At 69.0% G+C, this 115,343-nt stretch carries 72 protein-coding genes and 1 tRNA gene (2 of these 73 cut by a window edge); 48 read left to right on the top strand and 25 right to left on the bottom strand.

All coding sequences use genetic code 11. The features are described 5' to 3' along the window. The 4 genes from VD997_15490 to VD997_15505 all read left to right on the top strand — a co-directional run. Nucleotides 1–362 carry the 3' end of an oligosaccharide flippase family protein gene (locus VD997_15490; protein ID HYE63395.1) on the top strand. Its footprint begins 1,243 nt before the window's first position, so only the last 362 of its 1,605 coding nucleotides appear in the window; the start codon falls outside the window, past its left edge; it ends in the stop codon at nucleotides 360–362. Between the two features lie 159 nt (nucleotides 363–521). Continuing rightward, complete coding sequence (locus VD997_15495) at nucleotides 522–2,180, top strand: tetratricopeptide repeat protein (protein HYE63396.1); 1,659 nt, start codon at nucleotides 522–524, stop codon at nucleotides 2,178–2,180. A 17-nt stretch (nucleotides 2,181–2,197) separates the two neighbouring features. Next, nucleotides 2,198–2,803, top strand: coding sequence for a GNAT family protein (locus tag VD997_15500; protein HYE63397.1), 606 nt, complete (start codon nucleotides 2,198–2,200; stop codon nucleotides 2,801–2,803). Nucleotides 2,804–2,812: 9 nt separating this feature from the next. Then, nucleotides 2,813–3,784, top strand: a complete 972-nt coding sequence (locus VD997_15505; GenBank protein HYE63398.1) for a hypothetical protein — start codon at nucleotides 2,813–2,815, stop codon at nucleotides 3,782–3,784. On the opposite strand, the gene VD997_15510 is transcribed toward VD997_15505, so the two are convergent. From VD997_15510 to VD997_15530, 5 genes are all read right to left on the bottom strand, one after another. Next, nucleotides 3,785–4,999: an amidohydrolase gene (locus VD997_15510; GenBank protein HYE63399.1), complete on the bottom strand. Its 1,215-nt coding sequence runs from the start codon at nucleotides 4,997–4,999 to the stop codon at nucleotides 3,785–3,787. It abuts the gene before it with no gap. 91 nt (nucleotides 5,000–5,090) lie between these two features. Beyond that, nucleotides 5,091–6,356, bottom strand: coding sequence for an HD domain-containing phosphohydrolase (locus VD997_15515; GenBank protein HYE63400.1), 1,266 nt, complete (start codon nucleotides 6,354–6,356; stop codon nucleotides 5,091–5,093). A gap of 129 nt (nucleotides 6,357–6,485) precedes the next feature. Next, nucleotides 6,486–7,445 carry a hypothetical protein gene (locus VD997_15520; protein ID HYE63401.1) on the bottom strand — a complete coding sequence of 320 codons (960 nt, stop codon included), beginning with the start codon at nucleotides 7,443–7,445 and terminating at the stop codon, nucleotides 6,486–6,488. A 6-nt stretch (nucleotides 7,446–7,451) separates the two neighbouring features. After that, nucleotides 7,452–8,642, bottom strand: coding sequence for an LOG family protein (locus VD997_15525; protein HYE63402.1), 1,191 nt, complete (start codon nucleotides 8,640–8,642; stop codon nucleotides 7,452–7,454). Between the two features lie 137 nt (nucleotides 8,643–8,779). Further along, nucleotides 8,780–13,126 (bottom strand): hypothetical protein, encoded by a 4,347-nt coding sequence (locus VD997_15530; protein HYE63403.1) that lies wholly within the window; start codon nucleotides 13,124–13,126, stop codon nucleotides 8,780–8,782. Between the two features lie 123 nt (nucleotides 13,127–13,249). Between VD997_15530 and radA the strand changes: the two genes are divergently transcribed. Beyond that, the gene (radA, locus tag VD997_15535; protein HYE63404.1) at nucleotides 13,250–14,749 is read left to right on the top strand and encodes a DNA repair protein RadA; all 1,500 of its coding nucleotides are present in this window, start codon (nucleotides 13,250–13,252) and stop codon (nucleotides 14,747–14,749) included. 103 nt (nucleotides 14,750–14,852) lie between these two features. Here the strand turns inward: radA and VD997_15540 are convergent, their stop codons facing one another. Then, nucleotides 14,853–15,314, bottom strand: a complete 462-nt coding sequence (locus VD997_15540; protein HYE63405.1) for a thioesterase family protein — start codon at nucleotides 15,312–15,314, stop codon at nucleotides 14,853–14,855. 126 nt (nucleotides 15,315–15,440) lie between these two features. Here VD997_15540 and VD997_15545 point away from each other — a divergent pair, with 126 nt between their 5' ends. Next, entirely contained in the window at nucleotides 15,441–16,049 is a 609-nt protein-coding gene (locus VD997_15545; protein HYE63406.1) for a sigma-70 family RNA polymerase sigma factor, read from the top strand. 154 nt (nucleotides 16,050–16,203) lie between these two features. Here the strand turns inward: VD997_15545 and VD997_15550 are convergent, their stop codons facing one another. From VD997_15550 to VD997_15575, 6 genes are all read right to left on the bottom strand, one after another. Beyond that, complete coding sequence (locus tag VD997_15550) at nucleotides 16,204–19,632, bottom strand: hypothetical protein (protein ID HYE63407.1); 3,429 nt, start codon at nucleotides 19,630–19,632, stop codon at nucleotides 16,204–16,206. 141 nt (nucleotides 19,633–19,773) lie between these two features. After that, nucleotides 19,774–22,038, bottom strand: coding sequence for a hypothetical protein (locus tag VD997_15555; GenBank protein ID HYE63408.1), 2,265 nt, complete (start codon nucleotides 22,036–22,038; stop codon nucleotides 19,774–19,776). A 103-nt stretch (nucleotides 22,039–22,141) separates the two neighbouring features. Beyond that, nucleotides 22,142–23,911 carry a S8 family serine peptidase gene (locus VD997_15560; protein HYE63409.1) on the bottom strand — a complete coding sequence of 590 codons (1,770 nt, stop codon included), beginning with the start codon at nucleotides 23,909–23,911 and terminating at the stop codon, nucleotides 22,142–22,144. Nucleotides 23,912–24,099: 188 nt separating this feature from the next. Continuing rightward, a complete protein-coding gene (locus tag VD997_15565) occupies nucleotides 24,100–25,401 on the bottom strand; it encodes a glycoside hydrolase family 57 protein (GenBank protein HYE63410.1) in 1,302 nt (433 codons plus the stop codon). Between the two features lie 131 nt (nucleotides 25,402–25,532). Then, entirely contained in the window at nucleotides 25,533–26,612 is a 1,080-nt protein-coding gene (locus VD997_15570) for a hypothetical protein (GenBank protein ID HYE63411.1), read from the bottom strand. 119 nt (nucleotides 26,613–26,731) lie between these two features. Continuing rightward, on the bottom strand, nucleotides 26,732–27,412 hold the full coding sequence (locus VD997_15575; protein ID HYE63412.1) for a DoxX family membrane protein: 681 nt from the start codon (nucleotides 27,410–27,412) through the stop codon (nucleotides 26,732–26,734). Nucleotides 27,413–27,615: 203 nt separating this feature from the next. Here VD997_15575 and VD997_15580 point away from each other — a divergent pair. From VD997_15580 to VD997_15625, 10 genes are all read left to right on the top strand, one after another. After that, a tRNA-Leu gene (locus VD997_15580) sits at nucleotides 27,616–27,699 on the top strand. A 648-nt stretch (nucleotides 27,700–28,347) separates the two neighbouring features. After that, a complete protein-coding gene (locus VD997_15585) occupies nucleotides 28,348–29,103 on the top strand; it encodes a hypothetical protein (protein ID HYE63413.1) in 756 nt (251 codons plus the stop codon). A 99-nt stretch (nucleotides 29,104–29,202) separates the two neighbouring features. Beyond that, nucleotides 29,203–30,414 carry an ABC transporter substrate-binding protein gene (locus VD997_15590; GenBank protein HYE63414.1) on the top strand — a complete coding sequence of 404 codons (1,212 nt, stop codon included), beginning with the start codon at nucleotides 29,203–29,205 and terminating at the stop codon, nucleotides 30,412–30,414. Nucleotides 30,415–30,579: 165 nt separating this feature from the next. Next, on the top strand, nucleotides 30,580–31,509 hold the full coding sequence (locus VD997_15595; GenBank protein ID HYE63415.1) for a branched-chain amino acid ABC transporter permease: 930 nt from the start codon (nucleotides 30,580–30,582) through the stop codon (nucleotides 31,507–31,509). Then, a complete protein-coding gene (locus VD997_15600) occupies nucleotides 31,510–32,865 on the top strand; it encodes a branched-chain amino acid ABC transporter permease (GenBank protein ID HYE63416.1) in 1,356 nt (451 codons plus the stop codon). It begins immediately after the preceding gene. Next, complete coding sequence (locus VD997_15605) at nucleotides 32,862–33,779, top strand: ABC transporter ATP-binding protein (protein ID HYE63417.1); 918 nt, start codon at nucleotides 32,862–32,864, stop codon at nucleotides 33,777–33,779. The genes VD997_15600 and VD997_15605 overlap by 4 nt, the downstream gene beginning before the upstream one ends. Continuing rightward, nucleotides 33,779–34,486, top strand: a complete 708-nt coding sequence (locus tag VD997_15610; protein ID HYE63418.1) for an ABC transporter ATP-binding protein — start codon at nucleotides 33,779–33,781, stop codon at nucleotides 34,484–34,486. The genes VD997_15605 and VD997_15610 overlap by 1 nt, the downstream gene beginning before the upstream one ends. A 106-nt stretch (nucleotides 34,487–34,592) precedes the next feature. Next, nucleotides 34,593–36,572: a hypothetical protein gene (locus VD997_15615; protein HYE63419.1), complete on the top strand. Its 1,980-nt coding sequence runs from the start codon at nucleotides 34,593–34,595 to the stop codon at nucleotides 36,570–36,572. A 52-nt stretch (nucleotides 36,573–36,624) separates the two neighbouring features. Next, nucleotides 36,625–37,158 (top strand): hypothetical protein, encoded by a 534-nt coding sequence (locus VD997_15620; GenBank protein HYE63420.1) that lies wholly within the window; start codon nucleotides 36,625–36,627, stop codon nucleotides 37,156–37,158. A 163-nt stretch (nucleotides 37,159–37,321) separates the two neighbouring features. After that, nucleotides 37,322–41,077 carry an SUMF1/EgtB/PvdO family nonheme iron enzyme gene (locus VD997_15625; GenBank protein ID HYE63421.1) on the top strand — a complete coding sequence of 1,252 codons (3,756 nt, stop codon included), beginning with the start codon at nucleotides 37,322–37,324 and terminating at the stop codon, nucleotides 41,075–41,077. Between the two features lie 16 nt (nucleotides 41,078–41,093). Here VD997_15625 and VD997_15630 read toward each other — a convergent pair whose 3' ends face one another. Beyond that, on the bottom strand, nucleotides 41,094–41,282 hold the full coding sequence (locus VD997_15630; GenBank protein ID HYE63422.1) for a hypothetical protein: 189 nt from the start codon (nucleotides 41,280–41,282) through the stop codon (nucleotides 41,094–41,096). Between the two features lie 354 nt (nucleotides 41,283–41,636). Between VD997_15630 and VD997_15635 the strand changes: the two genes are divergently transcribed. The 23 genes from VD997_15635 (at nucleotide 41,637) to VD997_15745 (ending at nucleotide 84,411) form a co-directional block, all read left to right on the top strand. Beyond that, a complete protein-coding gene (locus tag VD997_15635; protein ID HYE63423.1) occupies nucleotides 41,637–42,572 on the top strand; it encodes a hypothetical protein in 936 nt (311 codons plus the stop codon). A gap of 47 nt (nucleotides 42,573–42,619) precedes the next feature. Continuing rightward, complete coding sequence (gene tssK / locus VD997_15640) at nucleotides 42,620–44,035, top strand: type VI secretion system baseplate subunit TssK (GenBank protein ID HYE63424.1); 1,416 nt, start codon at nucleotides 42,620–42,622, stop codon at nucleotides 44,033–44,035. Between the two features lie 151 nt (nucleotides 44,036–44,186). Further along, nucleotides 44,187–44,879, top strand: a complete 693-nt coding sequence (locus VD997_15645) for a DotU family type IV/VI secretion system protein (GenBank protein HYE63425.1) — start codon at nucleotides 44,187–44,189, stop codon at nucleotides 44,877–44,879. Between the two features lie 54 nt (nucleotides 44,880–44,933). Next, entirely contained in the window at nucleotides 44,934–49,352 is a 4,419-nt protein-coding gene (locus tag VD997_15650; protein ID HYE63426.1) for a type VI secretion protein IcmF/TssM N-terminal domain-containing protein, read from the top strand. Nucleotides 49,353–49,404: 52 nt separating this feature from the next. After that, nucleotides 49,405–53,091, top strand: coding sequence for an SUMF1/EgtB/PvdO family nonheme iron enzyme (locus VD997_15655; protein HYE63427.1), 3,687 nt, complete (start codon nucleotides 49,405–49,407; stop codon nucleotides 53,089–53,091). A 209-nt stretch (nucleotides 53,092–53,300) separates the two neighbouring features. Beyond that, nucleotides 53,301–55,424: a ShlB/FhaC/HecB family hemolysin secretion/activation protein gene (locus VD997_15660; protein HYE63428.1), complete on the top strand. Its 2,124-nt coding sequence runs from the start codon at nucleotides 53,301–53,303 to the stop codon at nucleotides 55,422–55,424. A gap of 113 nt (nucleotides 55,425–55,537) precedes the next feature. Then, nucleotides 55,538–66,166: a filamentous hemagglutinin N-terminal domain-containing protein gene (locus VD997_15665; protein ID HYE63429.1), complete on the top strand. Its 10,629-nt coding sequence runs from the start codon at nucleotides 55,538–55,540 to the stop codon at nucleotides 66,164–66,166. Between the two features lie 62 nt (nucleotides 66,167–66,228). Next, nucleotides 66,229–67,293, top strand: a complete 1,065-nt coding sequence (gene tssA, locus VD997_15670) for a type VI secretion system protein TssA (GenBank protein HYE63430.1) — start codon at nucleotides 66,229–66,231, stop codon at nucleotides 67,291–67,293. Between the two features lie 48 nt (nucleotides 67,294–67,341). After that, on the top strand, nucleotides 67,342–67,839 hold the full coding sequence (gene tssB, locus VD997_15675) for a type VI secretion system contractile sheath small subunit (GenBank protein ID HYE63431.1): 498 nt from the start codon (nucleotides 67,342–67,344) through the stop codon (nucleotides 67,837–67,839). 110 nt (nucleotides 67,840–67,949) lie between these two features. Next, entirely contained in the window at nucleotides 67,950–69,443 is a 1,494-nt protein-coding gene (gene tssC / locus VD997_15680) for a type VI secretion system contractile sheath large subunit (GenBank protein ID HYE63432.1), read from the top strand. Between the two features lie 50 nt (nucleotides 69,444–69,493). Continuing rightward, nucleotides 69,494–69,997 (top strand): type VI secretion system tube protein Hcp, encoded by a 504-nt coding sequence (locus VD997_15685; GenBank protein HYE63433.1) that lies wholly within the window; start codon nucleotides 69,494–69,496, stop codon nucleotides 69,995–69,997. 100 nt (nucleotides 69,998–70,097) lie between these two features. Next, nucleotides 70,098–70,589: a type VI secretion system tube protein Hcp gene (locus VD997_15690; protein ID HYE63434.1), complete on the top strand. Its 492-nt coding sequence runs from the start codon at nucleotides 70,098–70,100 to the stop codon at nucleotides 70,587–70,589. A gap of 12 nt (nucleotides 70,590–70,601) precedes the next feature. Then, nucleotides 70,602–71,045, top strand: a complete 444-nt coding sequence (locus VD997_15695; GenBank protein ID HYE63435.1) for a type VI secretion system tube protein Hcp — start codon at nucleotides 70,602–70,604, stop codon at nucleotides 71,043–71,045. A gap of 131 nt (nucleotides 71,046–71,176) precedes the next feature. Continuing rightward, nucleotides 71,177–72,073, top strand: a complete 897-nt coding sequence (locus tag VD997_15700; GenBank protein ID HYE63436.1) for a type VI secretion system accessory protein TagJ — start codon at nucleotides 71,177–71,179, stop codon at nucleotides 72,071–72,073. After that, complete coding sequence (tssE, locus tag VD997_15705; GenBank protein HYE63437.1) at nucleotides 72,066–72,581, top strand: type VI secretion system baseplate subunit TssE; 516 nt, start codon at nucleotides 72,066–72,068, stop codon at nucleotides 72,579–72,581. Before VD997_15700 ends, tssE begins: the two co-directional genes overlap by 8 nt. Nucleotides 72,582–72,601: 20 nt before the next feature. Continuing rightward, nucleotides 72,602–74,545, top strand: a complete 1,944-nt coding sequence (gene tssF / locus VD997_15710) for a type VI secretion system baseplate subunit TssF (protein ID HYE63438.1) — start codon at nucleotides 72,602–72,604, stop codon at nucleotides 74,543–74,545. Further along, on the top strand, nucleotides 74,509–75,816 hold the full coding sequence (gene tssG, locus VD997_15715) for a type VI secretion system baseplate subunit TssG (GenBank protein ID HYE63439.1): 1,308 nt from the start codon (nucleotides 74,509–74,511) through the stop codon (nucleotides 75,814–75,816). The genes tssF and tssG overlap by 37 nt, the downstream gene beginning before the upstream one ends. Before the next feature lie 51 nt (nucleotides 75,817–75,867). Continuing rightward, a complete protein-coding gene (tssH, locus tag VD997_15720; protein ID HYE63440.1) occupies nucleotides 75,868–78,615 on the top strand; it encodes a type VI secretion system ATPase TssH in 2,748 nt (915 codons plus the stop codon). Nucleotides 78,616–78,666: 51 nt separating this feature from the next. Further along, on the top strand, nucleotides 78,667–79,248 hold the full coding sequence (locus tag VD997_15725; protein ID HYE63441.1) for a hypothetical protein: 582 nt from the start codon (nucleotides 78,667–78,669) through the stop codon (nucleotides 79,246–79,248). Between the two features lie 11 nt (nucleotides 79,249–79,259). Next, nucleotides 79,260–82,814, top strand: a complete 3,555-nt coding sequence (gene tssI, locus VD997_15730; protein HYE63442.1) for a type VI secretion system tip protein TssI/VgrG — start codon at nucleotides 79,260–79,262, stop codon at nucleotides 82,812–82,814. 9 nt (nucleotides 82,815–82,823) lie between these two features. Beyond that, nucleotides 82,824–83,594 (top strand): hypothetical protein, encoded by a 771-nt coding sequence (locus VD997_15735; protein ID HYE63443.1) that lies wholly within the window; start codon nucleotides 82,824–82,826, stop codon nucleotides 83,592–83,594. Beyond that, nucleotides 83,591–84,097 carry a DUF3592 domain-containing protein gene (locus VD997_15740; protein ID HYE63444.1) on the top strand — a complete coding sequence of 169 codons (507 nt, stop codon included), beginning with the start codon at nucleotides 83,591–83,593 and terminating at the stop codon, nucleotides 84,095–84,097. The genes VD997_15735 and VD997_15740 overlap by 4 nt, the downstream gene beginning before the upstream one ends. 14 nt (nucleotides 84,098–84,111) lie before the next feature. After that, nucleotides 84,112–84,411: a PAAR domain-containing protein gene (locus VD997_15745; GenBank protein HYE63445.1), complete on the top strand. Its 300-nt coding sequence runs from the start codon at nucleotides 84,112–84,114 to the stop codon at nucleotides 84,409–84,411. 19 nt (nucleotides 84,412–84,430) lie between these two features. Here the strand turns inward: VD997_15745 and VD997_15750 are convergent, their stop codons facing one another. Further along, complete coding sequence (locus VD997_15750) at nucleotides 84,431–85,750, bottom strand: SpoIID/LytB domain-containing protein (protein ID HYE63446.1); 1,320 nt, start codon at nucleotides 85,748–85,750, stop codon at nucleotides 84,431–84,433. Nucleotides 85,751–85,837: 87 nt separating this feature from the next. Here VD997_15750 and VD997_15755 point away from each other — a divergent pair, with 87 nt between their 5' ends. The 7 genes from VD997_15755 (at nucleotide 85,838) to mraY (ending at nucleotide 94,554) form a co-directional block, all read left to right on the top strand. Next, entirely contained in the window at nucleotides 85,838–86,281 is a 444-nt protein-coding gene (locus tag VD997_15755; GenBank protein HYE63447.1) for a hypothetical protein, read from the top strand. 96 nt (nucleotides 86,282–86,377) lie between these two features. Then, nucleotides 86,378–87,568: a DNA-processing protein DprA gene (gene dprA, locus VD997_15760; protein ID HYE63448.1), complete on the top strand. Its 1,191-nt coding sequence runs from the start codon at nucleotides 86,378–86,380 to the stop codon at nucleotides 87,566–87,568. A gap of 625 nt (nucleotides 87,569–88,193) precedes the next feature. After that, nucleotides 88,194–88,817, top strand: a complete 624-nt coding sequence (lexA, locus tag VD997_15765; protein ID HYE63449.1) for a transcriptional repressor LexA — start codon at nucleotides 88,194–88,196, stop codon at nucleotides 88,815–88,817. A gap of 128 nt (nucleotides 88,818–88,945) precedes the next feature. Next, complete coding sequence (gene queA, locus VD997_15770) at nucleotides 88,946–90,076, top strand: tRNA preQ1(34) S-adenosylmethionine ribosyltransferase-isomerase QueA (protein ID HYE63450.1); 1,131 nt, start codon at nucleotides 88,946–88,948, stop codon at nucleotides 90,074–90,076. A 113-nt stretch (nucleotides 90,077–90,189) separates the two neighbouring features. Next, nucleotides 90,190–91,875, top strand: a complete 1,686-nt coding sequence (locus VD997_15775; GenBank protein HYE63451.1) for a UDP-N-acetylmuramoyl-L-alanyl-D-glutamate--2,6-diaminopimelate ligase — start codon at nucleotides 90,190–90,192, stop codon at nucleotides 91,873–91,875. Then, nucleotides 91,876–93,387, top strand: a complete 1,512-nt coding sequence (murF, locus tag VD997_15780) for a UDP-N-acetylmuramoyl-tripeptide--D-alanyl-D-alanine ligase (GenBank protein HYE63452.1) — start codon at nucleotides 91,876–91,878, stop codon at nucleotides 93,385–93,387. After that, on the top strand, nucleotides 93,388–94,554 hold the full coding sequence (gene mraY, locus VD997_15785; protein HYE63453.1) for a phospho-N-acetylmuramoyl-pentapeptide-transferase: 1,167 nt from the start codon (nucleotides 93,388–93,390) through the stop codon (nucleotides 94,552–94,554). Nucleotides 94,555–94,558: 4 nt separating this feature from the next. Here the strand turns inward: mraY and VD997_15790 are convergent, their stop codons facing one another. The 7 genes from VD997_15790 to VD997_15820 form a co-directional block, all read right to left on the bottom strand. After that, entirely contained in the window at nucleotides 94,559–95,821 is a 1,263-nt protein-coding gene (locus VD997_15790; GenBank protein HYE63454.1) for a hypothetical protein, read from the bottom strand. Next, nucleotides 95,818–97,098 carry a prenyltransferase/squalene oxidase repeat-containing protein gene (locus VD997_15795; protein ID HYE63455.1) on the bottom strand — a complete coding sequence of 427 codons (1,281 nt, stop codon included), beginning with the start codon at nucleotides 97,096–97,098 and terminating at the stop codon, nucleotides 95,818–95,820. The genes VD997_15790 and VD997_15795 overlap by 4 nt, the downstream gene beginning before the upstream one ends. A gap of 46 nt (nucleotides 97,099–97,144) precedes the next feature. Continuing rightward, nucleotides 97,145–97,945, bottom strand: coding sequence for a hypothetical protein (locus VD997_15800; protein HYE63456.1), 801 nt, complete (start codon nucleotides 97,943–97,945; stop codon nucleotides 97,145–97,147). Beyond that, nucleotides 97,942–101,640 (bottom strand): hypothetical protein, encoded by a 3,699-nt coding sequence (locus VD997_15805; GenBank protein ID HYE63457.1) that lies wholly within the window; start codon nucleotides 101,638–101,640, stop codon nucleotides 97,942–97,944. Before VD997_15805 ends, VD997_15800 begins: the two co-directional genes overlap by 4 nt. 246 nt (nucleotides 101,641–101,886) lie before the next feature. Further along, the gene (locus VD997_15810) at nucleotides 101,887–104,289 is read right to left on the bottom strand and encodes a hypothetical protein (protein ID HYE63458.1); all 2,403 of its coding nucleotides are present in this window, start codon (nucleotides 104,287–104,289) and stop codon (nucleotides 101,887–101,889) included. Continuing rightward, nucleotides 104,286–106,685 (bottom strand): BatA domain-containing protein, encoded by a 2,400-nt coding sequence (locus VD997_15815; protein ID HYE63459.1) that lies wholly within the window; start codon nucleotides 106,683–106,685, stop codon nucleotides 104,286–104,288. Before VD997_15815 ends, VD997_15810 begins: the two co-directional genes overlap by 4 nt. Before the next feature lie 108 nt (nucleotides 106,686–106,793). After that, nucleotides 106,794–107,858 (bottom strand): DUF58 domain-containing protein, encoded by a 1,065-nt coding sequence (locus VD997_15820; GenBank protein HYE63460.1) that lies wholly within the window; start codon nucleotides 107,856–107,858, stop codon nucleotides 106,794–106,796. Between the two features lie 391 nt (nucleotides 107,859–108,249). On the opposite strand from VD997_15820, the gene VD997_15825 reads away from it, so the two are divergent. Together VD997_15825 and VD997_15830 are read left to right on the top strand one after the other, a co-directional pair. Continuing rightward, a complete protein-coding gene (locus VD997_15825; GenBank protein ID HYE63461.1) occupies nucleotides 108,250–110,046 on the top strand; it encodes an ATPase, T2SS/T4P/T4SS family in 1,797 nt (598 codons plus the stop codon). A gap of 60 nt (nucleotides 110,047–110,106) precedes the next feature. Then, nucleotides 110,107–111,906, top strand: a complete 1,800-nt coding sequence (locus tag VD997_15830; protein HYE63462.1) for a hypothetical protein — start codon at nucleotides 110,107–110,109, stop codon at nucleotides 111,904–111,906. Nucleotides 111,907–112,046: 140 nt separating this feature from the next. Here the strand turns inward: VD997_15830 and rplI are convergent, their stop codons facing one another. The 4 genes from rplI to rpsF all read right to left on the bottom strand — a co-directional run. Continuing rightward, nucleotides 112,047–112,793 (bottom strand): 50S ribosomal protein L9, encoded by a 747-nt coding sequence (rplI, locus tag VD997_15835; protein ID HYE63463.1) that lies wholly within the window; start codon nucleotides 112,791–112,793, stop codon nucleotides 112,047–112,049. A 167-nt stretch (nucleotides 112,794–112,960) separates the two neighbouring features. Continuing rightward, nucleotides 112,961–114,418: a serine hydrolase domain-containing protein gene (locus VD997_15840; protein HYE63464.1), complete on the bottom strand. Its 1,458-nt coding sequence runs from the start codon at nucleotides 114,416–114,418 to the stop codon at nucleotides 112,961–112,963. A 108-nt stretch (nucleotides 114,419–114,526) separates the two neighbouring features. Then, entirely contained in the window at nucleotides 114,527–115,042 is a 516-nt protein-coding gene (gene ssb, locus VD997_15845) for a single-stranded DNA-binding protein (GenBank protein HYE63465.1), read from the bottom strand. 166 nt (nucleotides 115,043–115,208) lie between these two features. Continuing rightward, nucleotides 115,209–115,343, bottom strand: the 3' end of a protein-coding gene (rpsF, locus tag VD997_15850) for a 30S ribosomal protein S6 (protein ID HYE63466.1). The gene runs 321 nt beyond the window's last position; only the last 135 of its 456 coding nucleotides appear in the window; its start codon lies off the right edge, out of view — the gene reads right to left on this strand; it ends in the stop codon at nucleotides 115,209–115,211.

Genomic DNA, 115,343 nt, shown 5'->3' on the forward strand with positions numbered 1-115,343 from the left:
ACGCGGTGCCGATTGCGGTAGCGATGGCGGCCGTCATGGTCACGGTCTTCCTGGGGCTCGCCCTGCGGGGGCTGAGCCTCGTCGGCGTGCCCGCGATCAACGTGCTCGCGGCGACCGTGCCGAGCTGGGTGCTGGCAGCGCTGGCGGGGCTGGGAGCGTGGGGCGGGCAATGGCTGGTCTGGCGGGCGTTCGAGCGCTCGAGCTTGCACCCGCGCCTGGTCGCGGCAGTGGCCGTGGTGGTCGCCGGCGGCATGTTCTGCGTCCTCGCCTACGCCCTCTTCCGGCTGCTGGCGCGGGGGCTGCTGCGGGAGGTGGCGGAACTGGCCCCGGCGCGGCTGGGCTTTGTGAAGCGGTTTGTGTAGCGGGCCAGAGGCCAAAGGCAAAGGGCAAAGGGCAAATGGGACCGGACGCGGACGGCCCGCTCTGGGTTTGCCCTATGAACCTTTGCCATTTGCAAATTTGCCGCCCAGGTCGCCGGGCGGCCGCAACCGCCGGCCGCTCGGGGCGGTAGGAGCGTGAAGATGCCCACCGACATGCACAGCTACCGCGTGTTCATCTCCAGCCCCGGGGGGCTGGAGAGTGAGCGGCGCGTGGTCCACGACACCATTGTCGCGTTCAACCAGGAGCAGGCGATCCCGCGGGGCGTGCTGTTCGTGCCGGTCGGCTGGCAGCTGACGCCGGGCGGGGCGGCGCGTCCGCAGGGGCTGATCAACGAGGACGTGCGCGAGTGCGACTACTTCGTGCTGCTTCTGCAGGACCGCTGGCGGACCAAGCCGGGGGACGTGGGGCACCTCCCGGGCACCCCCAGCAGCGACGCCGAGGAGGAGTTCGAGCTCGCGCAGGACTGCCAGCGCGACGCGGCCATGCCCATGCGGCAGCTGCTGGTGTGTTTCAAGCCGCCGCGCCCGGAGGACCTCGCCTCGATGAGCTTCCAGCTCAAGCAGGTGCTGGACTTCCGCAAACGGCTGGAGCTGGACCACGAGCACCCGTACACCACCTTCGACACTGGGGAGCAGCTGAGCCAGGACGTGCGGCGGCGGCTGGGGTTGTGGCTGCGGGACCACGAGGAGAAGGTGGACCGCAAGGCGGAGGCGGCGCGGGAGCGGCAAGAGGCAGAGTCGGTCAGCGCGGGCTCGACGTTCTCGTACGAGATGGCGCCCGATGACGCTGACGTGGCCCCCGGGCTGGTGCGGGCGGAGCTGATCGCCGAGGGCAAGCGCCTGGCGGACGCCGGGCGGGCGGCCGGTGCCGAGTCGTGCTTCGCGCTAGCGGTCGCGCGCGGCGACGACCCCGGGGCATTCATCGAGTATGGCAAGTTCCTGCGCCGTGTCGGCCGGCTCGAGCAGGCGCGGGAGATGTTCGAGAAGGCTCTGGCATTCGCGAGCCAGAGACAGGACCTGGACGTCATGGCCGCGGCGTACTCGTGCCTGGGCATGCTGCTGCAGCTCAAGGGCGATCTCACCGGCGCGGAGGCCATGCACCGCAAGGGCTTCGAGCTCCAGAAGAAGCGGGGGGATCAGAAGGGGCTCGCGCACGCGTACGCCAATATGGGGCTGGTGAGCAAGGCGCGGGGCGACCTGGTGCAGGCCGAGCTGATGCTGCGGCGGGCGCTCGGCATAGAGGAGAAGCTCGGGCGTCTGCACGGCATGGCGAACCAGTACTGCAACCTTGGGCTGATCTCGCGCCGCCTGGGTGACCTGGCGCGGGCCGAGGACATGCTGCGGCGGGCGCTGGAGATCGACGAGAAGCTCGGGCGGCTGGAGGCGATGGCCAACGGCTATGGCAACATCGGCCTGGTGCTCAAGGCACGCGGCGACCTCGATGGCGCGGAGGAGTGCCTGCGGCGGGCGCTCACCATCAACGAGAGCCTGGGGCGGCTGGAGGGGCTCGCCAGCGACTACGGGAACCTGGGGCTGATCTGCCAGAAGCGCGGGCGGCTGGATGAGGCGGAGAAGATGCACCTGACCTCGCTCTCGATCGAGGAGCAGCTGGGACGCGTGGAGGGCATGGCCCGGTCGCACTACAGCCTGGGCCTGCTCGCCAAGACACGCGGCGACGCGGGTGGGGCAAAGGCGCACTGGCTGCGGGCACGCGACCTGTTCCAGCAGATCGGCATGCCGCGCGATGTGCGGCTGATGGAGAAGGCGCTGGCGGAGGCGGGCGGGGCGCGAGTGGGGTGACGCTGTACGATTCGTGCATGGACCTCACCGCCCGCGTGCTGGAAGACGACAAGATTCGGCTGGAGCCGCTGACGCGGGAGCACCTGGCGGAATGGTGCCGCGTGGGGCTGGATGCGGATATCTGGAAGTGGTACACGATCGCCCCGATCACCACGCCCGAGATGATGCGCGATTACATCGAGCTGCTGCTGAACCAGCAGGCGGAGGGGACGACCATCCCGTTCGTCACGCGCGACAAGGTGAGCGGGCGGGTGGTGGGCGGCACGCGGTACCTGAACATCGAGCCCGAGCGCCGCAAGGTTGAGATCGGCAGCACCTGGATCGGGCGTGAGTGGCGGCGGACGCACGTCAACTCGCATGCCAAGCTGCTGATGCTCCGGTACGCCTTCGGGACGCTCGGGTGCGTGCGCGTGGAGCTGCGGACCGATGCGCTCAACGCGCCCTCACGCGCGGCCATCGGAAGGCTGGGGGCCACATTCGAGGGCATCCTCCGCAAGCACGCGGAGACGGCGTCCGGCCGCTGGCGTGACACGGCCGTATTCAGCATCCTCGACAGCGAGTGGCCGGCCGTTCGGGCGGGGCTGGAGGCCAGGATCGCCGGGCACGCCGCGGCGAACGCTTAGAATGCCCCCATGCCCGAGCTGAACAAGGACCGCGCGATCGTCCGTATCCTGCACGAGGTGGCGGGGGAGCAGGGCGTCCGCGTGGACAGCATCGGCGAGGGGTGGATCCTGCGGCTGACGCGCGGCTCGATGACGCGGTTCCTGCACGGCTACGCCCTTGACCTCAACACCGCGGCCACTCACGCGATCGCCAACGACAAGGCGGCGACATCGGATGTGCTCACCGCCGCCGGCATCGCGAATGTCGAGCACCGGCTCTTCCTGCACCCCAAGATGGCCCAGTTCGTCGTGCACCTGGGCAACTGGGAACCGATGCTGCGGTACGCCCGAGAGCACGCTTTCGACGTGGTGGTGAAGGACAACCAGGGCACGGGCGGGCGCGGCGTGTACCGGGCACGGAGCGAGGTGCAACTCGAGCAGGCGGTGTACCGGCTGTTCGAGCAGACCAACGCGGTGGCGATCTCGCCGTACTTCGAGGCCCCGGTGGAGCACCGGTTCATCATGCTGGGCGGGAAGTGCGAGGCCGCGTACACCAAGCTGCGGCCCACGGTGGTGGGCGACGGCAGGCGCACGGTGCTGGAGATCCTCGCGTCGCAGGTGTCGGCGCAGGGGAGCGCCGGGCCCGTGTCGCGCCTGATCGCCAGCATGGACGAGGAAGCCGTGGCAGGTCTGGGAGAGGTGCTGCCCGCGGGGACGACGCGCCTGCTGAACTGGCGGCACAACCTGGGGCAGGGGGCGACGGTGCGGATGCTGGACTGCGCGTCGCGCGAGGCGGAGGCGGGGCTGCGGTTGGCCACGGGCGCGGCGTCAGCGATGAACCTCGCCTACGGGAGCGTGGATGTGATCGAGACCGCCGCGGGGCCGCGCGTCATGGAAGTGAACAGCGGGCTGATGATGGAGTTCCTGGCGCGGAGCATCGATGGCGGGTACGAGTTGGCGCGCCGGGTGTACCGGCGGGCGTTTGAGATGATGTTTGCCTGACTACGCCTTGGTCGCCAGCGCCACCATCATCTCGATCCCAGGCGCCAGGGCCTCGTCGTTGAAGTCAAAGTCCGGCTGGTGCAGCGTGGGGCAGCTCGTTGCGCCCTTGGGCCGCAGGCCCAGCAGGAAGAAGCACGCCTTCGCGTGATCGCCGTAGTACGAGAAGTCCTCGCCGCCCATGGTGGGCTGGTCGACGGTCTCGACGCGGTCCTCGCCCAGCGTCGCGCGGGCGATTTCGAAGAAGCGCTCAGTCGTGGCCCCGTCGTTGGCGGTGATGGGGTAGCCCTGATGCCACTGGATTTCGGCGGCGCAGCCCATGGCCTTCGCGGTGTTTTCCACGATCTCGTAGAACCGCTTCTTACCCAGCACGCGCATGTCCCTGCTCAGGGTGCGCATCGTGCCGATGAAGCGGACCGACTCGGGGATGATGTTGTCCGCGGTGCCGGCGTTGATCGCGCCGATGGAAACCACGACGCTGTCGAGTGGTCCCACGTTGCGCGACACGATGGTCTGGAGCGCAGTGATGATCTGCGCCGACGCGACGATCGGGTCGTGCCCGTAGTGGGGGTACGCGCCGTGCGACTGCGTGCCCTTGACCGTGACGACGAAGTCATCGGTCGCCGCCAGCAGCGGCCCGGGGCGGCTGGCCACGTGCCCGAGCTGGAACGAGGGCCAGCCGTGCAGGCCGAAGATGGTCTCCACGGGTGAGCCGAGACCGCCGTGGGCTTCGCCCGCGAGGGCGCCCTCGTTGCAGAGCACCTCGGCGCCGCCGCCGCCCTCTTCCGCGGGCTGGAAGATGAACGTCACCGGACGCGGCCGCTCGAGCCTGGCGAGCACGCGAGCGGCGCCGATGAGGATGGTGGTGTGCCCGTCATGCCCGCACGCGTGCATGACGCCCTTGGTGCACGACGCGTACGGCTTGCCGGTGCGCTCCTCGATCGGCAGCGCATCCATGTCGGCCCGCAGGCCGACTGCGCCGCGGCTGGTGGGCTGCGTCGCGGGCAGGTAGCCGATGACACCGGTGCCCCTGGCGAGCCCCGCCTTGAACTCGATGCCAAGCGCCGCGAGCTCGCGCTGCACCACCTGGCTCGTCCGCCTCTCCTGGTAGGAGAGTTCGGGGTGCTTGTGCAGGTCGCGCCGCAGCTCGATGAGTGAGGGGAGCTCCGCGCTCAGGATGGACTTCACGGATGGGGCCATGGTTTGGGCAGTCGGCATGCCCGGGAAGGGTAGCAGACTACCGGTGTGCGCCGTTTCCCCGGGATCGGTCCGCGCAGCACGATCACGAAGCGTGATCGTGGCACAAGCGTCAGGCTTTCACCAGAGCAGGTGGCTTGATGGCGCCGTTAGAAAGGGCCTTGCCCACGCGCGTGAGGTCAAACTCCCCCTCAAACGCGGGGTAGAAGTTGTCGCTGCTCACATCATGCCCGTCGATCTCGGCGACGCATAGCGCGGTCTGCTTGCGCAGGTCCACGCGGGCGCGGGTGCCGTCGTTCCGCACAGGCGAGTCGATGATCTCGACGACGGGGCGGCAGGGGTCCAGCGGCGACCAGTCCACCACCGCGCCGTTGCGACCGTCGCTCAGCTTCACCAGCGAGCCCGGGGGGTATGGCGGGGCGACCGCGAAAAGCGCGAGCCGCACTACAGGGTCCAGCCAGTTCGAGTAGGGCGGCTCCCGCAGCAACTTGAGGGCGCGTACCGCGGGGATGGGCGGTGTGCGCTCATCGCTCGAACCCGGCGCGTGCGCGGGGTATCGCAGGCGGTCGTAGAGGTCCGCGGCCGCGGCGATGCGGGCGAAGATGTGGATCTGCGATCCCTTGGGCGCGACCAGCCCCGTGCCGTCGCGCTTGGCGGGGAAGCCGGTGCCGTCGAAGTGCTGGTGGTGGTGGAGCACCACGGCCGCGGCAGCGGGGTCCAGGTCGCCCTTCACCATCTCAAAGCCGAGCTTGACGTGCTCGCGCCAGGCCTCGTCGTCCTCGCTGTGGGTGCGGTTGTAGCGTTCGAGAACGTCAGGCCCCAGGCGGGTGAGGCCGATGTCGGCGACCATGGCGCCAACGCCCAGGCCGGAGATCTCGCGGGCGAGCGAGGGCGTGAGCTTGGGCCGCTCCCGCACCAGGTAAAACTCGAGCTTCAGGCCCATGAGCAGGGATAGCACGCTGACGTTGCCGGCGTGCCGCACGAAGGGGCGGTCGCCGCCGACGAGCTCGGAGATCATCACCGCCGCCTGCGGATTCTCCATCAGGCGCGACAGCACCGACATCACCGCCCGCTTGTAATCGACAAAGTCCAGCTGAACGGTGCTCTGCACCATCGCGGTGTCGAGCGCGAGGCCCACGGTCGTGGTCAGCTCGCGGTAGCTGGCGAGGATGCGCGGGTCCACGAACCTGACAAGCTCCTCGGTGCCAGGGTGCCGTATCCAGACCTCGGGCACGAAGAGCTCGCCCAGGCGCGGGATGGCGTGGCTGTCCAGCGTGACGCCCGCGCGGAGCAGGATCACGTCGTGGTGGCGGGGGTGGTGCACCGGCAGGGCGAGCACCATCCCGGGCCGGGCTTGAGCGATGCTGACACGCAGCATGCCAGATTCATCGACGCGCGACGGACCGCACTGCGCCGCTCGTCGCGCGATTGCGGTTATAGGAACCGCGTAACCCGTAGGGGTGCGCCGCCAGAGCGCCGGACTTGCCCAGCTTGCCGCGGAAGAGGCTCAGCGGGCCAGGAGGTTGAACGTCGCGGGTGGCATGGGCTGCACAACCAGCACGACGCGGGTGTTGCGGCGTCCGCCCGTGGCAACGTCGGTCATCATCACCTCGCCCAGGCTGGGCGTCGTGGGCAGCGGCGGGCCCAGGGAGCTGAACGTCCCCTCGGCACTCGCGGGCTCCTCCTCGGGTGTCGATGCCTTCCACTCGGTCTCGGGCTTTTCGGGGACGATGAGCAGCACGTCGTCCGTGGACATCGAGGATTCGAGCAGCAGGCGAGGGAAGAGCACGCCCTCGTCGTGCAGGGCGGGCTTGGGCTTGAGCAGCGCGGCGATGTCGCCCCGGTCCGATGGCGGCACGTGCTGAGGCATCAGCTCGATCTGCACCGCGCCGGGGATGGAGCCGCTCGTGAGGCCAGGGGCCGCAGGAACAGAGCTGAGCGCCGGGCCGACCCAGCATCGCAGCAGCAGCCGCAGCGAGCCCGAGCTGAGCGTGACGCCGCCATCATCGGTGCTGACCGGCTGCACGCCCTGCCACTGCGGGCCCTGCATCGCCTCGATCCAGCGCGGGGCCTCGCCGACCCACTGCTGGCGGATGGGGCCGCTGATCCGGAGGCGCTCGCGCACCTGATCGATGTCAGCCCGCGGGATGCACACGAGGCGCAGGCCGCACGCCTTCCACCGCTCGCGGCTCTCCCGCGAGACTGGAACGGCGCGGTTGAGGTAAGGGGCAAGCACATCAGCGATCGGGCGGGTATCGGCACCCACAGTACGAGCGACCTCGCCGGTGGCGAGCCGATCGTCAAAAGGGTTGTCGTCGACCACCCACCACGCGAGCTCGACGCCAACGCCGGGGCCGCGCACGCCGGGGCTGGGGGGCGGGGCTGGTGCGGGCGCGGGCCTGGACGCACAGCCGCCGACCATGAGGGTCGTGAACAGGAGTGCGGGGATGGCCAGGCGGGCGGTCATCGGGTCTCAGACGATCGGGCCACCGGTGGGCGGGCCAACCAGCACGGTTGGAGGCGGCACATCAGCGGTCGGCGCAGGCTCCATGTCGTTGATCCGGTCGATCAGCCGGCGGATGAGCCCGAACTTGTGCTTGGTGTGCTTGAACACCAGGCGCGGCAGGGCGTGGTGCTCGTCCTCACCCTCGAGCGGGCCCAGCACCTGTGACATGCTGCCGCCTTCCTTGATCAGTACGCGGAACTCGTCGCGCAGTTTCTCCACATCCTCGCCACGCAGCGGCTTGTGCATGCGGATGACGAGATCGTCCCGAACGTACCGCGACGAGTGGTAGTTGCGGTAGAACCGCACGATGTGCTTGACGGCGTCGGCGGGGTCCTTTGCGATGTAGTAGATCGCCGGATCCTCGGGGCTGATCCAGCCGCGGGCCAGGAGCTGCTCCTTGACCCACTTCTCCCACGACAGCCAGTAGTCGTTGCCCGCGCCCTCGACCATCACGATGGGCATGGGGGTGGACTTGCCCGTCTGCACCAGCGTGAGGGCCTCGTAGGCCTCATCCAGCGTGCCGAAGCCGCCCGGGAAGAGGGCGACCGCTTCCGCCTGGCTGAGGAACATCAGCTTGCGGGTGAAGAAGTAGCGGAACTGGATCAACTTTTCATCACCCGCGATGACCTGGTTGGCCGTGGTCTCGAAGGGCAGGCGGATCGCGACGCCGAAGCTGCTCTTGCGGCCCGGCCCCACGTGCCCGGCCTGCATGATGCCCAGCCCCGCGCCCGTGATGCTCATCCAGCCGGCCTCGGACATCAGGCGGCTAAACTCCACGCACGCGTGATAATCGGGGTGGTCCTCGGGGGTGCGGGCGGAGCCGAAGATCGTGACCTTGTGCGGGTCCTTGTACTTGCCGAAGATCCGGTAGGCGTACCGCATCTCCTTGACCGAGTTGGTCAGGAGCTTGAGCTCGCCGGTGTCGCGCCCGTCGGGAATCAGCTTGAGGCCGGTCTGGAGCAGTTCGCGCACCAGGCGGGCCGCGAAGGAGCCGGGCACGCCCCCGGTCTGCTCGATGAGGGCGTCCAGCTGCGCGGCGATATCGGGGTCATCGGCACGCCGGGCCTTGGGGCTGACGGGTCCACCGGCCCGCTCCGCCGCGGCGTCGGCCAGCGGCTCACGGGGCTCGGCAATCTCTCCACGTTGATCAATGGGCATTCGTTCTCACCTGTCCGCAGCCTGAGCGTCCCCAAAGCGGGGCGCGGGGGGAAGTGTACACCACGGCGGACGGAAACCGACCCCGACAGGCCCCGCACCGGGCCAATCACCGGCCCGAGCCAGACTGATGGCCCGCTTCACCGCCCCCGCGGGCGCACGCCCTCGCGCCCGTTCTGCCGCTGGCGGCGCGGGTCGCTGGCCGCGCGGGCCTCGATCTGTTCGAGGCGGCGGTCCTGGGCGGTGGGGGGGCCGCCGAAGATCCGCTCCAGGAAGCGGCGGGGGCCGGGGAGGGGCCGCACCCGGATCTGCGGGTCGCCCAGCGTGCCCCGGACCTCGGCCAGCAGCAGTTCGTCCCGCACGCCCTCAATCAGGCCGGTGAAGATCGGGATGCGGGCGCGGTTCTTGGTCTTGAAGCGGAGGTTGAGCCCCATGTCGGGGAACGTCGCGCTCCCGTAGCCGAACACGCTCACTGACGATGACGACATCGCCAGCTCGGTGAACACCGCCTGGTCCCCCTGGAGGTAGAAGTCGGCCACGGCGTAGTCCAGCCGCTCATTGATGGGCAGCTGGAGGTTCATCACGCGGATGAGCGGGATCAGCAGGGGCAGGTTGACGATCCGGCCGCCGCCGACGGTGAGCGTGCCCCGCCCGCGGCGCGAGAGCGGCTCGCCGACAATCCCTCCGAGGCTCAGGCCGGCATCGAGGCGCCCACGCGACTCGTCGGGCATCTCACGCAGTCTGGGCGGGCCGACGCCGGCGCCGATCTCAAAGTCGGCGATGAGCGATGCGAGCCGCACGTCCGAAGCCTGGATCTGCGCCTCGAACCGCCGTTTGCCGCTGCGCGGGAACGGCGGCTGGAGCCGTGCGGAACCGGCGACGCGACCGCCGTGGCAATCAGCGGAGATGAGCGGGATGACCACCGCGCCGTCCTCGCCGCTGGTAACGCGGATGCGCCCGTTGCTCATGCTGATGCCCGACGCGTCGAAGTAGTCCAGCAGCGCCCACAGCTGGAAGTCGGTCGGAGCCTCGGGCGAAGCCTGCGAGACGGTGTACTCCACACCGCCCTCGACGTGGTTGACCTCGACGCCAATGTTGAGCTTGGCGTTGCGCACGTTCACGCGACCCTTGGCCCGGTACGCGGTGAGGTCGCCCGCCTGGTTGAACACGAGCGAGATGTCGTTGTCCTGCACCGCCACGCCCCCCGCGGCATCGAAGGCGAGCGCCGCCATCTGATCGCGCACCGCAACGGGCAGCAGGGCGACGAAGTCGTGGGGCACGCCGTTGGTCCCCGCGTTGAGCGTGAACTGGAGCGAGGTGCCGCCGTCGGGGTTGGTGATCCAGTTGCCGTCGGCCGTGGCGGACCACTGCGGCGCGGTGATGCCCAGCCCCAGGGCCCGCCCCTGCCCCATTCCAAATTCGAGCGAGCCGGTGACGGCCGGGAAGGTGAGGACCGTGCCGTCGTACACAAGGCTCAGGCTGCGTGGCCAAAGCTTCGCGTTGACGTCCCACCCGCCCTGCGGCGTGCCTCCGGCGGTGACCTCCGCGTCGAAGCGGCCCTTGGGGCGTGCCTCTGAGAAGAAGCCGACGACCCCTCCGGGCGCGTGCTGGGCCAGGAGACCGAGGGTGAGGGCCGAGTCGAACTGCGCGCCCGTGATGGACGCGGACAGCGGCGAACCGCTCACGGGCTTGCCATCCAGTCCGATGCTGCCGTTGGCGCGGAAGTCAGCGGGCTGTTCGTCGTTGAACCGGAGTACGCCCGCGAGCCCCTGCACGTTGACAATGCCGCGCTCGGCCCCCGGGCTGGTGATCGTCACGCCGCCGACGCTGCCCTCGAGCTCCAGCCGCCCCGCTGCGTAATCAACCTGGAAGCGGTGCGGCTTGTCGGCCATGACGACGGTCTGAACGCGCTCGCTGCCGAGATGCTGCGAGACCGTCGTGCGGATGTCCAGCTCGCCGCTGGGGCGGTAGGTCTGCCGCAGCTCTCGCACCGCCTTCGCAGGCTCGGGCGCGAAGACCTCGATGAGGTCCTCCACCGGGAGCGAGACATCCAGCGGGTCGGCGGTGACTGTCGCAGAGAGGCCGCCCACCGGCGCGGGCTTGCTGGAGTCGGTACGGATGGGCATGCTGAGCCGCACCTGTGCGCGGGAGGGCTCGACGTTCGGCTGTGGGGGCCGCGCGTGGCCGACGTCGGTCGTGAGATTCAGCGCGAGCGAGTCCTGCGTGATGGTGAGGTCGCCCGTCGCGGTCGCGAGGTTCAGGCGTGGCGGGCTGGTGTCGCCCTCAGCCCGGACCGCCGGCGCCGCCGTGAGCCCCTTCAGAGTCGCCTTCACCTCAAAGCCGGGCTCCTGCGCGGGCGTCATCCCGATGGTGACCTTCACATCGCCGGAGCCGCGGGCATTGAGGGCCCGCAGCATCTGCTGCACGGAGAGGCCGCCCTCCTCGGGCACCGCGTCAGGGATCGCGTGGATCAGCAGGTCGTCCAGCGGAACATCCGTGGCCGTGATGGCGATGTCGGGGATGAAGGGCAGGTCGGGGTCTTCGATGCGATCGAAGTCCACGCGGGCGGTGACGCGCCCCGCCCCGCCGTTGAGCCCGCGGATCGATCCGCCCTCGACGGTGGCGCCCACGTCCTTCTTGATGATGGTGAGGTCGCGGGCGATGATGGGGTAGGGGAACTGGTCGGCGACGATGCCGGCTTCCGCGAGCTTGATCGTCTCGACGTCGAACCACTCCGAGTCCGGCCCCGCGGCCCGCGTGACCTTCACGTTCACGTTGGCCCGTCCCCCGAGATCGAACACCGGGCGCCTCAGGACCGTTCGCAACGCCTGCACGCGGGCAGTCTCCCCTTCACCTGAAGCCAGGGCCTTGTCCAGCTCCGCCTGCGCCTGCTGGTGCTGGTCGCGGCTGGCCACCAGCCCCGCCTCGATCAGCTCGCGGTAACGCTCCCCATTGAACAGCTCGTCGATGATGCGCCGCCGCTTGCCCAGGGCGCGGTACAGCCGATGGTCCACCGGGATGTTGGTAGCATCCACGTTGATATCAACGAAAGCGTCGTCAGTGGGCGGCGCGATCACGCCAGAGGCCGTCATGCCAACCCCGCCGGGCGCTTCGCCAGTGATCCGCAGCAGGCTCACCTTGGTGTCGTCGAAGGCAATCTCCCCCTTCATGTTCACGAACTCGTAGGGGAAGCGGTCGAACGCGGCCGTCATGTCGCGAAACGTGAGGTTCCCCGCGACCGAGATTGAGCCCTGCTGGCCGTTCACCGGCTCGCCACGGGTGACGATCACGCGGGCGTCCATGATGCCGGTGGGGTTGTTGAACTGGGCGAACCGCTTGCGGACCACGCGCGGGGCAAACCGCATGATCTGCGGGTTCTTGGTCAGCTCAAAGCCGCGCGTCACCAGCGTGCACGTGAAGGGCGAGTCGGCCTTGGTGCCCTGCACGCGGAACTCGACCTCGTAGGGGAACTCCTCGAGCAGGCCGGTGAGCGTGCCCTGCACGCCCTTGTTGGTGAAGGTGATCCGGCCGTCGACCTTCTCCATCCGCATGAGCCGTCCGGGCTGCGTCGACTCGGGGATGATCCGCCCATCCGGTGTGTACTCCGGTCGCTCCTCCACGGGTAGGTTGAGGGCCACCTGCCGCAGCTGGATGTTGGCCTCCCACCCGCCGCCGTACTCGTAGGTGATGGTGGCGGTCGGCACCTCACCCTGCATGGCCGTCTGGCGGAAGAGCTCGCGGCTGGACTGCGGGGCGTTCTCGGGCGCGAAGGTGTTGAGCGAGAGGTTCTCCATCGTCAGCTGCACGCCCTGGCGGGACATGCGGCCGGTGACGGTGAGCCCGCCGGGCACGGGGTTGGGCCCCTCGATCTCGCGGAAGCTGATGATGGATGAGCCGTCCTGGGCCGGGCTCTGCTGCACCTCGCCGCCCACGTCGATGCGCTTGAGCATCGTGTAGCCGTTGCCCTGCGCCTGGGCGTTGGCGGTGTGTTCACCCAGCTCGATGACGCCGCCACGGACGATGACCCGCGGCACGTTCTTGAGCCCCTTGCCCTTGCCCTTAGGCGGGTTGATGCTGCCGATGTTCACCGAGCCGTCGTCGATTGACTGGCTGATGCGGGCCGTGGGCTGATCGAGTTCGATCTCGTAAACAATCGGGTTGCCGGTGAACAGGCTCTTCCAGTTGAAGGTGGCCTCGAGGTGCTTCACGCTGAAGGCCTCGCCGCCCTGGCCCGGGACGCCCGGGGCCCGCAGCGAAGCCCCCTCGACGATCAGCCGCCCGCTCGGGGTCACCTTGACCGACCGGGCCGAGGCTTCGGCCCCCGACAAGCGGCTGGCGATCCCGGTGATCACCACTCGGGTCAAAAACGACTGGGTCACCAGGTAGTACCCGCCCACCAGCACGAGCGCGAGGATGAGGAGAGCGCGGACCCAGCGGCGGGCCTTGCTCTTCTTCTTCGGTGCCGGTGCGGGCGGGGTCTGTGCCATTGCGTCCTGCGGGCCTGGTCCCCAGGTCTGAACTCTAGGGTGGGACTCCCAAGTTCCGGGCATACGGCGGCTGTGAACAATCCTCCCCCCAGCGCAGTTCTTGCTTTCCTTTATGATCGCCCTATGGCGAAGGCTCGGCGTGTGTTCGTGTGTCGGTCGTGCGGCGGGGCGCAGGCGCGGTGGATGGGCAAGTGCCCAGACTGTGGCGCGTGGGACTCGCTGGAAGAGCAGACCATCGACCCCGCGATGTCCAAAGACACGCAGAAGGGCTTGGTGGCCGCTTGGGGCGAGCTGAGCGAAGGGGCCGCGGGCGGGGGAGGCGCGGGGGGCGTGATCACCGGCACGGCCGTGGCCCGCCCCATCTCCGAGGTGACCTCCGATGACGCCCCCGCCGCCCGCCTGCCCTCGGGCATCAACGAGTTCGACCGCGTGCTGGGGGGGGAGGGCGTGAAAGGCCTGGTGCCGGGCTCCGCGGTGCTGATCGGCGGCGAGCCGGGCATCGGCAAGAGCACGCTGCTGCTCCAGGCCGCGGGGGCATGGGCGAGGACAGCCAGGGTCCTCTACGTCAGCAGCGAGGAGTCGGCGGCGCAGGTTGCCATGCGGATGCGGCGGCTCAGCGACGCCGGGACTGAGGCCGCTCTGGGCCGAAGTCCCGGGTCAACCCGCGGCAAGCAGACGGATACGCCATCGAGCGCCAACCTCTTCGTCCTCAGCGACACCAACCTCGCCCGCATCGTCGAGCAGACGCGCAAGGTCGCGCCCGCGGTGCTGATCATCGACTCCATCCAGATGATCTATAACCCCACGCTCCCCGCCGGCCCCGGCAGCGTGACGCAGCTGCGCCGCTGCTGCTCGGAGCTGGTGTACCTCGCCAAGCTCAGCGGCATCGCCGTGGTGCTCGTCGGGCACGTCACCAAGGATGGCCAGCTCGCGGGGCCACGGTTGCTCGAGCACCTGGTTGACGCCGTGCTCTCCTTTGACGGCGACCGCCACCACAGCCACCGCATCGTGCGGGCGGTCAAGAACCGCTTCGGCGCCACCTTGGAGCTGGGCCTCTTCGAGATGACCGGCAGCGGCCTGCGCGAGGTGCCCGAGGGCGGGCACGTGTCCGCCATGGCCAACGCCGAGCCCCGCCCGGGCTCCGCGGTGTGCCCCGTGATTACCGGCACCCGCTGCCTCATGGTCGAGGTGCAGGCCCTCACCGCGACCGGCTTCCTGGGCGCCGCCAAGCGCAAGTCCTCGGGCCTGGACGGCAACCGCCTCGCGATGCTCATCGCCGTGCTCGAGCAGCACGCGGGCCTCCGGCTGGCGGACCGCGACGTGTTCGCCAGCAGCGTGGGCGGCGTCAAGGTTGTGGAACCCGCGAGCGACCTGGCCGTGCTGCTGGCGATCGCCGGCGCCCACTACCGCCGTTCGCTCCCCGGCGCCACCGCGGCGGTTGGGGAGGTGGGCCTGGGCGGGGAGATCCGGGCAGTCACCCAGCTCGAGCAGCGCATCCGCGAAGCGGCGCGCCTCGGGTACAAGCAGCTACTGGTCCCCGCGGGGGTGAAAGTGCCAAAGGTCGCCGGAATCGAGCTGGTGGCGGTGAAGAACGTCGACGATGCCATTCAACAGCTCGCGTGAAACCTGTGACGTTCGTAACGAGCCCGGAATGCAGTGACGGGTCCCGCCGAAGCCGCGTCTGGTCCACTCACTTCGTTCGGGGCTCGTCCCGAACGGCCGCTGATCACCCGGTCACCAGCCACTCCGGCAGCACCCGCACCCTGCCTTCACCGTCCACGCACGCCAGTGTCGTGCTCGCTGCGCCCGCCAGCTCCTCGCAGGCCTGCCCGCCGCGCTCGACCACGACCACCTCGTATTCGTGCTCGACCTTCACCTTGCTCCCACCCTTCCAGTACGTGCGGACCTCCACAAGGTCGTCGTAGCGAACAGGGCGGCGGTAGCGGACGTCGAGCCTGACCACGACCAGGAACGTGCCGGCCTTCTCAAGGTCCGCGTACGACACGCCGCAGTCGCGGAGCAGCTCGGTCCGCCCGATCTCCAGCCACGCCACGTACGACGAGTGGTGGGCGACGCCCATCGGGTCGCACTCGCAGTACCGGACCCGCAGCCGGTGGGCGGCGTCGCGGAGAATGCGCGTGGGCGTCAGGGCGTTGTCGTTCGGGCGGGTGTCTGGCGCGTTCCTCATGGCGGCATTCTTGCGGGCGTGGCCGGGCCTTGCTGCCCCCGCAAGCCTGCCTCTCGCGAGACATCCACCTCCAAGTCAGAGACTCCAGCGCCCTTCCGCTCCGATATCCCCTAAACTCCGGGCACCGTGGACCCCCTCCTCTCCCGCGCTCTCGAGGGCGATCAGAAGGCTCTCGCCGACGTCCTCACCCGAGACGGCGTGTTCGCACGGCGCGCCCTCCACGACGCCATCCCCGCCAAGTACCAGTCCCTTCTCTCCCTGGACGACGTCATGCAGCAGGCCTACGCCGAGGCCGTGGTCGCCCTTCCGCGCTTCGAGGACCGCGGCCAGGGCTCCTTTGCCGCGTGGCTCACCCAACTCGCCCGCTGCACCCTCCTGGACGCCGTGCGCATGCTGGACGCGGACAAACGCGGCGGCGGGCGCGTCCGCGTCGAGGTACACTCGCGCGAGAACTCCTGCGCCAACCTGTTCGACATGCTCTCGCAGACCTTCGCCACCCCCAGCCGGCACGCGGCCCGGCACGAAGCTGTCAACGCCGTGCTTGCCGCCATCGATCAGCTCCCCGATGCCCAGCGTCAGGTCGTCGAGATGTACGACCTCCAGGGCAAGCCGGCGTCAGAGGTCGCCGCCGCGCTCAACCGCAGCGAAGGCGCCGTCTACCTCCTCCGCGTCCGCGCCCACCGGCGGCTGGCGGAGACCATGGGGGCACCCGCGAACTACCTCACCCGCCAGTAGCGCGGCAGAATGCCAGCGTGATGTCCTCATCTCGGCGCTCCCTCACCGCGGGCAAAAACAAAGCCACCGAGATGTAGACATCTCGGTGGCACGGTCGGGGTGAGCACGGCCGCGAAGCGCGGCCGTATCGCTCGCTACGGTCGCGGTTCTTACCTCAGCAGGCGCCGCCGCCCAGGACGCGGAAGAAGGCTTCGATATCCTGGTCGGTGCCGATGTCGCCGTCGTGGTTGAAGTCGGCGTCGCCGCACTCCTTGCAGCAGTGGCCGCCCAGGCAGGCGAAGAAGGCCTCGATGTCAGCGTCGGTGCCGACGTCCTCGTCGCCGTTAAAGTCGGCGGAGCAGTAAACGGTGGCCTCTTCAGCGGGGTTGCCGCCGCCCATGAGCGGGGCGGGCGTGGTGATGAGGGCGGTCGTGGAGTACTCCGCTCCTGTCAGGGCGGCGCTGCCGGCGATGCCCCTGGTGGTGAGGTCGTGCTCCATGGCGAAGGAGCCCGCGGTGGCGCCGCCGGTGCTGGTGGGCGTGAAGCGGAGGAGGTCCTCGTCGGCCCCGCTCACGCCGGTCACCGCGAAGTTCCCGGTGGTCGAGAGCACCATGCCGCCCGCGGGACGCACGGCCATGGCGTCGAGGTTCTCCGCGTTGCCCGAAAGGGCGACGTCGCTGCCGTCCACGTACAGGGCGAAGGTGCCGGCGGTGTTGGCGCCGGTCGCTGTGGGGGTGAAGATGATGAGGTCCTCGCCCGCGCCCGAGACGTTGCCGCTGGCGTTGGCGGTGAAGGAGCCCGAGCAGGAGACGATCACCTGGCCGTTGCTCGCGATCTCGATGGCGTCCACGTCCTCGTTGTTGGTGGTGAGGCCGACGTCGCTGGCGTCAAAGAAGAACTGGAAGGTGCCGGAGGTGGTCGCGCCCAGCGAGGTGGGCGTGAACTTCACGATATCCGAGTCATCGAGGGTGGTGCCGCTGGGGCCGCCGGTCATGCCGGGAATGGTGGCCGCGTCGGTGAAAGAGAGCAGCAGCTCGCCTGTCGAGAGCTGGGCCAGGCCGTCGATGGTGAGGGCGGAGAGGCCCACATCGCTGCCGTCAAAGACCATGGACCAGGTGTTGGAGCCGGGGTTGTATGCGACGACGTCCTCATCGGCGACGGTGCCTACGCCGGGCACGGCGGTGCTGCCGCCGAAGGTCATAAGCACGACCTCGGCCGCGGGCGGCGGGGCGGTGGCGATGGCAACGTTGAGCGTGCCCGTGCCGGAAGCGCCGCTGCGCCCGCCGACGCGGACCGTGTAGTTGCGGCCCGCGGTGACGGGGATGGAGATCGAGGATTGGAGCCCGTTCCCGCCGGGGCAGGCGGCGTCGTCGTTGCAGGAGAGCAGGCGCGCCTCGAAGTTGTCGCAGCCGCCGTTGTCGTACACCGCGATGAAGGTGTCGAAGGTGGCCCCGCAGGTGGAGAAGGTCGCGGTGCCGGTCTGCTGCGCGGGGAGGTTGAACCAGACGTCGTTCTCGATCAGGCCGCAGGCGTGCGAAGGACCGTCGGTGAAGGAGCCGCGGGTGTCGAAGGTGGTGGCGCCGGTGCCGATGCCCGCGCGGTTGGCGCACGCATCGTTGAAGGGCACGGGCGGCAGGCCGCCGCCGGAGGCCTTGACGGTGAAGGTGCCGGTGGCGTTGTTGTAGCCGGTGACGCGGATGAGGTAGCGCTGCCCGCCTGTCATGGGCACGGTGATGGTGGAGGTGAGGCCGGTGCAGCCGGTGGTGTCGTCGTTGCACGCCAGCTGCGAGCCGCCGCACGCGGAGTAGGCCGCGAGCACGGTGTCGTACGCGGCGGTGCCGCAGGTGGTGATGGTGACGGTGGCGGAGACGTCGGGCGTGTAGGCGTACCAGACGTCGGGGCTCGTGGTGCTGCTGCCGCAGTTGCTGGTGCCATCATTGGTGCTGCCCACGGTGGTGCCGCTCATGGGGACGCCGTCGGTGAGGGTGATGGCGTTGGCGCACAGGTCGTTGGCGGGGCCGGCGGGGGCGCAGCTGGGGCCGCTGATGGTGAGCGTGCCGGCGCCCATCGCGCCGGTGTTGCTGCCAACGCGGATGAGGTACTCGCCGCCGCTGGTGACCGAGAGCGTGACCGAAGACTGCTGGCCGCAGGAATCGTCGTTGCAGGCGATCGCGCCGGGCGCGCCGGGGCAGGCGTTATAAACGCCGACGGCGGAGTCAAAGCCGCTGCCGCAGGTGGCGAAGGTGGCCGTGCCGCTGCATGGCGCGGTGTAGCGGAACCACACGTCGTTGCCCAGGGTGCCGCAGGATTCAGCGGGGCCGTCGGTTGTGGCGTGGGTGGTGAAGAAGCTGGTACTGCCGCTGCCCACGGCGGTGGCGTTGGCGCAGGCATCGTTGGCGGGGGGCGTGGGCGGGGGCGGGGTGCCGCCCGCGGGCACGGTGACGTTGGCGGTGGCGACGGTGGGGATGCCGGGCTTGAAGAGGGCGAGCGTGGCGGCGCCCGCGGCGGGGGCGCTGGGGGCCTGGTCGCAGTCGAAGCGGAAGTTGTAGATGGTGTCCCAGCGGAGGGCGTTGGCGTTCGGATTGTCCATGTGGAACTGCGTGGACCACTGGATGTGGCTGGACTGGATGTTGATGGTCCAGTCCGTGCCGCTGTAGGGCTCGCCGGAGTGGTAATCGATGTCCTTGAAGGCGGCGTTGGTCACCGTCGCGCCCTCGGGCAGCGGGATGCTGAAGGACTGGCCGCTGCGGTCGGAGTTGAGGTTCTGCACGGCGTACTCGTAGCGCCAGGTGCCGTTGCCGTTGTCGGTGACCTTGCTGGCGACGACGTAGCGCCCGTCGTTCTCGACGTCCACGTTGGTGATGGTGACGGACGGGTCGTTGTCCTGCCACGCCTGCAGCGCGGGCTTGGTGCGTTGAGTGGTGTCGGCAAGGGACATGGCGTAGTTGGGGGCCGCTGAGAAGGTCACGCGCCGGTAGGACTGGTTGTTGTTGTCGTTGCCGCGGGCGGCGTCCTCGGGCTGGATGTACGAGCTGCTCACGAAGTAGAGGGCGCCGGGCAGGGCGAGGTCGGTGTCGGCGGCGTGCAGGCGCTTGAAGAGCACGGCGTCGGTGCTGGTGCCGTTGTTGTTCCAGGGGTAGGGGAACGCGCCGGTGGCGGCATTGACTTCGCTCTTGGGCCCCAGGCCCGACTGCGTGCCGTTGAGGCTTGAGGAGTACGGGTCGGAGCAGCCGGGGAAGAGGGCATCGCAGCTGCCGCCCGGCGTGCACGTCTGGCACACGTTGCCCTGCAGGGCGCAGAAGCCGTGCTTGAGCCACGCCTGGCCGATCTGCTCGAAGCGGCCATTGTGCAGGCGGTAGAGGTTCTGGCTGATGACGGGGTGGACGTTGCCGCCGGGGCCGTTGTGGTCCTCCCACGTGAGCGGCTCGTTGCCCAGGTTGCAGGAAATGGTGCCAACTGCGTAGGCGTGGCGGCCGTTGCTGCCGCCGTAGTTGGAGACCTGGTAGAGGTCGCCGACGATGACGTCGGGGCCGTTCTGGGCGAGGGCGGGGGCGGCGCAGGCGAGGATGGCGAGCACCGCGGCGGAGGAGAGGCGGATCTTCATCGTTTGGGACCCCACGAGAGTAATGAGCCGAGGTCGGAATGGCGCGCAGCGTACCGAGGGTGTCAATGCCCCGGCCCGTACAGACGGTGTGATCGGCACAACTCGTCGAGTGGTTGAGGTCGCCGCTGCGAGTTTTGGGCTTCAGCAGGCGGCGCCCCCGAGGACGCGGAAGAAGGCCTCGATGTCGGCGTCGGTGCCGGCGTCGCCGTCATCGTTGAAGTCAGAGCCAAGGAAGAAGCAGGTGGGGCAGCAGGAGCCGCCGAGGCAGGCGAAGAACGCTTCGATGTCCTGGTCGGTGCCGAAGTCACCGTCGCCGTTGAAGTCCTGCGTGCCGCAGACGGGGCCGCAGGCGTGGTGGATGGTGGCGGTGGCGGGCGGGTAGCCCGAGAGCACGAGCAGGTCGTCGGCGCGGGGCAGGGCGTCGACGGCGGTGGTCCAGAGGGGGAAGGCGCTGGCGGGCAGGTCGGTCCAGGCCTGGCCGTCCCAGACGCGGGCGACGAGGCCGGTGAGGTCGGAGCGGCCGAAGGCGAAGAGGCGGTGGTCGTGCACGGCGAGGGTGTCGACGGTGCCGGGGAAGCCTTCGCCGAGGGACTGCCAGGTCTCGCCGTCCCAGCGGGCGATGCGGTTGAGGGGCGTGAGGCCCGAGGCGCTGAAGGAGCCCGCGGCGATGAGTTGGCCGCGGTAGAGGGCGAGGGCGTTAGCGGCCGTGTCGAAGCCGAGGCCGAGGGTCTGCCAGGATGTGCCGTCCCAGGCCTGCACGGCGCCGGGAAAGGCGCCGGCGGCGATGAGGCGGTCCTCGTGCAGCTTGAGGTCGTTGACGGGGCCGTTGAGGCCGCCGGCGAGGGGAAGCCAGTTGGCGCCGTCCCAGCGGACGATGGAGCGGCGGTCGGGCGGCGGAGAGCCGTACTGAAAGTTGCCGCTGGCGATGAGCTGGCCGTTGTAGAACGCGAGGGCGTTGACCTGCTCGTTGCCGTAGTAAGGGCCGGTGCCGAAGGCGGTCCAGGCCGAGCCGTTCCAGCGGCGGACGGGGAGGCCTGTGGTATCGCGGCTCCTGTTGACGCCGCCGATGTAGAGCTCGCCGTTGTGCACGAGGGAGCAGACGGGCGGGATGTCGATGGCGGCGCCGGGCGCGAAGGGGGCCCAGGCGTGCGGAGTGTCACCGGTGATGGTGGCGAGGCCCTGGAGGTGCACGCCGCTGCGGGCGGTGAACTGGCCGCCGACGAGGGTGGCGCCGTTGAAGGTGCAGGCCATGTTCACGGGGCCGTCGGGGCCGGCGGTGACGCCGGAGAGGTGAGCGCCGTCGTGGGCGGCGATTCCGGGGCGACTGCCGAAGACGTTGTAGTAGCCAGAGCCGAAGATGAGCTTGCCCTGGAACTCGGCGAGGCTGTAGACAGTGCCGTACCAGCCCCCGCCGAAGCACAGGCCTTCGTAATCGAGCATCTGCCAGCCGTCCGCGGCTTTGCGGGCCATGCCATTGGTCTCAAGGCCGTTGGTATTACCCCAGAAGGCGCCGCCGGCGTAGAGAACGCCGTTCACGCTTCGGAGGGCGTGGACGTCGAGGCGGTCGTAGGACCAGAAGCCGTACTCGTAGTTCCAGGCTGTGCCGTTGTGGCGGAAGATGCTGCCCGAGGCGGTGCCGGCGTAGAGGTCGCCGTTGTGCATGGCCAGGGCGCGGACGCCGTCGCCGAAGGCCGGGTCGATGGTGTCGGGGTAAAACACATGCCCGGCGGAGGAGTACGCGAAGAGGGCGCGCGATGCGCCCACGCTGCCCCCGGGCGTGATCCCATAGGTGAAGTTGGTGCCGCCGATGAGGAGTCGGTCGCTCGTCGCCTGGAGGGTGTGGACTGCGCCGGAAGATCGGAGGGCGGTAACGCTGGCCCAGGTGGTGCCGTTCAGGCGTGCCAGGTGGCGAGCGCCCAGGGAGCTGGGCACGATGCCCGTCCCGCCGGCGTAGAGCTGGTCGTTCAACACGGCGAGCGCCTTGATGGGTACGTTGTTGAGGCCCGTTCCCAGCGGCTGCCATGTGTTGCTCGCAGCGTCGTAGCGGACGACGGGCGCGGGGGTGGGCGGGGCGGCGTTGATTGAGGGCGGCGCGGCGACGAGTTCGCCGTTGTGAAATGCGAGGGCGGTCGCGTTCGCGAGGGGCGCGGGGAACGGCTGCCACTGCTGACCGTCCCAGGTCGCCATGCCCGCGGCGGCGACCGCGCCGGCCTGCGTGAAGTCACCGGAGACGACGAGCACGGGCGCTTGGGGGCCCGCGCCGTCGGGGTCCCACTGGAGCATGGCCGTGATCTTCGAGCCGTTGACGCCGGGGAGTGCGGCGGTGGTGGCGGAGATGTTGGGGGGGCACTGGGCGTGGGCGGCGCTGGTGAGGGCGAGGGCGGCGAACAGCAGGTGACGGTGCATGGTGGGGCTCCGGTCCGTCCAGCCTAACGGGGGGGAGCACCGAGATGATGACATCTCGGTGGCACGTGGGGCGACACCGGGCGGAAGCCCGGGGCCACGGCGGCTAGCAGGGGCCGCCGCCGATGACGCGGAAAAATGACTCGATGTCCTGGTCGGTGGCGGTGTCGCCGTCGTTGTTGAAGTCGGGGCTGGCGCAGGTGGGGCAGCAGTGGCCGCCGATGCAGGCGAAGAAGGCCTCGATGTCCTGGTCGGTGGCGGTGTCGCCGTCACCGTTGAAGTCGGGGTCGCAGGTGCGGAGCGGTTCGCAGGTGTCGGGGATGTTGTTGGCGTTGGCGTCGGGGGCGCCCATGGCGATGTCGATTCGGTCGGGGCGGTTGTTGGCGTTGCAGTCGGGCCCGAGGGCGAGCATGAGGGCGGCGCGGACGTCGGGCTGGGGGCCGATGTTCTGGGAGACCGGGTACGTGCCGGCCTGCTGCGGCGTGGCGGTGGCCCGGAGGAGGTCCTTGACCTGCGCGGGCGTGAGCCACTGGCCGGTGACGGCGCGGTGCACGCCCTGGAGCTGCGCGGCCGCGGCGCTGACGATGGGCGTGGCGCTGGAGGTGCCGCTGAAGGAGTTGGTGTAGCGGAGGTTCACGCCCTCGACGCTGTAGAAGTTGCCGTAGCCGATGGTGAAGACCTGCTCGCCCCAGCCCTGGAGGTCGACGGTGGCGCCGTAGTTGGAGAACTGCAGGCGCGAGCGGGCGGTGGTGGTGCCCCCGAAGCCCGCGGCCCCGGCGCCGACCATGATCGCGCCCGAGTCGTTGGCGGACTGGAAGGGGTAGTGCCCGCCGTTGCCGGTCTGGTAGATGGCGGCGTCCAGGTTCTGGTTGCCGTTCCCCGCGGCCTCGCACACGACGATGCCGTTGCCCACGGCGGTGCGGATGGCGTTGTAGCAGTCGAGGCGCCACTCCATGGGGACGTAGTTGGAGGCGGGGCCGATCATGTGCTGCTCGATGAGGATCACGCCGCCGGGGCCGGTGACGGCGGCGGCGTTGGTGATCGCCGCGGCAACGTCGTAAAGGCCGGCGATGTAGACGTGGGCGTAGTAGGGCGTGGCGTCGGGCACGGCGCCGGTGGTGCCCCACGTGCTGCTATCGGAGACGAGCACGCCCATGACGGCGGTGCCGTGGTCGTTGCTGGAGGCGCTGGGGTCGCCGCTGGTGGGCGGGCCGGCGCGGAGGAGGCGGCCGGTGAACTCGGCGTGGTTCACATTCCACTGGCGCTCGACGTCGACGACGGTGACGCCCTGGCCACGCCCGCCGGGCCAGGTGTGCAGGTCGGTGTTGTTGATGCCCATGGGAGCGGGGTTGAAGTAGCGCTGGTTGGCGGTGTAGCTGGGCGGGAGGGGGTCGTTGTTGATGCCGGTCAGGTGGGGCTCGGCGCGGCGCACGGCGGTGAAGGACTCGAGCTGCTTGCAGATGTCGGCGAGGTTCAGGCCCTTGGCCGCGTGATCGGCGGGGAGGAAGAGGTTGAACTGGTTGTTGAGATTGGCGATTGGGCGCTGCCAATACGCCTCGGCACGGGCGTGCATGTGGTCGAGCTGGTCCTCGGTGAGGTGGGCGTAGGCGCGCTCCCATCGGACGCCTTTGGCGTGGAGCTCGTCGAGGAGGTTGTGGAGGATGGCGAGGGCGCCGGTGCCGAGGTCGTCGGGGCGGCTGTTGCGGAGGCGGATGGTGAGGTCAGCGCGGAAGGTGACGGCGGCGGCGTCGGGGCGGTGGACCTGAGCGGCCGCGTCGACGGCGGGCGGAGCGTCATCCAGCAGCTGCGCGGGAGCAGTCGCGGAAAGCGCTGCAACCGTGAACGCAGGGACGAGCAGGGTTACAGGCGTGGGCATGCGAACAGCCTACCAGCCGCCATGAGCGCATCACACAAAAACTCGTCAAGCAAGTCGACGCGGAGAACGTCCATACGAGCCCGGAACGAAGTGACGGGTCTTCAGCTGACCTTGCCCACTGGGCATCATTGAGGGCCCGCTCACTTCGTTCGGGGCTCGTTACGAACGTTGCATGGCGACGCGGGTCGTCACCGCGCCATCGCCGGCGACTTCGGGCCCGTAGCGGTCAGGTTCGCCAGCCGCGTGCGGACGTTGTCCAGCACGTTCATGAAGTTGATGTAGCTGTCGTACGGCGAGTCGTAGGGGTTGAAGTACTTGTGCACGTCCCCGTCGGCGAAGTACTTGGTGCACATGTAGTAGAAGTGATCGGAGGTGGTGAGCTTGCGCCAGTCGTTAAGGAGGTGGGCGGCGTCGGTGGTGCGCTGGGGGTCGCCGCTGCGCTGGGCCTGCTCGTACGCGTGCTTGATGGGGGCCTCGAGCTTGAAGGTCTCTTCGAGGGCGTTGTTCTGCATGGCGTTGCCGCGCCAGGCGGTGAGGTCGCGCTCGGTGTCGGCCCAGGAGATGAAGTCGTGGACGTCGTACTCGCCAACGGGCTTGAACTGGTCCAGGGCCATGCTGGGGGTGATAAAGTGGTTCTGCCCGGGGGCGACGTCGAAGACCTTCTCGGGGAGGGCGGAGAGGAACTGGAAGATGCCGGTGTCGGCCCACTGGTGCTCGCCGAAGGTCTCGTAGTCCATGAAGAGGTTGCAGAGGAAGCCGTCGCCGTTGATGTGGTTGACCCACGTGGCGAACTTCTCGGCCGAGAGCGGCCACTCGGCCCAGCCGCGGTTACTGAAGCGGAAGGCGATGTCGTCGGAGAGGCGGTAGTTTTTCAGGAGCAGGCCGAAGGGCTTGTTGTCCTTGCCCACGGCCCCGCCGGGGGGCGTGTAGACGTAGTTGGGCGAGCGGTAGCCCAGGTGGCGGTCGACACCCTCGCAGATCTGGCCCTTGAAGCGCCGCTCGCCCTTCTCGTCCTGCATCTGCGAGACGTGCCAGGCGAGGTCGTTGTTGTAGATGAGCTCGGTGTTGCGGAAGACCTGCGGCGTCTGGCCGAAGAGCTGCTGGATGCGGCGGGTGTGCATCAGCACCTGCTCGTCGAACTCGCGCTTGGAGTAGAGGTAAGAAAGCGAGTGGAAGTAGGTCTCGCCCACGAACTCGCAGCAGCCGGTGGCGGCGAGGTCCTGGAAGACCTTGATGACGTCGGGCGCCCACTGCTCCAGCTGGTCCAGCACCGTCCCCGTGATCGCATAGCTGACCCGAAAGTTCCCCTTGTGCCGACGCACCAGGTCGAGGATGAGCTGGGTGGTCGGCCGGTAGCACTTGTCGGCCACCTTTCGGCAGATCTGCGCGTTCTTGGCGTCGTCGAAGTAGAAGGGGTCGTTGTCGAAGACCGAGTAGCGGCGGAGGCGGTGGGGCTGGTGGACCTGAAAGTAGAAGCAGACGCTGGTCATGGACCAAGCATAGTGGCAAAGTTGCAAAGTGGCGGAGTGTCAAAGTGGGAAGCGAAAGGAGGGTCGGGCTCAGTGGCTTTTCACTCTGCCACTTTGCCACTTGGCCACTCTGCCACTTCGCCACATCTGCCTCAGCGTCGCTGCTTCAGGTCCTCCAGCGTCAGCAGCGTGTAGCTACCCTCGCCGTCGCCGTGCACGGCCGCGATGGCGCGGAGCAGGCCCGTCGGATCCTCGTCGATGAACTGGATCGCCTTGATCACCGCCGGGCGGTCGCCGGTGTGGACGCTGACAGGGTTGAGCTCATCGAGCCGGTCCATGGTCGCCTTGCTCCCCGCGCCCCAGTCCGTGTTGCTGCCGGTGCGGCGGATGGACTTGGTGAGCAGGAAAACGAGGTCGGGCCTGAGCTCCAGCGCGGCCGTGAGACCCGCGAGCGGGTCGCTGCGGCCGCTGGGCGTGAGCGACGCGAGCCACGTGGACGCCTGAATCTTGGCGTCGTCCGTCGCGGGGGTGAGCGACGTGCTGCGGTTGTACGAGAACAGCGTTGCCCGCGGCGCGTCCTCGTCCTCGGGGTTCTCACGCATCACCACGACCTGGAAGGACTGCGACGCGTCCAGCCGACCGATGGAGCGTGAGAGCTCCTCGAGCACCAGCTTCAGGCTGCTGGTCATGGCGCCCGAGGCGTCCACCACGTAGACGACCTTCTTGGCACGGGTGCCCTGCACGCCCGCGAAGGTGACCGGCTGCGGCTGCGCCGGCGCGGGCTGCGGGACCACGATGGGCGCGGTGGCGCGGGGGAGCGTCGGCACGCCGGGCGCGGCGGGCTGCGGCGCGGGCAGAGGGTCGATCGGCGCGGGCTCGCTGGGTTCGGCGAGGACGTCGGTGCTGGTGGGCGCGGGGGGCGGCTCGGGCTCAGGCTCTGGTTCCGGCTCGGGCTGCGGCTCGGGCTCCGGTTGCGGCGGCGGGGCCATCGGCGGGGGCGGCGCGGGCGGAGCCGGCGGTGGCGGCTCGGCGGCCAGTGTCAGCACCGTCGCGGTCTCGACCGGCCCCTCGGTCACACGTCCCTGGCGGGGCTGGCGCCCGATCTGGAAGAGCACCACCGTCGCCACGATCGTCAGGTGCACCAGCACCGACACGGCGATCGGCAGCACCAGCGCCGACCGCGGCAGCGTGCTGATGGGGGCCTTGCGGAACTGTTCCCAGGTCAGGGCCACGCTGAACCATACCCCATGCCGCCCCCGTCGATCTGATCAAATCAAGAGCTCACGCAGAGGCGCAGAGGCGCAGAGGAAGCCAGTTCCGAGTGCGTTCTTTGCGCCTCTGCGTGAGATGCTTATTCCTCCGCCGGCGCCGCCGGCTTGGGCTTGGAGGGCTTCTTGCCGCGCCCGAAGAGGGCGTTGTCCAGGCCCAGGGCGCCGCAGCCGAGGAAAACGAGGGCCCACGCGGCCAGGCACAGCGTGAACTGGAACTGGACCATCATGAAGTTGCCCCCCAGCAGCGGCTCGGTGTCAGGCAGGAAGCCCAGGTGCGTCTTGCCGCTGGCGATTGCCGGGCCGATCACGGTCAGCCACATCGCGGTCATCATGGTGGTGGCGATTCCGAAGGCCGCCAGGCGGGTGAGGCCACCGATCAGCAGCAGGGCCCCGCCCACGAGCTCGGTAAACGTGCACGCGTACGCGGCCCACACCGGCCAGCGGTCCTGCGTCAGGGCCTTGGGCCACAGCGTGATCTGCTGCTCACCCTGCGGCTGCTCGAGTTTCCGCAGGTGCAGGGCGAGGGTGTAGGCGAGCGAGACCTCGAGCTTGTCCGAGGACGCCGCGGCGGGCGTGCCGGTGACGCCGTCAACGGTCGCGGTCTTAGGAGTGACGCCCATCTCCTTGAGCAGGGTGACGTCCTTGCCGGTGACCTCGGTGGTAGCGAGGACCTTGGTCAGGCCCGCCCAGATAAAGACCACGGCGAGGGCGGTGCGGAGGATGAGGGGGCCGAGGGAGGCGCTGGTGCACTTGCAGGCCATGGGGGGTCCTGAGGGGTGGGTGGGTGAGCGGGTGGGGGGGTGAGGAGTGGAGGAGTGGAGGAGTGGAGGAGTGGAGGAGTGGAGGAGTGGTCAGGTCACGGGACCATCCTGTTTCGGAAAGGTGGTGGACCGGTGGTGATAAAAGGCAGGGGAGCCGCCGCGGAGCGGCTGGCCACCCAGGATGGGTTAAGATGTGGATCGCCGCGGGCGTGGCGGAACTGGCAGACGCGCGGGATTTAGGTTCCCGTGGCCGCAAGGCTTTGCAGGTTCGATTCCTGTCGCCCGCATTGGGGGAGGTTGAACGCGAAGGCCGCGAAGGGGGAGCGAAGGCGCGAAGAGCGAAAGGGGACGGGGTGCGCAGAACTTGCCTGCTGTGGGCCGTTCCACAGCGGGTGTGGGGCGTCCCACAACGATTGTGGGACGGTGCACAACGGCAGTTGGGCCTTGAGAAACGATTTCTCGGCCATGAACAAGAGCAGTTGGGGCATGAACAAGAGCAGTTGGGGCATGAACAAGGGCAGTTGGGGCATGAACAAGGCCAGTTGGGGCATGCACAGGAGCTGTTGAGCCTCGAGAAATGATTGTTCAAGACCCCGAGACCCACCAAACGGGCAAGTTCTGCGCCGTCCGCCCCCCTCTCGCGGTTTCCCGGCCCCCCTTCGCGTGTTCGGGCTCCCCCTTCGCGCCCTTCGCGTTCAATCCGGCCCCCAAAAACGCCACGACCGCCAGGGGTGGCGGCGGTCGCAGCGGGGTTTCCCCAGAATGGAGACTGTTGGCGGCGTTCTCACGCGGCCATCCATAAGGATGCGGGCGGGGGGCGGGTCCGTCGCGGGCGGGTGCGATTTCTTGCGGTGATCGGGGCACCACTTGGGGTTGCCTTGGGGATCGGGTCTGGTAGGCTGGCCCCCTCGGCGAGGGGATCGAGGAGAGAGAACATGAGCATGCGTGCGTGTGTCGTTGGTGCCCTGGTCGCGGGCGCGTTCCCTGTGGTCGCCCTGGGGCAGTTTGCGCCCACGGGGCAGGAGCGCTCCACGGTCGCGAGCGCGGTCCTGGGGAACGGGGCCGAGGGGTTCGATGGGTCGAGCGCGCCGGGGATGGGGCCGTGGAGCCACACGGCTGCGGCCAGCCGTTCGGAAGTCAATGGCGGCGGGGCCGAGGGCAGCGCCGGGCACAACACCACGGTGTCGTCGAGCCTGATCTCGGGGTCGCTGACGGCCTCGACGCTGGTGCGGACGGGCAGCACGTTCATCACGGGTGAGGCGCAGGGGCACAGCAGCTTCCTGGCCCTGTTCAGCGTGGCGGCGCCGACGCCGGTGTCATTTACCGGCGGCGGGTCGGTGGTGCTCAACGGGCTCAACCCCGACGGCGAGCCCTCGGACCTGTACGGGCGGGCGCGGGTGCAGCTGATCAACGCCGACACCGACGAGCCGGTGGCGGGCTTCCTGATCTTCCCGGGGCCGGGCAGCGACGGGTTCACGTTCAGCGGCACGCTGCCGGCGGGCAACTACGCCCTGATGGCCAACGCGTTCAGCTACGCGTTCAGCGCTGACCTGCTGGGCCCCCCGGCGCGGTCCGGCGGCGGGGAGACGAGCGTGAACTTCGCCCTGACGGTGGTGCCGACGCCCTCGGCGGCGGCCCTGCTGGGTCTCGCGGGGGTGGTGGGAGTCGCCGGGGGGCGGCGTCGCCGGTGAAGTCACTGGTGGCGGTGCACCCCTGAGATCGGGTACCCTGTGAACGCGCGGCCCCGGCGGGACTGCCCCCGGGGCCGCGGTCTTTCTATGGAGTTGCCCATGAAGCGTGCGGCGAGCGTGGCGAAGGTGCTTGGTCTGGCGGCCCTGATGGGTCTGGCGGGCGTGGTGGGGTGCAAGGACAAGTCCGGGACAGGCGGCGGCACGGCTGGAGGGGGCAACGCCGGGGGTAGTGGGAACAAGTCCGGCGAGGTGCTGATCGGGCACTTCGGGTCACTGACGGGGTCCGAGGCGACCTTCGGGCAGTCGACGGACAACGGGATCAAGCTGGCGATCGAGGAAGTGAACGCCGCGGGCGGCGTGGACATCGGCGGCACCAAGCGCAAGGTGCGGCTGGTGAGCGAGGACACCGAGGGCAAGCCGGAGAAGGCGGGGCCCGTGGTGACCAAGCTGATCACCAAGGATGAGGTGGTGGCGGTGCTGGGGGAGGTGGCGAGCAGCGTGTCGCTGGCGGGTGCGCCGATCTGCCAGCAGTACGGCGTGCCGATGATCACGCCGAGCTCGACCAACCCGGACGTGACCAAGAAGGGCGACATGATCTTCCGGGTGTGCTTCATCGACCCGTTCCAGGGGCTGGCGTGCGCGAAGTTCGCGCGCAACGACCTCAAGGCGAACAAGGTGGCGGTGCTGTTCGATCAGGCGTCGGCGTACTCGGTGGGGCTGAAGGACGAGTTCGCCAAGGCGTTCAAGGCCGCGGGCGGCGAGGTGGTGAGCGAGCAGGCGTACACCAAGGGGGCGAGCGACTTCAACGCGCAGCTGGCGCGGATCCGGGAGAGCAGCCCGGACGTGATCTTCGTGCCGGGGTACTACACCGACGTGGCGAACGTGGCGATCCAGGCCCGCAAGCTGGGGATGACGATGCCGCTGCTGGGCGGGGACGGCTGGGACAGCGAGAACCTGGCGAAGAACGCGGGGCAGGCGATCGAGGGCAGCTTCTACAGCAACCACTACGCCCCCGACCAGCCCACGCCCGAGATCCAGGAGTTCGTGACCAAGTACAAGAGCAAGTTCGGCGGCACGCCGGACGGGCTCGCGGCCCTGGGGTACGACGCGGCCCGGCTGCTGTTCCAGGCGATGGACCAGGCCGATAGCGTGGACGGCAGCAAGCTGCGCGACGCGATCGCCTCAACCAAGGGGTTCAAGGGCGTGACGGGCGTGATCTCGATCAACGCCGAGCGTGATGCGGTGAAGCCCGCGGTGATCGTGGAGATGAAGGGCGGGGTGCCGGTGTGGCGGGCGACGGTCGAACCGTAAAGGGCAAAGGGCAAATAGCAAAGGGCAAAGGGCAAAGGGCAAATTCGGATGGGGAGTTCCGGGGTAACCGGCGCGCTCTCTCCGGATTTGCCCTTTGAACATTTGCCCTTTGACGATTTCCGGGCCGCTTTCGGCCCGGCGTCTTTTCGCTAGAATCCGCCCCCCGTGGATCAACTGCTCCAGACTTTGAAGGACGGCGTCTCCCTCGGCAGCCTGTACGCGCTGATTGCGCTGGGCTACACGATGGTGTACGGCATCCTCAAGTTCATCAACTTCGCGCACAGCGACGTGGTGGTGCTGGGTGCGTGGCTGTCGCTGGTGATCGCGACCAAGCTCGAGCCGATGGTGAGTGGCGCGGATGGAACGCCGTGGTGGCTGGGCGGGGTGGTGCTGGTGCTGGCGATGGCGGCGTGCGGGGCGATCGGGTTCACGATCGAGCGGCTGGCGTACAAACCTTTGCGTAACGCGCCGCGCCTGAACGTGCTGATCACGGCCATCGGTGTGTCGCTGTTCCTGCAGAACCTGGGGCAGCTGCCGCAGGTTTTCGGGACGAGCCCGCGGGCGTTCCCGCGCCTGATCGAGGACTCCGCGCTGGTGTCGATCGGGAATGTGAATATTAACGTGCTGGACGTGGTGGGCGTGGGCACGGCCGTGGCGCTGATGTTCGGCTTGGACTGGCTGATCTTCCACACCAAGTTCGGGCGGGCGATGCGGGCGGTGAGCTTCGACGTGCGGAACGCGGCGTTGATGGGGATCCCGGTGAACCGCGTCATCAGCATTACGTTCGTGGCGGGGGCGATGCTGGCCGCGGCGGGTGGGTTTATCTGGGCGCTCAAGTACGCGAACATCAAGCAGACGGCGGACACGAGCTGGACGCTGCTGGGGCTGAAGGCGTTCGTGGCGGCGGTGGTGGGGGGGATCGGGAATATCCGCGGCGCGATGCTGGGGGGGCTGGCGATCGGGCTCCTGGAGAACTTCGGGAGCGCGTACCTGTCGTCGAGCATGACGGACGTGTACGTGTTTGCGCTCTTGATCCTGGTGCTGCTGGTGCGCCCGGGCGGGATTCTGGGAGTGGCCGCGGTGGAGAAGGTGTGAGTGAGCACGCTGAGCGCCCAGGCTGATGCCTTGAGACCCTCCGCGGCGGCGAGCGCGGCGAAGGGGCTGTGGCCGTACGTGGCGGCGGTGGGGGTGGCGCTGCTGGTGCAGGCGGTGCTGAAGCCGGCGCTGGGGGCGTACGACGCGATCCTGATGCTGAACGTGGGGATCGCGGTGATCCTGGCCGTGTCGCTGAACATCGTGAACGGGTTCACGGGGCAGTTCAGCATCGGGCACGCGGGGTTCCTGGCGGTGGGCGGGTACGTGTCGGGGGCGGTGACGTACTACGGGTCGATGCTGGCGTGGGGGAACGCGGATGCGCGCGGCGGTGTGCTGAGCGGGATGCCGCGGAGCATCGAGGGGCTGCCGCTGCTGACAGGCGCGGAGCTGATGTTCTTCGCGGCGGTGGTGGTGGGTGGGCTGGCGGCGGGGCTGGTGGGGTTCCTGGTGGGGCTGCCGAGTTTGAGATTGAAGGGCGACTACCTCGCGATCGTGACGCTGGGGTTCGGCGAGATCGTGCGGGTGATGATCCAGAACACGCAGCCGGTGATCAAGACGGCCGCGGCGGTGCGGGAGGCGCCGTTCTATCTGCTGCCGGTGTCGGTGGGGCAGAGCCTGGGGTTCGGGGACATCCCCAAGTACAACAGCTTGTTCTGGGTGTACCTGGTCGTGTGCGTGACGCTGATCGTGGCGTTCCGGCTGAAGACGAGCACGTTCGGGCGGGCGTTTCTGTCGATCCGCGAGAACGAGATCGCTGCGGAGGCGATGGGCGTCAACACGACACGGTTCAAGGTGTGGGCGTTCGTGATCGCGGCGTTCTTCGCGGGGATGGCGGGCGGGCTGTACGCGCACACGCTGGGCGTGTCGCTGTCCCCGGTGGACGCGGGGTTCCAGAAGAGCTTCGACATCATCATCATGGTGGTGCTGGGTGGGCTGGGGTCGATCTCGGGGGCGACGCTGGCGGCGGTGATCGTGACGCTGCTGCCGGAGTACCTGCGCGGGTTCATCGTGGAGCTGGGGACGGTGCTGTGGGTGGTGGGCGCGGTGATGGCGGTGTCGAGCGTGGCGAAGCTCGGGTACCTCAAGAAGAACGCGCGGCCGCTGCCGGGGCGGACGATCGGCGTGGCGGTGGTGGGGGGGCTGCTGGTAGTTGCGGGGTTGGGAGGCCCGGCGGTGCTGCCTAAGAGCATCGGGTCGGAGGTCAACCTGGGTGACTTCCGGATGATCATCTACGCGCTGATGCTGATCCTGATGATGATCTTCCGGCCGCAGGGGCTGTTCGGCGTGCACGAGGTGTGGGAGCGGTCAACGTGGGGGTGGCTGACGCGCCGGTTCGGGAAGCGGGGTGGCGCGTGACTGCTGCGAGCGCGGCTGCCAATGCGATCCTGAGCGCATCGGGCGTGAGCAAGAGCTTCGGCGGCTTGAAGGCCGTGCAGAACTTCGCGCTGGCGATCCCTGAGGGGGGACTGCACGGGCTGATCGGGCCCAACGGCGCGGGCAAGACGACGGTGTTCAACCTGCTGACAGGGGTGTACAAGCCCGACACGGGGACGGTGCGGCTGGGGGGGCAGGAGATTCAGGGGCTGCGGCCGTTCCGGATCGCGGAAGCGGGGATGGCGCGGACCTTCCAGAACATCCGCCTGTTCGGCGAGCTGAGCGTGCTGGAGAACGTGAAGCTGGCGAGCCACGTGCGCGTGCGGCACTCGATGTTCGGGGCGGTGCTGCGGTCGCCCTTGCACGTGGGCGAGGAGCGGGCGATTACGCAGCGCTCGATGGAGTTGCTCAAGGTGTTCGCGCTGGAGGGGCGGGCGGAGGAGCAGGCGCGGAACCTGCCGTACGGGGACCAGCGGAAGCTGGAGATCGCCAGGGCGCTGGCGACCAACCCCAAGGTGCTGCTGCTGGACGAGCCCGCGGCCGGGATGAACACGCGCGAGAAGGCCGACCTGCGGGGGCTGATCCGGCAGGTGCGCGAGCAGTTCAAGGTGACCATCCTGCTGATCGAGCACGACATGGGACTGGTGATGGACGTGTGCGAGCGGATCACGGTGCTGGACTATGGCGTGGTGATCGCGGAGGGGACGCCGGCGGAGGTGCAGGTGAACCCGAAGGTGATCCAGGCGTACCTGGGCTCGACGGAGGAGGAGGCGGCGGAGGAGGCGCGGAAGGAGCGCGAGCACGCAGGGGTGGTGCACACGCCGCGGAGCGCGGGGCCGGTGACGGAGGCGATGTCGCCGCGGAAGACGGCGGAGCAGCAGGGGAGGGGTGAGTAATGCTCGCGGTGAAGGACCTGCGGGTGAACTACGGGGCGATCCGGGCGCTGCACGGGGTGACGCTGCGGGTGGAGCGTGGCGAGATCGTGACGCTGATCGGCTGCAACGGGGCGGGCAAGAGCACGACGCTGCGGGCGATCTCGGGGCTGGTGAAGCCGTCGGGCGGCGAGGTGGAGTACGAAGGGCGGTCCCTTGCGCGCCTGGCGCCGCACGAGATCGTCCGGCTGGGGATCGCGCAGTCGCCCGAGGGGCGCGGCATCTTCGCGAACATGACGGTGGAGGAGAACCTGGAGCTGGGGGCGTTCGCGCGGAAGGACACGGCCAACATCGCCAAGGACCGTGAGCACGCGCTGTCGCTGTTCCCCCGTCTCAAGGAGCGGTACAAGCAGAGCGCGGGGACGCTCAGCGGTGGCGAGCAGCAGATGCTCGCGATGGCGCGGGCGCTGCTCGCCCGCCCCAAGCTGCTGCTGCTGGACGAGCCGAGCCTGGGGCTGGCGCCGCAGGTGGTGCAGACGATCTTCCGGATCATCCGCGAGATCAACAAGGAAGGCACGACGATCCTGCTGGTGGAGCAGAACGCCAACCAGGCGCTGAAGGTGGCCCACCGGGCGTACGTGCTGGAGGTGGGGAAGATCGCGATGGAGGGCAAGGCGGCGGAGCTGGCGGCGAGCGACGCGGTGCGGAAGGCGTACCTGGGGCACGCGTGAGATATCGCGGCAAGGGGGCACGATCATGACCGTCAGAGCACGGTCATGATCGTGGCACGTGATGATCGTGGCACGCGATGGTGACAGGCCGGTACACTGTGCCCCCATGACACCGACTTCTGCCGTGCCGTTCGTGTTCGCGTCGCTGCCGCGTTCGATGCCGCAGGGGTATGGGGCGGCGCCGCTGACGGAGGCGGAGCAGCAGGCGCGGGTGCGGCTGTGCGCGGTCGTCAAGAGCGGGGCGAAGGCGGGGGAGAGCCCGCTGGTGACGCTGCGGGACACGCTGGATGCCCGGGTGTACCTCGGGTGCCTGTGCGATAGCGCGGGGATCGTGCACGAGTGGCTGGAGCTGTGGGTGCAGGACACGGCCGGGCTAGCCAGCGCGCTCCCCGGGTACCGGCAGGCGCTGAGCAACGCGCAGCTGGACCACCGGTGGGCGGTGCGGGCCGAGGGGTTCGCCAAGGTCGAGGGGGCGGGGGTGATCGCGACGGGCTGGGAGACGGAGAACCCTGCGCCGATGTTCGTGGATGTGAAGCGGCTGGCGCCGGTCGCAGCGAAGGATCGGCGCGCGGGGGCGTCGTGGCAGCTGTGCCGTGATGAGGGGCTGCTGACCCGCAAGGGCGTGCCGGCGTACGGCGCGACGCTGTCGCGACACCTGTACCAGCCTGAGTTGGGGGAGGAGACGCCGCTGCTGCCGCTGGATGTGGTGGGGGCGGATGTGTCAGCGATGGGCGTGGGTGCGACGGGTGAGGTCGCGGCGGTGAACGGGGGCGGGGGAAGGATGATAGTGCGGCCGTACGCGCCGCTGGCGTACGAGCAGTTCATCGATGCCCTGACGGGCGTCGAGGGCGAGTCCGGCGCGGCGGACAAGCTGCTGAAGCTCATCGCGGAGAGTGCCATCGGAGGCCCGGCGGGGGCGGTGGGCGGGATGGGGAAGGTGGGGGGGTGGCTGAACCTGTCGGCGGCGGGGACGCCGGCGCGGGTGGTGGAGGCGCTGCACCTGAAGCTGATGGTGCTGGCCGGGGCGGCGGCAGCGGTGCGGTCGACGCTGGCGGGGACGCAGATGCCTCTGCTGAACCTGACGGGGCAGAGTTTCAGGGTGCGGCTCTCGCCGGGGGCGGGAGCGCTGCCTTTGTGGTGGACGGCGCGGGTCGAGCTGAGCGAGCCGGGGGAGGGCGTCGAGCTGCCCATCGAGGGGACGCAGGCGAAGTACTTCCTGGCGGCGAGCGGTCAGCGGATGAGCGTGTACACGCCCGAGGCGGTGGGGCGCACCGCGAGCGGCAAGGGGTGGCTGCGGCTGCGGAACGTGATCAGCGAGAGCAACGGCGTGATCCTGGAGGGGACGCTCTCGACGCAGGACCGGCTCGCGCCTGGGAAGAACGACCTGGTGTGGCTGCGGTTCGCGGTGGGGAACACGCGGGTAGACCTGTACGCGACGGTCGATGGGCGCGAGGCGATGGCGGGCGGGGAGCTGAAGGTGCGGACGGTGCCGCACGCCCTGAGCGAGGATGTGACGGCACGCCTGAAGAGCGCGATGGGCGTGCCCATCCAGGATGTGGCGTTCGAGCTGGTCCCGATGATGAGCTCGCCGTGCGACCTGTACGCGGTGGGGGTGCTGGGGGCGCGGACGCTGCTGACTGGGCCGGGGCGCGCGCTGCCGGCGGTGCTGGATGATCTGTTCAGCCTGGCTGCCGAGGCGGCGAAGCTGGCGGAGACGGGCGAGGACCTGCCGGGGCGGCTGATGCGGGTCTTTGAGAGCGACAAGAAGTGGGCGGCGGCGCTGGGGCCGCAGCGGGTTCTGGCCGGGGTGAGCGACGCGGACGAAGCATTCCTGGCGGTGCCGCCGCGCCTGTGGTTTGGGACGCTGGCGGCGGTGATCCGGATGTTCACGGGGCTGAGCGCCGACAGCCGGTGCAAGGACCTGGGCGATGCGCCGGTGGGCGGTATCCACAGGGTCTTTGACGGTGTTCTGGACGACCTGTACGCTCTGCTGACGAGCTGCCGCAGCCTGATCGTGTCGGACCCCGGGCTGAGCGCGGACATCCGCGAGGTGGTCAAGGGGTGCATCGCGGCGGCGAAGCGGTAAGTGCGGCGGAGCGGTAAGGGTTCGTGTTCCTCGATTCGAAGGAAGTCTGACCATGTCGAAGCTGAGCGTGTGGGCGGTGTTGGTGGCGGTGGTGATGATGAGCTTCACCCTGGGCGGGTGCTCGACGCCGACGCTGAAGGTGGCGAACGTGACCTTCACCCCCGAGCAGAGCCTGCGGGACCCCAACGGCAAGCTGCCGCTGGTGGAGGTGGCGGTGATCGGCGTGAGCGAGAACGACGCGCGGGAGTGGAACGAGTACAAGGTTGACTCGTTCTTCGCGGGGAACGACCCCCGGCGTGCGGCGGCCAAGCCCTTCACCAAGGACCTGGTGTTCACCAACGACGACGCGGCGGCGAAGACCATCGCGGCCAACGACCCGATCTGGCAGGTGTGGAAGGAGCGGGGGGCGACCCGCCTGTTCATCTTCGCCAACAGCAAGAACCTCCGCTCGGGGGAGGGCGGGCTGGAGCTGCGGCGGAAGGAGCTGCCCTTCACGAGCGACCGCTGGAAGACCAACCAGATCGATATCGCCGTGACGAGCGGGGGCATCGACGTGCGGACAAAGATGGAGCCGCTGAAGAAGTGACGCCCAGGGGCGCGTGCCCCCGGAGCAGGGTTGGGGCGGTTTTGGGGCGGTGGCCCCGACGCGTGTATTCTGTGGACCCCGTTGCGGCACCGGGCTCTATCGCCCGGTGCCGTTGTTTGGAAGCGGCTCGCGGGCGGGGCGCGGGCGGTGAAGGCGCGCGGCCATGCCAACGTACGGGGCGTTTGAGACGGTCGAGGAGCTGGCATCGGCGGGTCCGTTCGCGGTGTACGCCGCGCGGAAGGCGGGGCAGACAGGGGCGCCCGCGTACGCGGTGAAGGTGTACAAGACGGCGGACGTGTTCGCCGACGCCGAGGTAGTGGAGCGGGAGAGCGCGGCGTTTCTGGAGGCGGCGGAGGTGCAGCGGTCGCTGCCGGCGGGGCCCGCGGGCGGGGGCGGCGCGGGGCATTGGGCCCCGGTGCACGATGCGGGGCGGGCGAGCGACGCGGTGTACTACGTCACCGACCTCTACCCGGTGAGCGTGCAGCGGATGGTGGACAGCCGGCGGGAGCTGGATGCGCGGTCGATCGCGCACGTGATCGAGGGCGTGGTCGCGGGGCTCGAGGAGCTCGAGAAGACGCACAAGCGTGGTCACGGCGGGCTGCAGGCGAGCAACGTGCTGCTGGGGTCGGTGGAGGTGGAAGAGGCGGCGATCGCGCTGACGGACCCGGAGGCCGGCTCGCGACTTGAGGCCAACGCGCCGGTGCAGGACCAGCGGGGGATGGCGGCGCTGCTGTACCAGATGGTCGTGCACCGGATGCCGCCGCGGGCGGGGGCGGTGGCGGGCGGGCCCGAGTGGCAGCGGATGGGAGCGGCGGGAGAACTGCTGCGGGGACTGTGCGAGACGCTGCTGAACGTGCAGGCGGGGCAGCTGGTGCCGCTGGAGCAGGTGCGGGCGAAGCTGGCGGAGGTCTTGAAGGCGAAGCCGCCGGCGAAGGCCGGGATGTCGGTGGGAGCGAAGCTGGGGATCGCGGCGGCGGTGCTGCTGGCGGTGGGCGGCGGGGTGTTCGTCGCGATGCGCGAGCCGCCGAAGGTGGAGATCGTGTACGAGGACGCCCGCAGGGCGTGGACGCCAGGGGATGTGGGGAGCCTCGATACGCGGCTGGCGAAAGTGCGGAAGCTGATCAAGGACGACCCGGTGGACGCGGAGGAGGCGGGGAAGCTGGCGGCCCAGCTGAAGGAGCTGAGCGAGTCGATCGCGTGGCTGAAGAACCAGCCGCCGCCCGCCAGCGAGGAGCAGAGCGCGTTCATCAAGAGCGAGATCGCAAACCGCGACGAGCGGTACACGAAGGCGACAGCGGCGCTCGTGAGCCTGGAGGAGCGGTGGTTTGAGGACCAGGCCGACCCGACGCAGGACCCGCGGAAGCCCAGCCCGGACCGGTGGCTGGCGGCATGGATGAGCGAGATCGCCGAGCACGTGACGGTGGCGGACCGGCTGCTGAGCTCGGACGCGGCGGTGCGGGCGGAGTTTGAGCAGCTGCGGACCGACGCCGAGGCGCTCAAGAAGCTGGTGGAGGAGACGCGGGGGAAAGCGTGGGGGACGGAACCGGCGGCGCAGGCGGAGATTGTCAAGATCGCGGGCGAGGCGAAGGCGTCGGCGTTGGCCCTACGGCCGAAGCTGAAAGCGGTGCGTGTGGGGGCGCGGGATCAGCTGATCGAGTATGTAAAGAAGGCGGGCGACGGGGCCGCGTCGCTGCGGTCGGCGCAGCTGCAGGACCGCATGACGGCGTCGCTGCGGAAGCTGCGTGAGGACCTGGAGGAGAGCGAGACGCGCGGGTGGCAGGAAGTCACCGGGCAGGTCGCGAAGCTGGATGAGCTGCTGAAGTCTATCGACGGGGCGTTCGCGGCGACGCTGGGGCTGGAGGCGCCCGCGGCGGGCTCGGAGGTGGTGTACGCGGGGGCGGAGAAGCACCTTGTTGATCTGCGCGAGTCGCTGATTTCCAAGCTGCCCGAGGCGACAGACGCGGCGGACGCAGGGCTGCGGGCGAAGGTGGAGCAGGCGGCGGGGACCTACAACGCGCGGGTGGCGGATCTGCGCGCGATGTACACCGCGGCACAGAAGGTCGAGACGCTGCTGGCCGCGGGGTATGGGCTGGATGAGAGCGTGGAAGGGGCTTCGATCGCGGCGCTCGATGCTGCGGTGCGGGGAGCACAGGGCTTCGAGCCGCTGAAGGCGGGCCTGGACAAGGTGCTGGCGCGGGTCGATGCCCTCAAGGAGGTAAAGGCGATGAGCAGCGCGCCGGCGCTGGTGGGCGTGATCAACGACGCTGGGAGCGGACTGTCGAGCGTGCTGACGGCGTGGCGGGCGCTCCGGGCGACGGGTTACCCCGCGAGCGCGTCGGACCTGAGCGCGGCCATTGATGTGCAGGCGAAGGTTGTGGCGGCGGTGCGGAAGAGCGCGGGGGCACGGGCGGCCGGACTCACCTCCGAGGTCGAGGGACAGCTGCGTGCCCTGTGGCTGAGGTTCATCGAGAACGCCAAGGGCGACGTGCCGCAGGTGAACGCGGCCTTCGAGCTCACGACGCGGGTGCCGGGCGGGGCCGAGGCCATCGCCGGCGGGCCTGCGTGGCTGAAGTACAACCGCGAGAGGTGGGAGCTGCTCAAGGCCGTCGAGGGCGTCGGCGAAGCACCGGCGAAGGAGCAGATCGAGCAGCTGCACACGCCCGTGATGGCCTTCGTGAACGACGCCAAGGGCCTCAACCTGAACAGGCCGGAGGTGGCGCAGTTCGACAAGGACCTCAACCCCTTCGTGATCAAGAAGGTCGTCACGATGGACGAGATGGGGCCGGGCAGGGTGAAGTGGGCGTTTGAGGAGGACAAGGCGCGGGGCCTGGTGCGCTACCGGTGGACGGGCAAGCGCGGCGAGCACGTGCTGGAGTTCCGGCCCATGGTGATGGGCGAGGACCAGGTCACGTACCTGTGCACGACCGAGATGCCGGTGGGGCTGTTCATCGACGCCGTGGAGGCGTTCGGGAAGTGGGATGATGTGCGGGGCGTGGGCGGTCAGGGCAAGAAGCTGCTGGACGGCAGCAACCTCGAGACCCGCGCGGGCGTGCGGACCGTGCGGTGGGTGGGCAGCGGCGACAAGATGAAGATGGACAAGAGCGTGCCGGCCAACACGCAGCCGCACGACAAGAACGGCATGGGCTGGCACGCGACGAACATGGCAGACACGATGGCGCGGAACCCGTACTACCCCGAGGGCGGTGGCCCGGGCCGGCCGCCGAGCGATCTGGATCCCGTGGACTGGGTGTCGCCGGAGGCGAGCCTGTACGTGGCGCGGGTGCTGGGGTGCCGGCTGCCGAGCTCGGCGGAGTGGAAGGCCGCGGCCGCGACGGGCGCGAACGCGACGCCCAACCTGCGCGATGAGTCCTACGCGCGGCAGTACCAGCACGTCGCGGACAACATCGGCGACGACAAGTTCCAGGCCAAGAACATCATGAATTACCCGGGCAGCGGGATCATGGTGCTGCAGAACGGCGCGCCGGTCGCGGCGGAGCTGGACGGCTCGGCACTAACGGTGAACGACGGGTACCTGTACTTCGCGCCGGTGAACGAGCGGAGGCAAGGTGCGGAGGAGCCGAAGTTCCATCACCTGATCGGGAATGTGTGGGAGTTCACGCACGAAGCGCCGCTGGCGGCGGAGGCGCTGCCGCAGGCGACGTACGACTCGGTGATGGGGCTGATGGGGCAGGGCTACGCGAACATGCGGGTGATCGGCGGGTCGGCGCTGTCGAATCCGCAGGTGGGCACGACCGAGCCGCAGGAGTTCAAGCGGACCACGGCCCGGCAGGGCTGGGCGGACGTGGGCTTCCGCTTGGCGTTCTCCACCGGCGCGGGCGCGGGGGGCGGGGGCTCGCCCAAGCAGCGGCTGCTGGGGATGCTGCAGAAGACGCCGTACCTGTCGGCGGGGGCGAACTGAGGTCTGGTGGGGGCGGTCACTCGCCGGGGACGAAGGCGGTCTGCACGTTGGGCTGCTGGAAGAGCGAGGCGCCGATGCCGTCGCTGGCAGTGACGTTGCCGGCCTGGTGGCGCTGGAAGGTGTAAACGCGCCCGCCCGAGGACGAGCAGCCGAGGCACACGAACAGGGCAGCGAATACGGAGGCGAGGGTGAGGATGCGACGCATGGGGGTCTCCGGAACGGCAACGCCGCACGCGCGTGTGCCGTGGGATGGATCGGAGACAACCAGGGGCGGATTGACGGTTGGTGTGCAAAGTCCGTCGGTTGGCGGGGGGCTGTCGGGGGTGGGTGGGGTGTGGGGGGTGTGGGGAAGGTGCGGGTTCGCGCAGGTTTGGCGCGGAAGTGGGGGGAAGGGGCAAACCCGGTCGTGGGGGGCGGTTGTGTCCAGAGGACGGCCCGATATCATGGGGCCCTCGTGACAGAGGCGTGAGCGCCGGTTTATCGGGTTGGGTGTTGCGGCGGGCGTTTGGGTTCGCTTTGGGATGTGCGTTGGGATTGGGTGCGCAAGGAGCGTGGGCGCGTGATCGAACCGACCTCAGAGCGTGGCAAGCGGCTCAGCGCGTTATCGGCCCGTCTGCGGGTGCTGCACAGCGAGCTGGCGGATCAGGACAAGGAGCTGCGGTCCGAGCAGCTTCAGGATGAGGTGAAGAGGGCGATTTCGGGGTTGGCGCCCAATGAGCGGGAGCCGTTCCTGCTGGCGCTGATGGAGCAGTTCCCGAGCTTTACGGACGGGGCGCGGTCCGCACCGCCGCCGCCGCCGGTCGTGGCCGCGGCGCCCGCGGCGGAGGTCAAGGACCCCAAGGTCTTGTGCGACAAGCTGATCGAGCACTCCCGCTTCCTGAGCGACGCGGACCGGGCGGCGATCACGCAGAAGCTGGCCGGTGCGGGCTTCGCGGTGGTGCAGGTGAAGGAGGCGCCCGCAGGGGCGGGGGGGCTGCCCGCGGCGCAGCTGGCGGAGTTCAAGAAGACCCTGCAGATGTCGCCGGAGCAGGAGGTCAGCGCGGCCCGGGTGGTTGAGACCGCGTCGGTGCTGGCGGAGTTCGTGCTGAAGCTGGAGCCGTGGGCGTGCACGTACTGGCGCGACCTGGCGCCCGACGCCAAGAACTCGGTGTTCCAGGTGCTGAACAAGGAACTGCCCAAGTTCGTGGCGGGGGACGAGAAGGTGACCAAGGAGGTCATCCACAAGAGCGCGTACCGGCTGCGGAGCCTGGTGTCGCTGCTGATGAAGGGTGTGATCGAGGCGGGGCGGCAGTTTGCACGCGACCACATGGCGAAGTACTCGCTGGACGCGATCAGGCAGGCGGCGCCGCGGGAGATGTTCAAGGCGGACGAGTACCGGTACTGGAAGCAGTACGAGCGGCTGATGGACGGCGTCGATGGGTCGAGCATCGAGCTGCGGATGAAGCAGGTGATCGCGAAGGATGTGGATGCGGGCCTGAGCCAGGTCATCCGCTAGTTGTTGTGGTTTGAGCACCTTTAGCACTGCGCAGGCAGGGGGCACGAATGTCTCAGGTCGGACAAGTTCACTGGCACGAGGGTCTGTTCCTCAAGCCGCACCACCTCCAGACGATGCAGCGGGACCTGGCGGAGGCCGGGATGCGGGAGCGGCGGCTCTCGATGGCGTTCCCCTACGGCGTGATCGACCTGCGGCTGTCGACCGATGCGCTGGAGAACATGCTGGTGCGGATCGACCGGCTGCGGGCGATCATGCCCAGTGGGCTGGAGATCGACCTGCCGGGGAACGCGGATATCCCGGCGCTGGACATCAAGCGGGTGTTCCAGGCGAGCAGCGGGGCGTTCACGGTGAGCCTGGCGGTGCCGCTGTGGCAGGCGGCGCGGGCGAACACGGTGGACCCCATCCCCGCGGGCGGGGCGGGCGGCGCAGCGCGCCGGGCGGTAGCGGAGGATGCGCGCGTCAAGCGGCTGTACCGCGTGTCGGAGATCACCCGCAGCGATGAGAACACCGGGGAGGCGGCGGAGCCGGTGATGGTGCGGCGGTACAACGCCCGCCTGGTGGTGGAGGGTGAGGACACCAGCGACATGGAAGTGCTGCCGCTGCTGCGGATCGTGCACACGGCGGAGGAGAGCACGCTGCCGCGGCCTGATACGGGGTTCGTGCCGCCGTGCCTGGTGATCAACGGCTCGCCGCTGCTGCGGAACACGCTGAGGGACCTGGGGGCGGCGGTGGAGGCCTCGCGGAAGGAGCTGGTGAATCAGCTGACGCGGGGCGGGTTCGTGGTGGAGAACCTGCGCGGGCCGCAGCTGCTGCAGATGCTGCGGCTGCAGGTCCTCAACAAGTACGCGGCCAGCCTGCCGGTGATGGTGCAGGGGGGCGTGGGCGGTGCGGGGGCGATGACGCCCTTCGCGGCGTACCTGACGCTGCGGGAGCTGCAGGGGGAGCTGGCGGCGCTGTCGCCGGACCGTGACCCCTTCGAGGCGCCCAAGTATGACCACGACAACCCCGGCCCGGTGTTCCAGGAGCTGGACCGCAAGATCCGGCCGCTGCTGCGCGGCGACATCCAGAAGAAGTTTCTGCAGAGCGCGTTCGTCAAGGACCAGGGCCTGCTGACCGCGACCCTGACCGACGAGCAGATCAGCCAGCCCAACGGGTACTACATCGGGATTAGGACGAAGGCGCCGGCGGCGGTGCTGGGGAAGCTGGTGGAGGACCAGGACCGGTTCAAGTTGATGCCCAAGAGCATGGCGAAGCTGCACCTGTTCGGCGTGAAGCTGGTGGAGGACCGCCACCCGCCGATGGAGCTGCCCAGCGCGGTGGACCTGCACTACTTCCGCGTGGACATGGGCGAGAGCAAGAAGATGTGGGACCGGATCGTCGCGGAGAAGGCCATGTGCGTGCGGTGGGCCGAGACGGACGACTTCGAGTACCAGGATGTTTCGATGTACATGACGGTGCCGTGAGGCACTGGGGCAAGTGGCAGAGTGGCCAAGTGGCAAAGTGGCAGAGTGGCAAAGTGAGGTGAGTTGGGTGCGGGATGGAGAGGTCGCGGTGCGTTTCAGCACTTTGCCACTTCGCCACTTTGCCACTTAGCCACTTCCGCCGGAGCGAGCGATGAACCTTGTCGAGATATGTGAGCCCCTGTTCCAGTACGTATGCCGGCTCAACCGGCTGGCGCGCAAGGGCGGGCGGGCGGACTTTGGCGTGGTGCGCGGTGAGGTCAAGGGCCTGCTGGCGGAGATGCGCGCGAAGGCGGAGCAGACCCCGGCGATGATCGGCGCGTACAACCAGATCGAGCTGGTGCTGATCTTCTTCGTCGACTCGATGATCCTCAACAGCAACCTCGGCGGGGGGTGGAAGCCCCTGAGCGGCGAGCGGGGCGAGCTCGCCTTTGAGGAGAAGTTCTGGGATCTGCTGGAGGACGCGCTGCGCGACCCCAGCGACACGGCGACGCAGCGGCTGGCGGTGTTCTACGTGTGCATCGGCCTGGGCTTCACCGGCCTGTACACGGGGCAGCCCGATTACATCCGGCGGAAGATGCTGGAGATCTCGGCGCGCCTGCGGGGGATGATCGACGCCAACCAGGCGGCGCGGATCTGCAACGACGCGTACGACGGGGTCGACACGCGGAACCTGACGCAGCCGCCCAACCGGAGCCTGACGGGCGTGGTGATCGCGCTGGTGGCGCTGACGGTGGTGCTGCTGGTGGCGTACGTGCAGCTGTTCCGATACGCGGGGCAGCAGCTGGACGCGTCGTTCACGAACATTCAGAAGAGCCACAACGAGAGCGGCAAGCCGTCGGCCTGAGCGGCGGAAGAGAGGTTTTACATGTTTTCGGCATTCGCGAATCTTCCGCGTCCAATGCAGGGCGCGACGATCCTGGGCGTGGGCGTGGGCGGGCTGGCCGCGGTCATGGCCGTGCTCAAGGACAACCCGTTCTGGAAGTGGCTGGCGATCGGCATCCTGGCGGTCGCGGTCATCATCGTGCTGTACATCCTGGTCCTGAAGCTCAAGGACAAGGCCAAGAGCGGGCCCTTCGCGTCCTTGATCGCCAAGGCGGGGAGCGGGCGGGGTGCGGTTGATCCGGCGGCCAAGGCCCGCATGGACGACCTGCGGAAGAAGTTCGAGGAGGGCGTGAGCACCTTCAAGAGTGCGGGCAAGGACCTGTACAGCCTGCCGTGGTTCCTGCTGGTGGGGCCTTCGGGCAGCGGCAAGACGGAGGCAATGCGTCACTGCAACGTCGGCTTCCCGCCGGGGCTGCAGGACTGCCTGCAGGGGACGGGCGGCACGATGAACATGCACTGGTGGTTCACCAACCACGCGGTGGTGCTCGATACCGCGGGCCGCATGTTCATGGAGGAGGGCACCGACGGGCAGGCGACGGAGTGGAAGGAGTTCATGAAGCTCCTGAAGCAGTGCCGGCCCAACGCCCCGATCAACGGCATGCTGCTGGTGATCAGCGCCGAGAGCCTGCTCAAGGACAGCGCGGAGAAGATCGAGCAGACCGCGGGCGCCATCGCGCGACAGCTGGACGTGGTGCAGCGGACGCTCGAGGTGCGCTTCCCGGTGTTCGTCGTGGTGACCAAGTGCGACAAGATCGTGGGCTTCCGCGACTTCTTCGAGACCATCAACGACCCCAACCTGCAGCACCAGATCCTGGGCTGGAGCAACCCGGCGCCCTTGGACGACGCGTTCAAGCCCGATCAGGTCGACAAGCACCTCGACGGCGTGCGGCAGAAGCTGCTGTCGCGCCGGATGGGCCTGCTGCAGAACCCGATCCACACCATGGACCCCTCGGCCCGGCGCACGGACCAGGTCGACGAGATGTTCGAGCTGCCGGACAACCTCGTGCGCATCGCGCCGCGTCTGCGCCGCTACCTCGAGATGATCTTCGTCGCGGGCGAGTGGAGCCCCAAGCCGCTGTTCCTCCGCGGCATCTACTTCACGAGCTCGATGCGCGAGGGCCAGGCCCTGGATGTGGGCCTCGCGGAGGCGCTGGGCATCGATGTCGAGTCCATTCCCGGCGGCAAGGAGTGGGACAAGGACAAGGCCTACTTCCTGCGCGACGTGTTCATGAGCAAGGTGTTCAAGGAGCGCGGGCTGGTCACGCGGGCCGCGAACGTGAGCAAGGCGCTCGCGAAGCAGCGGCGGATGGTGGTGGGGCTGTCCGCGGCGGCGGTGATCGTCCTGGCGGGCGTCGCGGCGATGGGCTACTTCGGGTTCAAGGGCTCGCTGGACCGGCCGAGCCGGTTCTGGTCGACGGTGAACGCGGCGTACGCGGGGATCGAGGAGGGCGAGAACGAGTTCGACGCGCTCGAGGTGCGGCTCATCGACCCCAAGACCCTGGCGTACCGCGGCAACGTGCAGTTCGAGAAGGTGCCGGGTGACGCGAACTTCCGCACGCCGCTGGAGCTGGTGCTGGCCTCGGCCAAGCAGCGCAAAGACGAGATCAAGCCGCCCTTCATCGCGGCCCCGGTGGTGGGGTTCAAGAGCGAGTGGACGGAGAAGCAGGTCAACGCGCACCGGGCGATCGTCGAGCGGGCCATCGTGGTGCCGCTGGTGAACGCGACGCGAAGCAAGCTGCAGACGGAGACGGCGTGGGGCGACGCGGCCGTGGGGTCGCTGGCGCAGCTGATGCGGCTGCAGACGTACGCGCTCGGCGCGGCCCCCGCGGCGACGGACGCCAAGAAGCCGGTCGCGATCAACGTGGATGTGATGTTCCGCTACCTGCTGGGCGAGGACGACCAGCGGGTGTACGAGTCCTCGCGCAGCGACATCGCCGAGGCGGTCGCGCTCGCGTACCCGGAGGGCTGGAATAGCAAGAACCTGCCGGCGGAGGTGCTGGGCGGGAAGGACGAGTGGTCGATCCGCACGGTCGAAGGCGCGGTGGACAGCCTCGTTAAGCATCTGGAGCAGCTGGGCAAGGACCGGCCGGACAGCCGGATGGCGTCGCTGATCAAGCTGCGCGACGGGCTGCTGACGATCGCGGGCGAGCACGCGAACGTGCAGGGGATGGAGGCGATCAAGACGGCCGAAGGGCTGCCGCAGACGCTGCGGCAGTACGAGAGCTTCGAGACACAGTTCCTGGCGAGCGCGGACAAGATCCTCAAGGGGCGGGCGGACATCGACCTGGCGGTCAAGAAGCTGGGCGACAAGGAGGTCTCGGTGCTGGTGACCGAGGCGGGCGACGAGCTGCAGAAGCAGCTGACCGCTTACTTCAACGACCTGCAGGGTCAGCTGCCGACCATCCCCGAGGATGAGAAGGCGGCGGAGAAGATCGACCGCAGCCTGGTGAGCCTGCGCGGGAAGCTCGAGGAGAGCGCGCGGCGCGTGGACGCCACGGTGAAGCAGCAGCTGACGGCGATGTCGGCCGCGATGGAGAACGTGAAGTGGCTGCTGACCCCCGGGTCGATCATCGACCGCGGCGATATGCGGGCGTACGGCGCGATCGCCAAGGCGTACGAGTTCGGGGCTCGGGAGCTGCGCGCTGCGGACGCCCAGGCGAGCAAGGCGGCGGAGCCGAGCGATACCGGGGAGGCCAGGCCGACGCTGGTGGCGCAGATCGCGGAGGTGAATGAGAATGCGAAGAAGGTGCGGGGCGACGTGGACGCCCTGACGGGCTGGTCGCCCGAGCCGGGGCGCGTGGCGCCGCAGGCGCTGACCGCCATGCGCGACCAGACGGTGGCGGCCCTGCGGACGGTGACGACCATCGCGGCGTCGCGCCGGGTGCACGAGCTGGTGAAGGTTGCGATCGGCGAGTGGCGGGGCGATGCCGACGGGCTGCGGGCGCACGTAGAGGACGTGGCGAACGCGCGCCTGGCCGAGGGCACGTTCGACGCGCGGAAGCTCAAGCGTCCGCGGCTGCCGCTGACGGCGATGGAGCGGCCCAGCGAGTTCGCCAAGCCGTACCACTGGGAGGCCGCGGGCCAGGTGCTGAAGGACTGGGCCGAGGTGCGGGCGTTCGTCGAGGGCACGGACAAGAAGGTGGTGCTCGGTCGTGACGAGCTGCGGAACGACCCCAAGGTGAACTACACGGCCAAGGCGAACGCCACTGTGGAGTACATGCGCGACTACATCGCGTACTGGCGGAAGCAGGCCAATGAGGAGTGCCGCCCGGCTGCGAGCAGCTGGATGGCCTACGGCCAGACGCTGAAGGCGACGAACTTCGACAAGCTGTGCGAAGACCTGGAGGCGCTGGAGAAGATCGTGCGCGAGGCGTTCAAGGTGGCGCCCGCGGATATGGCCAAGGACGCGCTCGCGGAAACCGACGGCGCGTACGCGAAGCTGGCGGACGCCAAGTTCCTGCGGCGTGCGAAGGCGGTGGTGGCCCTGTGGGGCACGCTGTCGGAGAACGACGCGGACGGGGCGCGGCGCGAGCTGCTCAGCGCAATGCGCGAGGGGCGGATCGGGGATGAGTACTTCGGCGTGTACTCGGCGGACGGGCTGCGGTTCGTCAACGAGCTCATCCACGCGGGGCTGAGCTGCCTGGTGAAGGAGACGCGTCGCGACCTCGAGAGCGCGATGGACCGGCTGATGACCGACGCCAAGGCGGTGCCGCTGGCGTTCGTGCCGTCGTGCGACCCTGTCCGTACCAAGCCGCTGACGGCGGCGCAGGTGAAGGACATCCTGGGCGCGGCGGACAAGCTCGAGCAGGCCGCGGGCAGCGACCGCGGCGCGAGCACCGCGGCCATCCCGGAGGAGCTGCGTCCGCTGATGAAGTCACTGACGGGCGGGGACATCATGCCCGCGGGCAGCGCGGTGTGGTTCGCCAATCTGAAGGCGATGGCGGGGCTGTTCAGCCAGCAGAAGGAGCTGAGCTTTACCGTGACGTTCTCGCCGGTGAACAAACTGCCGGCGCGGTCGGGCGTGACCGACGACGCCCGGGGCAACCTGTACGGCTACGCCAAGCTGGTGGTGGGCGGGCAGGCGGCGGGAGAGGTGTTCAGCCTCACGATTCCCTCGCTGCCGGAGAAGCTGAAGGAGCGGAGCGTGAAGCTGCCGCTGGTCGATGGTCAGGCGACCGAGCTGTGGCTGTACGCGAGCGAGCCGCAGGGGAACCAGGAGCCGGCGGAGAAGATCATCCTGCCTGGCAACTGGAGCCTGCTGCAGCAGATGATGAGCGCGTGCGGCGAGGCGGAGCAGGACGACAAGGACCCGCAGAGCTGGCGCGTGATGGTGACGACCAAGGACAACAAGTACCTGTGGCTGCACCTGACGTTCAACCAGAAGCTGCCGGCAAAGGACGCCTGGCCGAGCACGGACCGTTGGCCGGCGCGGTGAGTTCCGGAAGGCGTGAGGGGGAGTGGCCGCGCGTGGAAGGAAGGACTCTGGCTTGAAGAACGGAACTCGACACAGCGGCCGGCCGGTGAAGGTGCACGTTGCGGCCTTCGGGAAGCACCCGGGGTGGGACGACCACATCGAGGAGATCGGTCTGGACTGCCCGCAGCTGGTGAAGGCCAAGCGGGTGCTCTATACCGAGTGCATCGGCGGGAACATCGACTCGGGCGAGTGGGAGAAGCTGGAAGAGGGCAAGCGAATCCCCTTCCGGCACGAGTTTGTGTGGAGCCTGCCCGACGGGGTGATGGTCGGCCGGCTTTGGGCGAGCCGCGACGGCAAGGGGCGGACGAAATACCCGATGGTGGTGTGCGCGTTCCTGGAGAACGCGCCGCTGGACTGGGCCTGCGCGCAGGTGCTGCCGCGCCTGGCGCAGGTGGAGACGGACTGCACGCAGACGAACTCGGCGGAGTTGGTACGGTTCGCGGTGGGGGGCTGCCAGAGCGAGCTGGAGAAGGCCGCGGAGGCGTACAACGCGGCACCCGCGCCCGAGGAGGTGGTTGGAGACCTGGTCGCGCGCCTGGTGGGCACGCCCGAGCTGTCCGGCAACGGGCGCGAGGGCATGGTGCGCGTGCTGTACGAGATGGGGCGCGAGCTGCAGGAGTTCACGCGGACGTCATCTGGTACGACGATCAAGAGCAAGGATTATGAGCCCGCGTGCGCGCACCTGCGCGTGCCCCGGGGGCTGCGCGGCCCCGGCGAAGGGGCGCGGGCGTGGGTGAGGGTCATGGAGCAGGACATCCTCCAGGGCCTGCCCGTGATGGTGCTCTCGCCGGTGGCGGAGCGGTTCGTCGATGTGATCGTCGGCGAGCCGAAGGTGAAGGCGTTCTTCTGCGCCCGCGCGGGCGAGGGGGCGCTGGGGCTGACAACGGATGTGCCGTACACGATGGACGACGCCGAGGCCTCGCGGCATCGCCAGCGGGCGGAGTCGTGGGCGGGGGGTGGGGCGAGCAGCAGGAAGAGTGGCGGGGTGGTCGCGGCGGGCGGCGGGTTATCACGCGAGGCGCGCCTGAAGGTGGGGCTGCTGGCGCTCGCCGGTGTGCTGGTATTGGCGATCGTGATCGCGGTAGTGGCGCGGAAGAAAGGGACGCCGGCCGAGGCCGAGGCAGGGGAAGCGGCATCGAACTCCTCGGCGGCGCCCGAGCCCAGGCCGGAGGTGCGCGATGCGAGTGGGCCGAGCACGGCCGGTTCTGGAGCTACAACGTCGGCGACCGGGGATGGTGATCCTCGGAGTGCGTGGGGCGTTGCGGACGCGTTGTCGCGGGTGAAATTCGATCTCGATCGGCTGGACGCTGAACTGAAAGCGGACGGGAAGGTTCTGGATCCGTCGCACCGCGAGAAGCTGGCGGACGTCGAGCGACGCGTCGGGCTGGTGAAGGCGATGCCGTGGCGGGCCTCGTCGCGGGACCAGATCGCGCGGGATGTGCAGACGCTGGATGAGGAGCTGGCGGTGCTCGGCCGGGCTTTGAAAGCCGAGTCTGAGGGAGCAGCGGCGGGTTTGTCATCGGTGCTGCAGGAGCGGGCGCGGACGGCCCCTGTGAAGCACCGCGTGCTGGTCGCGGCGTGGGGGACGGGGATCGCCGCGCTGGACCCGAAGGCCGGGCGCGAGGTGGCGCTGGCCAAGGTCGCGGCGCTCGAGCAGAGCCTCAGCAGCGTCGAGCAGCAGCTGGGCGATGTGCAGGCGGTGGCGGCGCCCGAGGCGAAGCTCATTGATGGCGCCAAGTGGAGCAAGGCCGCGGAGGCGCGGCTGGAGCGTGGGCTGCGGGAGGCCGCGGACGCGGCGGTCGCGGGCAACGCGGGCAGGGTGGCGGGGGCGGTCGAACAGCTCAGGTCGTGGAACCACGGCGCGGACGTTGTCGCGGCGAAGGCGGTGGCCCTGGAGCAGATGCTCGCCGCCGGCAAGGTGCTGAGTGCGGAGGCGAAGCCCACGGCCCGGGAGCTGGAAGCGGCGATGCAGGCCAGCCCAGCGTACACCGAGCTGGGGCCGGCGGTGCGGCCGCTGCTGGATCAGGTGGAGGCGGTGCGGTCGGTGGCGAGCCTGACGAGCCACGAGGCGCTGATCTCGGCGGTGAAGGGCGCGGTGAACGACGGGACGCGGACGCCCGGAGCGGTGGCGGCGTGGTCGCGGTTGGCGGAGCTTGGGTGGCCGGGCATCCCGGCGGACATGCTGGAGGCATCTCGCCTGGCGACCTCGGATCTCGAGGCTGCGATCAACGGTGTGGCCGACGCGGGGCAGCGGGCGGCGCTGAAAGCGCAGGCCGCGGGAGCCACGCGGGCGATGTGGACGGGTTTTGTGGGCAAGGCCGCGATGAACGAGGCCGGGGCGGAGGCGGCGTACTCGACGATGGGTGTACTGGGTATCGGCGACTCGGAGCTGGTCAAGCTGCCGGACTGGGCGCGGTACAACCTGCTGCTGGCGCAGTTCCGTGCCGCTGCGGTGGGCAAGGGGGAGGGGGCGACGCTGGACGGAGCCACGCGGGAGAGCGTGGCTCGGTTCGTGGCGGGCGTGGAGGCACTCGGCGCGACGACGCAGCAGCGGCCGGAGATCGACGCCTTGCTGAAAGGGCTGCGGCCGCTGAAGGATCCGGGCGCGGGGCTGGAGTTCTCGAAGCTGGGGCCGGGCGTGCTGGGGTGGACGGCCGGTGCGCCCGATGCCGAGGGTGGCGTGACGTACACGATGAAGGGCTCGGAGAGGTCGGTGCACTTCCGGCGGCTGCCGGTCACGCCTTCGAGCGGGGGCGAGAGCGTCGCGTTCATGAGCACGACCGAAGTGTCGGTCGGGATGTTCATCGAGGTGGTGAAGAGCGTTGGCAAGTGGGACGACATCAAGCCGCTGCTGGCGACCTACCCCGCGACCGGTGACACACGGCGCGGCGTGCGGGTGTGGGAGTGGTCCAGCAGCGCGGGCGAAGTGATGCGGGTGATCAAGCCCGGCAAGGACGACTTCAGCAGGGGGTGGCTGCGGCCAAAGGCCTCGATGGCGGGCAAGGAGTTCTACGCGTCGGGCGTAACGGTGGGCGCCCCGACGGCGGACATGCCCATGCAGTACGTGTCGCCCATGGCGGCCGTGGTGTTCGCACGAGTGATGGGCTGCCGCCTGCCCACGCCCGAGGAGTGGAAGGCCGTGGCTCCCGCGGAGGGAACGCCCAATCTGCGCGACGGCACATGGGCGAAGCAGTACGAGCAGACGAAGACGCTGGTGGGTCAGGATGAGGTCAAGCGTGACCCCCCGGACTTCCCCGGTGCAGGGGCGTTCTGGCCGGCTGGCGTGACCAAGCCTCAGCCGCAGGCGGATGGGGCCGCCGCGGTGGAAGCGGACGATGGCGTGCTGTGGTTCGCGCCGGTGGGGTCGGGCCGGCAGTTCCAGCACCTGGTGGGCAACGTGTCGGAGTACGTGTGGGGGGACCCGGAGGGGATGGGGTCGCTGGAGGCGTCGCCGCTGAAGGTGCGGACCTACCTGGGCGAGAAGAACGCGATGGGGGTCATCGGCGGGTCGGCCCTGTCGTCGAAAGAGGTGCCGGTACGGGAGGCGTCGCCGGTGAACCTGATGCAGGCGCGGGAGGGGTACGCGGATGTGGGCTTCCGACTGGCATTTTCTGCGCCCCGCGGCGCCGGGAGCGCGGCGGGGCCCTCGCTGTCGTCGCTGTTGAAGTCGGCGGCGTACATGGCGCCGGAGAAGCGATGAAGGGGCGCGGGGCGAGCCCCCGCGCTGACAGGTCCCGCACACAACAACTTGCGTCAACTTGACGCCGCCGCCTACGGGGTTTAGCTTCTGCCCCCATTGAGGCGATTGTTGCCGCCGGCGGTCATGGTGCGCTGTGAGTGGAGGCGTACGGATCGCCGGTTCAAGTGCTGGGGGTCGGCCCTTTGGGCCCGGTCAGAAAAGGAAGAACGATGAGGCTGTCACTGTTGTCCGTGCCGCGCCTGAACCAGACGCCCCGTAGCAGCCGCGGACTGCAAGAGATGGCGCGGGTGACGGCGCTGGGGCTGGCGGCGGCGCTCGCGGCGTCGGCGATGGCGCAGCCGGAGCCCAAGCCGCCGATCGACATCAACGCGGTGCAGCCGGGCGGGGCTCCCCGCCCCGTGCAGCCGGCGCAGCCCGCGGGCGAGCCCGGTACGACGACGGCCCCGACCACTCCAACGCCGGCGCCCACGGGCGCGGCGCAGGGCCCGATCGCAGAGGATGGCGACCGCTACCAGGTGACGCGCTTCATCGTGACCTACCAGGGCGAGCGCACCGACCTGCCGGCCATCGAGGATGTGCTGCGTTCCACGGCCGAGCTGGGCGTAACGCCCGAGGGGTACGTCGCGCCGCGGGCCGGCCTTCCAACCACGCGCGTGACGGTGGGGGATGTGGCCGACCCGGCCGGTGGGTACTTCTACCGCTCGGCCATCACCGCGGTGTGCGCGTCGATCGTGGAGACGCTGGCGCGCCAGGGGATCGCCGGCGTGTTCGTGCAGCTGCACCCCGAGGACATCGACGAGACCAACGGCCAGGACCTGCGCGAGGGGCGCAAGGACCTGCGGCTGGTGGTATGGACGGGCGTGGTCGGCGGGATCCAGACCATCGCGTCGGGCGACCGCCTGGAGGGAAAGATCAAGGCGGGCACGATCTCCCGCGTGAACCCCGACGACCCGGTGCACAACCGCATCCGCACCCAGTCGCCGCTGGACGCGGGCAGCCTGCTGCACAAGGAGGAGCTGGACGAGTTCCTGTTCAGGCTGAACCGGCACCCGGGCCGGCGCGTGGACGTGGCGGTGGCGCCGGGCGACAAGCCGGGCGAGGTGCTGGTGGATTACCTCGTAGCGGAGAGCCGGCCGTGGTCTGTGTACGCGCAGATCTCAAACACGGGCACGCGTGCCACGAACACGTGGCGCGAGCGGTTCGGATTTGTGCACAACCAGCTGACGAACCACGACGACATCCTGCGGGTGGACTACATCACCGGCGGGTTCACCGATGCGCACTCCTTGTCCTTGAACTACGAGTTCCCGATCCTGTCGGACCAGGTGCGGGTGCGGTTGTACGGCACGTACTCGACCTTCGAGGCGTCGGACGTGGGCTTCAACGCCGAGCGGTTCAGCGGGACGACGTGGGCGGGCGGGGCGGAGCTCTCGACGCTGCTGTTCCAGCGGCGTGAGCTGTTCATCGACGGCCTGGCGGGCATCCGCGTGTCGAACGTGCAGGTTGAGAACACAGTCACCAACCTCGAGGGTTCGGAGACGTTCGCGCTGCCGTACGTGGGCCTGCGGCTGGACCGCACGACCGAGTCGATGGGCACCTACGGCGGGGTGACCTTTGAGTACCAGGTGCCGGAACTCGCCGGGACCGACGAGGAGGAGATCTCCAACCTCGGTCGGCGCGACGCCGACGTCGAGTGGCCGATGCTCAAGTGGTCGCTGGAGCACTCCTTCTATCTGGAGCCGCTGCTGAACCCGTCCGGCTACGCGGGCACGAGCGACAGCGGGCCGCTCACGCTGGCGCACGAGATCTCGGCGTCGGTCCGCGGCCAGTACGCCTTCGGCCAGCGCGTGATCGCCAACGAGGAAGAGGTCGCGGGCGGCTTCTATTCGGTCCGCGGGTACCCCGAATCGGCGGTGGCGGGCGACTCGGCCGTGATCGGCACGCTGGAGTACCGCTTCCACCTGCCGCGGATCCTGCCGATCTCCGACGCCGGCCGCTGGCGGTGGTGGGGCGAGTCGCCGGAATCCGCCCGGGCGACGCCGTCGTGGCTGGGGGAGAACTTCCGGATGGCCCCGCAGCAGGCGTTCGGGCGGCCGGACTGGGACCTGATCTTCCGGGCGTTCGTGGACGGGGCGGTGGTGCGGAGCAGCCAGCCCCGCCCGCCGGGCGAGGAGAACGACACCCTGCTTGGCGCGGGAGTCGGAATTGAGTATCAGTTCAAGCGCAATGTCAGCGCGCGTCTGGACTTGGGCGTGCCGCTGGATGAGACCAAGGACGGCGTGACCAGCCCGGGCGATGCGAGACTGCACTTCTCGTTGACCCTGCTGTACTAAGTCCCTGGGTGGTGTTATCGGGCGTAAGTGGGGGCGAGTTCAGGACTTGTGGTGTTTGCAATCGCTGGTTATCGGAGCGTGCTCCGGGGCCGGCGCGATACGAGGGGTTCGTCATGGCGCAGGTGAATGGTCGTCGTCAGGGTGGTACGCAGCAGGCCGCGGCTCTGGTGAGGGCGGCGGAGTGGGTGAGCGGCGGCAACCTCCTCGGGGTGGGGAAATTTGCAGGCTGGACGCGGGCGCTAGGCGGAATTCTCGTTGCCGCCGCATGCACCCCTGCGCTGGCGGGGCCCGAGGGGGCCCAGGTTGTCCGCGGGCAGGTGGACATCACCCGCAACGGCGCTGAGACGCTGATCCGCGCCGGCAACAACAGCATCATCAACTACAAGAGCTTCAACATCGGGGCCAACGAGTCGGTGCGGTTCATCCAGCCGAGCTCGACCTCGCGGGTGCTGAACCGGATCACCACGGCCGCGCCGACGCGGATCGACGGCTCGATCACCGCCAATGGGCGGGTGTACATCGTGAACCCCGCGGGCGTGATCTTCGGCAACGGGGCGCGGGTGGATGTGAACGCGCTGTACGCGGCGGGCGGCAAGCTGAGCAACGCCGACTTCCTGGCCGGGCGCGACAACTTCACGAACCTGACGGGCCGGGTGGAGAACCAGGGCACGATCACGGTGCAGAAGTTCGCCGGGCTGGTGGGTGAGCAGGTGTTCAACTCGGGGACGATCAACGCCCCGCGCGGGACGGTGGTCATGGCGTCGGGCAGCGACGTGATGATCGGCGAGCGCACGGGCAACGTGTACGTGAAGATCAAGGCGCCGACGGGGGATGTGAAGGCGGGCACGGGCACGGCCAACACGGGCGTGGTGAACGCGGCGGGCGGGCGCGTGATCATGGGCGCGGGCGATATTTACTCCATCGCGGTGCGAGCGGCGGGGTCGGTGAAGGCCAACGACATCAGCGTGCAGGCCAGCGGCGGCAATGTGGAGGTCGCCGGCACGCTGGACGCGTCGAACGCGCGCGGCAACGGCGGCAGCATCGAGGTGCTGGGCGAACGGGTCTCGCTGGTCAACGCGAAGCTCAACGCGACGGGCCAGACCGGCGGCGGCCAGGTGCATGTCGGCGGCGACTACCAGGGCCTTGGAGACCGCGAGCGGGCCAAGGTTGTAACCGTTGACGCGGGCAGCACGATCGACGTGAGCGCGACCGAGAAGGGCAACGGCGGAACGGCCATCGTCTGGTCGGACAACTACACGCAGTTCCACGGCACGGGCCTGGCTCGCGGCGGCGCGATGGGCGGCGATGGCGGCCTGATCGAGACCTCGAGCAAGGACGTCGTGAGCCTCGACCCCGCGAAGATCGACGCGGGGAGCATCGATGGCAACGGCGGCACGTGGCTGATCGACCCGCGGAACGTGACCATCAGCAGCGGCGCGACGACGGAGATGACGCCTTCGGGCGGCAGCCCGAACACGTTCACGCCGACCACGACCGGCGCCTCGTCCAACGTAAACGTCGCGGACATCCAGACGAGCCTGAATGGCGGCACGAGCGTGATCGTCACCACCGCGCAGGCGGGCGTGGCGGACGCGGGCAACATCACGGTCCAGAACAGCATCACTAAGAGCGCGGGCGGCAACGCCACCCTGACGCTGCGGGCGCAGAACGACATTACGATCGACGCGGGCGTGACGATCTCGGCGACGGCGGGCCAGCTTGGCGTGACGCTGGAGGCCAACTCGGCCACCGGTGACACCGCGAGCGGCACGGGCTCGGTGTTCCTCAACGGCACCATCAATACCAACGGCGGGGCGTTCAGCTCCAGCGGCGTCGGGTTCACGCAGTCGGGCACGGGCGTGATCACCGCGGGCGGCGGCGTGACGATCAACCACACCGGCGCCGTGGCGCTGGGCGGGGCGATCACCGGCGGCGCGGTGGACGTGAACGCGGGGGCGGGCGGCATCAGCCTCGCGGGGAACGTCATCACCAGCGGCGACAGCGTGCGCTTCCAGGACGCGGTCACGCTGACGGGGTCGGCGAGCATCGACACCACCGGCAGCAGCAGCGCGGCCGGCGCGAACATCACGTTCGACTCAACCATCGAGGGCACCACCGCGGGCGCTGAGAACCTGACGCTGAACGCGGGTACGGGCGGGGACATTACCCTGACCGGCGCTGCGGGTGGCACGACTCGCCTGGGCGCGGTGGCGATCACGAACGCGGATGACGTGACCGCGGCGGGGCTGCGCTCGACCACGCTGACGCAGACGGCCGGCGGCGGGACGACGACGCTGGGCGGCGCGGTGGACACCGCCGGCGCGATCGGCCTGACGGCGACGAACATCACGGTGAACGGGGACGTGACGTCGGCGGCTGGCGGCATCAGCCTGGTCGCGGGCACGGCGCTCAACATCACCAATAAAGTGACGGCGACCACCGGCGACATCACGGCCACGGCGACGACGGGCACGCTGACGGTGAACAGCACCGGCGCGGAGACGGGCGAGCTGGACGCGGCTGCGGGCGACACGACTCTCGTCACCAACACGCTGACGATGACCGGCGAGGGCGGTGAGTTCCAAGTCTCGGGCGGCGGCGATGTGAACATCCGCAGCGCGGATAACCGTGGCATCCGGATCGGCGGGGGCGGCGGCGGGTTCATGAACATCGCGGCCGCGACGCTGGAGAACCGGATCGAGACCGTCGGCGGGCGCGTGATCACGCTGGGCAACAACTCGACGAGCGCGATCGAGGTGGACGAGGACCTCTCGATCGGCAACGGGCTGGCGCTGCGTTCGGCCGGCGACATCACCTGGAAGGACGGAGGCCCCGACGCCCCGACCGTGCAGGCACTGTCACTGGACGTCCGCTCGGGCATGGACGGCACGGGCAACATCGTGTTCGAGGATGACGCCGATGTGCTGACCGACAGTGCGAGCTTCCAGGCGGGCTCGCTGAACGGGACGAACAACGCCGCGACGTTTACGGGCGTGAACTTCCTGGCCCTGCGGCGGATCGCGAACACCGATGCGCCCGCGAGCGTGGTGTGGGCCTCCGACGCGGCGATCACGGCGACGCAGCTGCCCGTGCTCACGGTGCCCGCGGGCGGGATCACCTACTCGATCCGCTCCTTCGGCAGCACGGTGACGATCGGCACCGCGGCACGGATCAACGGCACGGACCTGACCATCCAGGGCGCGGGCGCCGGCACCGATATCACCACCGACGTGAGCCTGCGGTCGTTGACGCTGAACGGCACGGGTGTGTTTGACGCGGTCACGACGACGAGCGGCGGGATCAATGCCGCGGGCAACGCGACGTTCTCGGGCGCGGTGAGCGCGGCCGGGGCGATCGCGGTGTCGGGTTCCTTCGACGCGGTGTTCTCCAGCACGGTGACGACCACCGGCGGTGGGATCAGCATCGGCGACGACGTGAACTTCGGTGGGGCGGTGTCGATCACCGGCGGCAACTTCCAGTCGGGCGGCGACGCGTCGATCGCGGCGGGCCTGACCACCGATGGCACAGCGACCGTGGGCGGGTCGATCACCCGCCTGACCGGCACGCTGCGGACCGACAGCGGTGCGGTAAGCGTGACGGGCAGCGTGGCAGTCAACGGCACGGGCGCCATCGACACCACCAACGCGGGCGGCTCGGCGGGCGCGAACGTGCAGCTGGGCAGCACGCTCGACGGCACCGCCGGCGGCGCGGCCGACCACCTGACCGTCACCGCGGGCACGGGCAACTTCACCGTCACGGGCGCTTCGGGCGCGGGCCAGGTGCTGGGCGACGTGCTTATTGAGAGCGCCAACGACGTGTCGATGGGCACCGTCAACGCGGCATCGCTCATCCAGAACAACTCGGGCGGCCAGACCACGATCGGCAACATCACGACCACGGGCGCGGTGCGGTTCGGCACCGTCGGCACGCCGCTGAACGACGTCACGCTGGGCTCGGTGAATGCGTCCAGTCTGCAGGCGATCGTGGGCAACCTCAACACGGTCAACCTCGGCGGGCCGGTGACGCTGACGGGCTCGTTCATCCACTCCGGCGGCCAGCTCAACCTGAGCGGGAACATCAGCACCACCACCGGGTTCATCCAGTCGACGAATCTGCGGCTGATCGGCGGCTCGGCGATCACGCTGACGGCCAGCAGCAACAGCACGGGCATCGTGCTTTCCGCGGCGGACCTCAACGGCCAGAACCTCACGCTCGTGGGCGACCGCGTGCACTTCAACGGCGCGGCCAACAGCATCGGCGGCGCGGGCATCCTGACGATGCGACCGGTCCTGAACACCGACGGCATCACCATCGGCGCCGACGACGGCACAGCCAACATCCTGTTCGTCACTGGTCTCGCGCCGCTGGCGGCGACCCTCACCGAGGTGCACTTCGGCAACTCCACGGGCGGGGCGCACACGATCAACGTGCCCGCCTCGACCTTCCTGCCAGACGTCACGTTCTTCGGCAACACGGTGAATGTGAACGGCGACCTTTCCACGGCGGGCCAGGCGATCACGATCGATGCGGATGTATCGCTGGCGAGCGGCGTGACGATCGCGACGGATGTGGGCGACGCCGCGGGCGCGGCGATCAATATCACGGGCGACATCACCCGCACCAACGTAGCGGGCGGGCTGACGCTGTCCGCAGGCACTGACGGCGACATCGATCTGGATGGTGACGCCGGCACCTCCGGCGCGGCGCTGGCCAACTTCACGGTGACCACGGCGGACGTTGTGAGCGCGAACGACGTGTTCGCGACCACCATCAGCCAGGCCGCGGCGAACACCGCGACCTACGGCTCGCTCACGGGCGGGGCCGGCGGCATCACGCTGGTGGGCGGCGCCATGAACCTGGGCGGCGCGGCCACCAGCGGCGGCGGCGCGATGCAGGTGACCAACAGCGGCCTGCTCACGGTGAGCGGGAGCATCGCTCTGGATGGGGCGTTCCTGCAGGATGGCGCGGGGGCGACGAGCCTCACCAGCGCCGGGGCGTTCACGGTCAGCACGACCGACGACGCGATCACCTTCACCTCGGGCGTGAGCGTGAATGGCACGAGCGTGGCGTTTGACGCCGGCTCGGGGACGGTGACGGTGGGCAGCACGCTCACGGTGGGTGGCGGCGCATCGTTCACGGTGAGCGCGGACGAGATCGACTTCAATGGCGGCGCGAACTCGGTGAGCGGCACGGGCCGCCTCGTGCTCCAGCCCGGCACCGATGGCATTGACGTGGAGGTCGGCTCGGCACTGGACCAGGCCGGCCGCCTGGACCTCTCCCTCGCGGACCTGGATGCGCTGGACAACCAGTTCACCTCGGGCGTCGGCGCGGCGAACACCGCCATCATCATCGGGCGGGCCACCGGCACGCAGAACATCAACGTCAACGCGGGCACGTTCGACAATGACGTGTTCTTCCGCGGCAGCGGCACGGGCAGCGTGGCGTTCCTGGGCCCGGTGACCGGCGCAGGCAGCCTGCGGGCCGATGCCGGCGACATCACCCTGGGCGGGGACCTGGCCGCGAACGGCACGCTGGCCCTGGTGGGCGATGTGCTGCTGACCGGCAACTCCACTCTGACCACCAGCAACGACCTGATCGTGCTGACTGGCGCGGTCGACGCGCAGACCGCGGGCGTGCAGGGCCTGGACATCGACGCGGGCTCCGCGGATGTGGAACTGAACGCGGACGTGGGCGCGACGACGCGACTGGGCCTCTTCCGCGTGCTGGGCGGGCACACCAAGTACGGCCAGTCGATCACGGTGAACGCCGAGGGCGTGCTGTTCGACGGACTGATCACGGCGACCGGCTCGTCGGGGAACCGCGACCTCACGATCGACAGCGGCGCTGGCAACCTGACCCTGCTGCAGAACGTGAACGCGGTGAACGGCGCGGTGGACCTGACCGGCGCGGTGATCACCACCGTGGGCAGCATCACCGGCGGGGACATCAACGCCACGGGCACGACCCTGAACATCGGGGCGCTGGTCGCCTCGGGCCATGTGACGCTCACGGGCGATGTGGTCAATCAGGACGGCGCGGTCACGAGCGACAGCTACGTCGCCAGCAGCCAGGGCGCGATCGTCGTCAGCGACGACATCACGGCCACGGCTGTGGACGGCATCCGCATCCTCTCGGGCCTGGGCGGCGCGGGCGACCTCAGCTTCGGGGCTACGGGCGTGACGCTGACGTCCAACACGATCGAGCTCGCGGCCGGCGATGGCACGGGCGCCGCGGTGGTGAACGTGCGCGGCAACTCCCCGACCTTCGCCGGCAACAGCGGCTCGGTGAGCAGCTTCGAGGTGCGGCAGGACGGCTCCATCTCGGGCACGGACCTGGCGGAGATCACACAGTTCACCGGCGGCATCGCCGGCATGAGCTACATCCTGAACGCGGTCAACGGCTCGCTGGTGATCGCGGACTCGGGCAGCGCGGCCAACGTCGCGGGCTCGCGACTGGACCTCAGCGCACTGGACAACGTCGTCACCGGGGGCATCGGCATCAGCACCGACCTCACCCTCGAGGCGCTGCAGCTGCGGAGCGTGGTGACCTACGGCGGCGCAACGGTCGCGGCCTCCGACACCATCGTGCACGACGGCGATGTGATCATCGATGGGGGCGTGGTGTTCCGCGCGGGCGACCTGGACTTCACCGGCGCGGTGACAGGCCTGGGCGCGAACAGCACGCTGGACATCGAGACGTTCGCCGCGGGACGGGACATCTTCCTGGGCGGCGACGGCACCGAGACGGGCAGCGGCGGCACGCAGGCCCTGCATCTCACGGCCAGCGAGATCGACCTGTTCGCCGATGGGCTGACGGGCATCCGCATCGGCGGGGCGTCCAACAACGGGACGATCACCGTCAAGAGCGACGTCACCTTCAAGGACGCGCTGACGCTGCGGGCCAGTGCCGCGGGCGGATCGGTAGAGATCGAGCAGACGCTGAAGAACACCACGAGCGACGGGTCGGTGACGATTCTGGGCTCGGGGAGCACGACGACCATCAGCGGCAGCATCGTGACGCAGGGCCAGGCGATCACCATCAACGACCGCGTGGTGGTGGACGGCAGCGCCCTGCTGGACACGACCGATGCCGGGGCCTTCGCGACGGGCGCGGACGTATCGGTGGGCTTCGACGCGGGCACCGGCGACGCGATCGCCGACGCGATCAACGGCCAGGCCGCGGGCGCGGACCTGGCGGTGCGTGCGGGCACGTCGGGCGTCGTGCGTCTGGCGCGGGTGGGCGACACCCAGCACCTGGATGACCTGAGCATCAACGGCGCGCAGATACACCTGAGCTCCGTCGCTACCGACGGCGACCAGGCGTACACCGGCGAGGTGCACCTCTCCGAGCTGCTGCGGTCGCACGTCGCCGGTTCGATCGTGATTACGGGCGATCTGGTGGTTGCCGGCAACTCCACCATCCGCACCGCCGGCGATAACGCCACCGACGACATCACCATCACCGGAACGGTCAACGCCGATGACGCGGCGAGCAACCGAGACCTGACCATCGCTGTGGGCGCGGTGAACCAGGACAATGTGCAGGGCCAGGTGAGCATCGGCGGGGCCATCGGCGGCGTGCAGGCGCTCAACGATCTGGTGGTCTCGGGCGACGGCACGACGCTGCTGCGGGCCACGACCACCGGCGTGCAGACCTACTTCGGCGCGACGCAGATCGCTGGCAACATGAGCGGTTCGCGCATCGACTTCAACGACGCGTTGACGCTCGCGGCCAACGTGGTGCTGACCGCCAGCAACACCGACTCCGACGCCGAGCAGGTGGAGATCGAGACGGTCAACTCCTTCGGCGGGGCGCGCACCCTGACGATCAACGCCCTCAACACCCGCATCAACGGCGACGTGGGCGCGGTGAGCAAGCTCGCGAGCCTGACGACGGACTCGAGCGGGCGGACCCGCATCGGCAGCGCCCAGGTGCGGACGACGGGGGCTCAGGCCTACCTCGACGCGGTGCAGCTGAACAACAACGTCACCATGACCACGGACGCCGGCTCGGTGCGGTTCGCGTCGACCATCGTGTCCTTCGGCGAGAACCGCGATCTGACGGTGAACACCGGCGGCACCAGCGCGACCCAGTTCGAGGGTCTCATCGGCGGCACCACCGACGGCGAGAAGCTCCGCAACCTGACCACGAACGCCGACGGCAGCGTGGCGTTCTCGGCCAATGTGCGGACCACGGGTGCGCAGACCTACGACGATGCCACCCTGCTCAACGCCAACGTGAGCATGAGCGGCGCCAGCTTCGAGTTCGCCAGCATCAACTCCGAGGCGCTGGGGGCCCGCAGCCTCTCCATCACCAGCACCGGCAGCGTGATCGTGAACGGGGCGATCGGCCAGGGCGCCCCGGACACGGCCCTGGGCAGCCTCACGATCAACGGCGGAAACATGAGCTTCGGCGGTGTCACCGTGAACAACGCGGTGGCCCTGACCAGCACCGGCAACATCGCCCACAACGGCGACGTGCACGCCAGCACCTACACCGCGAGCGCCACTACCCTCGACCTGCTCAAGATCATCACCAGCGGCAACCAGACCATCACGGGCGGCGTGACGCTGAACGACGACCTCACCGCGACGGGCGCCGGCAGCATCACGCTCAATGGCGCGGTGACGCTCGATGACGACGTCGTCATCACCACCAACAACCAGGCCCTCAGCGTGTCGGGCGCGGTGAACGGTGCCAAGGCCCTGACGGTGAACGTCGGGACTTCCACCGCCAACTTCGCCGCGGACATCGGCGGGACCACGGCCCTCACCAGCCTGAACGTGACGGCAAGCAGCACCACCACCCGCGCGGTGGGCACGGTGGGGGCGCAGTCCTACAGCGGCGGGCTGACCACCGGGTTCAACCACACGACGACGGGCGCGGGCGACATCACCATCACCGGCGTGCTCACGCTCACCGGCGATGCGGTGTTCACCACCGCCAACGGCAACCTGCTGTACAACGGCGGGGTGTCCGGTGGCGAGTCGCTCACCAGCCACGCGGGCGGCGCGGGCAAGTTCTCCCGGTTCAGCGGGGCCAACGCGTTCCAGAAGCTGATCACCGAGGGCCAGGCCCGGATCGCCACGACCGCGATCTCCGCCAGCGAGGAGATGGACTTCAAGAACGGCGTAGTGCTCGAGACCTCCACGACCCTCACGGCGCCCAAGGCCACGTTCCGCAGCGTCATCGACGGCGCCGGCATGAACCTCACGATGAACGTCAGTGGCCTGACGGACTTCCAGGGGGTGGTCGGCGGGGCCGGGGCGCTGGGCTCGATCACGACCGACGCCTCGGGCAGCACGCGCCTGGCGGCGAACGCCACCACGGCCAGCGGCATGGTGTTCAATGACGCCGTGACGGTGGGGGCGGATATCGAGCTCCGCGGCGGCACGGGCTCACTGCGGTTCGGCAAGACCATCGACTCCACCTCTGGCACGCCCTTCTCGCTCGCCCTGTTCAGTGACGCGAGCGCCAACGGCACGCTGGCGAACACGCCCTTCGTGTTCGGCGGCAGCATCGGCAATGCCAGCGCCAGCACCCGCCTCAAGAGCCTGACCCTGTCGTTCCAGACCGACGGCAACAACGTGAACAAGGGCGCCCCGCTGGGCGCCACCGCGTTCTTTGCCACGCTCAATGGCGACGGCACGGTGGCCAAGGGTACTGACTTCCGCATCAACACCACGCAGGGCTTCACCATGAAGCCCGGCCAGAAGCTCACCAGCTTGGGCAACCTCTTCATCAACGCCACCAACACGGGCACCGTCACCCTGGGCGATCTGACCGCCCTGGGCAACATCACGGTCACGGCGGGCACGGTGAACATCCAGCTCCGCGGCGGGTCGGCGGTCAAGAACAACCCCAATGACCTCGGCGTGGACCTCGTCGCCACCGGCGACATCTCCTTTGGCGGCGTGATCCCCACGCTGCTCAACCGCTCGGGCCTCACCGAGAAGGAACGCGTCTCCTTCGCCAACAACAGCGGCGTGTTCAACATCCTCACCGGCGCGGCCACCGACCAGTTCCTGTTCCTCAAGAAGGCCAACCCGGTCGTCGAGAACAGCTTCAAGGACGGCGGCTCCTTCGCACCGCTGGACCTGACCGCCACCGGCGTGTCGGGCGTGAACGCCGCGACCATCATCGCCGGGGCGATCCCGCGCGACACCGAGACCCGCGAGGTCGCGACCCCCGTCACCGTGAGCGCCGCCCTCCGCAAGGACCTGGAGCTCATGGGCATGGGCATCAAGGACCTCGAGATCGAGGACCTCGTCGAGTTCCTCGTCGGACGTGCGTTCTACCGTGACGTGCCGCTGACGGCCCGCCCCGAGCCCAAGGACTACCGCGTGACCGTGAACCGCCTCTCGACCCCGTCGGTGCAGGCGGCGGTGGACGCGTACAAGAAGCTGGTGTTCCTGCCCGGGGACATCAACCGCACCGAGGCTATCCGCGACAGCATCGCCCTGGCGTGGGACGCTTACACGCAGCAGGCCCAGAACCCCGATGGCCTGGGCTTCCGCGAGTACCTGGAGACCAAGGCCGCCAGCGGCGGCACCGGCGAGGCCGAGGCGCTCCAGTTCCTCAACGACACCCGCATGGTGTTCGAGAAGCTGGACGAGCTGGGCCTGTCGCCGGCCGAGTCCAACATCCCCAAGATGAAGCTGCTGGGCGACATTCGCCCGCCGGCGATGGACGAGGGCCAGATTTCCACGGCGGTGCTGGGGATGCAGTTGTCCAGCCGATAAGGACGTTCCAAAACGCGGCCGGGCGTTTCCGGCATCCCAGAAGCGCAAGCTGGGGGTGAGTGGTGGCGGTAGTCAACGTCGAGAGTCTGCTCAAGCCTCTGTCGGAGGAGAACCCCGCGGGTGAGAACCTGCGCTGGGACCGCCGGTACCTGGAAATCGAGCGGCTGGCCGAGGGCAAGGAGGAGACGCAGTTCTCCGCGCCCGAGGAGCCGGATTGGCGCGAGGTGCGCGACGGGTGCGTGGAGCTCTTTGCCCGCGGCAAGCACCTGCGCGTCGCGGTGCTGCTGACCCTGGCGGCCGTGCGGCTGGAGGGGTACCCCGGCCTGCGGGACGGCCTTAAGCTCATCCACAGCCTGCTCAACGACTACTGGGATCAGGTCTTCCCGCAGCTGGACGCCGAGGACAACAACGATCCGACCGAGCGGGTCAACGCCCTGTCGGCTTTCGTGACGCCCCTGGCGACCTACGGCGACAAGATCAAGTTCCTTGACCGGGTGTTCGAGGCGCCGATCTGCCAGTCGCGGCAGCTCGGCTCGTTCTCGATGCGGGACGTGGCGATCGCGGGCGGCACGCTCGAGGTCCCCGATGATCCTGACAAACAAAAACCGACCCTGCAGGTCATCCAAGCCGCGTTCGAGGAGACCGACGCGAGCACGCTTGAAGAGATTGCGAACGCCATTGACGAGGCGTCGGGGTGCCTGGAGGGCATCGAGGCGATCTTCGACGAGAAGTGCGGCCCGGGGGTGGGGCCGAGTCCCGAGGGGTTCAAGACGCTGCTGCGGGATGCCAGCATCCAGGTGCGGCGGCACCTGGGTGGGGAGGTTCCCGCGGAGGAGAGTGCTGACGGGGGCGGCGAGGACGTCAGCAGCGGCGGTGGGGGGGGTGGTCGGCGCGGTGCCTCGCTGGATGGTGAGGTGAACTCCCCCCAGGACGCACTCTTGGCATTTGAGAAGGTTTCCCGTTACTATGCGGCCCACGAACCATCGAGCCCCGTGGCACTTATCGTCGCCGCGGCTCAGCAGATGGTGGGCAAGAGCTTTGTCGATATCTCAAAGGTTCTGACCCCCGACGTCGTGAGCATGCTGGTGACGATCAGCACGCCGCCGGAGGCGCAGTCGAGCGAGTAAACGCCCGCAGTTTGCGGAGAAGAGTGTCAGAGAAGCAAGGAGACAGGGATGGCAAAGGCCAGCAGCCAGAAGTTCATTGCACGCAACCGGGCCCCGCGCGTACAGATCGAGTACGACTTGGAGCTGTACGGCGCGGAGAAGAAGGTCAACCTGCCGTTCGTGATGGGCGTGATGGCTGACCTGTCGGGCAAGCCGGCCGACCCGCTGCCCGCAGTGGCGGACCGCAAGTTCCTCGAGATCGACGTCGACAACTTCGACGAGCGCCTCAAGAGCATGAAGCCGCGCGTGGCGTTCCAGGTTCCCAACACCCTCACGGGCGAGGGCAACCTGCCGGTGGACATCACCTTCGAGAGCATGGCGGACTTCTCGCCGGGCGCGATCGCGAAGAAGGTGGAGCCGCTGGCGAAGCTGCTGGAGGCGCGGACGCAGCTGGCCAACCTGCTGACCTACATGGACGGCAAGGGCGGCGCCGAGCAGCTCATGACCAAGATCCTGTCTGACCAGGAGCTCCTCAAGAGCCTGGCCTCGGCGCCCAAGCCGAGCTGAGTGTGAAGAAGTGACGGGCCGGCGACCTGCCGGCCCGTTTCGGTGAAAAGACGTTTCAGAGCAAGACCCCGGGCCGTCTACGGATGGTGCCCGGCGCGGAGGGATGGCAGATGGCCGAAGCACAAGCACAATCACAGGTCTCAGGCCTTCAGCTCGAGGGCAACGACCTGGAGTCGCTCCTCAAGAAAGAGTTCAAGCCCAAGACCAGCAACGCCAAGGAGGCGATCGAGTCGGCGGTGAAGACGCTGGCCTCGCAGGCGCTGGAGGGCGTCAGCCTCATCAGCGATGATGCGGTCAAGAGCATCGAGGCCATCATCGCGGCCATCGACCAGAAGCTCTCCGAGCAGATCAACCACATCCTGCACCACGCCGACTTCCAGGCACTGGAAGGCGCCTGGCGCGGTCTGGCGCACCTGGTCAACAACACCGAGACCGACGAGACGCTGAAGATCCGCGTGCTCAACATCTCCAAGAAGGAGCTTGGCAAGACCATCGCCAAGTTCAAGGGCACGGCCTGGGACCAGAGCCCCCTCTTCAAGAAGCTGTACGAGGAAGAGTTCGGCATGCCCGGCGGGCAGCCCTACGGCGCCCTCATCGGCGACTACTACTTCGACCACACCCCGCCGGACGTCGAGATCCTCAGCGGCATGGCCCAGATCGCGGCCGCGGCGCACGCGCCGTTCATCACCAGCCCCAAGCCCAGCCTGTTCAACATGGAGAGCTGGCAGGAGCTGAGCAACCCCCGCGACCTGACCAAGATCTTCCAGTCCGCCGAGTACGCCCCCTGGCGGAGCCTGCGCGAGAGCGAGGATTCGCGGTACATCGGCATGGCCATGCCCCGCGTGCTCTCCCGCATCCCCTACGGCGCCAAGACCGCGCCCGTGGAGGAGTTCTCCTTCGAGGAGGACACGGGCGCGGCCGATCACAGCAAGTACGCCTGGATGAACGCCGCCTACGCCATGGGCACGAACATCACCCGCGCGTTCAAGCTCTACGGCTGGTGCAGCCGCATCCGCGGCGTTGAGTCGGGCGGCATGGTGGAGGGCCTGCCGGTCCACACCTTCCCCACCGACGACGGCGGCGTGGACATGAAGTGCCCCACCGAAATCGCGATCACCGACCGGCGCGAGGCCGAGCTGGCGAAGAACGGCTTCATGCCGCTCTCCCACTGGAAGAACACCGACTACTCGGTGTTCGTCGGCGCCCAGAGCCTGCACAAGCCGGCCGAGTACAGCGACCCGGACGCGACGGCGAACGCCAACCTCGGCGCCCGCCTGCCCTACCTGTTCGCGACGTGCCGCTTCGCCCACTTCCTCAAGTGCATGGTGCGTGACAAGATCGGCTCCTTCAAGGAGCGCGACGCCATGTCCAAGTGGCTGAACAACTGGATCCTCCAGTACGTCGACGGCGACCCCACCAACTCCTCGGAAGAAACCAAGGCCCGCCTGCCGCTCGCTGCGGCGGAGGTCGTGGTCGAGGAGATCCCCGGCAACCCAGGCTACTACTCGAGCAAGTTCTTCCTTCGCCCGCACTACCAGCTGGAAGGCCTCACCGTGTCCCTGCGTCTCGTGTCCAAGCTGCCCTCGGCCAAGAGCGGCGGTTGATTCTCTCGCGTCTCACAGCCGCCACAACGGCAAACCAGGAGTGACTAGGCATGGCATTCGACGGATTCCTTTACGTAGAGGGGCAGAAGGGCGCCATCAAGGGCGAGTGCAAGGACAAGGACCACGCGGAGTGGATCGACATCATGTCGTTCAGCTACTCCGTGAACCAGTCCAACTCCGTTGACACCGGCGGCGGCCTCAGCGCCGGCAAGGCGCAGCTGGGCGACTTCACCTTCACCCAGAAGTACCACAAGGGCTCCCCCGCCCTGTGGGGCCTGTGCGCCTCGGGCGAGCACCTCAAGAAGGTCGAGTTCAACGCCCGCAAGTCGGCCGGCGACAACCAGTTCATGTACCTCAAGATCCTCTTCACCGACTGCATCGTGAGCAGCGTCTCCACCAGCGGCGGCTCGGACAACGAGATCCCCGACGAGACCGTCACCATCGCCTACACCGAGGTGGCCTTCAGCTACTGGGAGCAGAACGAGAAGACCGGCGGCATGAAGGGCGGCGTCGTCACCGCCAGCTACAACCGCAAGACCAACAAGCGCGGCTGATCCAGACGCCTGTTCTGGGCTTCGCATCGATCCATCACGGCGCAGGGGCGGGCACGCCCCTGCGGCCGTTTTCTGAAGGCCACGCACCCGAGAGCCGCCAATGCCCGACAACTTCGACGGCTTCCTCAAGATCACCGACGTCTCCAGCGAGTCCAAGGACCCCAAGCACGAGGGGTGGATCGACGTCGAGGCGTTCACGTACTCGGCCAAGGTCAGCGACTACACCATCGGCCAGGACGGCAAGCTGGTCGCCGACGACGCCCGCGCCGGGGCCTTCACCTTCACGCAGGGCATGCACAAGGGCTCGCCCACGCTGTTCCAGTTCTGCGTGACGCGCCGGCAGATCCCCACGGTTGAGTTCCACGCCCGCAAGGCTTCGGGGTCGTACAACTTCATCTACTTCAAGGCGATCCTGACCGACTGCCTGATCACAGACGTGGCCGTGGGCGCGGGCAGCACGCCGCTGCCCACCGAGACCATCACGATCGCGTACCGCAAGGTGCAGCTCGTGTATCGCGAGCAGGACACCCACCGCGGCACGGGGACGGGCGGCGACGTGACCATCACCTTCGACGCCGCGGCCAATCAGTAGCGGGGGCGTCGCATGTCGCTGGACGGCTACTTGTGGCTGGGCGGGGCCCAGGGGATCCGGGGGGAGGCCAAGCACTACCTCTACTCGGACTGGCTGGGCGTGCGCGGGCTGACATGGGGCGTGCGGCAGGACGCGGCCGTCAACCCGACGGGCTCGCAGACCCTGCCGACGGCCGACGTCGACGCGTTCTCGTTCACCCACGAGCTCGACCGGGCCTCCCCAGGCATTTTCCAGGCGTGTCTGCAGGGGCGGAACATCCCCGAGGTGCGGTTCGTGGTGCTCCAGCCCGACACCCGGGGCGAGACCTACGAGCGGCTGCGGATCACCTTCCGCAACTGCCTGATCACGGGGGTCGAGGTGACGGCGGAGGGGGCGAGCGTGTCGGAGACGGTGGCGATCGTTTTTGGGGAGATCGACATCCAGGCCCGCCCGCGTCCGATCGATGCCGGGCAGTAGGGCCCGGCGTAAGGGTGGGCGGCCAACGGCGTTGACAACCCGTCGGCCGCTCGCGGGCGAGTTTCGGGAGAGGTCTGAATCCTGTATTCTGCGGTCCCTGGCACGGTCGTGCCGTTTCATTGGGGAGAGGCATGACACCGGAAGAACTGCTGCGTCAAGGGAAGCTGGATGAGTGCCTCAAGGCGGTTGAGGCCCAGGTGCGGGCCAACCCCGCCGAAGCCAAGCTGCGGGTCATGCTCTTCCAGGTCCTGAGCGTCATGGGCCAGTGGGACCGGGCGCAGACGCAGCTGCAGACCTGCGCGCAGATGAACCCCGGCAACATGCTGATGGCCCAAGTCTGCAAGCAGGCGATCCTGTGCGAGCACCTGCGCAATGAGGTGTGGTCGGGCAAGCGGACGCCGCTGGTGCTGGGCGAGCCCGAGGAGTGGGTGAGCTGGGTGATCCAGGCCGCGGGGATGTCGGCCAATGGGCAGCATGACGCGGCCGCGGAGCTGCGCGGGCGTGCGTTCGACGCGGCGCCGGCGGTCGCGGGCGCGATCACGATCGGTGACGACGCGGCCCCCACACCCTTCGAGTGGATCGCCGATGCCGACGAGCGGCTGGGGCCGATGCTCGAGGCGATTGTGGACGGCAAGTACTACTGGATTCCCTGGCAGCGGATCGCGCAGGTGAAGATCGACAAGCCGACCGACCTGCGGGACACGGTGTGGCTGCCGGCCACCTTCATCTGGAGCGCGGGCGGCTCGTCGGTGGGGCTGATCCCGGTGCGCTACCCGGGCTCGGAGCAGCCGACCAACGACCCGCTCATCCGAATGGCCCGCAAGACCGAGTTCGTTGAGCGCGGCGGGGTGCAGGTGCCGCTGGGGCAGCGGCTGCTGGCAACCGACACGGGCGAATACTCGCTGCTGGAAGTGCGGGTGGTGCGCGTGGGCGATGCGCCGCTGAACCCCGAGGCGGCGGTGGCGGGGGCGAATACCGCGGGGCTGGCGATGGACAGCAGCCTGAAACCGGGGGCGGGGCATGGCTGAGCTCACGACCGCCGACAAGCTGCAGCCCAGCCTGCTCGACCGCCTGCGGGACGACGCGCCCAAGGAGCGGCAGGAGAGCCGCGACCGGCGCGTGATGTCGATGCGGCAGCTGCGCGAGGCGGTGCTGCGCGACCTCTCGTGGCTGCTCAACTCCGGGTGCCACCCGCTGGATGATGAGATCTACGAGTTCCCGCTGGTGGCGCGGAGCACGGTGAACTACGGGATGCCCGACCTCACCGGCCGCACGGCCTCCAACGTCACCCCCGACAAGCTCGAGCAGATGGTGCTGGAGGCGGTCGCCGCGTTCGAGCCGCGCATCATGCGGCGGACGCTGGCGGTGAAGGCGGTGTCGATCGAGGGGCGGCGCGGCGACTCGACCGGGAACACGGTGGGATTTGAGATCAGCGGCGAGCTCTGTCCGCTGCCGATGCCCGAGCCCCTGTACCTGCGAACGGCGCTGGACCTGGAGACCGGGCGGTGTGAGATCAAGACGGGCACGAAGGCATGAGAGACTGATACAGGACGACCATGGACCGGCGACTGCTCCGATACTACGACCGCGAGCTGAGGCACCTGCAATCAGGGGCGCGGGAGTTCGCGCGCGAGTTCCCCAAGATCGCCGGCCGCCTGGCGATCGAGGACTTCCCCTGCGTCGACCCGTACGTCGAGCGGCTGCTGGAGGGCTTCGCCTTCCTCACCGCCCGCGTGCAGCTGAAGCTCGACAGCGAGTTCCCCCGCTTCACGCAGAACCTGCTGGAGACGGTCTACCCCAGCTACCTGGCGCCCACACCCAGCATGTGCGTGGTGCAGTTCAACCAGGACCCCGCCGAGCCCAGCCTGGCCGACGGGTACCTCGTGCCCCGCGGCACCATCCTCCGCAGCCCCTCGACGCGCGAGCTGGGCTCGTGCGAGTTCCGCACCGCCCACGACACTCGCCTGTGGGCGGTGAAGGTGGAGGATGCGCAGTACTACACGCGGAACGTGGGCGTGCTCGACCTGACGCACCCTTGGGGCGGCCCGGGCGCGGTGGGCCAGCTGAGTGTCGGGCGCGGGCCGCTGCGGGCGGCGGTGCGCATCCGCCTGCGGACCACCGGCGGCGTGCCCTTTGAGAAGATCGGGCTTGATGACCTGCGGCTGTACCTGCGCGGCGGCGACGCGACCCCCGGCAAGCTCTACGAGCAGCTCTTCGCGCACGCCCGCTCGGTGATCGTGCGCCCGGCGATGGCCGGCAACGCGGTGGGGGAGTGGCAGGAGACCTTCGCCCCCGGTGTCATCCACCGCGCCGGGTATGGCGCGAGCGAGGCGCTGCTGCCCTACGACGCCCGCGGCTTCCAGGGCTACCGCCTGCTGCACGAGTACTTCGCGTTCCCGCAGCGGTTCATGTTCGTGGACCTCAAGGGCGTGGGCGACGCGTTCCGCCGGTGCGACGGCATGGCCCTGGACGTGATCATCACGTTCACGCAGGAGATCCCCGAACTCGAGGGCGCGGTGGACGGCTCGTCGTTCGCGCTGCACTGCACGCCCGCGGTGAACCTGTTCCCCAAGCGGGCCGACCGCATCTTCGTGAACGACCGCGCCAGCGAGTTCCAGGTGATCCCCGACCGCACGCGCCCGCTGGACTTTGAGGTCTACAAGATCACGCGGGTCGTGGGCTTCGGCGCGGGCACCAACGACGAAACGACGTTCCGGCCCTTCTACTCGGCCACCGACGCCGACATGAGCACGCCCGCGTACTACGCGACCAACCGCGTGCCGCGGGCCCTGTCGGAGCGCGAGCGCCGCAACGGCCAGCGCAGCAGCTACGCGGGCAGCGAGGTGTACCTGGGCCTGGTGGACGCGGCCAACGCGCCCTACGCCACCGACCTCAAGCAGCTCTCGATCGAGACGCTGTGCACCAACCGCGACCTGCCGCTGCAGATGCCGGTGGGCAAGGGCCGCACGGACTTCACGATGGAGATCGGCGCCCCGGTGGAGTCGGTGCGGGTGATCGCCGGGCCCACCCCGCCCCGCCCAAGCCACGCCGAGGGCGAGACGAGCTGGCGGCTCATCAGCCACCTCAAGCTCAACTACCTGTCGCTCATCGACGAGGATGTGGACGGCGACGGCACGATCACGCCCGAGGAGCGGCAGGGGGCCGCGGCCCTGCGCGACCTGCTGCGGCTGTACGGCAGCACCGCCGACGCCGCGACGCGCAAGCAGGTGGAGGGGCTCAAGAGCATCAACACCACGCCCATCACGCGACGCGTGCCCATCCCCGGGATGATCAGCTTCGCGCGGGGGCTGGAGGTCAACGTCACGTTCGAGGAGGGGCTGTTCGAGGGCACGGGCGTGTTCGTGCTGGGGGCGGTGCTCGAGCAGTTCTTCGCCAGGTACGTTTCCATGAACTCGTTCACCGAGACTGTCATCAGCTCGGTGGAGCGAGGGGAGATCATGCGGTGGACGGCAAAGGTCGGACAACGCCCAGTGCTGTAGGGCCCAGTGCTGTAGGCCCGGGCGCGAGTATCGCGCCAACGCCGATCGCCGACCTCGACCCGCTCGAGGCGATGATGTCGGCCGCGCCGAATGGGCACAACGGCGTCAACGGCCACAAGGAAGCCCCCAAGGAAGCGAAGGCCGGCGAGCCCAAGGTGCGCAAGATCACCAGCCGCGTCGCCAACAAGCAGACGCGCGAGGACTTCCTCAGCGACCTCGCGTACGAGACCTGGAACTACAACTTCTACCAGGTGGTCCGCCGGCTGGACGCGATGTTCCCCGACCTGCAGGGCGTGGGGCTGTCCGACAAGGTCGATGAGGACCCTATCCGCTTCTGCCAGCAGCCCACGCTCGCCTTCCCGCCCAACACGCTGACGCGCTACGACCCGCCCACCAACACCGCGCCCGGGCGGCTGTTCGTGGCGTTCATGGGCATGCTCGGACCGCACGGCCCGCTGCCGCTGCACCTGGCCGAGTACGCCCTTGAGCGCGAGATCCACCACAAGGACCGCACGTTCTCGCGGTTCCTGGACGTCTTCAACCACCGGCTGGTGAGCCTGTTCTACCGGGCGTGGTCGGTCAATCAGATGCCCGCGAGCTACGACCGCTCGTTCGCCGCGGCGGGCATGGACCCGGGCAACCTCAAGCCCGAGCAGCGCCAGAGGGCGCTGCTGGAGGATGACGACCCGTACTCGGTGTACATCGGCTCGCTGCTGGGCATCGGCATGGACTCGCTGCGGCTGCGGGACATCGTGCCCGACACCGCCAAGCTGCACTTCGCGGGGCGCATGAGCGCGGCGTCCCCCGGCCCCGAGGGCCTGCGGGCGATCCTGCAGGACTTCTTCGGCGTGCCCGTGCTCATCGACGAGTTTGCGGGGCAGTGGCTGGAGCTGCCGCAGAACCAGTACTGCCGGCTGGGCGGCGACCCCGTGGACCGCACGCCCTCGTCGCTCGGCGGGCCGCTGGGCGGGGCGGTCGCGGGCTCGCGCGTGTGGGACTGCCAGGGCAAGTTCCGCATCCGCCTTGGGCCGATGGGCTTTGACGACTACCAGCGCTTCCTGCCGCACACGCGCACCGCGTCCCGCCTTGAGGCGTGGATCCGCAACTTCGTGGGCGACGAGTTCGCGTGGGAGGCGGAGGTCGTCCTCCGCCAGGACGAGGTCCCGAAGACGCAGCTGGGCAAGGGCGCGGCCCTGGGCTGGACGACGTGGATGTACAGCGGCAGCGCCGAGGAAGACCGCGGCGACCTGACGATCAGGAGCCGCAACTAGATCGGTTTGAGCAAGTGCATTGACCCGCCGCGAGCGGGAGGAGTTTGAGAGATGGGCGAGGGGATTTCACGTTCGGCGCTGTTCGGCAAGCTCAACAGCATCGGCTACAAGGCCCTGGAGGGCGCGACGGTCTTCTGCAAGCTGCGGGGCAACCCGTACGTCGAGCTGGTGCACTGGCTGCACCAGATCATGCAGACGCAGGACAGCGACCTGCACCGCATCATCAAGGCGTGCGGCCTCGATGTCTCGCAGCTGGTGGCCGACACGCAGAACGCCCTGGAGAAGCTGCCCAAGGGCGCCAACTCCATCTCCGACATCTCCATGTCGCTGAGCGACGCGGTGGAGCGGGCGTGGGTGTACTCGAGCCTCAAGTGGGGCGAGAGCAGCATCCGCAGCGGGCACGTGATCTACGCGCTGGTCAACGAGACCAACCTCAAGCCGCACCTCCAGCGCATCAGCCACCAGTTCACCAAGATCACCCCCGAGCAGCTGGGCAGCCAGTTCCTCAAGATCACCGACGGCAGCCCCGAGGCCGTGCTCGCGGCCGCGGATCAGCGCGGCATCAGCGGCGCCCCCGGCGAGGCCAGCGGCGCCATGGCCCCCGCGCAGCTCGGCAAGCAGGAGGCGATCACCAAGTACTGCAATGACTTGACCGAGAACGCCAAGGGCGGCAAGATGGACCCGATCGTCGGGCGCGACGAGGAGATCCGCCAGTGCATTGACATCCTGATGCGCCGCCGCCAGAACAACCCCATCCTCACCGGTGAGGCGGGCGTGGGCAAGACCGCGGTGGTCGAGGGCTTCGCCCAGCGCATCGTGAAGGGCGACGTGCCCCCGCAGCTCAAGGACGTGCGGGTGCTGGAGCTCGATATGGGCCTGCTTCAGGCGGGCGCCAGCATGAAGGGCGAGTTCGAGAACCGCCTTCGGCAGGTCATCGACGAGGTGCAGGCCTCGCCCCGCCCCATCATCTTGTTCATCGACGAGGCCCACACCCTCATGGGCGCCGGCGGCGCCGCCGGCACCGGCGACGCGGCCCAGCTGCTCAAGCCCGCCCTCGCCCGCGGCACCCTCCGCACCATCGCCGCCACCACCCAGAGCGAGTACAAGCAGCACTTCGAGAAGGACCCGGCGATGACCCGCCGCTTCCAGGTCGTCAAGGTCGATGAGCCCGACGAGAAGAAGTGCCTGCTCATGATCCGCGGCCTCGCCAGCGTCATGGAGAAGCACTTCAAGGTGCAGGTGCTGGACGAGGCCCTCGAATCCGCCGTCAAGCTCAGCAAGCGCTACATCCAGGGCCGCCAGCTGCCCGACAAGGCCGTGAGCCTGATCGACACCGCGTGCGCCCGCGTGGCGGTCAGCCTGCACGCCGTGCCCGCCGCTATCGACGACACCCGCAAGCGGATCGATGGCCTGAACACCGAGCTGGCGATCATCGACCGCGAGATCACCACCGGCAGCGACCACACCCGCCGCCGCGGCGACATCGTGGCCGACCTCAAGGCCGCGGATGATCGACTCAAGGAGCTGGAAGGCCACTACAACAAGGAAAAGGCGGTGGTCGAGAAGATCCTCGACCTCCGCGGCAAGCTCCGGCGCGGCACCGACCAGCCCATCGATGACGGCAAGAAGGCCGGGGCCGCCACGCCCGCGCCCGCGGCGGCCGGCGACAAGCCCGCGGCCCAGATGGAGCCCAAGCTCAGCGAGGATGAGCGGCTCAAGTGCATGGAGGAGCTCAAGAAGCTCCAGGGCCAGCTCGCGGAGATGCAGGGCGAGAACCCGCTGATCCTGCCGAGCGTCGATGCCCAGGCCGTGAGTGCCGTGGTATCGGACTGGACCGGCATCCCGCTGGGCCGCATGGTCAAGAACGAGATCGAGGGCGTGCTCAAGCTCGCCGACACACTCGAGAGGCGGGTGATCGGCCAGCGGCACGCGCTCGAAGCGATCGCCCAGCGCATCCAGCTCAGCCGCGCCAAGCTCGACAACCCCGGCCGCCCCGTCGGCGTGTTCATGCTCGTCGGCCCCTCGGGCGTGGGCAAGACCGAGACGGCGGTGGCGCTGGCCGAGGCCCTCTACGGCGGCCCGCAGGGGCTGATCACGATCAACATGAGCGAGTACCAGGAGGCGCACAAGGTGAGCCTGCTGATGGGCTCGCCCCCCGGGTACGTCGGGTTCGGCAAGGGCGGCGTAATGACCGAGGCCGTGCGTCGCCGGCCCTACAGCGTGCTGCTCCTGGACGAAGTGGAGAAGGCGCACGCCGACGTGCACGAGATCTTCTTCCAGGTGTTCGACAAGGGCATGATGAAGGACAGTGAGGGTGTCGACATCAACTTCAAGGACACCATCATCCTGCTGACCAGCAACGTCGGCACTGATCTGGTGATGAACATGTGCAAGGACCCGGCGCTGCGGCCCGAGCCCGATGGGCTGGTCAAGGCCATCCGCGAGCCGCTTCTGAAGGTGTTCCCGCCCGCGCTGCTGGGGCGGCTCAACATCGTGCCTTACTACCCCATCAGCGACGAGATGATGCGGAGCATCATCAAGCTGCAGCTCAAGCGCGTGGGCGACCGCGTGCTCGAGGGCCACAAGGTGCCCTTCAGCTACGACCCCAAGGTGGAGGACACGATTGTCAGCCGCGTGACCGAGCTCGACAGCGGCGCCCGCGCCATCGACGCGATCATCACCCGCCAGATGCTGCCCGCCGTGGGCAAGGAGCTGCTGGAGCGGCTGATGGCCGAGAAGCCCGTCAACCGCGTGCACATCGGCGTTGACAAGAGCGAGTTCGTGTACAGCTTCGAGTAAGCACCCATAGGAACCGCGCCCGTAAGGACGCGGCCCCGATAGCCCATGTCCATGCAGCGTCAGCCCGGCATCATCGGCCTGTGGGAAGAGCCCTTCTCCAGCGGTGACCCATTGCCCGGGGGCGGCGCGATCGACCCTGGGGTCGCCGGGCCCGACGCCTTCACCCGCGCCCAGGTCGCGGTGGCGGGCGTGGCCCCGCCCGATCCGCTGGACGTGGCCAACGGCTTCGCCGCGGAGCTGCTGAGCCTCGCGACGGGGCTCGGTTCGAGGCTAGGAGCGGGCATCTCCGCGGGCCTGCCCACAGGCATGGCGCCGCAGGAACCCATGGCGGAAGAGGAGCCCGAGCACGCCGAGCTCCCCGACCGCCACCGCATCATGGAGTTCATGGGAACGAAGATCAAAGTGATCTGCAACCCGGGCTGGACCGAGCAGGCCCGGGCGCTGGCGGATGCGCCCGAGCCCTCGGAGGACGCGATCGAGGCGTTCTTCGCGATGGTGAGTGCGCGTCACCCGGCGATGCAGGCGGAGATCGCCGCGAGCGTGTGCCCGTACATGCGGGCGCAGGGCAAGGACGAGCTCGCGGACCGGCTCGGTAAGGCAGTGAGTGTTCGGGCGCCCCGCAAGGCCCGGTAGGAGAGGGTCGTATGCCCACGTGGACGCAGGCCGCACGCAAGCTCGCCATCGGAGTCCCCAGTGCGCTGGGGGAGGACAAGCTGATCCTCCAGAGCTTCAGGCTCACGGAGGAAATCAGCCGGCCCTTCTGCTGTGAGCTGACGCTCTACAGCGAGGACACCGAGATCGACTACAACAAGATCGTCGGCGAGAACGTGACGATCCGGCTTGAGCAGGGCAACGGCAAGACGCGGTACATCAACGGCTACGTGTCGCGCTTCGTGCAGGGCGGGGACGAGGGGACCGACTCGGCCCACACCTACTCGGCCACCGTCGTCCCCTGGCTGTGGCTGCTGACCCGCTCCAGCGACTGCTGCATCTACCAGGACAAGACCGTCCCGGAGATCGTGAAGGAGGTCTTCGCCGACTTCGGGTGCAGTGAGCTGGTGGAGATGAACCTCACCGCGACGTACCCCAAGCGCGAGTACACCGTCCAGTACCGTGAGACTTCGTTCAACTTCGTGTCCCGCCTGCTCGAGCACGAGGACATCTACTACTACTTCAAGCACGAGAACGGCAAGCACAAGCTGGTGCTGGCCGACTCGCCCTCCAAGCACGTCGTCGTCGAGGGCTACGAGAAGGTGCCCTACCACGACGGCTCGAGCATGGAGTCGCAGGGCGTCACCGAGTGGCTGCTCGAGACGCGGCTCATGCCCGGCGAGATGGAGCTGCTGGACTTTGACTTCAAGGTGCCCGCCAAGGACCTCAAGGGGACCAAGATCCTCAAGGGCGAGCACGCCCTCGCCGACAACCCGCTGTTTGACTTCCCCGGCGGCTACGAGGAGAAGGACGCGGGCGACACCCTGGCCGCGACGCGCATCGAAGAGCTGATGATGCACCACTCCGTCGCCCGCGCCCGCGGCGACGCCCGGGGCCTCACCGTCGGTTGCAAGTTCAAGCTCATCGGCGCCCCCCGCACCGACCACGACGGCGAGTACGTGATCACCTCGATGACCTGCGAGGCGACCGAGGACTCCTTCGGACGCGGCAACAGCAACCAGATGCTGTTCAAGAACCGCTTCACGTGCGTCAAGTCCACCACGCAGATCCGCCCGCGGCGCGTGACGCCCAAGCCGCTCATCACCGGCCCCCAGACCGCGATCGTCACCACCTCCTCCGATACCGAGGAGATCCTGGTGGACAAGTTCGGGCGCGTGAAGGTCCACTTCCACTGGGACCGCTACAGCCCACTCAACGACACGTCGTCCTGCTGGATCCGCGTGGCGCAGCTGTGGGCGGGCAAGAACTGGGGGGCGATGTTCATCCCCCGCAAGGACCAGGAGGTCATCGTCGAGTTCCTCGACGGCGACCCCGACCGGCCCATCATCACCGGGCGCGTCTACAACGGCACCAACATGCCGCCCTACGCCCTGCCGGCGGACAAGACCAAGAGCACGATCAAGACCAACTCCAGCACCGGCGGCGAGGGCTTCAACGAGCTGCGCTTCGAGGACAAGAAGGACTCCGAGCAGATCTTCATCCACGCGCAGAAGAACCTCGACATCCGCGTGCGCAACAACACCGCCGAGACCACCTTCGGCAACCGCGAGATCCGCGTCGGCGCCGAGAAGGACGGCAACCGCAGCGGCAACCTCAACACCTTCGTGCAGTTCGACACCAACACGCTCATCAAAGAAGGCCGCTACGAGAAGATCGAGAAAACGGTGAACGTCACGGTGGTGGAGGATGTGGTCGAGGACTACCAGAAGAACCACACCCGCACCGTCGCCGAGAAGATCTCGATCAACTCCAGGGACATCCTGATCGAGACCAGCGAGAAGATGGACCTCAAGTCGGCCGCGACCAAGGTCTCCGGCACCGACTCGCTCGACCTCAAGGGTTCCGCCACCAAGATCGAGGGCACGCAGTCGATCGACGTCAAGACCTCCGCCCTCAAGATGGCGGGCGACAGCACGCTCGACGCCAAGGGCGGCACCGTCAACATCGAGGGCGCTCAGACCGTCAACATCAAGGGCGGGATGAACGTCAACATCGAGGGGAGCATGGGCGTCTCCCTCAAGTGCGGCGGCAACGCCATCGTGCTCGATCCTTCCGGCGTCGCCATCCAGGGCACGATGGTCAAGATCAACATGGGCGCCGCCGGGCAGACCGCCCAGTCCGCCTCCGCGGCCAACGCCGCCGAGGGCGCGGCCGCGTTCGAAGCCGCCGAAATCGAAGAGCCGCTTGAGGCCAGTTCCGCAGTGAACGACCGCGCCGGTGGGAAAGGCGGCGGCAGGGTTGCGCCCCGCACCCGCACCAAGCGCACGCCCGGGACCCAGCACGCGCCACCGTTCCTGCCGCCCCCGCCACCGCCCCGGCGCGACGAGCCGCCGCCGCCCGTCCCCGCGCAGCCGCCGCCGCCCACCAGCGACAAGCCTTGCGGCATCAAGTGCCTCGACGTGCAGTGCGGCCACAAGCGCAAGCCCGGCCCCAGCGGCGTGCTCCAGGTCGTCGCCGAAGCCACGGTGAGCTCCAAGATCACCAAGGAGTTCGGCGGCATCAAGGTGATCCTCGAGCGCAAGACCGAGGGCACCGACACCGGCAAGGGCACCGTCACGGTCGTCGACGAAGCGGCCGCGAAGCGCAAGCAGATCGCCCTGCGCGCCTACGACGGCTCGCCGCCCGAATCGGCCTGGCAGACCGGTGGCACGCAGGACCTCGAGTTCAAGCCCCCGGAGAACGACGACTACTTCCCGATCAACCCCAGGCCCAAGACCTACTACATCCACGGGCGCGGCTGCGATGAGCTCGCGCACGTGACCACCGTCGAGAGCTACCCCAGCCAGCAGGTCTCGCTCACCCTCGAAGCGGAGTTCTTCAAGAAGTGGGCCGAGGCCGTCAACAAGGGCTGGAAGGAGTGGGGCGCTTCGATCATGAAGCTCGGGCCGGTGAAGCTCGAGCCCAAGGTCACGCCGCCCACCGGCTCCCTCTCCGCGAGCTGGGGCTGGAAGGAAGACTCCGACTGGCAGGCGTTCTTTGAGATCGCCGTCACCGCCGGTCTCGACCCGATCATCGGCGTCGGCATCGAGCTCAAGCTCAGCATCGGCACACTGATCCTCAACGGGTTCGGCGTGCCCCCGCCCGTCGCGGACCTCGCGGCCGAGCACCTGGCCGACATCATCCTCGCGATCGGGGCCGAGGCCAAGGCCGCGCTCAAGGGCGGCCCCCGCGCCCGCTTCTACGCCGACGGGCACGAGCGGCTGGTCGGCGAGCTCACCCTCAGCGGCACGGGCAAGTTCTACGCCAAGATCACCGCCCGCATCGGCTCCGACTACGTGGCCTCGGCTGCCCTGACCGCTGCCGGCGAGACCACCATCGAGGCCGAGGCGAAGGGCGAGATCGAACGCTCGGGCGTCTACGTCACGCCCAAGGTGACGCTCAAACCGCTCACCGTCAGCGTCAAGGTCGAGCTCAAGGCCTTCTACATCTTCAGCAAGGAACGCGAGCTGAAGAAGTGGACACCGTGGGAAGACGTCGAGCTCTACCAGGGCCAGAAGACCAAGCTGCTCCCCGGCGACGACAAGTAAGGAGGCTGCATGGAACCGTTGTACTTCCTCACTGTCCGGAGCAAGGAAGCCGCTACCGTCACGTCGATCAACGACGTCCCCCTGGTCAGCGACTCCGCGGCCGAAGGCGTCGTCACCGACCAGCCGCTCAACCTGTGGCTGATGCCCGGCGAGAACGTTCTCTCAGTGTTCCTCCGGTGGCCCCGTACCAAGGACTTTGTGCCCGGGAAGGCCGAGGCCGACGCCCATGTGTACCTGCACGACGCGGCGCAGGACGTGCCCACGCCCGCCGCGACGCTCGCGCACGCGACGTGGCCGCTGAAGATCGGGCCCGAGTTCTACCCGTCCACCATCCGCCTGCCGTTCCTGCTGAAGGTTCCGCTGCCCACCACGCTCTGGTCCGAGGCCGAGGTGGTGAAGGAGCTCACCGACGCCGACCGCCAGGCCATCCGCGCACTTGCGCAGAACCTCGTTGACGCCTGCAAGGCCCGCGACGTGACGCGCATGATCGACCTCCAGCTCTACAAGTGGGAGGACATGGCGCGGGCGGAGTACAAGGACTTCCAGCGCGTCCGCACCGCGGCCGTGAAGCAGTTCGAGTGGCTCTTCACCCGGCCAGGTCTCAAAGTCCTCGCGCTGCACGACGGCGTCACTTCCGACCTCGCCGCCGGCGGGCGTATCGCGATCCTGAAGCACCCCGAGGGCCGCAACCCGGTCATCCTCGAGGACGCGGCGGAGAATGTCATCGAGTTCCCCATTTACGCGGCCAAGATCAAGGGCGTCTGGAAGCTGGTCCGGTGAAGCGCGTGAACCCGGCGAACTGGCTCATCCTCGCTTCCGCCTTCGCGGGCGTCCTGATGCTGGCGTGGTTCGCCTACTGGTCGTTCATCGGCACCGGCAACTGGGCCACCGTCAAGGGCACGGTCGTCACCTCGGAGATCAAAGAGGTCAGCCGCCCGAAGCGCTCCAATGAGATCGGGCCGACGATGGTCACCGAGTACGAGGTGATCCTGGAGTACCGCTACACCGTGAGCGGGACCGAGTACACCGGCAACCGCATCTGGAGCCTCAGCCGCGCCATCTTCCCCTCTCGCGCGCAGGCGGAGGACACCCTGGCCAAGTACCAGCCCGGAAGCACCGTTGACGTCCACTACCGCCCGTCCAACCCCGCGGACGCCGTGCTCTGGTCCGCCGCCATGCTCCCCACGCGTGCCAAGGTCGGCATCGGCGTGCTGCTCGCGCTCGTCTCCCTTATCATGCTCGCGGCCGCGCTCTGGCTGCGGAGCCGATCGGCACCCGCCTGACAGGAGTCCACGTCATGCCCCCCGCCGCCGTCGTCGGTGACATGCACACCTGCCCCATGCAGACCCCCGGTCTGCCGCCCATCCCGCACGTGGGCGGGCCAATCCTGCCGCCGGGCTGCCCGACGGTGATGATCAGCGGACGACCCGCGGCGGTTGCAACAGGCATGTGCACGTGCGTCGGCCCGCCCGACACCATCGCCGCGGGCTCCACGACCGTGATGTTCGGCGGCATGCCCGCCGCCCGCGTCGGTGACCAGACCGCCCACGGCGGCGTCATCACCGGCCCCGGCGTGCCGACAGTGATGATCGGCTGATGTCTCGAGCGAGCGTGCCTCAGTACGCCTTCACAACCTCAACGCCCGGGTAGAACGCCCGCACCATCGAGCTCCAGTCCATGCCCTGGTCGGCCATGCCCTTGGCGCACCACTGGCACATGCCAACGCCGTGCCCCCAGCCCCGACCGGTGAAGCGGACCTGGTTGGCCCAAACCTCAGCCTCGAGGTCGCCGCTGTGGATGCGGTTCTCGCGCGTGATGGGCGGCAGGCCGCTCACCGTGTGGTTGAGCCCCATGCGCAGCTCCTCGGCCTTGAGGACGTAGGTGTTGCCCTTGTCGTCGGTCAGCTTGTAGCGGTTGGGGCGGTCCGCGTCGTTGCGGTCCTGGACCTCGATGCTGCGGAGGCGGGCGATGTTCTCCACATCGTGCTTCGTCGCGCGCCCCCACGCCCGCAGGCGGCGGTTCACATCCTCGTCCTTGCGCGTGACCTCCCAACGGTACAGCGGCGCCTTCTGGCAGTACGCCTGGCGCGGCTGGCCTTGCAGGGCGCGGGCCTTGTTGAACGGATAGTCCGGCCATACATCGGCGGCGGAGGCGGGCCGCCCGCCGCACTGGCTGCTGAAGTAGGCCCGCAGCAGCTTGCCATCGCCCACCAGGATCATTCCGCGGGTAGCACGCACGGCCTCGGTCGCCACCGGCGTCGCGAACGCGCCGTACACCTGGTCGACAGTGGTGATCTCCACGTCCACCGGCCGGTTCTCCGCCCGGGCGCGGGTCCGCTCGTGCAGGGCGTACGTCCGCGACGCCACCGCCTGCGCCTCGTTGGTCTGACGCGGCCACTTGGGCAGCAGTTCGTGCGTCACCACGCCGGGCAGGTACGCCTCGATCGGCATGGTCGCGACGACGTCGAAGTGCGTGGACGTGTCGTTCCACAGGCCCTTGATGGTGATGAACCCCGGCACCTTCGCGGTATCGACCTTGATCGGCTGAGCTCCGGCGACAGGCGCGAGCGGGTCGCCTTCGCTGGCGACGATCTCAACATCCGAGCCGTGGGGCCAGGTGTGCTTGCCGCCGTTGCCATCGACGATCTGCACGCCCGCGCCGGTGTTGGTCACGGTGAGGGGTGTCTTGAGCAGCACGCTCTTGCCCGTCGTGCTCGCCTGGCGCGCAACCAGGCGCGCCGGGCCCGAGATGGTCTTCTTCGTCGCCCCCTTGGCGATGCGGACGCGGAGGTCGGGCTCCTGCGGGTAGCTGATGGGCGCTACCGGCGCGACGGGCTCCTCTCGGGGCGTCAGGTCCTTGGCCACGCCGCTGACGGTCTCGCAGCCGGAGAGCGCGCCGGCGCTCAGCAGGAGCAGGGCGGGCGCGAGGCGGCGCATCTGCAACAGGGTTCGGGGGTTCAACATCGCTCGTCCCGTGGTTTCACACTATGCTCCCCGGGCCACCAGCCCACAAGGGGAAGCCGCATGCGTCGTTCGTTGACTGTCCTGAGCGCCGGCACGATGATCGCCACCGCGGCACTGACCACAGTCCTCCTTGCTCAGATCGGCTGTACGGGCCGTCCCGCGTTACCGGAGACGACGTCCGAACCCTACCTCGGGCCGCCGCTGGCCATCGACACCTCCGGCAGCGAGCACATGGTGGTGATCCAAGCCCCCACGCCCGGGTGGGTGGCGACGCTCGACCGCGTGGCCGAGCAGCACCGCCACCAGGGCGTGTACCTCACGCTCCGCCGGCCCGACCCCAGCTTCGTCTACCCGCAGGTGATTGTGGAGCAACGGGTTGCGACAACGGTGCCGACGCAGACGCCCGTGCGCGTCTACGCCCGCGTGCTGGCGCCGGGGAAGAAGGACTCGTCCGCGCCGTACGTGCTCGCGACCAAGACCGAGGGTGTGCTGAAGCGGCGTTGAGTCGTTGCAGGCTCCTTGCCCGTGGCGGACGAGCCCGGAACGCAGTGACCGGTCTTTGGCCGCGAAAACCCCGGCAGGGTTCTGTACGATGGTCCCGTGGACCAGCGCACCTTCGATCTGTTGCGACTCAACCTGACGCCGGGCCTTGGCCCCGTGCTCATCAGCCGCCTGCTCAAGCGCTTCGGCGAGCCGCAGGAGGTGCTGCGGGCGCAGCCCTCCACGCTGGAAACCGTCAAGGGCATCGGCCCCGGCACCGCGGCGAAGATGACCTCCGGCTTCCGCGACACGCCCGCGCTCGCCGAGGCCGAGCTCAAGCTCGCGGAAAAGCTGGGCGTGCACCTGCTCGCCATCGGCTCGCCGGGCTACCCGCCGCTGCTGGCAGAGATCCTCGACGCGCCGCCGATCCTCTATGTGAAGGGCACGCTGCTGGCGGGCGGCCCCGACCAGTTCAGCGTCGGCATCGTCGGCTCGCGTGACTGCTCGGCCTACGGCCTGGAGCAGAGCAACCGCTTCGCCGGCGTGCTCGCCCGCGCGGGGCTGACCATCATCTCCGGCGGCGCCCGCGGGATCGACACCAGCGCCCACCGCGGCGCCCTCCAGCACGGCGGGCGCACCATCGCCGTGCTTGGGTGCGGGCTCGCGCACGTCTACCCGCCCGAGAACGACAAGCTCTTCGAGCAGATCGCGGGCAGTGGGGCGGTGATCTCGGAGTTGCCGCTGAACGCTGCACCGCAGGCGGAGAACTTCCCCGCGCGCAACCGCATTATCTCGGGCCTGAGCCTTGGCATTCTGGTGATCGAGGCGGGGCTGAAGTCGGGGGCGCTGATCACCGCGCGCGTTGCGGCCGAGGAGCACGGGCGCGAGGTGATGGCCCTCCCCGGACGCGTGGACTCTCAGTCCAGCCGCGGCACGCTGGAGCTGATCAAGATGGGCGGCGCACACCTGGTGACGGACCCGGGCGATGTGATCCACGCGCTGGAGTCGCAGGCGCGTCACCTGCACGCGGGCACGCACGCGGCGCGCTTCACGCCCATGAATGGCGCTGACACGGACCTGTTCAGCGGAGCGAGCGGTGGAGCGGTGAGCGAGCCCGAGACAAAGCCCGCGCCTTCACCGCTGCCCGAGCTGCACCGCGTGATCCTGGGCGCTCTCGAGGAGCCCAGAACGGTGGAGGAGCTCTGCGAAGCGACTGGCCTCGAGCCCGCTCGCCTGCGGACCGAGGTCACGATGCTGGAGGTGCAAAAAAGGATCACCCGCTCCGGCGGTCGCCTGCGGAGGGCCCGCTAAGTCCCGGGAACCGACGGAGTTAGCTGCTCCTACGGGCTTTGTGGGAACCGTTGGGGTCTCCAGCAAGAATCCCAACATTGCCCTTGCAGTGCGGGCTCTGATATGCTACTGTTGCCCTAACAAACCGATCAGAAATCTGATCGGGTCGTTGCCGGAGGCACGATAGAAGTGGAGTGAGGTCGTCCCGCGGATCGCGGCGTCGACCTGAGTGCGGCCTCAGTTTCACTGGGGAAGACCATGACCACCCTCTCGGCCATCCTTCGACTCGGACCCGGCGGCGACTTCGTGAAGGAGTTCGCATCCGCCGCGGACCGCCCCTCCAAGCTGATCAGGCAGGCGGGCCTTCGGGCCGCCGAGCCTCTCGACGCCTGTTCGATCGCCGAGCATGCGTCGGCGCGAACGGCGCCGACGCAGGCTGAGCGTCTGGCCCAGGACGTCGGCCTGCTCGCGGCCATGTGCTGCCGCCTGGGCGCGCAGCGATCGGCCCTGGCCTCGGCCATCGTGGCACGCCAGCGTCGCACCCCTTGGAATCGACCCGCGCTCGCGGGAACTAAGCACCCCGGATCGGGTCTTGATCCGGCCGCCCCGGCGACAGGGATGTCGCAGAACGAAAGGGACTCATCCCATGAACCTGACACCGAAGCAGCTCCGCATCCTTCAGCTGATCCGCGACTGGCGCGTCCGCAAGGGGTACTCGCCAACCATGCAAGAGCTCGCGGACGAGATCGGGGTCAGCAAGGTGACCGTCTTCGAGCACGTCGAGGCGCTCATCAAGAAGCAGGCGCTGGTGCGGGAGCCGAACAAGGCTCGCTCTTTGTCGATTGCTGACGGCATCGCCGTCCCCGACGAGGCCCGCCCCCTCCGCTTCCCCCTCGTGGGCAAGATCGCGGCCGGCAACCCCATCGAGCGCGTCGCCAACGAGGACGAGATCGATCTGGCCGAGGTGCTCTGCCCGCCCGCCCGCAGTGCCGGCAACTCCACCTTCGCCCTGAAGGTCGAGGGCGACTCGATGCGCGACGAGGGGATCCTCGACGGCGACTTCGTCCTGATTGAGCGCACGCAGGTGGCCACCAACGGCGACAAGGTGGTCGCCCTGCTGCCCGACGGGTCGACCACCCTCAAGACCTTCTTCAAGGAGGACGACCACATCCGCCTCCAACCCGCCAACCCGCAGTTTGATCCGATCCGGGTCAAGTTCTGCCAGGTTCAGGGCATCGTGAAGGGCGTGGTCCGCCGTTACGGCCGCTGACCTGAACGACGCCGGGACTGAGGCGCTCTGGCCGAAGTCCCGGGTTGGCGGTTGCGTCGGACTCGCGACGCAATCCACGAGGGCCTCCAGGCACGCCGCTCCGCCCTGTCCGGGCGTTGGGAACCACCGTGCTCCGCACCTCCGAACTCGACTTCGCGCTCCCGCCTGAGCTGATCGCGACCACCCCCGCCGAGCCGCGCGACGCGGCCCGGCTCCTCGTGGTCAGCCGTTCGGATGCGACCCTGCTCGAGCACCGCACCGTCCGCGACCTGCCGCGGTACCTGCGCCGGTCGGACCTGATGGTCGTCAACAACACCCGCGTCCTGCCGGCGCGGTTCGTGGGACGGCGCGTGGGCACGGGCGGCAAGCTGCCCGGCCTGTACCTCGGCCCGGCGCAGTCACCCGGCACCGCCGAAAGCCGCCGCTGGCAGGTGCTCATCAAGGGCGGCCACCTGCGCGCGGGCGTGCGGGTGCTGCTGGGGGAGAACGCCGAACTCGAGCTGCTCGACCGCTCAACCGACGAGCCCGGCGCCTGGATCGCCGCGCTCCACGGCCCAACTCCCGACGAATCTGACCAAGCCGTGCTGATGCGCGTAGGCATGACCCCGCTTCCCCCCTACATCCTGGCCGCGCGGAAAGCACGGGGCGTGGACGTCCCCGACGCCTTCGACCGGGAGCGGTACCAGACGACCTTCGCCGAGCGCGAGGCCGCGAGCCACGGCGGGAGCGGCTCGGTCGCGGCGCCGACCGCAGGCCTGCACCTGACCCCCGAGCTGCTGCATCAGCTTGAACAGCAAGGTGTTGAGCGCGCCGAGGTGACGCTGCACGTGGGCACCGGCACCTTCAAGCCCGTCGAGACTGAGTTCGTCGAGCAGCACCCGATCCACGCCGAGCACTGCGCGATGCCGGTGGGCACCACGGACGCGATCCAGAAGACCCGCGCCGGGAGCGGCCGGGTGTTCGCGGTGGGCACCACGGCCGCGCGGGTGATCGAGACCTACGGCAACCTCGCGGTAGCGGGCCAGCCCCTGCCCGAGTCGCTGGACACCCGCATCTTCATCACGCCGGGCTACCGCTGGCAGTGGGTGGACGGCATGCTGACCAACTTCCACCTGCCGCAGTCCACGCTGCTGGCGATGGTCGGCTCGCTCTTTGACGCCACCGGCGGGCTGGCGCACGTGAAAGAGGTCTACGCCACGGCCATCCGCGAGCGGTACCGCTTCTTCAGCTACGGCGACGCGATGCTGATCCTGCCCTGAGCGGACCGCACGATGCGGGGACCACCCGGGTTCTCCGCTGGGTTTGTGCAGTTTGATTCTCGGGGTACGCTTGTGCCGATCTGTTGGGACGGATCAGGGAGGATCGGCCAAGGATGATGCTGGAGGAGTTGATCTCCGGGCTGGATGTGCGCGTGGTCGCGGGCAAGGCCGCGGGCGTGCGGGTGTGCGACCTCACCGAGGACAGCCGCACGGTGGTGCCCGGCTCGATGTTCATCGCCCGCGGCGGGAACAAGGCCGACGGCAAGCTCTACGTGGAGTCGGCGCTGAGGTCGGGCGCGGTCGCGGTGCTGACCGATGATGCGGAGCTGCGGCTGCCGCGGGGGTTCGCGGCGCCGGTTGTCCACGCGGCCGATGTGCTGAGGGTCTCGGGACAGCTGGCCGAGCGGTTCTACGGGCAGCCGGCGGGAAAGCTCAAGCTCATCGGCGTGACCGGGACCAACGGCAAGACGACGACGACGTACCTGGTGTGGCAGCTGCTGAACGCGGCCGGCACGCGCTGCGGGCTCATCGGGACGGTGCTGGTGGATGACGGGGCGGAGGTCGCGTCGGCGAGCATGACGACGCCGCCGGCGATCGAGATCAGCCGCACGCTGGGGATCATGGTGGAGGGCGGCTGTCGCGCGGCCACGCTGGAGGTCTCCAGCCATGCGCTGGACCAGAAGCGGGCGGAGGCGCTGCCCTTCGCGGCGGCGGTGTTCACCAACCTGACCGGCGATCACCTTGACTACCACAAGACCATGGACGAGTACGCCGCGGCCAAGGCGCGGCTGTTCGAGCTGCTCGCCCCCGGCGGCGTGGCGATCGTCAACGCGCACGACGGCTGGTCGCAGCGGATGGTGCGGGACTTCAAGGGCCCGGTTCTGCGGTGCGGCGTGGGCGTGGGCTCGATGCCGGTGGTGGGGGACTGCACGGCCCACATCCTGGAGGAGTCGATCCATGGCATGCTGCTCAAGCTGACCGGCCCGTGGGGCACGGTGCAGGCGAGCGTGCCGCTGATCGGGCGGTACAACGCGATGAACGTGCTCCAAGCCGCCGCGGTGTGCCACGCTGTGGGGATGAGCGAGGCGGAGCTGACGCGCGGGCTGCCACGAGTCACGGCGCCGCCGGGGCGTCTGGAGCGGGTGAGCGAGCCGGGCGACAAGGTCTCGGTGTTCGTGGACTACGCGCACAGCGACGACTCGCTCAAGAACGTGCTGGCCTCGGTGGGCTCGGTCATGGAGAGCCGGCGGCACGCGTCCGGTCGGGTGCACGACACGGCGGGCGCGCCCACGGCGAATACGCCGGGCGGGCGGCTGTGGGTGGTGTTCGGCTGCGGCGGGGAGCGGGACCGCACCAAGCGGCCCCGGATGGGGCTCGTCGCCGCGACGCACGCGGACTTCGTGGTGATCACGAACGACAACCCTCGGACGGAGAAGCCGGGCGACATCGTGGACGAGATTCTCTCGGGCATCACGGCGGAGTTGAAGGACAAGGTCAGCGTGCAGATCGACCGGCAGCGGGCGATCCGGCTGGCGATCGAGAGTGCGCTGCCCGGTGACGTGATCGTGATCGCGGGCAAGGGGCACGAGACCGAGCAGATCCTGCCCGACGGCGCGGGCGGCACGATCCGCACGCACTTCGATGACCGCGAGGTGGCACGGACGATCCTCGAGGAGCGGCGTCCGCCGGTGGAGCGGCCGGCCGTAGAGGTCAAGGCGCGTCGGCCGGGCGGTGCGCGTGGAGCGGGTCCGGGCGCTGGGCCAAGGCCGCCGAAGCGGTCGCACAAGCATGGACGTTGAATGAGCTTCTGGACGGCAGAGAACATCAAGGCGGTGCTGGGGGGCGCGTGGCTCTCGCGCGGCAACCCACCCGCGGAGCTCGATGGGCTCTCGACCGACTCGCGCGCGGTGCGCTGCGGGCAGGTGTTCCTCGCGCTGCGGGGGGAGAAGACCGACGGGCACAAGTACCTGGCGCAGGCCGCGGCGGCGGGCGCGGGGCTGCTGATTGTTGATGATGCCGCGAGCGCGGCGGCGGTCACGGGCGGGCCGGCCGTGCTGCAGGTGACGGACACCGGTGCGGCGCTGCTGAAGCTGGCGGGGGCGTACCGGCGGACGCTGGAGCGGACGAAGGTCATCGCGGTGGGGGGGAGCAACGGCAAGACGACGACGGTGAAGCTCATCCATCAGGTGCTGGGCACGCGCCTGCGGGGCACCGCGTCGATCAAGAGCTTCAACAACGCGGTGGGGGTGCCGCTGACGATCCTGGGGGCGAAGCGGACCGATCAGTACCTCGTATGCGAGGTTGGGACCAACGCGCCGGGTGAGATTGCACCGCTCACGGCGTGCGTGGAGCCGGACATCGCGGTGCTCACGAGCATCGGGCGCGAGCACCTCGAAGGGCTGGGCTCCCTCAGCGGCGTGGTGCAGGAGGAGGCGAGCCTGCTGGCGGGCCTGCGGTCGGGGGGCGTGGCGGTCCTGAACGCGGATGCGCCGGGGCTGCTGGAGACGGCGGGGCCGATCATCGGCGCGCTCGGGGGGAAGGCGGAAGACCCTCGCTTGCGCGTCGGGCTCGTTGGCGGCGCGGGCCGGTCCATCATCACCTTTGGCTGGCACGATGGCGCTGACCTGCGGCTGACGAGCTGCGACCAGAGTTTCGAGGGGCTGCGGTTCTGCCTGAATGACCGCACGTGCTACGACCTGCCGCTGCTGGGGGCGCACAACGCGACCAATGCGACGGCCGCCATCGCGGTGGCACGCCGGCTAGGGCTGGACAACACGGCCATCGCCGAGGGGCTCGCGAAGGCCAAGGGCCCGGAGATGCGGCTGGAGCGCAGCGTCGCGGCCGGGGTTTCGGTCATCAACGACGCGTACAACGCGAACCCAGACTCGGTGCTCGCGGCCCTCGACACCTTCAGGCAGGTGGCGCGCAGCGGCGGCTACAAGCGCACCGTGCTCGTGCTGGGCGACATGCTGGAGCTGGGCGAGCAGGGGCCGGAGCTGCACCGCGAGGTGGGCGAGGCGGCGGCGGCGGTGGCGGCGGACCTCGTCGTGCTCGTCGGGCGGCTGTCGCTGTTCACGGGCGAGCGGCTGAGCAAGGCGCAGCCGGGCGTGGCACTGGCGACGTTCCCCGACCTCAACGACGGGCGAGCCGCGGAGGCCGCGGCGCTGCTTCAGCCCGGTGACCTCGTGCTGCTCAAAGCCTCGCGCGGGATGGGGCTGGAGCGCGTGCTGAAGGCGCTGCAGGAGCCGCCAGCGCGACCGCTGCCGAAGATCGATGGGGACCTGTTCACGCCCGCGGGGGCCCGCACCTGAATGCTGCTCGAGCTCGCTGAATACCTCGCCAAGCGCGACCTCGGTTTCCTGAACGTGATGTTCCAGCTGCAGTTCCGCGCGCTGGCGGCGGCGGGGCTGTCGTTCGCAATCGTGCTGCTGCTGGGCCCGCGGGTGATTCGCTGGCTGGTGAGGCAGAAGATCGGCGACAGCGGGGCGACGGACGCGGAGGCGCTGCGCGGGCACAACCAGAGCAAGGCCAACACGCCCACCATGGGCGGCATCCTCATCGTGGGGTCGATCCTCGCGAGCATCGCGCTGCTGGGCGACCTCTCGGTGTCGTACCTGCGGTACGGCGTGGTCGTGATCGTGTGGCTGGCGGTGCTGGGGGGGATGGACGACTGGCTGAAGCTCACGGCCAAGACCCGCGGCAGCGGCAGCCGCCAGGGGCTGTACGCATGGGAGAAGCTGATTTTCCAGCTGGGCCTGGGCGTGATCATCAGCTGGTTCGTGTACAACCAGGGCGTCGTTCAGGGGGCCGAGCACGCGGACGACGTGCGGCACGTGCTCAACCTGCCGTTCCAGCGGACCTACGACCCGGTCACGCGCGAGCTGAACGATTCGCTGGTGTTCCTGTCGCTGCCGGTGTTCATCGTGATCGGCACGCTCGTGATCGCGGGGATGAGCAACGCGGTGAACATCACGGACGGGATGGACGGGCTGGCCGCGGGGATCAGCATCGCGGTGAGCATCGGCGCGTTCGTGCTGGCGACCATCGCGGGCAAGCAGGGGTGGGCCCAGAGCCTGCTGGTGCCGTACGTGGGCAATGCCGACGAGCTGAGCGTGATGTGCGGGGCCACGGCGGGGGCTTGCCTTGGGTTCCTGTGGTGGAACTGCTCGCCCGCGCGGGTGTTCATGGGCGATACGGGGGCGCTGTCGCTGGGCGGGATCATCGGCTACGTCGCGGTGGTGACGCGCCAGGAGCTGCTGATCCTGCTGATGAGCGGGGTGTTCCTCGCGGAGATCGGCTCGGTGATGCTGCAGGTGGGCTACTTCAAGGCAACTGGCGGCAAGCGGATCTTCAAGGTGGCGCCGTACCACCACCACCTGCACCTGTCGGGCTGGCCCGAGCAGCAGGTCGTGGCGCGGATGTGGATCGTTTCGGTGATCCTGGTGGTGCTGGCCTTGGCGCTGATCAAGGTGCGCTGAGCGCCTACTGAACGAGCAGGAGCCCGCGACGTAAAACGACGCGGTCCTGAATCGGGCCGCTGGGGCCCTGGTCAACGGTGACGCGCAGTTTGGCCGCGTTGGTCAGCGGTGCATTGACGGACATCGAGGGGCTGCTCTGGTTGAGCTGGGCGCGAGCGAGCTGCGTGCCCGAGCCGTTGGCGCCGATCACCTCGACGATGACCTCGCAGTCGCCCCAGAGGCGGGCCGAGGGCGGCATTTCGATGGTGGTGGCGATGCGGGCGACGCCGCGGGGGAGCGTCCACTCCACGCGCATGGGGCCGGGGAGCTCGATGTCGGCCGCGCCGAGCGGGACGGTGCTCGGGCCAATGATGGGCGGCTGCGACCATCGGCGGGTGTCGTTCGCGGCGTCGGCGGCGGTCATCTGAACGCCCGCGAGCGGCCGCAGCTTTGCAGCGTCGAAGCACACGCCCTCAACGACATCGCCGGTGATCGTCGCGGTGGGCTGGCTGGTGACGCCGGGCAGGCGCGCGGCAATCGTGCATGAGCCGGTATCGGTGAGGGTGATGTCCGAGATCGCGGAGGCCGCACCGGAGACCCAGGCCCACGCGCCGCCGCCGGGCTTCACGGGGTTGGCGAGCATGATGCCGTCGATGCGGTCGCCGGGGAGGTCGCTGACCTTGCCGCCCTTCTCGATGCGCACGAGCGCGGGCGTGACCGACTCGAGGAAGCCCTCAACGCGGTCGCCGTTGCGGAGGAGGACGGTGTCCTGCGTGCCCTTCACGCCCGCCATGAGCGCGTCGAACCGCTCGGGATTGGTGATGATGGCCGCGACATGGTCGAGGGGGATGTCGATGTTGCCCCAGAGGCGGCTGGCCCAAACCACGCTGTCCTTGCTGCGGGGCGTGGAAGCGCCGAAGGAGCCGGGGAGCACCTGGCCGTCGGTGAGCTCGAGGCGGCCCAGCGGCGTTGAGGGCGCGGCGGGCTGACGCGGGTCGTTGCCGGCGGTGGTAGTGCGGCGGCGCGGCTCGGGGAGCACAGGGGCGTCGAGCGGCGGCAGGTCGGGAAGGATCGCGAGGACCTCGGCACGCGGAACCGCCTGCGAGCGCCCTTGCGCATCGACCACGCGAACCGCGCCCGCGTCGATCGCGAGCAGCTGCACGGGGCGCTCGGCGAGCGTGCGGTCGACGAGCACGCGACGCATCGGCTCGGGCGGGGCGAGCGCAGGGTCGGGCTCGGGCTGGGCGAGCACCGCGGCGAGAACGGGGATGATGAGCGTGGTGATCACTTCTGGAAGATCGGAAGGTAACGCTTGGGCATCTGGAGGATGATGAGGGCCATGGCGGTGCCGTAGTCGGAGCCTACGGAGGTGTCGTCCCAGCGGCCGTCGCTGCGCTGGCTCATGGTGAGCTCGCGCCGGATCGCGGGCCACCACTTGGCCCAGTGATCCCCGCCCGCGAGAAACATCGCCTGCACGGCGTAGTACTGGCCGTAGAAGTAGTGGATAGCCATGCCGTCGCCCATGCCGCCGGGCAGGCCGTGGTTGAGGAGGTAGCGGAGGCCGCGGTCGATGGTGCGGTCCTCGTAGATGCCGGCGTAGAAGAGGCTGGCGACGCCGGCGGCCGAGCGCGGCCAGCCGCTGGGGCCGGCCATCATCTGGTATCGGAACCCGCCGTCAGGGTTCTGGCAGCCGCGGACGTACTCGACGGCCTTGTCGATGGTGGCCTTGGGGATCTCGAGCCCGGCGTTGCGGGCGGAGCGCAGCGCCATGATCTGCGTGATGGTGACGGAGATGTCGGCGTCGAAGGGCACGGGGTTGTAGCGCCAGCCGCCCTCGTCGTTCTGCGTGGACTCGATCAGACGCACGGCCTTGACGAGGGCGCGGTGGACGCGCTCGGCCATGGCGGTGTCGCCGCCGCCCTGGGTCATGCCGTAGACCTCGCCGAGGAAGAGCGTGGCGAAGCCGTGCCCGTACATGGGGCTGTTGGCCTGGTCGGTGGCGATGAGGCCGTTGTCGGCGGTGTTGGCGAGGATGAAGTTGAGGCCGCGCTGGACGTTCTCGCCATAGGCGCCGCGGCCGGGGCAGTTCCCGTCGGCCATAAAGGCGAGGCAGGCGAGGGCGGTGACGGCGACGCCGCGCCCGAACTGGGTCTCGCCGAAGGAGCCGTCCTGGTTCTGGCGGCGGGCGAGGAAGGCGAGGCCCTTGGAGACGGAGCGGTCGAGCTCGGGGGTGATCTCGTTCTCGAGGGGCTTGTTGGCGGCGGAGCGCTCGGATCCGGGGCCGCCCTGCTGGGCCGGGGCGGGGGTTTCGGGCTGTGCTTCTCGTTGCGGCGCCGCGAGGGCGGCGGCGGAGGCGGCGACGAGGGCGTGGAGCCTGAGCTCGGCGAGCTGCGTGTCGGTCGCGAGGATGTTCTCGGAGGGCGCGGTGAGCGGCGCAGGCGCGGTGCTCGCGGCCGGCGCGTGCAGCGCGTGGTAGCGCACCCAAGGCGCGACCGGCCCCATCGCGAGGCTGAGGGCGGACGTGGTGAGTGTCGCGGCGAGGAGTGTCGGGGGCGCTGATCGCATCAGGTGGTCTGCGGCTGCGGTGTGTGGTCGAGACGAGCGGTTGGGGTTACTGGTTGGGCGTTTGAGGCGCTGGGGCGGGAAGGTCGCCGGGCTTGGGCTCCTCCGCGAGACGCTTGTAGTACTTCTCGGTGAGCGAGCGGTAGAGGGAACTGTACCGGTCGTCCTTGCCCTGGGAGAGGGCGTCGCGGACGTGCTCGGGGAGGTTGCCCCACGCGGCCGTGCCGCCGGGGGCGGCGCGCCCGGGGCCGTCCTGGCGCGAGGGGCCGTCGGCCTGGTTGTTGCTGTCGGAGGACTGGCCGGGGTTGCGCTGGCTGGACTGCTGCTGCTGTTGTTGCTGCTGCTGGTCCTGCTGATCCTGCTGCTGTTGCTGCTGCTTGCTCTTGGACTTGCTCTTCTTCTGCTGCTTCTTGGCTTGCTCGAGGAGCGTGTCGAGCTTGCGGATAACGTCTTCCTGCGTGCGCTGGGTGTCGATGCCGGTGTCCTTCGCGGCGAGGCGCACGGCGGACTGGTCCATGCCTTCCACGGCCTGGTCGAAAAGATCGCCGAGTTCCTTGAGGCTGAGCTGACGCTCGAGCTCGGCCTTGGAAGGGTCGACGGGCGCGGGCGGGGTTGTTGTCGGCTCAGTCGCGGGCTTGTCGCTGGGCGTCGATGGAGTGGCGGGCTGCGTTGGCTTGTCCGCGGGCTTGGCCTTGGGCAGGCCGAGCAGGTCGTCGAGCGAGGGCTCGGGCTGCGCGGGCTTGGCGGGCGCGGGTTGAGCAGGCTTGGAGGGCGCGGGCTGCGGCTGCGCGGGCTTGGTCTCAGGCTGCGCACTGAACGCGGCCAGCAGGATGAGGGTGGCGGCGGTCATTGGTGGGGCTCCGGCTTGGGGTCCTGGTTGGGCTTCTCGGGGGCGTCGGGCGTGGGGCCCTCTTCCTGCTTGAGGCGTTCGAGCAGCGCCTTGCCTTCGTCGGCGAGCTCGCGCTGGAGGCGGGTGACGGTCTCGACGGTTTCGGCGTCGCCCTTCTCGGCCGCGGCGCGGGTGAGCCCGGCGGCCTCGATCTGCATGAAGCGGAGCAGCTTGAGCTCGGCGACCGGGGGGATCAGGGGCTGCTCGCCGCCGCCGCCACCGCCGCCGCTGTCGTCCCCGCCCTGGTTCTCCTCGCGGAAGTCGTCGTTCTTGCGGGCCATCTCGTTCACGGCCTCGATGAGACCCTGGAGAATGCGGATGATCGAGGTTTGGTCGCGGGTGACGGTGTCGGGGGCCGCGCCTTCCGAGAGGGTTTTTGCGACGCCCGCGGCCAGGGCGTCGAGTCGCGCGTGGGCGTAGGCGAAGACCTTGGCTTCTTCCATCTCCTGTGTGCTGGAGCGGAGCTCGGAGAGGCGGACGCGGATCTCTTCCTGGCGCTGGGCGAGGGCGCGGGCGGTCTGGCGGTCGCGACGGTCGAGCTCCTTGCCGATGAGCGGCATGGTCTCGGCGCGGAGGGCGACCTGGAGTTCGAGCGTCTCGGTGTACTGCTTGCGGAGCTCGTCCTTCTTGCGCTCGGCCTCGCGCTCGGCGGCGTCATCCTCGAGCTTCTGCGCGGCCTCCCTGGCGTCCTTCAGGCGGGCAAGGCTGATGCGCTCGTTGGCGTCGGCCTCCGGCTGGTCGTTGCCGCGGAGGGAGACCACGGCGGCGGACTGCGCACCGGCGGCGGCGTCGATGTATTCGGCCACGTCGGCGGCCTCGCGCATCTTCTTGACGGTGGCGAGCACGCCGAGGGTGTTCTGGTTGAGGGCGATCATGCCCTGATCGAGCGTGGCGTCCTGGGCGTTGTTGCCCATGACGGCGCCGAGGCGGGCGAGCTCGCCATCCTGCTGCTTGATGAGCTTCTCGAGTGACTGGAGCAGGTCGGCAAGCACGCGGCGCAGGGCCTGGTCACGCTGCTGCTCGGCGCGGTCGAGCTCGTCGAGCATGCTCTTGAGGGCCTGCTCGGCCTGCTGCTGCTGCTCCTGGGCCTCGTCGGTCTTGTTCTGCTGAAGGCTCTCCGCGGCCTGCTGCTGCTTCTGGTCGATCTGCTGCTGACGGGCCTTGTTGGCGGCGTTCTCAAGTGATTGTGCCTGCGCGGGGTCGACCTCCTTCATCTGCTCGGCCCGCTGCTGGAGCTGGTCGGTCAGGGCGGCGGCGCGCTGGGCGAGCTCCTGCTGCTTCTGCGCGAGGCGGTCGAGCTCTTCGCGCTGCTTGGCGTTGAGCTGCTCGGCGTCCTGGCCCTTCATGCTGGGGTCGGCGTTGGCGGTCTGGTTGCTGAGCTGCTGCTGCTCGGTGAGCAGCTTCTCGATCGAGCGCTTCATGGCCCAGCTGTCCTGGCCACGGTCGAGCATGTTGGCGAGCTGCTGGAGGCTCTCCTGCACGTTCTCCTGTGACTGCTCGAGCTGCTGCTGGTCTTGCGGCTTGTTGTCACTGGGGGTGTTGCCCGAGAGCTTGTCGAGGGCGTTCTCGGCCTGCTCGGAGTTTTCGGTTGCCTGGTCGATGAGCGACGCCGCGTCGTTGAGGAGCTCCTGGAGCGACTTGTCCTGGAGGCGGTTGCGGCCGGCGCGGTCGCTGAGACGCTGCACGGCGTCCTCCAGCGGCTTCATGCGGTCGGTGATCGCCTTCTGCTTCTGGCCCTGCTCGCCGGCCTTCTGGCTGTCGGCGGCGGCGTCCTGACGCTGGAGGGCGAGGCGCTCCTGATCCTGGTCGAGGCGCTTGGCGGCCTCGCGGACGCCGGCGAGCTCGCTGCGGAACTGCTCGATAAGGTCGGTCTCGCCGATGATGCGGAGGCGGCGACGGGTGGAGACGACGGGCGCGTGATTGGCGCCATTGAGGGCGAAGATATCGCTCACCTGCGCGGTGAGCCAGACCTCGTCGCCGGGGACAACCTCGAGCGAGGAGACGTCAAGCGGGCCGCCGGCGCGGAGGAGCGTGGAGACGGTGCCCTCGGCGGGCACGGCAGTCGCGAGGTCGGTGGGCTCACCCTGCGGCTCGGGCGGAGCACCCAGTGAGCCGGCCGGCGGCTTGGCGATCTGTGAACGCAGCGAGACGCCGGAGAGGCCGACGTCGTCGCGACCCTCGCCGGCGGTTTCGATGAGGGCCGTGGGGAGGATGGATTCATCCTGCTGCGGCTCGATCACCGCGGCCGCGGGCGGGCGGTCCTCGGCGACGTCGAAGCGGAACGCGGCGTCGTCGCTGGAGGCGATGCCGTACTCGTCCACAAGGACGAAAGGCACGCGGAGGCTCCGCGAAGGTGTGAATGAGATCGTCCAGGTGGTCGCGTCGAAGCGGGTCGCGAGGCCCTCGGCCTGCTCCAGTCCAGGTGTGACAGTCTTGAGCCACTGGGCCTGCTCCGCGGAATCGGCAGGGACGGGCAGGGGCTTGTTGAGCGTGAGGGTGAGGGTGACCTGTGAGCCGGCGAGGATGGGGCCGACGGCGGCACGCTCGTCGCGCCCGGGCCCGGTGTCCTTCTGGCCTTGGAAGAGGGCGGCGGGGCCGCTGGCCTGCGTGGCAAGGGCGGCGCTGGCGTACGCGGGGGCGGTGACCTGAACGGTGCTGGCGAGCACGGCCGGGGGCTCAACGAGCGTCACCACCGCGGGCTCGGTCTCGTCATCACTGGAGGTGAAGGTGTACTCGAGTTCCACCTTTGGCGCGGGCGTGCCGGGGGCGTGGGGCGGGGCCATGGAGGCGGTGTCGAGCAGGCGCTCGAAGAGCTCGCCCTCGACGTCCTGAGCGCCGCCGATGCCCTCGACTTTCGCCGCCTTGTTCTGGCCGGTGAGCAGGGCGCGCTGCATGACGCCGGCCTTGCCGTCTGTGATCACGCGGTAGTTGACGGTCACGCTGGAGCGGCCGTCCTTCTGCTTGGCCAGCACGGCCCGCAGGGGCAGGGCGGTGCCGATGGGGTGCGCGGCCAGCCGGTTGGCGTCGGCGACGCTCGTGCGCTTGGGCCACGCGGCGTTGGTCCACGGGGTCAGCACGCGCTCGGTGCCGATGCGGGCGAGGCGCGGCTGCGTGAGGCCGATCGCGGTCATGGGTATACCAACCGCGACCAGCGCGACCAGGGCGTGACCCAGGCGGCGCTTCGCGAGGAGCGCTGAGGTGGAGATCGCGCCGCTGAAGCGGCGGCGGGCCTGCTCGGCGGACATGATGCGGAGCTCGGCCGCGAGGACCGAGTGCGGCTGGCTCGTGGAGAGCTCGAGGGCGGAGGCGAGGACGCCCGAGAGGCCGGCCTTCTGGCCCTCGGGGGAGTTCTCGACGCGGAGGGCGACGTCGGTGAGCGTGGGGTTGAACTTGGCCGCGGGGACGAGGTAGCGCCAGATGCACGCGCCGAGCACCGCCATGGAGCCCAGCCACAGGACCAGCCGCACGGGCATGGGCATGCGGAGGAAGTAGTCGATGAACGCGGCGAGGATGACGTAGCCGACGAACGCGGCCCCGAGCAGGCCCACGCGCTGGATGACCAGCTGGGCTTTGGCGGCGGTGCGGAGGCGGGCGAGAGCGCCTGCGATGCCGGAGGGGCTCTCGTGCGTTGGGTTGGTCGTGCGGTCACCGGTCATTCGGTCTTCCTGTTCAGCTGGTTGATACCAGCACTATCGACCAGACTACCCCTGAGCAGGCCGGCGCACCCCGTGCCTGCACTGGGACCAGCGTGAAACGCCCGAGATTCCCGGACCTTGCCGCCGGACCTTGCCTGCGTGGGCGGGCGGCTGCCCGGGTCGGGCGGGGTTCGGGGTCACCCTTTCTATACGCCTAAGCCCAGCCCGCAGGTGCGGGGTGTGTGACCCCTGTGACACTCTGGAGGCTTACGAGAGCTTGATCAGGCGGCGCCCGACCCACTCACAGATGAGCAGGACCAGCAGAACCGTCCAGACAATGGGCTTATCCCACAGGGTTTCGACGTCGGGGGTGCCCAGCAGATGCAGCTCGCGGTTGGGGAGCAGCTCGGGAAGCTGGGAAAGCTCGGCCGCCTGGAGCACGCGCCCGCCGGTAGCTTGTGAAAGGACAGCGAGGTTGGCGTGGTCGGTCTGGGGAACGCGGAGCTCGTCCTCGGGCAGGACCACCTCCAGCTTGGCCGCGAGGTCCAGGCCCGTGAGCAGCTGGTCGGAGGGCTCGACGCGGTAGGTGCCGGGCTCGGTGGCGACCCAGGTGGCGGTGAGGCGGCTGGAGGGGCCGCCGGACTCGCCGGTGGCCTCGGGCTTGAGGGTGAGCTCGACGCCGGCCTGATCGCGCGGCGGGGTGGTCGCGTCGGCCTGGGGCTGGAGGCGGACCTTGATTGACTCGGGGCGCTTGTCGACGAAGGTCTGGTCAAGGAGCTGCACGCTGACCTGCACCTGCTGGTTGGCCTGGGCGCGGTCGGGGTTGACCTCGACGATCGCGGGCTTGCCGGCGCGCCCGAGGCTCTCGCGGGCGAGCAGGCGGACGAGCGGGATCCACAGGCGCTCGGTGAGCGTCTCGCCGCGGGCGTAGCGGTAGCGCCAGGTCTCGTCGGTGGCGACGTAGACGACGCGTCCGGCGCCGTAGCGCATGGTCATGATGATGGGCGTGGGGGCGTTGCTGCTCCCGCCGGCCACGGCAGTGGGGGTGGCGAGGGCGAGGACCTCGGTGGTGGGCTTGAGGGCGGCGGGCTCGATGCGCTGGGCCCAGCGGAAGGCGTTCCAGCCCAGGGTGGGCGCGGAGAGGTGCTCGGGCCAGGGGTCGCGGAGGTTGTCGCCCATCTGCAGGACGCCGTAGCGCGAGGCCGCGGGGCCGGGGCTGAGGACGACGGGGTCGAGGAAGGTTGCGGGGCCGTTCGAAGATTCCGCGGCCGCCGCGCCGAAGGGGACGAGGTCGGCCAGCGGCGTGCCGCGCCAGGCGCCGGGGGTAGCGGAAGGCCCGCCGATCCACAGCAGACCGGCGCCGCGCTCTGCGACGAGGGTGCGGATCTGCTGGAGTTGCTCGTCGCTGAAGAGGCCCGGGCGGAGGTCGCCCATGACGATCACATCGATGGCGTTCCAGCCCTCCTGCGTGCGCGGGATCATGTCCAGGGGCTCGCTGCCCTCCTGGATGTACTTGCGGTCGCTTGCGAGCAGGAGCGTGGTACTCTTGATCGATGCCTCGCGGACGAGCAGGTTCTTGAGGTAGCGGTACTCCCAGCGCGGGTAGCCGTCGAAGTAGACGACGCGGATGGGGCGGTCGACGAGGTCGACGCGCACGGGCAGGCGGTTGTTCTCCTGCGTGAGGTCGGGGGTGTCGAGCACCAGGCGCACGGTCCAGGAGGTCTGGCCGGGGTCCTGCGGGCGGGCGGTGAGGGTGACGCGCTGCTGCGTGCCGCTGACGGGCGGCTCAAGGGGCAGCTCGTCCAGGACGGTGTCGGTCTTCTCATCGACGAGCTGGACCTTGCCGGGGACGGGGTTGTTGGGGTCACCGCCGAGGCGCTCAACGTCGACGCTCACGGGGACGAGGTCGCCGACGAAGGCCGCGGAAGGGGACTCGAGGCGTGCGAGGGCCATGTCGGTCAGTGGCTGGGGGCTGCCCAGAGCAACCGAGAACACGGGGATCTGGCGGGACTCGAGCTGCTTGAGGGCGTTGCGGCCGACGGAATCGCTGGAGCGGCCGTCAGAGAGCACCACGACGCCGGCCACAGGGCGGGCGGCGACGCGCCGGAGCGTCTGCTCGAGGGCCTGTCCCAGCATGGTGCGGCGGCCCGCGGCCTCGCCGAGGTTGATGCCGGTGATGGCGCCGTTGGGCTCGGTCGCGGTGCGCAGGTCGTACGCGCCGGAGTCAAAGCCCAGGAACAGCACGTTGCGGTTCTGGGCGAGGGACGCGAACGTGGGCCACGCGGCGTTGACGGTTTCCTGGAGCTGCTGCTCGCGGGTGACGCGGGAGCCGTCGGGGCGCGGGGCGTCGTTGACGGTGAGCGAGGCCGAGCGGTCGGCCATGACGATGACCCAGTCGCGTTCGACCTGGTCGTTCTGGCGGACGAGCTCGGGGCCTGAGATGAGCACAGCGACCAGCAGCAGCAGCAGCGTGCGCACCACCGCGAGGGCGGCACGGACGCCGGTCTTGCCCAAGAGGTTCCAGTAGCTCCACGCCGCGAGCAGCAGGCACGCGACGGCGATGAACGCCCACGCCCACAGCGGCAGCGGATGGGCCCAGCGGAGGTCCACGCCCTCGCCGCTGGTGGAGAGGGTCTTGAGGCCGAAGAGCCGGTCAAGGAAGCTGCTCACGCCGCGGCTCCCTTCTCGGCGGCCTGGGCGCCGGCGGTGGCGCGGATGAGGCCGGTCTCGGCGCGGGCGTGGCTGAACCAGCGGGCAAGGCCCGTTTCGATCACGGCGACCGCGAGGGCGGCGATGAGGAGCGGGAAGCTGATGGGCGGGATCTTGGTGTCACGGGTGAGGGCGCCGGTCGCGGCGGTTTCGCCGGGCGGGCTGCCGGGGGCGATGGGTCCGCTGCCGGGTTCGATCCACGTGAGCTCGCTGGCGATGGGCGTCAGCCAGCGGGCGATCTCTTCGCGCGAGCGGGTGTCGGTCGCGCTTCCGGCGGGGTCGGCGTTGAAGGCGAGGACGCCGAGCGTGGTGCCGGCGCTGCTGCGGGCGGCCCACAAGCCCGCGGTGCGGATGGGGCGTGCGGGCTGGCTGTTGGCGTCGAGCTGGATCGGCGGCTGCTGGGGCTCACCTTCCGCGGGCTCGCCGATGGGCGCGAGCTCGGCCGCGCCGGGGGGCAGGGTTGCGAGGCCGCCGGCGACGGCGGTGCGCGGCCCGGCGCTGCGGCCAACGCCCTGGCGCACCAGCTCCTGGATCAGCGGCACCATGAGCGGCTTGGTGGGCAGGTCGGTCCAGCGCGTATCGGGCGCGGCGGTCATGAAGAGCACCATGCCGCGGGAGGCGCGGGCGGTCTTGTCGTCGGAGGCGGCGCCGGGCTGGGCCATGACCAGCAGGGGTGAGCCGTCGGCGAGCCGTAGCAGCGTTTCGAAAGCGCCGGGTCCGCCGGTGAGGGGCAGGACTTGCGAGACCGTCACGCTCTTGACGAGCTCGGGCATTTCGGCGGCGAGCAGTTCGAGCAGGTCGGGCCCGGAGGGCGTGAGGCGCTCGGGCGGGAGCGTGGCGGCGGGCGAAAGGGTGCGGGACTCGCGACCGATCTGCCACTGGAGCGAGAGTCCGGCGAGCATGGCGTCAGTCCATGTGTGGATCTGCACACCCTCCTTGGGGCCCGCGGGGGGCGTGACGAGGACTAGCGCGCCGAGATCGGCCGCGGCACGCACGAGGCGCCAACCCGCAGCATCGACGAGGTCGGGATTCGAAATAATGATCGCGTCGAAGTCGGCGAGCATGCCCGCGGCGTTGCGGCTGCCGGGGAGTGGAGCCAAGGCGCGGGCGGGGTCGAGCGCAGTGACCCGAATCTCTCCAGACTGGCGGCGACGCATCGGGTCGGCCTCGGGAGCAAGGGCGAGGGCGAGCCAGTCCGCTGGGGTGTAGTTGTCGATGGTGGACTTGCCGCCGACGGCGCCGGGGGCGAGGAGCGCGACTTCCAGGCGCTCGCGCGTGTCGATAGGGCGTCGGAAGGTGTTGTCGCCCGCGATGGCGTCGGCGTCGATGGTGGCGACGAGGGTCACGGGGGTGCGCGAGCCCTGAGCGGGGATGGGGACGTCGACCGTGACGTAGCCGGAGGCGGTGTCCTGGCCGGGGGCCCAGTTGATGCGGGTTTGGGCGCGGCCAGTTGCGGGCGCGGCCGGCACCGTTGCAGAGACTGCGTCAACGCTGATGGTGGATACGGCGGCCGTGTTCACGCCCGGGCCGCTGCGGTGGAGCACGACGCGCACGGGGGTGCTGGCGGTGGGCGCCGCGCCGGCTTCGCTTGTTGAGATGAGCACGGAGCGGGCGGGCTCGACGGCTGTGATGGCGGTGTTGTCCAGCGGCTGCGTGGCAGGGCCGAGGGCGAGCACGCTCACCTGCCCTTCGTTCGCGGCGAGCGGGGCGAGCGTGGCCTCGAGGTCGGCGGAACCGGCGCGGAAGTCGCTCATGAGGGCGAGCCACAGGGCGTCGCCGCTCTGCATGGGCGCGCGGCGGAGTTCATCGCGGAGCCTGGCGAGGCCGCCCGCGAGGTCGGTGCGGCTGTGCATGGGGGTGAGGGCGCGGATGAGCTCGCCCGCGGCCGCGAGGTCGGCGGTCGGGGGGACCACCAGCGGCTCGGAGGGGCCGGCGAGGGCGACGATGCCGACGCGGTCGCCCTGGGCCTGGTCGAGCTGCTTGATGAGGTTGAGGGCCTCGGACTTGCTGCGCTCTAGCGCGGGGGTGGTCTCGCCGGCGGAAGCCGCGCCAGAGGCCAGGCCGTTGTCGATCATGAGGTAGAGCGTGCGCGGCCCCTGCGTGAGGGCGCCCAGGGCGCCGAGCACGGGCTTGCCGAGAGCGAGTGCGAGCAGGGCAACGAGCAGGCAGCGGCTGGCGAGCAGCAGGAGCTGCTCGAGGTTCATGCGGCGGCGCTGGCGGCGGTAGGCCTCGATGAGGAACTTCATCGCCGCCCACGGCACGGGGCGACGGCGCCTCCGCATCAGGATGTGGATGATGATCGGGATGGCGATGCACGCCAGGCCGACGAGGGCGATGGTGGGGTTGAGGAAAGTCATGGAGTGGCAAAGTGGCAGAGTGGCCAAGTGGCAAAGTGAAAGAAGGCGGCCATGTACGACGATTGCGCACTTTGCCACTCTGCCACTTGGCCACTTTGCCACTTCTTCTCAGGCATACTTGCTCCGCTTGATCATCGCGTTGCGGCGGGCCACGAAGTGGGCCAGGGGCGGGCCGAGCCAGTCGTGGGTGTTGATCTTCTGGTAGTCAAAGCCCATGCCGCGGACGAGCTTCTCGACGGAGCTCTGGTGCTCGTTGAAGACCTCGAGGTAGGCCTTGCGGAGGGCCCGTGGGTCGACGCGGAGGATGGGCTCGCCCTCGAGCCCCTCGAAGGGGGCTGTGTCGGTGAAGCCGAACTCCTCCTCGGCGCGGTCGAGCACCTGGAAGACGAGCAGGTCGTGGCCCGCGTGCTTGAGCTGCGCGAAGGTGTCGCGGATGGGCTCGACGTCGATGAACAGGTCGCTGATGAGGGCGATGAGGCAGCGGTTGGTGAGCTTGCCGAGCACCTGGTCGATGACCCGCCGGAAGTCGGTGCTGCGCCCGCGGTTCTCGGTGTTCACCGGGTGCGTTGCGAGGGCGCCCACGATCTGCCGCCACGTGCCCTGGCTGCTGGAGCGGCGGACCATGGCGCGGACCTCGTCGGCGAAGACGACCATGCCCACGCGGTCCCCCTGGCGGAGGGTGATGTAGGACAAGGCCGCGGCGAGGGCGGTAGCGTGGTCGAACTTGGTCCAGTTGCTGCGCCCGTCCATGCTCTTCTTGATGCCGACACCGGAGGCGTCCTCGAAGCTGCGGCTGCCGTAGTTCATGGAGCCGGAGGAATCCACGAGCACGATCAGGTCGAGGTTGGTCTCCTGCTGGTGCTGCTTGAGGTGCAGCTTGTCGGTGCGGCCGTAGACCTTCCAGTCAAGGTGCCGCAGGTCGTCCCCGGGGACGTATGGGCGGTGCTGGGCGAACTCGACTGACAACCCCTGAAAGGGCGAGCGGTGCACGCCGCTGGAGAAACCCTCGACGATCATCTTGGCCCGGAGCTCGAAGCTGGCCAGGCGGGCGAGGGTCTGCGGGTGGAGGTAGAGCGACGCGTCAACCTCGGGCAATGCGGGGCGATCGGCCCGCCCGCTCGTGGTGGGCTCGGCGGCAGTGGGGGTGTGGGTAGTAGGCTGTGGGTCGGGCATCGGTGGTGGTGGATGGTAATAGACCAGCGGGCTGGCGGTTGTTCGGTGAGTGCCCGATGAGGGGAAATGGTGGGGGTGCCCCGCGGAACTCCGTGGGGAACCCCTTGCGGGGTGCAGCCTCTGCTTCGGTGGGGCTGTTCAAAAGGATGGAGTAGACGGCCAGTTGCGTCCGGAGTTCAAAGAAAGTTGGAGGGACCCCGGGAGGGCCGGTCTGCGAATGGCGCTGGGCCTGACCGGGACCGATTCGGCACAACCGCCGCGGTTTGGTACTCTGGAGGGCCCAACGGGAGGCGACCCGGTGTGCCGGGTCTTCCCAGCCGGGTGACACTACAGTCGGTCCACGCGCCTGCTCGGGCGTGCTCTGTTCACGAAAGTTCGAAGAGTCATGCACATGCAACACCTGACGACCGCGATGGGGCTCAGCCCGACCCTGGGGCTGGAGGGGTTCTTCCTCATGAACCTCTGGAAGCCCTTCCTGATCCTGATCCCCTTTGTGCCGTGGGCGCACGTGGTCTCGCGGGTGCTGGACAAGCACGCGGCCCGGTTCTTCCTGAACCGTGACGCCTGGAACATGGTGCACCTGGTGACCGGCCTGGTGGCCCTGATCGCGGTGCTTGCGCCGTACACCAAGAGCGAGGCCTCGTTCTGGATCGGCTGGGGCATCATGATCGTGCTGCTGGTGGCCGACGTCATCGTGTTCGCACTGGTGGCGAACAAGGACGAGCGTGTCCCTGCCGAGCACCACCTGAAGCTGGACTTCTCGTCGCTCGCGGCAAAGCGCGAGGCCAAGGCCGCGGCCAAGCTGCAGGGGAAGGTGGAGCTGGTCCTCAAGGGGCCGGACAAGGTGCTGGTGCCGGCCCCCAACGGCGAGACGCCGGAGTTCGCGGTTCGGCTCGCTGCGGAGCAGGTATACATCAAGGCGACCAGCGCCCGTGCCTCGCAGATCGACATCCAGCCCTCGGGCAAGGAGGGCGTGTACGCCGTGTCGTACCTGGTGGACGGCGTGCGGAGCCAGCCCGAGCCGATGCCCGCGGCAGAGGCGATCAAGGTCATGGACTTCTGGAAGTCGGTGGCCAAGCTCGACGTCAATGACCGCCGCAAGAAGCAGGTCGCGGACATCGCGGTGGAGCGCGGCGACAGCCGCAAGAAGGTGCGCCTCACCACCATCGGCGGCCAGGGCGGCATGCGCGTGACGATGCTGTTTGACCCCGAGTCGCAGGTCCGCCGCAAGGGGGCCGAGCTGGGCCTGCTCGAGCCGCAGATGAAGGCGCTGCAGGACATCATCGCCGATGCCCACGGCGTGGTGCTGCTGGGCGCGCCGCTCGACGGCGGGCGCACGACGACGATGTACTCGGTGCTCAAGATGCACGACGCCTACACCAAGAACGTGCAGACCATCGAGATCGACGTGCAGGACGCCCTCGAGGGCGTGCGACAGAACAAGTTCGACCCGCAGGCTGACGGGGCCGAGTACTCGACGCTGACGCGGACGATCATGCGGCGCGACCCTGACGTGGTGGGTATCGCCGAGCTGCCCGACCCCGCGACGGCGAAGGAGATCGCCCGCGTCGATCAGGAGCGGACCCGGACCTACGTGTCGCTCAAGTCCGAGAGCGCGATGCAGGCGCTGCAGACGTGGATGAAGGCGGTGGGGGACCTGGAGCAGGGCAGCAAGTGCCTCCGCGGCGCCGTGGGGCAGAAGCTCATCCGCAAGCTGTGCATCAACTGCCGCGTCGCGTACCAGCCCTCGCCGGAGATGGTGAAGAAGCTGGGCCTGCCGCCGGACAAGGTGAAGCAGCTGTTCAAGAAGGGCGGGCAGGTGCTGATCAAGAACAAGCCCGAGGTCTGCCCGATCTGCGGTGGCATTGGCTACATCGGCCAGGACGGCGTGTTCGAGGTGTTCCCCATCGGCCCGGCCGAGCGGGCGCACCTCAAGGCGGGCGACTGGAACGCCCTCAAGGTCGAGTTCCGCAAGGCCGGCCTGCCGACCATCCAGCAGGCGGCCCTCAAGAAGGCCATCGACGGGACCACGAGCGTGGAGGAGGTCCTGCGGATCACCACCGACGGGCAGCAGCCCGCGCCGGCGGCGGCTCCCGCAGTGGCGGCGCCGGGCGCGGCCAACGGCCAGGCGGCTCCCGCGGCGAAGCCCGCGACCGCTCAGAATCCCAAAACCCCCGCCAAGGCCTGACGGTACAACGCCCAGTCGACCGAGCCGCCGATGGCGGCACATGCAGCCGGAGTCTGAACCATGACACTGAACCTGTTCGTCCTCGCGGTGACGCTCTTCGTGGCGTACATGTGGGTGATCCGCGGCTTTTTCTCCGCGCTGATCCACCTGGTCTGCACGGTGATCGCCGGGGCGGTCGCCTTCGGCGTGTGGGAGCCGGTGTCGTACTGGATCCTGGAGTCGGCGCCAACCACGGGCGTGGGCGCGCACCTCACGGGGATGGCGTGGGGCATCGGCCTGCTGGTGCCCTTCGCCCTCACGCTCGGGCTGCTGCGGCTGGGCGTTGACCAGCTGCTTCCGGCCAACGTGGTGCTGAGCCAGAAGCTCAACTACGCGGGTGGCGCAGTGTGCGGGATCATTGCGGGCGTGCTGACGGGCGGCATCGTCGCGATCGGCCTCGGCTACTTCCGCACCAACATCGAGTTTGGTACGCCGGTCAAGTACGTGAGCGGCAACCTCAAGCGGACAGGCGCTCTGTGGCTCCCCATCGACAAGATCACCGCCGAGGTGTACGGCAACCTTTCCGAGCGGGCCTTCCGCACCGGTGAGCCCCTGGCCAAGTGGCACCCCGACGTGCACGAGGAGGGCGGCACGCTGCACCTTACGGCATTCGACGGTAAGAACCGCAACACCACGCGGCTGTCCGACTTCGAGGTCATCTCCCGCTTTGCGGTAGGCGAGAGCGGCAAGGGCAAGTTCAGCAGCTATCTGACCGACCAGTGGAAGGCCGGCACCGTCCAGCGCGTGTTCGACCTCGACGGCAACCCCTTCCCGGAGAACTCGACCATCGAGGGCCTGGTGGTGAAGTTCAAGGCCACCGCCCGCGACAAGGACGGCAAGTTCTCCATCGGCGCGGCCCAGACGCACCTGCTGCTGGAGAACGCCGATGGCGACACCATGCGGGTGCACCCCATCGCCGTTTCCTCGCAGGCCCAGTCGGACAAGGCCGACCTGTACGGGCGCTGGTGGCTGGACGCAGAGGGCACGTTCATCGCGTCGGTGGGAGCGGCCGCGGAGCCGATCTTCTCCTTTGAGTACCCCTGCCCGCCCGGCTACAAGCCGATCGCGGTCTATATCAAGGGTGCCCGCAGCCTGATCGACAGCTCCAAGAAGCCCAATGTGGTGTTCCGCAGCGCGGCGGAGCGTGACGGCGCGATCGCCTCGGGATTCAAGACCCTGGGCAACGTGGCTCCCGTGAACGACCTTGACCTGTCCGAGGCGGCGCCAGCCGAGCGGGTGAAGCAGGCGGGCACGCCCAACCCGCCGCTGGATCGCCTCAACGTGAGCGACATCCTGCCCTTCACCATCCAGAAGGGCACGCACGACCAGCTCGAGATCGACGAGGAGAAGGACAAGAACATCGTCATCAACGGCGAGGTGAAGCTCAAGGCGGACATGATCAACGCGGCCCGCGGCATCGACCGCAAGCTGGAGATCAAGCGCCTGCTCGTCGCCGAGGATCAGGTCATCGTGCAGGTCGACGCCTCGGACTACGCACAGTGGAGCATCCTCCACCGGGCGTTCGTCAACCAGGAGGGCAACGACGTGCCCACCCTGTACGACCAGAACAACGTCCCGTACGTTCCCGTCGGCTGGGCGTACCAGGACGAGACCATCCTGTGGCTGCGGTATACGCCGGGCAACCCGATCACCAAGTTCGACGAGTTGCCGCGCATGAGCGCGAGCCGCGCCGGGCAGAAGATCACGCTGCTCTACCGCGTGAGCCGCGGCGTGTCACTGAAGCACTACGGGTGCGGCAAGAAAATCACGCGGACGATCGAGCCGCCCTTCCTGCTGGACCAGCGGATGGGCGCTTACTGATCGGGCCTGCCCGATCCGGGCGAGCCGGCGACGAAAAGAAAGAAGCCCCGGGCGTGATGCTCGGGGCTTCTTTGTTTTACTCGGGCTGCCTAGAGGCCGGACCATCGAGATGAGGGCATCTCGATGGCACGTCCGAAGGGTTACTTCTTCTTGGCCTTCTTCTCGCCACCGTCGCTGGCCTCGGGCTTGGCCTTCTTCTCGGCCTTGTCGGACTTCTCGGCCTTGTCCGCCTTGTCGCCCTTGGCCTTCTTCTCCCCCTTGGCGGGGGCGTCGGCCTTGGCTTCGGTGGCGGCGGGCTTGCCCGCGCCCCACGTGCCACGGGTCGCCTTCGCGGCCTCCTCGGCGGCCTCCTGACGCTTCATGGCGCTCTGGGCCTCCGTCTCGGCGCCGGCAGCGCCGGCGGGCTCAGCATCCTTGTCGAGCTCGAGCTCGCGGTCGGGCTTCACGTGCAGCTTGATCACGGAGTCGAGGTCGCTGTCGAGCTTCACGTGCACGTCGTAGTTGTCGATGCGCTTGATGGTCTGAGCGATGCGGACATCCCGGGGCTTCACGGAGTGGCCCATCTCGCTGAGGGCCTTAGCCACGTCCTGCTGCGTGATCGCGCCGTAGAGAATGCCCATGTCGTTGCAGGAGCGGATGAGGGTGACCTCGACGCCCTGCAGCTTGCCGGCGAGCTCCTCGCGGGCCTTGCGCTGGGCTGCGAGCATCTTCTCGGCCTCGGCGCGCTTGCCGGCGAGCTGCTTGACCAGGTCATCGCTGGGGGTGGTCGCCAGGTTGCGGGGGAGGAGGAAGTTGCGGGCGTAGCCGGTGCGGACGTTGACGACGTCCCCGACGATGCCCAGAGCCTCGACGTTCTCGGTGAGCAGCAGCTTGACAGACTTGGCCATGGTGGCTGTCCTTTCCCCTGTGCGGGGGCAAAGTTAGGAGCGGGGCGCGGCGACAGGCCGCGTGCCGCCCCAACGGTGGGCGGGAGTGTAGGCGGCCCAGCCCGCGGGATCGTTGGGCTGGCGGCAACCTGCTGGGGTCGGGCCGGTTAGGGGATGGAGGCCCTGACTCAGGGCTTCCGCTGGCCTGCGAACTCGCCCCTCGGGTTCTTGAGGGTGAGGCTGGTGGCTCTGCCATCATTCATGGTGAAGGTGAACTCGGCATCGCTGTCCTGCTCGTGAACGAAGCGGTGCTCGCCCCTCTTGAAGAACCGGAAGGGTCGGTTGCCGGCGCGGTGACCGACCAGGTTGCCGTCCTGCGGGTAGACGCGCAGGTCGAAGGTGCGACCGCCGAGGTTGAAGGTGAAGGTGCCCTCGTACTGGGCAAGCTCCTCTGGGGTGAGCAACGCGGCGGGCGGCGAAAGGCCCAGGGCGGCACTGACGACCGTTTCTCCGGCAAGGTTGGGCAGCACTTCCCGTCCATTGGCAAGAACGACCACTGTGAGGTCTTCGCCGGGCCAGTAGGAGACGAAGGCGCTGAAGCCGCTGCCGTTCCCGCCGTGGGAGAAGGCGGGGCGGCCGAGGCGGGTCATGACCTGAGTGCCCAGGCCGTACTCGGCATGATTGCCGTTGTTGAGTGTCGCGGCGGTGGTCATTTCCTTCAGCGACTCGGGGCTGACCACCTTCGCGGAGTGGAGCAGGTGCGTCCACTTCACGAGGTCGTTGGCCGTGGAGTAGAGCGCACCTGAGGCGCCGGGGATGTCGGGGCTGAGGTAGCGGGCGTTGACGAACGCGCCGTTCTCGTCGAAGTACCCGCGCACGCGGCGCGGGACGATCTCGCGGAATGATGTATAGCCCGTGCGGGTCAGTCCCAGCGGGTCGAGCAGCTCACGCTTGAGGAACTCGCGATAGGGGACGCCAGAAACGCGCGCGATAACCTCGCCCAGCATGACGTACCCCGTATTGCAATACGCGTACTTCGACCCGGGCTCAAACTCCAGCGGCAGGTCCTTCACGATCCCGGCGATGTCGGCGTACTTGACGTCGACCTTGGCGGCGAGTTCAGACGCTCGCCCCTGGTCGATGAAGTCGGGGATGCCCGAGGTGTGCGAGAGCAGGTGGCGGATGGTGACCGCCTTGTACTGCTCGGGCGTATCGGGCAGGTAGGTGCGGACGGGCTCATCGAGCTTCACCTTCCCGGACTCGACGAGCTTCATGATGGCCGCGGCGGTGAACTGCTTGGTGACGGACGCGATGCGGAAGGCCGAATCCGTGGTGACGCGGACGTCGTTCTCAATGTCGGCGCGCCCGTAGCCGCGGGCGAAGACGACCTCGCCGGCGCGGCCGACCGCGATGCACACTCCGGGCGCTGCCCCACGCGCGATGATCCACTTGCACTCGGCGTCGGCCGCGGCCTCGAGGCGGGCGAGGTCGAGGGGCGTCAGCTTCGGCTGGACCGGTTCAGCCTGCGGTGAGGCGGTCGGCGAGTGCTTCGGCGCGTCTTGTGCGAGCGTGGCGGCAGGAAAGGCAGACCCTGCAGTGATGAGGAGAGCGGACAGCCAACCCCGACGAGAACCGATCGAGCGCATGCAGCGGACTCCGGCCGACGCACCCCTTCGTGCGGCCGTGGTCAGTACATCCGCGGGCTCGCGCGGGTTCGGCTGAGCCCTACTCAGATATTCGCGCGGGAGTACCGCTCAGAACGGGATGTCGTCATCGCCCATGGGCGGAGCCGCGGGAGCGGAGGGACGGGCCGCGGGGGCCGGTGCCGACTGGCGCGGGGCGGGGGCGTTCTGGCGCGGGCCCCAGTTTCCGCCGCCGCTGCTGCGGGACTGGCCGCCCCCTTCCTCCATATCACTGCCGCCACCGCCGCCAGGCTTGCTGTCCACGAAGTGGAAGGCGTCGATAACGACGACGTGCTTGGAGCGCTTCGCCTTGGTCTCCTTGTCCTCCCACTGATCGAGCTTGAGCCTGCCTTCGATGAGGATCGGCCGGCCCTTTGAGAAGTACTGGTTGATCACCTCAGCAGTCTTGCCCCACGCTTCGCAGTCGATGAACATGACCTCTTCGCGGGTTTCACCTTCGGGTGTCTTCCACTTCCGGTTGGTGGCAATGCCCAACTTCGCGACCGCCATGTTGCCCGCCGTGTGACGGAGCTCGATGTCGCGGGTGATGTTGCCCATGAGCATGACTTTGTTGAGCGAAGAGGCCATGGCGGTTGTTCCTGTGTTCGAGGTGCGAAAGTAAGAGTACGGTGAGCCTATCGGATACCAACCGGGGTGTCCATGGTCGCATAGAAAAGCCCCCCGGACGGCCGGGGGGCTTCTCGTGCACGGGTTGTCGGCTGGGCCTAAGTCAGGCCCTGCCAACGGGTAAGGCTCAGGCCTCGTCGCCGGCTTCGCCCTGGTCCTCGCCGGCATCGGCAGGGGCCGCGGCGGCCGCGACGGGGGCGGGGGTCGCCGGGCGCTCGGCGCGGAGCTTGGCCTCGACCTCGAGCTCCTTGCGGGCGTCGGC

Source organism: Phycisphaerales bacterium (assembly GCA_035627955.1).
Taxonomy (GTDB): domain Bacteria; phylum Planctomycetota; class Phycisphaerae; order Phycisphaerales; family UBA1924; genus JAEYTB01.

What these genes read in the sequence shown, in the direction of transcription:
- radA (HYE63404.1), top strand. Translation starts at nt 13,250, where the DNA reads ATGGCGAAGGCTCGGCGTGTGTTCGTGTGTCGGTCGTGCGGCGGGGCG.
- VD997_15560 (HYE63409.1), bottom strand. Translation starts at nt 23,911, where the DNA reads ATGCCCACGCCTGTAACCCTGCTCGTCCCTGCGTTCACGGTTGCAGCG.
- VD997_15650 (HYE63426.1), top strand. Translation starts at nt 44,934, where the DNA reads ATGCAGGGCGCGACGATCCTGGGCGTGGGCGTGGGCGGGCTGGCCGCG.
- tssF (HYE63438.1), top strand. Translation starts at nt 72,602, where the DNA reads ATGGACCGGCGACTGCTCCGATACTACGACCGCGAGCTGAGGCACCTG.
- VD997_15725 (HYE63441.1), top strand. Translation starts at nt 78,667, where the DNA reads ATGCAGCGTCAGCCCGGCATCATCGGCCTGTGGGAAGAGCCCTTCTCC.
- tssH (HYE63440.1), top strand. Translation starts at nt 75,868, where the DNA reads ATGGGCGAGGGGATTTCACGTTCGGCGCTGTTCGGCAAGCTCAACAGC.
- VD997_15620 (HYE63420.1), top strand. Translation starts at nt 36,625, where the DNA reads ATGTCGAAGCTGAGCGTGTGGGCGGTGTTGGTGGCGGTGGTGATGATG.
- VD997_15565 (HYE63410.1), bottom strand. Translation starts at nt 25,401, where the DNA reads ATGACCAGCGTCTGCTTCTACTTTCAGGTCCACCAGCCCCACCGCCTC.
- VD997_15555 (HYE63408.1), bottom strand. Translation starts at nt 22,038, where the DNA reads ATGCACCGTCACCTGCTGTTCGCCGCCCTCGCCCTCACCAGCGCCGCC.
- VD997_15735 (HYE63443.1), top strand. Translation starts at nt 82,824, where the DNA reads ATGGAACCGTTGTACTTCCTCACTGTCCGGAGCAAGGAAGCCGCTACC.
- VD997_15610 (HYE63418.1), top strand. Translation starts at nt 33,779, where the DNA reads ATGCTCGCGGTGAAGGACCTGCGGGTGAACTACGGGGCGATCCGGGCG.
- VD997_15590 (HYE63414.1), top strand. Translation starts at nt 29,203, where the DNA reads ATGAAGCGTGCGGCGAGCGTGGCGAAGGTGCTTGGTCTGGCGGCCCTG.
- VD997_15630 (HYE63422.1), bottom strand. Translation starts at nt 41,282, where the DNA reads ATGCGTCGCATCCTCACCCTCGCCTCCGTATTCGCTGCCCTGTTCGTG.
- rplI (HYE63463.1), bottom strand. Translation starts at nt 112,793, where the DNA reads ATGGCCAAGTCTGTCAAGCTGCTGCTCACCGAGAACGTCGAGGCTCTG.
- lexA (HYE63449.1), top strand. Translation starts at nt 88,194, where the DNA reads ATGAACCTGACACCGAAGCAGCTCCGCATCCTTCAGCTGATCCGCGAC.
- VD997_15645 (HYE63425.1), top strand. Translation starts at nt 44,187, where the DNA reads ATGAACCTTGTCGAGATATGTGAGCCCCTGTTCCAGTACGTATGCCGG.
- VD997_15755 (HYE63447.1), top strand. Translation starts at nt 85,838, where the DNA reads ATGCGTCGTTCGTTGACTGTCCTGAGCGCCGGCACGATGATCGCCACC.
- VD997_15515 (HYE63400.1), bottom strand. Translation starts at nt 6,356, where the DNA reads ATGCTGCGTGTCAGCATCGCTCAAGCCCGGCCCGGGATGGTGCTCGCC.
- murF (HYE63452.1), top strand. Translation starts at nt 91,876, where the DNA reads ATGAGCTTCTGGACGGCAGAGAACATCAAGGCGGTGCTGGGGGGCGCG.
- VD997_15690 (HYE63434.1), top strand. Translation starts at nt 70,098, where the DNA reads ATGCCCGACAACTTCGACGGCTTCCTCAAGATCACCGACGTCTCCAGC.
- VD997_15830 (HYE63462.1), top strand. Translation starts at nt 110,107, where the DNA reads ATGACACTGAACCTGTTCGTCCTCGCGGTGACGCTCTTCGTGGCGTAC.
- VD997_15825 (HYE63461.1), top strand. Translation starts at nt 108,250, where the DNA reads ATGCAACACCTGACGACCGCGATGGGGCTCAGCCCGACCCTGGGGCTG.
- VD997_15495 (HYE63396.1), top strand. Translation starts at nt 522, where the DNA reads ATGCCCACCGACATGCACAGCTACCGCGTGTTCATCTCCAGCCCCGGG.
- VD997_15685 (HYE63433.1), top strand. Translation starts at nt 69,494, where the DNA reads ATGGCATTCGACGGATTCCTTTACGTAGAGGGGCAGAAGGGCGCCATC.
- VD997_15815 (HYE63459.1), bottom strand. Translation starts at nt 106,685, where the DNA reads ATGACTTTCCTCAACCCCACCATCGCCCTCGTCGGCCTGGCGTGCATC.
- VD997_15805 (HYE63457.1), bottom strand. Translation starts at nt 101,640, where the DNA reads ATGACCGGTGACCGCACGACCAACCCAACGCACGAGAGCCCCTCCGGC.
- VD997_15510 (HYE63399.1), bottom strand. Translation starts at nt 4,999, where the DNA reads ATGCCGACTGCCCAAACCATGGCCCCATCCGTGAAGTCCATCCTGAGC.
- ssb (HYE63465.1), bottom strand. Translation starts at nt 115,042, where the DNA reads ATGGCCTCTTCGCTCAACAAAGTCATGCTCATGGGCAACATCACCCGC.
- VD997_15505 (HYE63398.1), top strand. Translation starts at nt 2,813, where the DNA reads ATGCCCGAGCTGAACAAGGACCGCGCGATCGTCCGTATCCTGCACGAG.
- VD997_15500 (HYE63397.1), top strand. Translation starts at nt 2,198, where the DNA reads ATGGACCTCACCGCCCGCGTGCTGGAAGACGACAAGATTCGGCTGGAG.
- VD997_15745 (HYE63445.1), top strand. Translation starts at nt 84,112, where the DNA reads ATGCCCCCCGCCGCCGTCGTCGGTGACATGCACACCTGCCCCATGCAG.
- VD997_15540 (HYE63405.1), bottom strand. Translation starts at nt 15,314, where the DNA reads ATGAGGAACGCGCCAGACACCCGCCCGAACGACAACGCCCTGACGCCC.
- VD997_15800 (HYE63456.1), bottom strand. Translation starts at nt 97,945, where the DNA reads ATGACCGCCGCCACCCTCATCCTGCTGGCCGCGTTCAGTGCGCAGCCT.
- VD997_15585 (HYE63413.1), top strand. Translation starts at nt 28,348, where the DNA reads ATGAGCATGCGTGCGTGTGTCGTTGGTGCCCTGGTCGCGGGCGCGTTC.
- VD997_15840 (HYE63464.1), bottom strand. Translation starts at nt 114,418, where the DNA reads ATGCGCTCGATCGGTTCTCGTCGGGGTTGGCTGTCCGCTCTCCTCATC.
- tssK (HYE63424.1), top strand. Translation starts at nt 42,620, where the DNA reads ATGTCTCAGGTCGGACAAGTTCACTGGCACGAGGGTCTGTTCCTCAAG.
- VD997_15695 (HYE63435.1), top strand. Translation starts at nt 70,602, where the DNA reads ATGTCGCTGGACGGCTACTTGTGGCTGGGCGGGGCCCAGGGGATCCGG.
- VD997_15665 (HYE63429.1), top strand. Translation starts at nt 55,538, where the DNA reads ATGGCGCAGGTGAATGGTCGTCGTCAGGGTGGTACGCAGCAGGCCGCG.
- tssB (HYE63431.1), top strand. Translation starts at nt 67,342, where the DNA reads ATGGCAAAGGCCAGCAGCCAGAAGTTCATTGCACGCAACCGGGCCCCG.
- VD997_15575 (HYE63412.1), bottom strand. Translation starts at nt 27,412, where the DNA reads ATGGCCTGCAAGTGCACCAGCGCCTCCCTCGGCCCCCTCATCCTCCGC.
- VD997_15525 (HYE63402.1), bottom strand. Translation starts at nt 8,642, where the DNA reads ATGCCCATTGATCAACGTGGAGAGATTGCCGAGCCCCGTGAGCCGCTG.
- tssC (HYE63432.1), top strand. Translation starts at nt 67,950, where the DNA reads ATGGCCGAAGCACAAGCACAATCACAGGTCTCAGGCCTTCAGCTCGAG.
- tssI (HYE63442.1), top strand. Translation starts at nt 79,260, where the DNA reads ATGCCCACGTGGACGCAGGCCGCACGCAAGCTCGCCATCGGAGTCCCC.
- VD997_15775 (HYE63451.1), top strand. Translation starts at nt 90,190, where the DNA reads ATGATGCTGGAGGAGTTGATCTCCGGGCTGGATGTGCGCGTGGTCGCG.
- mraY (HYE63453.1), top strand. Translation starts at nt 93,388, where the DNA reads ATGCTGCTCGAGCTCGCTGAATACCTCGCCAAGCGCGACCTCGGTTTC.
- VD997_15625 (HYE63421.1), top strand. Translation starts at nt 37,322, where the DNA reads ATGCCAACGTACGGGGCGTTTGAGACGGTCGAGGAGCTGGCATCGGCG.
- VD997_15550 (HYE63407.1), bottom strand. Translation starts at nt 19,632, where the DNA reads ATGAAGATCCGCCTCTCCTCCGCCGCGGTGCTCGCCATCCTCGCCTGC.
- VD997_15795 (HYE63455.1), bottom strand. Translation starts at nt 97,098, where the DNA reads ATGCGATCAGCGCCCCCGACACTCCTCGCCGCGACACTCACCACGTCC.
- VD997_15520 (HYE63401.1), bottom strand. Translation starts at nt 7,445, where the DNA reads ATGACCGCCCGCCTGGCCATCCCCGCACTCCTGTTCACGACCCTCATG.
- VD997_15820 (HYE63460.1), bottom strand. Translation starts at nt 107,858, where the DNA reads ATGCCCGACCCACAGCCTACTACCCACACCCCCACTGCCGCCGAGCCC.
- VD997_15530 (HYE63403.1), bottom strand. Translation starts at nt 13,126, where the DNA reads ATGGCACAGACCCCGCCCGCACCGGCACCGAAGAAGAAGAGCAAGGCC.
- VD997_15660 (HYE63428.1), top strand. Translation starts at nt 53,301, where the DNA reads ATGAGGCTGTCACTGTTGTCCGTGCCGCGCCTGAACCAGACGCCCCGT.
- VD997_15700 (HYE63436.1), top strand. Translation starts at nt 71,177, where the DNA reads ATGACACCGGAAGAACTGCTGCGTCAAGGGAAGCTGGATGAGTGCCTC.
- VD997_15615 (HYE63419.1), top strand. Translation starts at nt 34,593, where the DNA reads ATGACACCGACTTCTGCCGTGCCGTTCGTGTTCGCGTCGCTGCCGCGT.
- VD997_15750 (HYE63446.1), bottom strand. Translation starts at nt 85,750, where the DNA reads ATGCGCCGCCTCGCGCCCGCCCTGCTCCTGCTGAGCGCCGGCGCGCTC.
- tssE (HYE63437.1), top strand. Translation starts at nt 72,066, where the DNA reads ATGGCTGAGCTCACGACCGCCGACAAGCTGCAGCCCAGCCTGCTCGAC.